Here is a 111613-nt window from a genome sequence, read left to right as displayed (position 1 = left end):
CATGGCTCCGGCCGATGTTCCGCCGATGGACCTGAGACGGTAGTGTTCGCCGATCTTCCGGATGGCCTTGGGATAGACGACGCCGGACGTCACCCCGCCCTTCAAAATCAAATCGCATTCTTTCATGACAGCCCCCTGAAGACGTCGCCGGAGGTGAGGACATGCCGCCCCGTGCTTGCACCCGCACGCCCCCCGGCAACGTTTCCGTGTTTTGGGCGGCCTGTCAAATTCCGGGGCCGCCCCCGCGCATGGGCCCGGCTGCCCGGCGGGGCCAGCCGCGCGGGGTCCGCGCAAGCCGCGGCGGCTGCAGGGTTATTTTCCGGCCGGCGCCTTTCTGCCGGTGCGGCCCGGACAGGGCGGCCTTCCGGCCTGTGGAAAAGCCCGATTCGAATCGTCATCCACAACTTTGAGATGCGCAGGTATTGAAGAGTTTTCTGGCCGCGCCACATCATATGGTGTTAGGAAGGAGGAAACAGCCCGCCTGCAGGGAAACCGCCCACAGACCGGCGGGAGATATTCACAGGCTATCCCCAGACATTTGCAGATAGCCAGCAACAGCCTGCCGGCCTTATAAGGCGGGCTTAACGACGAGAGCAGTGATGAACGAGATTACCCCTTTCGACGGCGATATGCCGCCTCCGGCCCCGATGCCTGAGCCCGCCGCGGCGCAAACCGCGATGCCGGACAACGAGCTGCCGCATTCGGTGGAGGCGGAACAGCAGCTCTTGGGGGCGATCCTGACCAACAACGAGGTCTATGACAAGATCGCGCTGATCATCGATTCGTCGCATTTCTACGATCCGGTGCATGCCCGGATCTATGAGGTGGCGGCGGCGCGGATCTCCAAGAACGCGCTGGCCTCGCCGGTGACGCTGAAGGCGTTTCTGGAAGACCATGAGGGGCTGAAGGAACTGGGCGGGCCGGCCTATCTGGCCAAGCTGGCGGGTGCGTCGATCTCGGCCTTTGCGGTGCGCGATTACGCGCAGATGATTTACGACCTGGCCATCCGGCGCGAACTGATCGCCCTGGGCCAGAGCATTGCGGAAAAGGCGCGCCGCGTCGACGTGGCGTCGGAACCAAAAGAGCAGATCGTTGAGGCGGAGCAGTCGCTGTACCAGCTGGCAGAGCAGGGCCAGACGGAAAGCGGATTCAAATCATTCCTGAAGGCCGTCACAGAAGCGGTCAATGTGACCAACGAGGCGTATCAGCGGGGTGGCGGCATGGCCGGCATCTCGACGGGCCTGATGGACCTCGACAAGCAACTTGGCGGCCTGCATCCCTCGGACCTCCTCATCCTTGCGGGCCGCCCCTCTATGGGGAAAACCTCGCTGGCGACCAACATCGCCTTCAACGTCGCCAAGGCCTACAAGCGCGGGGTGAAACCCGACGGCAGCGAAGGCGCGCTGGACGGCGGCGTGGTCGGCTTCTTCAGCCTCGAGATGAGCGCCGAGCAGCTGGCGGGCCGTATTCTGGCGGAAGCTTCCGAGATTTCCTCGCACAAGATCCGCCAGGGCGACATGACCGAGGAAGAATTCCGCCGCTTTGTGCAGGCGGCGAAGGATCTGGAAAGCTGCCCGCTGTTCATCGACGACACGCCGGCGATTCCGATCTCGCAGCTGGCCGCGCGGGCGCGGCGGCTGAAGCGGACCCACGGCCTGGACCTGCTGGTGATCGACTACCTGCAGCTGTGCCGCGGCATGGCCGACAACCGGGTGAACGAGATCGCCGAAATCTCGATGGGGATGAAGGCGATTGCCAAGGAGCTGAACATCCCGGTGATCGCGCTGTCGCAGCTGTCGCGCCAGGTGGAAAACCGCGAGGACAAGCGGCCGCAGCTCAGCGACCTCAGGGAATCGGGCTCGATCGAACAGGACGCCGACGTGGTGATGTTCGTGTTCCGCGAGGAATACTACAAGGAACGGGAAAAGCCCGGCGACCACGAGCTGGACAAGATGGAAGAGTGGAAGCAGGCGATGGAACGGCTGCACGCCAAGGCCGAGGTGATCGTCGGCAAGCAGCGCCACGGCCCCATCGGCACGGTGGAGCTGTCGTTCGAGGCGCAGTTCACCCGCTTCGGCAACCTCGCCAAGGCCTGGCAGCAGGGCTACGACGAACACTGATCCGGGCCGCCCGGGCCTGGCCGCGGAATTTCAGCGCTGCTGCCTGCCGGATCCATTGACCGTCAGGCCATCAGCACCAGCCCGGCCCGGCTCCCCCGCCGGACCGGGCTTATTTACTGCCGGAAGGCAAACCTCCGCCGGCATTCCGGTTTTTCCCCCTTGACCTGCGCCCCGCCCATGTCATGAACACCGCATGAGCACGGCAAGATTGACAATCAACCTGGATGCGCTGGTCACCAACTGGCGGAATCTGGATGCGCTGACCGGCTGCGAGACTGCCGCGGTGGTCAAGGCGAACGGGTACGGCCTGGATGCAGGCCGGGTGGGCAAGGCGCTGGCCAGGGCCGGCGCGCGCAATTTCTTTGTGGCCGCGGCCGAGGAAGGCGGCGCGCTGCGCCGCGCGCTGGGGCCGGGCCCGGGCATTTCGGTGTTTTCCGGCCATATGGAGGGCGACACCAAGCTCTTGAAGGATTTCCAGCTGACGCCGATGCTGAATTCGCTGGACCAGATGCTGCGCCATTTCGAAAGCCTGCCGGGGCATCCGTTCGGGGTGCAGCTGGACAGCGGCATGAACCGGCTGGGCATGGAGCATGGCGAATGGGCGGCGGTGGCGGAAATCGCCCTGGGCCAGAACCCGGTGCTGCTGATGTCGCATCTGGCCTGCGCCGATGAGCCGGGCCACGCAATGAACGCCCGCCAGCTGCACACCTTCCGCGAGATGACCGACGGGCTGGAGATCCCCCGCTCGCTGGCCGCCACCGGCGGCATGCTGCTGGGTCCTGATTACCATTTCGACCTCTGCCGCCCCGGCATCGGCCTGTATGGCGGCCTGCCGTTCAACGACGCGCTGCCGGTAGTGCAGCTGGACCTGCCGGTCATTCAGGTGCGCGACCTGGAGCCGGGCGAGACCGCCGGCTACGGCAACACCTGGACCGCCAAGCGCCCCAGCCGCATTGCCACCGTTGCTGCGGGCTATGCCGACGGGCTGCACCGGGCGATGGGCAATGGCGGCATTCAGGTCTTTGCCGGCGGCACCCCCTGCCCCGTGGTGGGCCGGATCTCGATGGATCTGATCACCGTGGATGTGACGGATCTGGCAGAGGTGCCCGGCGTGCTGGCGATCCTCAACGAGCGTCAGACCGTCGATGTGCTGGCCGATGCGGCCGGCACCATCGGCTACGAGATCCTGACCTCCACCGGGCACCGCTACGCACGGACCTATCGGGGATGAGTCCGGTGGCACTCCTGGCCCGGCTGGGCCGCACGGCGCTGGCGTCGCTGGCCGCGGTCGGCCGCGCGGCGCTGTTTGCGCTGCGCGCCTTCAGCCACATGGTCCGCCCGCCCTATTACCCGCGCGAATTCCTGCACGCGCTGCTGAACATCGGCTGGCTGTCGCTGCCGGTGGTGGGCCTCACCGCGATCTTCACCGGCGGCGCGCTGGCGCTGCAGATCTATGCCGGCGGCGCCCGGTTCAACGCCGAAGCGGTGGTGCCGCAGATCGTTGCCATCGGCATGGTGCGCGAGCTGGGCCCGGTGCTGGTCGGGCTGATGATCGCGGCGCGCGTCACCTCGTCCATCGCGGCCGAGATCGCCACCATGAAGGTGACCGAGCAGATCGACGCGCTGGTGACGCTGTCCACCCATCCGATGAAATACCTGGTGGCGCCGCGGGTGCTGGCGGCGCTGGTCACGGTGCCGGTGCTGGTCGGTGTCGGCGACATCATCGGCATCATGGGCGGCTATACGGTGGCGGTGCAGAACCTCGGCTTCAACGCCGCGGCCTATTTGAAGAACACCGTCGATTTCCTGGAAACGCTCGACATCGTCTCGTCGCTGACCAAAGGCGCCGCCTTCGGCACCATCGCGGCGCTGATGGGCTGCTACTACGGCATGCAGTCGGGCCGCGGCGCCCAGGGCGTGGGCCGCGCCACCAAAGGCTCGGTGGAATCCGCCGCGGTGCTGATCCTGGCTGCCAATTTCATTCTGACGGGGGTGTTTTTCTCGCTATGATCCGAGCATGCGGGACATTAGCCTATGCGGTCATTCTGGCAGGCTGTGTCCAGCCGGAGTACAGAATTGTGCGAGATAGTACATTGAGCTCAATAGCTCCTGCAGGAGTGAACGACACCCATCTCCAGTCCGTTGCTTTTGAAAAGCTGCGTGGTTTCACCAGTTCTCAAGCCATTTCCTTCCTAGTTAAAGATGGATTCGGCTGTACAGGCACAACTTGCACGTACGTAAATGAATACAAGCGCAGCACTGCGGAAATATGGTTTGGCCTTGTCCCGCCCGGAGAGAAAGTGCTCGATGACCGGCATGCCTCCAAAATCACATATCAGGTCGAAGTTCTTAAAGATCCCATTCAAAACCTTGAAGATGTCAGCGCGGATATTCGGTGGGAAAGAGGAAAAGTTCCATGGCATCGCAGCCCCCGCCCCTCGGACTTTGAGGTGATCAATGATTAGAATGGAAAACGTCCATAAGGCCTTTGACGACAACCAGGTGCTGAACGGCATGACCCTGGAAATCCCCAAGGGCACCTCGATGGTGATCATCGGCGGCTCCGGCACCGGCAAATCGGTGGCGCTGAAAAGCATCCTCGGCCTGATCCAGCCCGACTCCGGCGAAATCCACGTCGATGGCAAGCCCGCAGGCTCCGGCGACCGCGACAAGTTCCTGGCCCGCTTCGGGATGCTGTTCCAGGGCGGCGCGCTGTTCGACAGCTTGCCGGTCTGGCAGAACGTCGCCTTCCGGCTGCTGCGCGGCGCACTGAAGCGGCCGGCTGAGGAAGCCCGCGAGATCGCCATCGAAAAGCTGCGCCGCGTCGGGCTCAAGGCCAATGTCGCCGACCGGCTGCCTGCGGAACTGTCCGGCGGCATGCAGAAGCGCGTCGGCCTGGCCCGCGCCATTGCCGCCGAGCCGGAGATCATCTTCTTCGACGAGCCGACCACCGGCCTCGACCCGATCATGTCGGGCGTGATCAACGACCTGATCCGCGAGATCGTGGTGGAGATGGGCGCCACCGCGATGACCATCACCCACGACATGACCTCGGTGCGCGCCATCGCCGACAACGTGGCGATGCTGCACGGCGGGGTGATCCAGTGGACCGGCCCGGTGGCCGAGATGGACCAGTCGGGCGATCCCTATATGGAACAGTTCATCCACGGCCGCGCCGAGGGGCCGATCGAGGCGGTGAGATAGCTGCTCAAGTTGCGCGGGCCTGATCCTCTTCTTCTGGCCGCAAATATCCCGGGGGAGCCGCGCGCCCCGCGCGCGGCGGGGGCAGCGCCCCCGGCCCCGGCCAGCCCCATGCCGGGCCGCCGCCAGTCAGGGAGACACCGATGACCCTCCGCCTTCTCACCTTGTCGCTCTTGATCCTCTACCCCGTCGCCTGGTTTGCGCCCTTGATGCGGGCGGGGTTGCTGCCGATTTTCGGGCTCAGCGAGATCTCGGTGATCACAGGCTTGCAATCCTTATGGGGCAGCGACGCGGCGCTGGCGCTGATCGTGACCTTCTTTGCGATCTTTGCCCCCTACCTCAAGACCATCGGCCTGGCGCTGGTGCAATGGGACCTGTTGGACGCCAAGGTGCAGCCGGTGCTGCATGTGCTGGGCAAGCTGGCGATGGCCGATGTCTTCCTCATCGCGCTTTACATCACCCTGGCCAAGGGGATTGGCCTCGCGACGATTGAGCCTGCCTGGGGGCTTTACATGTTCACCGCCTGCATTCTGGCCTCGATCGGGCTGGGGATGCTGACGGAACGCCGCCTGCGGAAACCGGCAGACCGCGCGTAATCCCTTGATCCCGGCGCAAACCGCTCCAGTTCATGAAAGAGAACTGTCCGGGATTCTGGTCCCGGGACCGGTAAGCCGTGCCTTGGTCAGGTCCCCCCACCTGTCTGGCGGCCCCGGTTCTGTTGATGTTGCAGCTGGAGGGGGGCCAATGGCCGGCTTTCAATCAATCCTGTTCACCGCGCAGACCGCTATGATGCGGCTGAGCTTCTTGATGGTCTGCCTGGCAGCGCTGGCAGCCCTTGCCGCCACAGGGCTGTCTGCCCTGGGCATCTGGCCCTGGCTCAGCCTGCAGGCCGGCATCGGCGCCGGGGTTTCTCCGCAGGCCGGCATGGCGGCGCAGATCATGCTCACGGCCGTTGCCGTGATGCTGGCCTTCTTCCTGCCCGCCAGCGGCCGCATCCTGGCGCTGGAAAATTCGCACCGGCGGTTTTCCCTGCGGATGGAGGACGTGCTGCAGGCCTATCAGCTGGCCCATGCGGCCGACCGCACCGGGGTGTTCACGCTGGCCTCCGAATTCGATGCGGTGAAGGAACGGCTGGCCTTCCTGCGCACCCACCCGGATCTGGCCGGGCTGGAGCCGGATGTGCTGGAGGTTGCCTCGCAGATGAGCCAGGTGAGCCAAGAGCTGGCGGACACCTATTCCGACGCCAAAGTGGCCCGTGCCCGGACCTTCCTGACCCAGCGGCAGGAAGAGCTGGACACTTTCAAGGCCCGGCTGGAGGATGCCCAGATCATCATGCATGAGCTGCGCCAATGGACCCGCGACGTGGAGATCGAGGAAAGCATCGCCAAGTCGCATCTGGGCCGGCTGCGCGGCGAACTGTTCGAGCTGCTGCCGGAACTGTCGGCGCAGCTGCAGACGCCGCCGGACGGCTCGGACCCCGAGGCGGGCAGCGTGGTGCCGATCCAGCCGCCGCGCCGCGGCGGCTGACGCGCTGCAGCGGGCTCTGCCCCCGGCCCTCCCGGCCCTCCTCCGGGATATTTTCAGCCAGAAGAAAACGGGATCCCTCCTTCATCTGGCCCGAAATATCCCGGAGCGCGAGGCAGAGCCTCGCATCCTGGGCGGCGACCCGCGGCACCAGCGCGTTGCGGCAAAGCCCCCTTGAACAAAACAGAAACATCTGCCACTGATCCAGCATGGCAAAAACATCCTTCTCCTGCTCGGCCTGCGGCGCGGGCTTTTCCAAATGGTCGGGCCGCTGCGAAGGCTGCGGCGAGTGGAACACCATCAGCGAGGACCAGGGGCTGTCCTCCGGCCCGGCGAAAAAGTCGCTGGGCGTCCGGCGCGGCCGCACCATCCAGCTGAGCGATCTGTCGGCCCGCGAAACGCCGCCGCCGCGCACCTGCTGCGGCGTCGGCGAGCTGGACCGGGTGCTCGGCGGCGGGCTGGTGCCGGCCTCGGCCATCCTGGTCGGCGGCGATCCGGGCATCGGCAAGTCCACCCTGCTGCTGCAGGCGGCGGCGCGGTTTGCCCATGCGGGCCTCAAGACCGTCTATGTCAGCGGCGAGGAGGCCTCCGCCCAGGTGCGGATGCGGGCGCAGCGGCTGGGGCTGGCGGATGCGCCGGTGCAGCTGGCGGCGGAAACCAACCTGCGCGACATCCTGACCACGCTGGAGGCGGAGAAGCCGCAGCTGGCCATTATCGATTCCATTCAGACCATGTGGGCCGATCACGTCGACAGCGCCCCCGGCTCGGTCAGCCAGGTGCGCGCCGCCGCGCATGAGCTGACCACATTCGCCAAGCGCAACGGGGTGTCGGTGATCATGGTCGGCCATGTCACCAAGGACGGCCAGATCGCCGGCCCCCGGGTGGTCGAGCATATGGTCGACACAGTGCTGTATTTCGAAGGCGAGCGCGGCCACCAGTTCCGCATCCTGCGCGCGGTCAAGAACCGGTTCGGCCCCGCCGATGAGATCGGCGTGTTCGAGATGACCGGCGGCGGCCTCAGCGAAGTCGTCAACCCCTCGGCGCTGTTCCTGTCGGAACGCGGCGAGCCCTCGCCCGGCTCGGTGGTGTTTGCCGGCATCGAGGGCACAAGGCCGGTGCTGGTCGAGATGCAGGCGCTGATCGCACCCTCGCCGCATTCGCAGCCGCGCCGGGCGGTGGTCGGCTGGGACTCATCGCGCCTGGCCATGATCCTGGCGGTGCTGGAGGCGCGCTGCGGCATCCCGTTTGCGGGGCTCGACGTCTATCTGAACGTGGCGGGCGGCATGAAAATCTCGGAACCCGCTGCCGACCTCGCCGTGGCGGCGGCGCTGCTCAGTGCGCGGGAAGACGTCGCCCTGCCCGCCGATACCGCGGTTTTCGGAGAAATTTCGCTGTCCGGTGCCCTGCGCCCGGCGCCGCAGACCGAAAACAGGTTGAAAGAGGCGCAAAAACTTGGTTTCACGGCGGCGATTGCCCCTGGCGGCAGCAAAACCGTGTCCGTAAATGGCCTGACCTTGAGAAAGTCCAGCGATCTGGCCGGTTTTGTTGGCGAATTCTTCGGGGCCGGCTAAGGTCGCAAAAAATTTGAAATCGCAGGCAAACGGGCGAGGGACATGGAAGGTTTCACTATCATTGACGGGGTTGTGGCCCTGGTCATCGTCGTATCGGCGCTGCTGGCGTATTCGCGCGGCTTCGTGCGCGAAGCCATGGCCATTGCCGGGTGGATCGCTGCCGGTGTGCTCGCCTTCATCTTTGCTCCGCAGGTCGAGCCGCTGATGGCGGAGATCCCGGTGATCGGCGAATTCATCGCCGACAGCTGCGAACTGTCGATCATCGCCGCCTTTGCCGCAGTGTTTGCGCTGGCGCTGATCGTGGTCTCCTTCTTCACGCCGCTGTTTTCCACCCTGGTGCAGCGCTCGGCGCTTGGCGGGCTGGATCAGGGCGCGGGCTTCTTCTTTGGCGTGCTGCGCGGCATCCTTCTGGTGGCGATTGCCTTCTTCCTCTATGCCGTGGTGATGACCGGGCAGAGCTTTACGATTGTTGACGAAAGCCGCTCGGCCGAGGTGTTCGAGCGCCTGATCGGCAAGATCGAGGAGCGCAACCCGGAGCAGGCTCTGGGCTGGGTCACCCAGCAGTATGAGGCGCTGATCGGCTCCTGCGGCCAGTAGCCGCGCCGGAAACAGGACCGGAGCAAACATGCACGGGCGCCGCGCTGGCGCCCGTTTTTCTTTGCTTTCAAAGCGTTCACACAGTTATCCACAGAGTCATCACCGCAATTATTAACAGCGCAATTATGGGTTAACACCTTGTTAACCAAAAAGAATCGCACGTCCCGGCACCGCCGGCCGACGCGTGAAAAGCGGGTCAAATCTTAATAAATCCTCATCCCCGCCCGTGAAAAGGTTAACAATCCCCCGGAAACCGCAGCTTTTGTCCCCGAAAAACCGTGTCATCCCGAAATGGGACGCAAGCCCGCCCCAATTTGGTCCCAATTCGGAGGCTTGATGGCTTCAACGGCAGAACGCCGGGCTAGAAAAGCTCAGAAGGGACGACAAGATGCAGCTGGATCACACCACAGATTTCGCCGACTACCTGCCGGTTGATGCGCTGCTGCTGACCGATCCCCTGCCCCGCACTGCCGCCCCGGCACCGAAACGCGCCCGTCTGCGCAGCGGCGGTTTCCTGCCCGCAACCCTGGTGGAGACCGAGGAAGGCTTCAAGCAGGCCCGCGACATCAAGCCCGGCGACATGGTGTTCACCTTTGACGGCGGCGCCCAGGAAGTGAAAGCGGTCCGCCATGCAGTGCCGCGCCTGACCACGTGCCTGCATGTGCCTGCCGGTGCCCTGGGCAATGATACCGACCTGATGCTGCCCTCGGACCAGAAGGTGGCCCTGGAGATGGACACCGCCGAACGCCTGTTCGGCCTGCCGGTTGTGGTTGCCAGGCTGATCGCCCTGGCCGGCTACAAGGGCATCAAAGCCGCCGCGCCCGAGCGCCTGGGCCGCATCCATTTCGAATTCGAGGAAGAAGAGCTGGTCTGGGCCGAAAGCGGCATGCTGCTGCCCGCCGGTGATGCCGCCGGAGACTCTGCCTTCCACCAGCTGTCGCTGACCGAAACCCGCCAGGTTCTGGCCAGCGGCGAGGGCCGCGCCCTCGCGGAAACCGGCATGGGCGAGGTGGACGCCCGCCTGCCCGCGCCGCTGGACAACCTGCTGGACCGCATCCTGGCGGCCTGACCCCGAAACGTTTTCCCTCCCCCCTCGGGCCCGCCTTTGTGCGGGCCTTTCCTTTTGCCGCAGGGACCGCCCGGGGTGGAGGGACAGTGTTCCGCCCGCCTGCAAATGCGGCCGGGCAGAGCGGGATTTCCGCAAGGCAAATGGAACATCCGTTTCGCACAGCAGCGTCATTTCGAAAGAAATTGCCCGGACAGGGGATGTGTGACAGCATCGGGCCGGGCGCATCTGGAAGACCAATGTTCCCGGCGCCTGCTACCAGGGAGGATTTGACGATGAACTTGAGGCCTGACCCCACTTTTCATGCCACCCCCAGGCTTGCCATGGAGGCGCCGGCGGAAACGCTGGCCTTTACCCTGATGCTGAGCCCGGACGGGTCGCAGCCCGACGGGCTGGCGGTGGTCGATACCGATCCGAAGTCAAAGCGATACGGCCAGATCGTGCATCAGCTGATGATGCCCAACAAGGGCGATGAATTTCACCATTTCGGCTGGAACGCCTGTTCCTCGTCGCTGTCGCCGCTGTCCGGCCACGCGTTCCTGGAGCGGCGTTACCTGATCATTCCGGGCATCCGCTCCAGCCGGATCTATGTGGTGGACGTCAAGGAGCCGCTGAAGGCGAAAATCCACAAGATCATCGAACCCGAGGAGGTCTTTGCCAAGACCGGATATTCGCGCCCGCATACCATCCACTGCGGCCCCGAGGGCATCTATGTCTCCACCCTGGGCGGCGGCGGCAAGGACGGCACCGACGGCCCGCCGGGCATCTTCATCATGGATTGCGAGAGCTTCGAGATCCTGGGCCGTTACGAGATGGACCGCGGCAAGCAGGACAAGCATTACGACTTCTGGTGGAACCTGCCGCGCGACTACATGGTGAGTTCGGAATGGGCGCTGCCGCCGCAGTTCGAGAACGGCATCGTGGCCGAGGATCTGCTCAGCAACAAATACGGCCATTCGATTCACTTCTGGAACCTGCGCCAGCGCAAGAACGTGCAGACCATCGACCTGGGCGAGAACCACCAGATGGCGCTGGAGATCCGGCCCGCGCATGATCCTGCGCGCGATTACGGGTTCTGCGGCGTGGTGGTGGATACCGCCAACCTGCAGGGCGCGATCTTCACCTGGTGGCAGAAGCCAGACGGCACATTTGACGCCAAGAAGACCATCACCATCGACCCGCGCCCCGAAAAGCCGGAGAACCTGCCGCCGCTGCTGCAGGGTTTCGAGGCGGTGCCGCCGCTGGTCACCGATATCGACCTGAGCCTGGATGACCGGTTCCTTTATGTGGCCTGCTGGGGGCTGGGGGAGATGCACCAGTATGATGTCTCCGACCCGATGCAGCCGAAGCTGGCCGGCAAGGTGGAGCTTGGCGGCATTGCACGGGGCGCCAAGCACCCCAACGGCAAGGCGTTTGCCTATGGCCCGCAGATGGTGGAGATCAGCCGCGACGGCAAGCGGGTCTACTGGACCAACTCGCTCTATTCCACCTGGGACGATCAGTTCTACCCGGACGCCGAGGGCGGCCAGATGGTGATGGCCAACGCCGGCGAAAACGGCGGGCTGGAGCTGGACAAGGATTTCTATGTGGAGTTCCCCAAGGGCTACCGCAGCCACCAGATCCGGCTGGAAGGCGGCGACTGCTCCACCGACAGCTTCTGCTACCCCTCCGTCTGACGGGTGGCGGAGATCGGCACCGCGGCGGCCCTGTGGGGGGCCGTTGCCGCCTCGGGCGTGTATCACGGCGTGAACCCGGCGATGGGCTGGCCGCTGGCGGTGTCGGCGGCGCTGATGGACCGCGCGCAGAACAGCCTGTGGAAGGCGCTGCTGGCGCTGGCCGGCGGGCATCTGGCGGCGATGGCGGCGATCCTGTTTCCGTTTTCGGCGCTGCTGCTGCTGGCAGAGTGGCAGCACGAGATTCAAACCGGCGCCGCCTGGCTGGTGATTGCCCTGGGCCTGTACCTGCTGTGGAACCGCCGCCATCCGCGCATTCTGGCCCGGGTGCCGCCGTCGCGGCTGGCGCTGTGGTCGTTCCTGGCGGCAATGGCGCATGGTGCCGGGCTGATGCTGGTGCCCATCTACCTTGGCCTCTGCCGCACCGTCGAGACGGACGCGGGCCACGCGGCGGCCGGCACGCTGATCGGCGGCAATGCCGGCATCGCCGCACTGGTGGCGGTGCTGCATACCCTTGCCATGACCGCTGCGGGCGGCGCGCTGGCGTTCGGCGTCTACCGCTGGCTGGGGCTGAAATTCCTGTCGCGCAGCTGGTTCAACCTCGATCTGGTCTGGGCGCTGAGCCTCGTCCTGGTCGGCGCCATCGCCCTGCTGACGCTGCACTGACGCACGGGCTGCAGCCGCCGGGATGCCTGCGCCCCGCCAATGCCAAGCTGACGGAAATGTGATATGATCCGAAGCGGGGGACGCGCGGGCTGAAACTGTGCGGCATCCTGTCCATGGGCGGCCCGCTCCCCCCAGGGAGAGTCATTATGCCAAGATTTATCGTGACCGGCAGCTACACGCCCGCTGCCATGAAGGCGGTGATCGAGAACCCGAGCGACCGCGAGGCGGCGGCCCGGTCCCTTGTCGAGGCCGCGGGCGGCACGCTGGAAAGCTACTACCTGACCACCGGGGAAAACGATTTCGCCATCAAGGTGACCATCGACGATATCAGCGACCTGCTGGCCGGCCTGCTGGTGACCGGCGCCAGCGGCGCTGTCAGCAACCTGAAAACCGTGCGGGCGTTCACCTCGGACGAGTTCACCGCGATACAGAAAAAGGCCGGCAAGATCGCCAGCGCCTACAAGGCGCCGGGCGGCTGAGCAAACCGGCCGCAGTTGCAGCCGCCGGCCCGCCCCGCCGCTGGGGCGGGCCTGTTTTTTGCGGCGGGCCGGGCCGTGGCGGCTGCCCGCTTCCCAGCCCGCCGCCGCGCTGCAGCAGGGATTTGTGATCCTTTGATGACAGACGGGAAGAAAGGCACTATGTGAGGGCCGGAACAGGAAACGGATTCGGAGCAACCCCGCCTTGCCGCTGCCGCAGACGCTGCCCGCCTGCCCCTCCGGCCATGTGCCGCCGCGCCCAGCGCGTGCTGCCGCGCATGCGGAAGGTCTCCAGGCCCCGGCCAGTGCCGCCGCATCGGGACAGGGCGCGGCCAGAACGCTCCGGTTGGCGCGCGGGCGCGAAAATGCGCTAGACTGCCGCCACAACCGCTTCCAGCAGCAACCGAACAGCAAAGCCTAAGTGGGATTGGAGCCAGCCAATGTGCGGGATTTTGGGGATCGCAAGCCGGGACACCGATGTCTTTGCGGAAATTTATGACGGGCTCCTGATGCTGCAGCACCGCGGCCAGGACGCCTCGGGCATCGTGACCTACACCGGCGAGTTCTTCCGCGAGCGCAAGGCCAACGGCCTGGTCAAGGACGTGTTCGGGCCGTCGGACGCCGAAACCCTGACGGGCCGCGTCGGCATGGGCCATGTGCGCTATCCCACCGCGGGCTCGCTGAGTGCCGCCGAGGCGCAGCCGTTCTTTGTCAACGCGCCCTATGGCATCTATCTGGTGCATAACGGCAATATCACCAACACCGCCGAGCAGCGCGAGAAGGTGACCGGCAAGTACAGCCGCCATCTGCGCACCACCTCGGATTCGGAAATCCTGCTGAACGTGCTGGCCGACAAGGTGGCGGACGCGATCAAGGTGAATGGCAACGCCGAGCCGATCCGCAACATCTTTGCCGGCGTCAAGATGACCATGGAGCGGGTGCAGGGCGCCTATTCGGTGCTGTGCATGATCGCCGGTGTCGGCATGCTGGCGTTCCGCGATCCGCACGGCATCCGGCCGCTGTCGGTCGGCAAGCGCCCGGCGCAGGGCGAGGGCGATGACTACTGCATTGCCTCCGAAGACGTGGCGTTCGGCATCAACGGGTTCAAGAAGCTGCGCGATGTGAAGGCCGGCGAAGCGATCCTGATCGATCTGGACGGCAACATGCACAGCTTCCAGGCGGTCGAGGGCAAGCTGACCCCCTGCATCTTCGAGTATGTCTATCTGGCGCGGCCGGACTCGATGATGGACGGCGTCTCGGTCTACAAGACCCAGCTGCGCATGGGCCAGGCGCTGGCCAAGCAGATCCAGGAGGCCGGGCTGGAGATCGACAGCATCATCCCGGTGCCTGATTCGGCGCGGCCCGTGGCGCTGGAAGTCGCCAACTCCACCGGCATCCGCTACCGCGAGGGTCTGGTGAAGAACCGCTATGTGGGCCGGACCTTCATCATGCCGGGCCAGGCCGAGCGGCAGAAATCGGTGCGCCGCAAGCTGAACGCGATCCCGCTGGAGTTCAAGGACCGCAACGTGCTGCTGATCGACGATTCCATCGTGCGCGGCAACACCATCAAGAAGATCGTGCAGATGTGCCGCGAGGCCGGCGCCAAGAAGGTCTATATCGCCTCCGCCTCGCCGCCGGTGAAGTATCCCAACGTCTATGGCATCGACATGCCGACCAAGCACGAGCTGATCGCAAACGGCCTCAGCGTCGAGGAAATCCGCGAGGAGCTGGGCGCCGACGGGCTGTTCTACCAGAAGCTCGAGGACCTGATCTGGGCCGCCCAGGAAGGCAACCCGGACATCCAGGGCTTTGACTGCTCCTGCTTTGACGGCAACTACATCACCGGCGTCACCCCGGAATACCTCGCGGCGCTGGAAGGCAGCAGCCGGGTCAGCGCCAAGATCCAGGACATGCCCGCCCCCGGCGCCTCCTGGAACGCCTCCAAGCTGGCCGCGGGCTGAGGCTGCGGCCTGCCCCGCCGGCAGGGGGGTTTGAACTTCCGGCCGCATCCGCGTATGAGGGCCGCGAACCGTACAGGGAAAAGGCGCTGGCCGCGGCGGCCCGCGCCTTTTCCTTTGCTCCCAGATGAAAGGCCGCCCCTTGGACGCGCATCTTGCCCGCATGCTGACCTCTCCGCGCCAGTGCCGCTGCTGCGGCGCGACCTTTGCGCAGCTTCTGAGCCTCAGCTGCGACCGGCCCGACATCTGCCCCGAGGACATGGAGGTGGAGGACAACTCCGCCGTCCTCGCCACCCGCGGCGATATCCTGACCGAGGATTTCTGCCGCCTGGGCGAGCTGCGCTTCATCCGCGCGGTGCTGGCGGTGCCGCTGGCGAACAGCCGCGGCGAGGAGTTCATCCTGGGCACCTGGGCCAGCCTCAGCCGGGATGATTTCGACGCCTATCTCGACCTCTTCGAGATGCGCGAGACCGAAAAGCTGGGCGACCGCCCGGCCTGGCTGGCCAATGCGATCCCGCCCGACATGCCGGTGCCCGCAGGCTGCATGCTGGAGATGCGCCCCGGCGGCCAGTACCCGGAACTGAAGGTCACCGAGCAGAATCACCCGCTTTATCCGCTGCAGAAGGACGGCGCCGAGCTGGAGGAGCTGCTGGAGCTGCTCTATGCCTATGGCCACGACCTGCCGTCGCTGGTTTTCGACGCCTGAACGGGTGCTGCGGCGCGGCTGTTCCCGGTCCTGTTGCAATGGTCCGCGGCTTCCCGCCGATGCCCGGCAACAGGCGGATAGAACCGCTTGATGCGGCGCCCGGGACAGCCCAGATACGTCCGGACTTTTCAGGAATGGACGGCATGGAAAACCCGACGCACGCTGACAGCACCTCTGCCAAGGTGGCAGGGCTGGCAACCCAGAACAACGCGGTGAACCGCAGCAACCTGAGCCTGCTGGGCCTGTTCGGCCCCGAGGACAGCATGACCGCGCTGATCCGCCTGCCGTCGGGCCGCACCCGCGCGGTCACCCGCGGCACCCGCCTGTCCCAGGGCCAGGTGGTGGCCATAGACGCCCAGGGGCTGGTGCTGAACCAGCGCGGCGAAACCAAACGCCTGCTGATGCCGGGCAGCTGAACCGGCCGCAGCCCCGCCTGGCAGTGGGCAGTTTCCCGGCCGGGCATCAGCCCGGGATTTCCGCGCATTCCCCCCTTGCGGCGCCGCCGCGGCGCTTTGCCTGCCTGCCCTCTGCGCTGCCCCCTTGACCTGCCCGCGCCTGCGGCCCACAAGGCGTGCCATGACAGACAAAATCGCTCTCATCACCGGCGCATCGCGCGGCCTCGGCAACGCCCTGGCCGAGGCGCTTGCGCCCACCCATCACATTGTCGCCGTGGCCCGCACCACCGGCGCGCTGGAAGAGCTTGACGACCGCATCAAGGCGTCGGGCGGCTCTGCCACCCTGGCGCCGATGGACATCACCGTGCCCGAGGCGATGGCAACGCTGTGCCGCGGCATCCATGACCGCTGGGGCAAGCTGGACCTGTGGCTGCACACCGCGATCCATGCCACCGCGCTCTGCCCGGCGCCTTCGGTGGCGGCCAAGGACTGGACCAAGGCGGTTGCCATCAACGCCACCGCGGCATCGGTGCTGATCGCCTATGTGGCGCCGCTCCTGGGCCAGACGGGCCGCGCGGTGTTCTTTGACGACCCCAAGGCGGGCGAGAAGTTCTACGGCACCTATGGCGCCACCAAGGCGGCGCAGATGGCGCTGGCCCGAAGCTGGCAGGCGGAATCCGCGCGCACCGGCCCGCAGGTGCGCATTCTGGAGCCGCAGCCGATGGCCACCGCCCTGCGCGCCCGCTTCCACCCGGGCGAGGACCGCGGCCCTCTCAGCTCCATCCAGGACGAGGCCGCACGCCTGCTGCCGCAGATCCTGGCAGACTGACGGCCCCCCGGCGCGCGCCCGCGCCGCGCCCGGCGCGGCGCCCGGCCCAACGCCCGGGACGGCATCTTTGATGCAGGTCCGGGCGGCGGGAGTGCCTGCCCGCCGCCCTTCTGCCGCCCCGCCTGTTGCTTCCCTGCCCGCCTGCAACACCGATCGCCCAAAGCACGGTGAAAACCTTGCCCCGTTCCGGCGCAGGTCCTATTCAATCGAAAACCCGGTTGAAAACGGCAGGCAGACACCCCATGCGCATTCTGATCACCAATGACGACGGCATCAGCGCCGAAGGGCTCGCCATCCTCGACGCCATCGCCCATGAGGTCGCAGGCCCGGACGGCGAGGTCTGGACCGTGGCGCCGGCATTCGAACAGTCCGGCGTCGGCCATTGCATCACCTACACCCGCCCCACCATGCTCAGCCAGCTGGGCAGCCGCCGCTTTGCCGCCGAAGGCTCGCCCGCCGACTGCGTGCTGGCGGGCATTCATGTGGCGCTGCAGGGCAACAAGCCCGACCTGGTGCTGTCGGGGGTGAACCGCGGCAACAACTCGGCGGAAAACGCGCTCTATTCCGGCACCCTGGGCGGCGCCATGGAAGCGGCGCTGCAGGGCATCCCGGCAATGGCGCTGTCGCAGTATTACGGCCCCGCCAACCGCGAAACCGAAAACCCGTTCGAGGCTTCCGCCGTGCATGGCGCCGCTTTGGTGCAGAAGATCCTGGCGGCCCAGCCGCAGGATGCGCAGGACTACCGGCTGTTCTACAACATCAATTTCCCGCCGGTCCCGGCGGCGGACGTCAAGGGCACCCGCGTGGCCCCCCAGGGTTTCCGCCGCGGCAGCCATTTTTCGGCCCAGGAGCAGCTGTCCCCCACCGGGCGCCGCTGCATATGGATCCGCGGCGGCAACCAGCAGGCCGGAACCGCCCCCGGGTCGGACGCGGCGGTCAATCTGGACGGCTATATCTCGGTCACCCCGATGCGCGCCGATCTGACCGCGCGCGACGCCATCGGCGCGCTGAAGGCGATTGAAAGTGCCGGCGCATGAGCGGACCCGGCCCGGAAACCAAGATGCAGTTCCTGTTCTCGGTGCGCTCGCGCGGCGTCACCGACACCCATGTTCTGGAGGCCATCGAGGAGATCGACCGCGGCCTGTTCGTGCGCGGCATCTTTGCGCAGCGCGCCTATGAGGACGTGCCGCTGCCGATTTCCTGCGGCCAGACCATCTCGCAGCCCTCGGTGGTGGGGATGATGACCCAGGCGCTGCAGATCTCGCCGCGCGACACCGTGCTGGAGGTCGGCACCGGCTCCGGCTATCAGGCGGCGATCCTGTCGAAACTGGCGCGCCGGGTCTATACCATCGACCGTCACGCCCGGCTGGTGCGCGAGGCGCGGGCGGTGTTCGACGGCCTGCGCCTCAGCAATGTGACCTCGCTGGTCGGCGACGGCAGCCACGGCCTGAGCGAACAGGCGCCGTTCGACCGCATCATCGTGACGGCGGCGGCCGAGGATCCGCCCGGGCCGCTGCTGGCGCAGCTCAAGGTGGGCGGCATCATGGTGCTGCCGGTGGGCCAGTCCAACCACGTGCAGACCCTGATCCGGGTGCGCAAGACCGAGGACGGGCTGGAGTATGACGAATTGCGCCCGGTGCGCTTTGTGCCCCTGCTCGAAGGGCTGGGCAAGGACAGCTGAGGCCGCGGCCCGGCGGATTCAATGCATCCATTTGAAATTCACCGTCCCCGGCCTTAAACTGACGGCGGAAATCAGCCGCCGTCCCGGCGGCATGGGCTATAGTGATTGACGCGAGAGAATCCCCGCGAAAAAGGGGAAGCGTGTTTTGAGGAGAGCAAGATGACCCGGACCCCCCCCACCCGGACCGCCTTCGGCGGGCTGCCCCGTGCACGGCTGCTGGCCGTATTGCCGCTGGCCGGGGTGCTGGCTGCCTGCCAAAGCCCGCTGGATTACGACCTGCGCGGCCAGCTGGGGGCTTTCAACACCGCCGGCGCCGCCCAGTCCGCCACCGCCAACCGCCCCTCTCCGGATGCCCGCGGCCTGATCACCTACCCCTCCTACCAGGTGGCGGTGGCGCAGCGCGGCGATACCGTCTCGGATGTGGCCGCCCGCATCGGCCTGCCGCCCCAGGAAGTGGCCCGGTTCAACGGCATGGAATCCAGCGACAAGATGCGCCAGGGCGAAGTGCTGGCCCTGCCGCGCCGCGCGCCGGACAGCCTGCCCGCGGGGGCCGGCTCCTCGCCGGGATCGGTCGATATCGCCAGCCTTGCAGGCCAGGCCATCGACACCGCGCCGCTGACCTCGCCCAATCCGGGATCGGTGACCACCACCTCGATCCAGCCGGTCCCCGATCCGCAGCCTGCCAAGGTGCAGCGCGGCCCGGAGCCGGTGCGCCACAAGGTAAAACGCGGCGAGACCGCCTATACCATCTCGCGGCTCTACCAGGTGCCGGTGAAATCGCTGGCCGAGTGGAACGGGCTGGGCAGCGATTTTGCGGTGCGCGAAGGCCAGTTCCTGCTGATCCCCCTGAAGGAAGAGCGCGCTCCCGAGCTGGCGCCGGCGGCAGCCCCGGTGGCGGTGACCGAGCCGGGCGCCGGCTCTGAAACGCCAGTGCCGCCCAGCGCCAGCCGGCCGCTGCCGGAAGAGAAGGTCGAGCCCGCCGCCGTCAAGCCGGCTGCGGAAACCCTGCCCACGCCGGAGCTGCCCAAGCCCAGCCGCGCCAGCAGCGCCGCGATGGCCTATCCGGTGCAGGGCAAGATCATCAAGACCTACGCCAAGGGCCGCAACGACGGCATCGACATTGCCGCGGCCGCCGGCGCGCCGGTCACGGCCGCCGAAGCGGGCACCGTGGCGGCGATCACCAAAGATTCCAACAATGTGCCGATCGTGGTGATCCGCCACAGCCAGAAGCTGCTGACGGTCTACCAGAACGTCGGCAACATCACCGTCAACAAGGGCGACAGCGTCGTGCGCGGCCAGCGCATCGCCTCACTGCGCAGCGGCGACGACGCCTATGTGCATTTCGAGGTCCGCGACGGCTTCGAAAGCATCGACCCGCTCAGCTACCTGAACTGACGGCGGCAGCGCCCTTGGAACACACACAAGCCCGGCTGATTGGCCGGGCTTTTTCGCACTCTCCCGCCCGGCTTGTCCCGACGGCGCATCTGCTGCGCGCTCAGCGCAGGGCCACGCCGTGCCGCCCGGCCAGATCGGTGAAGAACTGCCAGGCCACCCGGCCCGAGCGGGCGCCGCGGGTGGCCTGCCACTCCACCGCTTCGGCCCGCAGCTCCTCTGCGTCCACCTCGACGCCATAGGCGGCGCAATAGCCCTGGATCATCGCCAGGTATTCGTCCTGATCGCAAGGATGGAAGCCCAGCCACAGCCCGAACCGGTCCGACAGCGACACCTTTTCCTCCACCGCTTCCGACGGGTTGATGGCGCTGGAGCGCTCGTTCTCGATCATGTCGCGCGGCATCAGGTGGCGCCGGTTCGAGGTGGCGTAGAACACCACGTTTTCCGGCCGCCCCTCGATGCCGCCGTCCAGCACCGCCTTGAGGCTCTTGTAGTGCTGGTCGTCATGGCTGAACGACAGGTCATCGCAGAACAGGATGAAGCGGTGCGCCGCGCCGCGCAGATGGTTGAGCAGCCGCGCCACCGACGGCAGATCCTCGCGCTGCAGCTCCACCAGTTTCAGCTCCGGGTGATCCGCGGCAAGGGCGCCATGCACGGCTTTGACAAGGCTCGATTTCCCCATCCCGCGCGCGCCCCACAGAAGCGCGTTGTTGGCGGCGTAACCTTGCGCAAAACGGCGGGTGTTGTCCAGCAGCGTATCGCGCGAGCGGTTGATGCCGACCAGCAGGTCCAGATCGACCCGGTTCACATCCGGAACCGGCTCCAGCCGCTCCGGGCCCACATGCCAGACAAAGGCGCCGGCGGCGTTGAAATCCGGGGTTTCCAAGGGGGCGGGCGACATCCGCTCCAGCGCCTCGGCGATGCGGGTCAATGCGTTCTGGTCCATGGGGTGCCTCCGTCCGTCAGTTGGCGGATTTCAAAGCACGTTCCGGCAAGGGCGGCAAGAGGGGGCGGGCCAGTCCGGGCAGGAAGGCGGTCCTGCCCCCACCGCAGCGCCAGCCCGGCGGATCCGGCAGGCGCCCGCGCGGCGCCTGCGGTTCGTTCCGGGCGGCAGGATCAATCCGCGGCGAAGCAGTAGAAATAGCCGTTGCCGCCGGTGGCGCGCAGGTTGTCCGCGCTGCATCCGCGCGACTCATGCGCCGCATTCCAGGACGTGTTGCCGCCGCCATGCCGGTCATGGTGGCCGACCGTGGCCGCACCGTCGCCGTTGGAGGTCCAGTTCGAGCAGGTCTTGTCGCCCTCCTGCCAGGGGAAATAGGCGGTGCCGTCGGCCTGGGTGCCGGTCAGGATGTCATGCTCGTTGACATCATCGCCGCGGCCCTTGATCCGGTTGCCGTTTTCGTCGACCGCGGTCCGCAGGACCAGGTTGGGCATGATGTGCAGCTGGTCCAGATCGACCGCGATCAGCTCGCCGTTGGCGTTGTACCAGGGGCCGGTGCCGATGCGGGAGCGGGCGGAGATGCCGCGCTTGCCCTCTTCCTGGGTGCTGAGGTAGGCGCGCCAGGTGCGCCCGGCAGAACCCGCCGCTTCGGCCAGCTGGGCGCAATGGGCATCCGCCCCTTCGAGCCCGCCAAGGTTGCCGCCATCGCCGGGGCCCGCCGAGGTCACGAAGAACCCCATGGGCGGATCCTCCGCCAAGGACGCGGATGCAAACGCGCACATCGCTGCGCAGGAAAAAACAGCCAGAACTTTTTTCATGGAAACCTCCCAACACTCAAATACTGGCCGCAGCATGCCGCATGGCCGGAGGCAAAGAAACAACGGCACACGGGTTTTCACGAAAGAGTGTTGCTGGGCAGCAGCCCGGCCAGCACGGCAAAAAGGCGCGCCATCCCTGGCGCGCCTTCCTGTCTCAAACCGTCAGCGGCTTACTTGTCCCTGCCGTCCTCGGCCTCGAACTCGGCCATCAGCGGATCGTCGGGATGGGCATCCATCTCGTCCTCGCCGTCGTAGTAGCCCTCGGCGCGCAGCTTGGCCTCGCGCTTGGCCTCGACCCGGCGGACCAGGAATATCGAGATCTCGTAAAGGCCATAAACCACAACGAACAGGATGATCTGGGTGATCACGTCGGGCGGCGTCACAAGGGCTGCCAGCACCAGAATCGCCACCACCGCGTATTTGCGGACCGATCCCAGGCCCTCGGCGCTGACCAGCCCGGCCTTGCCCATCAGCGTCAGCAGCACCGGCAGCTGAAAGCACAGGCCAAAGGCGACGATGAACTTGATCGTGAGGTTCAGATACTCCTGTGCCGAGCCCTGAAACACCACGCTGAGCCCCTGGTTCACCTCTTGGCCGGTGACAGCCTCGCCGCCGGACCCGAACTGCTGGAAGCCCAGGAAGAAATCATAGGCCAGCGGGGTCACCACATAGAAGGCAAAGCTGGCGCCCAGGATGAACATGAAGGGCGAGGCGATCATGAAGGGCAGGAAAGCGCCCTTTTCGTTCTTGTACAGCCCCGGCGCCACAAACCGCCACATCTGGAACCCGATATAGGGAAACGCCAGGATGAAGCCGCCCAGGAAAGAGATCTTGATCGCGACAAAGAAGCCTTCCTGCGGGCTGATGAAGATCAGCGCACAGTCCTGGCCGCTTTCGGCCAGCACCTGGCACAGCGGCGCGGTGAGAAAGTTGAACACCGGCGTCGCCACGGTGAAGCAGATCACCATGCCGACGATGAAGGCCGCAACCGAATGGATCAGCCGGTTGCGCAGTTCGGCCAGATGCTCGATCAGCGGCGCGGTTGAGTCGTCGATCTCATCCGTCTTGCTCATGGTTTGGCCTCTTCATCCGTCTTCAGCGCCGCCTCGGCAGCTTCCGCCTTGGCCAGCGCCTCCTCGGCCTCGCGCGCCTTGCGCTCGGCCGCGGCCCGCGCGGTCGACGCCTGGATCTTCTTGGCATCCTCGGCGCGCTGCGCTGCCAGCTTGCCGGTTTCGCTGCCGGGGTCGAATTTGGTCGGGTCGATCGACTTGGCCATGTCCTGCGCAGCCTGCTTCACCCCGTCCATTGCAGACCCCATCGGGTTGCTGGCAGCCTTCAGCCCCTTGGCCATTTCATTGACCCCGGCCTCATCCGCCGCGTCATGCATCGCCCGGCTGAATTCACGCGCCATCCCCTTGGCCTTGCCCACGAACCGCCCGACATTGCGGAACAGCACCGGCAGGTCCTTGGGGCCGACCACGATCAGCGCAACCACGCCGATGACCAGCAGTTCGGTCCACCCAAGATCGAACATCGGCGCTTAGACCTTGTCTTTTCCGGTCTCTGGCGTGACGTCCTTGGCCTCGGCCGCAGCGTCCTCTTCCAGCTCCTTGCTGCCTTCGCTGATGCCCTTCTTGAACGAGGTGATGCCTTTGCCGACTTCGCCCATCAGCGAGGAAATCTTGCCGCGGCCGAACAGGACCAGAACCACGACGGCGATGAGCAGAAGGCCAGGCAGGCCGATGTTGTTGAGCATGTGAGTCTCTCCTTGCTTGATCCGGTGCGGATTGAGGGCGCCGGTGGAATTGTTCGCTACGGGTTTAGCGCGGGCGCTGCTTTGAGCGAAAGCAACTCCGCGCGCAGAAAGCGCCTGCAAGCGCGGGATTGCGAAGTTTTTGCCACCGCCCGCATTCAACTGACAGGTATATGTCAGTTGTGAGGCGGTAAATCCACCCCATCACAGCAATCAAGGAGACATCGTGATGACCAACCCCGTCGCTGAAATCGTGACATTCGCGCTCGCGCCTTCGGTCACTGCCGAAGAATTCGTGGCCCTCAGCCGGCAAAGCGAAGCCTATGTGCGCGCGCAGCCCGGCTTCCTGTTCCGCCGTCTCAGCCGCGGCGCCGATGGCCGCTGGAGCGACCACGTGGTCTGGCGCGACATGGACACTGCCCGCCGCGTGGCAGAGGAGTTTCCGCAGCAGCCCTTTGCCCCGGCGCTGATGGCCGCCATCGCTCCGGGCAGCGCCGAGATCCGCCATGAAGAGATCCTGTGGCAGATGAGCGCTTGACCAAGGCGCCCCGGGCCGGCCAAGGCTAGGCCCATGCGCCGCACCGACCGCCTCTTTGAAATCATCCAGATCCTGCGCGACGGCAAACTGCACCGCGCGCAGGACATCGCCGAGCGGCTGGAGGTCTCCACCCGCACCATCTACCGCGACATGGACACGCTGGCAGCCTCCGGCGTGCCGGTGGAGGGCGAGCGCGGTGTCGGCTACATGGTGCGCGAACAGATCAGCCTGCCGCCCCTCACCCTGACACCGGAGGAGCTGGAGGCGCTGAACCTCGGCATGGCGATCGTCGCCGAGGCCGCCGACCCCGAGCTCAAATCCGCGGCCCAGTCGCTGGCGGCAAAAATCGACGCGGTGCTGCCGGAACAGACCATCGCCGAGGCGGACGCGTGGAAATTCGCGGTCTACCCCTTTGCCGATGCCGCCCGCGGCTTTGCCCATATGCCGGCCCTGCGCGCGGCCATCAAGGCCCGGCAGAAACTGCAGCTCAGCTACCGCCGCATCGACGGCACCCTGACCGAGCGCCGGATCCGCCCCTTGCACATGGAATACTGGGGCCGGGTCTGGACCCTCACCGCCTGGTGCGAAGCCCGCGGCGATTTCCGGGTGTTCCGGGCCGACCTGATCGAAGACGCGCAGGCCCTGCCCGAACTGTTTGTGGATGAGCCCGGCAAGCGCCTGCAGGACTACGACCCGCACGGGTCGTGAGGTCCTTTATTCATCTGGCTGAAAATATCCCGGTGGAGGCCCGCAGGGCCGGGGGCAGCGCCCCCTAGCCCAGCTCGAAACTGGTGACACCGTAAATCAGGTCCGTCTCCAGTTGCGGCGCAGCCCCCCGGTACATCCGCGCAGTCCCGAACACCGGCTCCAAGCCCAGCGAGCGCGCCAGATCCACCGCCGCCGCGTGCGGTTCCGGCACATCCAGATACACCTCCTGGCCCGCTGGAAGCTGCTGCAGCAGCCGCGCCAGCACCGCCTCCGCCGCCGGGCGGGTCTCTGCCGCCAGCGGCCCGATCTTATACCCGCTGCCGCAGGGGCGCAGGGTTCCGAAACCGGCAAGCCTGCCGCCCTGATGCGCCGCAACGGAGAAATGCCCCGCCGCCCCTAGCCAGTGCTGCCAGAACGCCCGGCGCGGTGCCGGGAAGACGCGGGCATCCAGCGCCTCCAGCTCCGCCGTCGGCGCGCTCAGCGGAGTCACGTCGAAATCCGCGGACGCTTCCAGCCCGCCGGACGGCACCCCGCCAAACCGGATATTGCGGTACGCCAGCGCAAAGCCTGAGCGGCGGTAATTCTCTTGCTGGTCCTCCACCCCGTCCAGGCCGATGGCCCGCCGGCCCGCGTGCTCCAATGCCTTTTGCCACAGGGCAAGCCCGAACCCCTGGCCGCGGTGCTGCGGCGCGACGATGTAGAACCCGAGGAAAGCGAACGCTTCGCCGTAGTTCACCACCGAAATGCAGGCAATCATCTGCCCGTCCAGGAACCCGCCCCGGAATCCTTCGGGGTCAACGGCGGCAAAACAGGCCGCATCCTGATGGCCGGGGTTCCAGCCTTCTTGCGCGGCCCAGTCCACGGCGGTCCGGATTTCCGCAGGCGTCAACGCCCGGATCTGATAGCTGTCCTGCATCTGCACCTCCTGTTGCACCGGATGCAGAATGCCCCTTAAGCCTCAAGCCGGAAAGACAAAACAGCGGTTGCGGCGCACCGTCAGCCACATCACCCGGCCCTTTTCGGGCAGAAAGACGTTGGGCACCGTCGCCTTGAGGATCGAGCCGTCGAAATCCATCCGGAACTCGACCAGGCTCTCGCTGCCCAGGAACCGCGCCCGCTCCACCACCGCGCGCGCCGGAACGCCCTCGCTGGGGGTGGGCAGCGGCCCCTGGCCGCCGCGGTCGAAGTCGATGCGCAGATGCTGCGGCCGGAACACGATCTCCACCGCGGTGCCGTCCGCCACGCCGGGGGCCAGGAACTCGCCAAAGGCGGTGCGCGCCAGCGCGCCGTTCACCTCGGCCTTCAGAACATTCACATCGCTGAAGAACGACATCGCCGCCTTGTCCACCGGGTGGGTATAGACGTTGTAGGGCGCGCCCTGCTGCACGATCCGCCCGCCCCGCATCAGCGCGATCTCATCGGCCATGCGCATCGCCTCCTCCGGCTCATGCGTGACCAGCAGCACCGCGGTGTCTTCTTCTTTCAAGAGGCTCAGCGTCTCGTCGCGGATGCCGTCGCGCAACCGGTTATCGAGGCCGGAGAACGGCTCATCCATCAGCATGATGCGCGGGCGCGGCGCAATCGCGCGGGCCAGTGCCACCCGCTGCTGCTCGCCGCCCGACAGCTGGTGCGGGTAGCCGTCGATGAACCGCTTCAGCGAAACCCGGTTCAGCAGTTCCTCGACCCGGGCGCGTTTCGCATCCTTGCTGCCCTTCAGGCCGAAGCCGACGTTGTCCGCGACGCTCAGGTGCGGGAACAGGGCAAAGTCCTGGAACATCAACCCGATTTCCCGCCGTTCGGGGGGCACCCGGAACACGGTGTCGCAGATCAGCTTGCCATCGACATGGATCTCGCCGCTGTCCTGCATCTCCACCCCGGCGATCATCCGGAGCGTGGTGGACTTGCCGCAGCCGGACGGACCCAGCAGGCAGGTCACCTGCCCGGCCTGGATCTGCAACGAGACATCATTGACCACCGCGCGGCCCTCAAAGAAGCGCCGGATATTGCGGATTTCCAGCCGTGGCGGGGCAATCGTGCGGCTGATGCCGGCGGGGACAGTGTTCATGAGGCCTCAGTGCTGTTTCCGATGAAAACGCTTGGGTTCACGCCGGGATAGCAACCCAGCTCTGCCGCCGCAAGCGGTCAGAAATTCGGCAATCAGGAACGGCAGCGCCGTTAAGCGATGAGGACAGCGCCCGTCCCGGCGGGGCAGGAAGCGAAGCGCCCTCCCCGTGGGGGGCGGGACGGGCGCTGTCCGGCCTATCGGCCGGACGGTACCAAACGAATAAGTACCGCTCTAACAGCACCCCGACGCGGCGCTGTCCTGCTCCAGCCCGTTGAAGGGCGAGTTGCCGCCGCAGCCCGTGAAAATCCCGTAATGGGTATCGAAATTGCCAATGAACTCGAAATGCGGCGCCAGGCGGGTGTCCTGCAGTATCATCCAGGTGTTGCCGCAGACCGGGAACACCTTGCCTGCCTCAATCACATGATGGTCGTCCAGCGCAAACACATGCGGCGAGTGCGGGATCGTCCCCTTGTAGATCACCGCCTGGCCGTAGTCCTCGCACGCGGGCTCCAGGGCGGGCAGCTTGAACAGCCGGTAGGTGGCCGACAGGAACTTCAGCGGCTGCACCCGCTGCTCCAGCTCCGGGTTCTCGATGGTCAAAAGGCGCGAGGTCACCAACCGCGGGTCCTTGAACCCGGATTCCTTCGCAATCGACAGGAAGTCGTTCCAATAGAGCGCCCCGGACAGGCATTCGCCGTACAGCACCGCGTCCTCCGCCATCGCCTGCGGCACCCGGCGGTCGGCGTAGACGTCGGAGAAATACATCTCCCCGCCCTCTTTCAGCAGATGATGCGCGCCGCGCAGCACCGCGCCCTTGTCGGTGGCCAGGTTGATCACGCAGTTGGAGACGATGATGTCAAAGGAGCCCGGCTCCAGATCCAGGTCCTCCAGCGTCTCGATGTAGCCGTGATGGAATTCGACGTTGGATTCGGCATGGCCGAAGGCTTCGGCGTGATAGTCCTGATGGCGCCGTGCCACTTCCAGCTGCGCCGGCGTCATGTCGACGCCCACCACCTTGCCATGCTCGCCCGCCAGCGCCGACAGCGCATAGACATCGCGGCCCGCGCCGCAGCCGAGGTCGAGGATTCGCGCGCCCTCCAGCGCTTCCGGCGCGATCAACCCGCAGCCGTAATAGCGGATCAGCACCTCGTCATGGATGTCCGACAGCACCGCCTTCACATGGTCCGGCATGTCATCCGGCGTGCAGCAGGCGTTGGTCTGCAAGTCCCCGCTGCCCTGCAGCACCTCGCCGTAATAGGTCTGCACGTTTTCGTGGTTCATGGCGCGGCCTTTCCTGCTGGTCCCAGACCTTCGGGATAGCGGCCTCCGGACACTCGGGCAATCGGGTTGGCGGGCGGCCTGACGCAACTGTGATGATGTGAGGGGATTGCGGCAGCTCGAGGAGGGCAGCGCCCGGCCCGGCGGGGCAGGAAGCGAAGCGCCCGCCCCGTGGGGGGCGGGACGGGCGCTGCCCGGCCCTTCGGCCAGGCGAAACAGAAATTCTTTGACTGGAGTTAAGTCTCCTTACCCTTCCGGCAGCAGCTCGAATTCCGCTCCGGCGCGCACCTTGCCGTTCACCATCAGCTCGATCCGGTGCGGCCCGGGCACCAGTTTGAACGTGGTCGCATCGCCCTTCAGCTTGTGCTTCTTGCCCAGTTCCAGAACGCCGCCGGTGATCCTGGCCTGCTTCAGCTTGAACACCTTGGCCGAAGCCTTGCCGCCGGGGCGCTGGAAATGCAGGATATAATCCACCAGAACCGGCGCGCCCGCCGCGCCTTGCAGCCGGCAGGAGAAATCCAAGGCCTCGCCGATGCGCACCTGATCCGGGACGGCAATCAGCGCGTCCAGCGTCAGCTCCGGATCATAACCCAGCATCGCCATCGCCCTTGGATGGCCCGCCTTGACCAGCCCGCGCAGGGCGTGGGAGGTCATCCAGTCCAGCTCCTTGCGGTCCTGCGCCCCGGCCTCGCGCCAAGCCTGCAGCCGGTCCATCACCAGATCCGGGTGCGCCGCCACCCCCTTGGCCGCAACATACTCCCCCAGCGGGGCAAAGATGAAATCGCCGAAATCATCGTCCGTCCTGCCGGGGTCCAAGGGCGGCGGCAGCGCCTTCAGCAGGACCGGCGCAGCCGCGGGCAAAGCCTCCGGCAGATGGTCTGCCAGCACCTCCGCAATCAGCGTCATCCGCTGCTTCAGCTCCAGCGACGGCAGCTCCGCCATGACCTGCGCTTCGAACGCTTCGGCATCAAACCCAGGTTCAGCCGCGGCAAAAAGGCCCGCCAGATAGCGGACCTTTTCGCGGTTGAACAGCTGGTCCTTCAGGGAAAACCCGCTGGCCATTTCCGCCCCCTTACATCGTGGTGTTGGTGGCGCCGCCATCCAGCAGGATATTCTGCCCGACCATGAAGCCCGCGTGCTGCGAGCACATGAAGGCGCAGGTGGCGCCGAACTCAGCCCGGGTGCCGTAGCGGCCCGCCGGAATGGTGGCGCAGCGCTGCGCCTTGGCTTCCTCGGGCGTGATCCCCTGCGCCTGCGCGGCTCCGCCGTCCAGCGACACCGCGCGGTCGGTGGCATGAATGCCCGGCTGCAGGTTGTTCATGATAACGCCCCTGCCCGCCACCTGCCGCGCGGTGCCCGCGACATAGCCGGTCAGCCCCGCCCGCGCCGCATTCGACAGCCCCAGCACCGGGATCGGCGATTTGACCGAGACCGAGGTGATATTGACCACCCGGCCCCAGCCGCGTTCGATCATGCCCGGCACCAGCGCCTTGATCAGCGCGATCGGGGTCAGCATGTTGGCATCCAGCGCGCTGATGAAATCCTCGCGGTCCCAGTCGGTCCACATGCCCGGCGGCGGGCCGCCCGCATTGGTGACCAGAATATCCACGCCCGCAGCCGCATCCAGCACCTTCTGCTGGCCCTCCGGGGTGGTCACATCGGCGGCCGCCGTCACCACATCGACGCCGTACCGATCGCGGATTGCCTGCGCCGAAGCCTCCAGCGCCTCCGCCCCGCGGGCGTTCATCACCAGATTGACGCCCGCCTCCGCCAGCGCCTCGGCACAGCCCAGCCCCAGCCCCTTGCTGCTGGCACAGACCAGCGCGCGCTTGCCCGAAATACCCAGATCCATCGTCGTCCTCCCTCGGGAATCTTCACCGTTTTGCGGAGCTTGCACCGCCCGCCCGCCGAAGGCCAGCCCCGCCATCCGCCCGCCGCATCCCGCCGCAAACGTCAGGCTGCCGGAAAATCTGCCCCTTCCCACCCCCATTCCGCCACAATCTGCAGGCAAATCTATTGGACGGCGCCCCGTGCGCGCCCACATATAGACGAAGAAACACCCGCAGATGGGACAGACCTTGACCGCCAGCCTCTCCTCCGTCCAGGCCTACCCGGCCGAGCGTTTCCGCGTCGAATACGGCGCCAACATGGGCGATCCGCTGGGGGTGCTCGAAGATCTGGTGCTGGACGACATCTACCTGCTGGCCCTGGCCGAAGCGCCGCGGCGGCTGAGCATCGCCGCCCATCACGACGGCAGCTTCCGCATCGCGGACGACACCGCGCTTGGCACTCCGGGCGCCGCGTTGCATCTCGACTGCCTGCTGACCCTGATGCCCGACAGCGGCCCCAACACCGAGACTCTGGTGCTGGTCGAGGCCGACGCCGAGGGCTATATCGCCGCCATCTACCTGGTGCCGCTGGCGCCTTTGCAGCCGCAGATGCCATACACCCTGGTCAAGGCCGAGCGCGAGCCCGCCCGGCGCAAGCTGGCGCAATCGGCCTGCGTCTCCTTCACCCGCGGCACCCGCATCACGCTATCGACCGGCGAGCAGCGCCCGATTGAACAGATGCGCGCCGGCGACCGCGTCCTGACCCGCGACGACGGCATCCAGGAGGTGCGCTGGGTCGGCCAGTCCACCCTGCGCGCGGTCGGCGACCTGGCTCCGATCCTGATCCGCAAGGGCGCCCTGAACAACGCCAATGACCTGGTCGTCAGCCCCGGCCACCGGCTGATGGTCTACCAGCGCAGCGACGAGATCGGCGCCGGATCCCCCGAGATCCTCGTCCGCGCCCGCGACCTGGTGAACGGCCATTCCGTGGTGGTGCTGGACGGCGGCTTTGCCGATTACTTCCAGATCCTGTTCGACCGCCACCACATCATCTATGCCGAGGGCATTGCCGCCGAGAGCACCTTCCTCGACCCCGTCACCCGCCCGGCGCTGCCGGAGGATTTCTGGACCACGCGCCCGGGACACCAGCATGGCACCCTGCCCGCCGCCCACAAGAGCGGCGCCCACGGGCTGGACGTAAGCCGGTCGCTCTTGGACCGGCCGGACGCGGTGGGGGTATTGAAACGGGCGTCGTTGCGGTAAGAGAGTACCAATATAGCCAGGTCACCCTTGGCCCTCCTCAGATTGACACTCGCAAGGCGAAAATTGCGAGGAGAATCTAGCCCCAACTTCTTGGGATGAGCCTTCCCCTTTACTGTCGTTTTGTTCTTAGTGGATCAACACCACCAACCCAATCCGATAACGGAATCTCTTCCGCTGAGGAAACAATGTACTTTGTTAAACGCCCACTGTTGGTTGCCCGTCCGCTGTTTGTCTCTACACGCTCGGCAACTATTCGTATCGTACCATTTCGCCCCAAGGAATATTGATCCATGCTTAGAATAAGGGCAGTTGCGGTTCCGTGACGTGTCGTTTTTTGCAAACTGAAAGGGATTGTAGTCTCCGCCTCGGGATCGTACAGGCGGCCGTTACCGGTTAGAACATTAAACGAAGTCACGTTTGTATCAATGGTATCGTATTTACCCGATGGCTGCGCATTAAGGTTTTCCTTTGTTATCTCATCCAGCGTCGCTAGTGTCGCTCTTCTGCTCTTAAAAACAACTTCGTCAGCCGTCCGCCCAATCACTTTGTGAGCACGTGTCAATGGGGGTTCTATTCGACGAGATATGGTGTTGAGGTCATCACCATTAAGCTTCTTAAGATATTGCTTTGCATCTTCTGCAAACTCCGTACCAAGCCCCAATGCCTGCCCAAAAACGTAGCTGATCAGTCCATTTATGTAAGGGGTGACAGTATTCACCGCATAACCCCCAGCAGTTATAGCCAGAAATGGATTCTCCTGAACTAGAATATTCAATTCAAATAGGACGCTACCGCGTTTTGGTGGCGAGATTAGAATTCTCGCTGAGCGTGACAAATCGCGAGAGTATCGTGTCCTTCCTGTAACGCCGTAGTTCAATGTGAGCGCAAGCGCCCATGAAAATCCCTCGATGCTATGCCCTGCTGGATGCGCTTCCAGATAGTGTTTGTCTGCATCCCTCCCTTTGAACTCGAGTGTATAGGTAAGCCAAATAGGTGCCGCTTGATCCACTGATCTTCTCCAGTATTTTTTACGACATTGGACGCAGTCCTCTGTTTTCGCAATAGCTTCACTTAAATAGAACAACCTAAACCAAAGCGTGTATATTGCATGACCGTAAGGCGACTGGCAGTTCCTAACCCAGTTCTTGAGATTGGCCGGATGGGAACAGTGGAGAGGCATCAGCGCAACAAAGGCCACATTCTGCACACAGTTGCACCCTCCCCCCTCACTCCTTCTCCGTCCCGTCCATGTTCTTCCCCTCCGCCAGATAGCGGGCGGCCAGGCTGAGGCGGACGATGGTGTTGTCCTTGTCATGGGCCTGTATGCAGCCGGCCATCAGCGCCATCCAGTAGGTCCGCAGCACCGGGTTGATGCGGCGGCTGTCGTTCGGGCCCGGCTTGCGGAACCATTTCAACATGTCCGCGTCCAGCCGGATCGTCCACCGGGGCTTGGGCTTCTCCAGCCGCTCCCAGCTGTCCATGCGGTCCCAGTCTCGCGGCAGGCTCTTGTCAGCCAGTCGCGGCGCAGGTTCCGCTGCCGCGCGTCCAGCTCCAGCTGCATTTCATTGCCGCAATCGCGCTGGCTGGGCATCCCGTGGCTTTCCCTTCATGGCGGCGGCTCGCGGCGGGGCGTACGCCGCAAGCGCAACACCTCTTCAGAGGGCAGCGCCCGCCGGGACGCCGGGCGGGATCACGATACACCGCCCGGTGCACGGGGGATGCACGGGAGTGCACGCCTGCCGCCCCCTGTTTTTCTTGCCTCCTGCGGCATTCCTGCTATACGCGCGCTCATGCTGGATTCCGTCACCAACCGCCCCGAACTGCCGCCCGAAATCGCGCGGCGCCGCACCTTTGCGATCATCTCGCATCCGGATGCGGGCAAGACCACGCTGACTGAAAAGTTCCTCCTGTACGGCGGCGCGATTCAGATGGCCGGACAGGTGCGCGCCAAGGGCGAGGCGCGGCGCACGCGCTCGGACTTCATGCAGATGGAGAAGGATCGCGGGATCTCCGTTTCGGCCTCGGCGATGTCGTTTGATTTCAGCGGCTTCCGGTTCAACCTGGTGGACACGCCCGGCCACTCGGACTTTTCCGAGGACACCTACCGCACGCTGACGGCGGTGGATGCGGCGGTGATGGTGATCGACGGCGCCAAGGGCGTCGAGAGCCAGACCCAGAAGCTGTTCGAAGTCTGCCGCCTGCGCGACCTGCCGATCCTGACCTTCTGCAACAAGATGGACCGCGAGAGCCGGGACACCTTTGAGATCATCGACGAAATCCAGCAGAATCTGGCGATTGACGTCACCCCCGCCAGCTGGCCCATCGGCGTGGGCCGCGATTTCATCGGCTGCTATGACATGCTGCGCGACCGGCTCGAGCTGATGGACCGCGCCGACCGCAACAAGGTGGCGGAAAGCATCGAGATCAACGGCCTGGACGATCCCAGGCTGGCCGAGCATGTGCCCGCGCACCTGCTGGAAAAGCTGCTGGAAGAGGTCGAGATGGCGCGCGAGCTGCTGCCCGCGCTTGACCCGCAGTCGGTGCTGGAAGGCCACATGACCCCGATCTGGTTCGGCTCGGCGATCAACTCCTTCGGGGTCAAGGAGCTGATGGACGGCATCGGCGCCTATGGCCCGGAACCGCAGCCGCAGTCGGCCGAACCCCGGCAGGTTTCGCCGGAGGAAAAGAAGGTCGCGGGCTTTGTGTTCAAGGTGCAGGCCAACATGGACCCCAAGCACCGCGACCGGGTGGCCTTTGTGCGCATGGCCTCGGGCCATTTCAAGCGCGGCATGAAGCTGACCCATGTGCGCACCAAGAAGCCGATGGCGGTGTCGAACCCGGTGCTGTTCCTGGCCTCTGACAGGGAACTGGCCGAGGAAGCCTGGGCCGGCGACATCATCGGTATTCCGAACCACGGCCAGCTGCGCATCGGCGACACCCTGACCGAGGGCGAGGCGATTCGCGTCACCGGCATCCCCTCCTTTGCGCCCGAGCTTTTGCAGGGCGTGCGCGCGGGCGATCCGATGAAGGCCAAGCACCTGGAAAAGGCGCTGATGCAATTTGCCGAGGAAGGCGCTGCCAAGGTGTTCAAGCCCTCGATCGGCTCCGGCTTCATTGTCGGCGTGGTCGGCCAGCTGCAGTTCGAGGTGCTGGCCAGCCGGATCGAGATGGAATACGGCCTGCCGGTGCGGTTCGAGGCGAGCCAGTTCACCTCGGCCCGCTGGGTCAGCGGCGACAAGGCGGCAGTGGACAAGTTCACCAACGCCAACAAGCAGCACATCGCCCATGACCACGACGGCGACACCGTTTATCTGACGCGGCTGCAATGGGACATCGACCGGGTGGTGCGCGACTATCCGGAATTGAAGCTGACCGCGACCAAGGAAATGATGGTCTGAGAAAAACGCCCGGCCATCCGGGCGTTCGTTCTTTTTCGCCTCATGCGCTTTTGTCTGCCTCTCAGAGCTGCCGGCGGACAGGGATGACGCGCGGACGGGAGCTGCACCCCCGCGTGCCAGGGGACGCCGCGCAGGCGCCATCAAGGCCGATGCAGAACCCCGGGCTGAAGAATCGCCTCTCCGGCCGCAAAGCCGCCCGGCCTGGACGATCTGCAGTTTTTTTGCGGAATTGTTTCTTTTCTGCATGGCCCGAAGGCAAAAATACTGTAAAATCCGGCGTTAATTGACGTTCGCGCGGGATTTTGATATGCCGCCCCACGAGCCGGCAGCTGCCATCCCGCATGACCTTTGCGGAGCCGGCTGGAACATACACGCGCGGGCCAGGTCAGTGTCCGCAATGACGGATACAGATGACAAAATTCACCGATCTGAACCTTAATCCCAAGGTCCTCAAAGCTGTTGAGGAAGCTGGATATGAAACCCCCACACCGATCCAGGCCGGAGCGATACCGCCCGCACTGGAAGGCCGGGATGTGCTGGGCATAGCCCAGACCGGCACCGGCAAGACCGCGTCCTTCACGCTGCCGATGATCACCATGCTGGCCCGCGGCCGCGCCCGCGCCCGGATGCCGCGCAGCCTGGTGCTGTGCCCCACCCGGGAGCTGGCCGCACAGGTGGCGGAAAACTTCGACACCTATGCCAAGCACGTGAAGCTCACCAAGGCGCTGCTGATCGGCGGCGTCTCCTTCAAGGAGCAGGACGCGCTGATCGACAAGGGCGTCGACGTGCTGATCGCCACCCCCGGCCGCCTGCTGGACCATTTCGAGCGCGGCAAGCTGCTGCTGACCGGTGTGCAGATCATGGTGGTGGACGAGGCCGACCGGATGCTCGACATGGGCTTCATCCCGGATATCGAACGGATCTTCTCGCTGACGCCGTTCACCCGCCAGACGCTGTTTTTCTCGGCCACCATGGCGGCGGAGATCGAACGGATCACCAACACCTTCCTGTCGGGTCCGGCCCGCATCGAAGTGGCCCGCCAGGCCACCGCATCGGAGACCATCGAACAGGCGGTGGTGCAGTTCAAGGCCTCGCGCCGCGACCGCGAGAGCAGTGAAAAGCGCAAGGTGCTGCGGGCTCTGATCGACAATGAGGGCGACAAGCTCACCAATGGCATCATCTTCTGCAACCGCAAGACGGATGTGGATATCGTCGCGAAGTCACTGAAGAAATACGGCTATGACGCGGCTCCGATCCATGGCGACCTCGACCAGAGCCAGCGGACCAGGACATTGGACGGGTTTCGCGAGGGTTCCCTGCGCATCCTGGTGGCCTCGGATGTGGCGGCACGCGGCCTCGATGTGCCCAGCGTCAGCCATGTGTTCAACTTCGACGTCCCCGGCCATGCCGAGGACTACGTCCACCGGATCGGCCGCACCGGCCGTGCGGGCCGCGAAGGCAAGGCGATCACCATCTGCATCCCCCGCGACGACAAAGCGCTGGATGCAGTGGAAAAGCTGATCCAGAAGGATATTCCCCGGTTGGAAAACCCGGTGAAGGCGGAGCCCAGAACAGAAAAGCCCGCCCGCGCTGCCAAGCCGGACACCGGCAAACCGGAGGCGGCCAAGCCCGCCGCCACCGAGGCGCGCGCGCCCCGCAAGGACGACAAGCCTGCACAAAAGCCCGAACGCTCTTCCGCGCGCGGGAAATACGGCAAGCGCGACGACAAGGCGGTGGTCGGCATGGGCGACCACCTGCCGAGCTTCATCGCGCTCAGCTTCGCCGAACGCCGCGCCAGCTGACCCTTCGCACCCGGAGAATTCCAGGGCCGCTCCCGTTGGGGGCGGCCTTTTCGTTTGCGGCTGGCGGGCGGCCGGCCTTGCACCCGCAGCATTCCGACCTTTGCAATTGCAGCATAACGGGTCTTCGATCTTGGCTGGCGTCAAACCGCGCAAACCGGCGTATTGCAGTGCCAACACTGAAACGCGCCATTGATGATGGGCCACGCCATGAACACCACCGACACCAACACCCTGACCATCGCCCAGTTCCAGGCCATTGAGGCCCGCGCCCACGAGCTGCGCGCCGAGGCTTTTGCCAGCCTGATGCGCCGCCTGTTCCGCGCCCTGTTCAGCGCCCCGCGCAAGGTGGTCTCCTGCCCCAGCTGCGCCCGCCCGCTGCACGGCTGAAGCCGCCGCCGGTCTCCGGCAGCACCCGAATTGAAAACGCCGCGTGCCCAAGGGGCCGCGGCGTTTTGCTTTTCAGCCCGCTACGTCTTATCCCGCCTCGGAACCCACCGGGATTGCACACACCCTCCTAGGCCCTGGCATCGGCATACCCGCCCTCAAAGACCTCCTCCGGCCTGGCCATCTCAAGCGTCCGCCCGGTCAAGGCAATGAAGGCCAGGGTGCCATCCAGGCTCCAGCTCATCAGCCCCCGGGGTCTGGGAGACGCAGCCTCCAGACTGCAGACCTCGGGATGCTTTGCGGAAGCAATCAGAAGGGCTCAGCCTTGCTGAGCACCGGCAACGGCACCGTGTCGCTGTGGTGCCGGATAGCTCTACCGGCAGTCATGACAACTGCACCTCGGAAACGCTTTTTGAGGCAGCCTGGATCACCCGCCGCCGGACGCAACAGCGCCGCGGGCCCGTCAGGGCCCGCGGCGCCAGGCCCAACGGGGCCTGCTGCATCTTTGATGCGGCTTGGGCCGGGCGGGAGCACCACCCGGCCCTGCCATGTCGCGCCCCGGGGATCAGCGCATGCGGCTGACCACAATCGTGACTTCGGGCTTCTTGCCGATCTCGCTGAAGGCGCTCTGGCGGGCGATGCGGCGCAGTTCCTGCTCCAGCTTGTCTTCATCGCGCAGGGTCTTGGCGCCGGCCCGCATCAGGAACTGGTTCAGATCCTCTTCCATCACCTCCACCAGAGCGGCGTTGGAGCTGCCGGTCTCCGGCAGGCCCTTGACGTCGCACCAGGGCTCGCCCAGCGGCTCGTCGTCCTCGTCCAGGATCACCGTCACCACCACATGGCCGTTCAGGGCCATGCGGATGCGGTCGCGGACGATGCCGTCCATGGCACCGTATTTCACCGTGCCGTCCAGATAGGTGCGGCCGGTAACGACATAGCCCGCCGCCTTGGGCGCATCGCCGGTCAGGTCCATCATCATGCCGTTGACCACGACCGCGCTGGCGATGCCCTTGGCCTCGCCCAGGCGGGCGTGCTGGCGCAGGTGGCGGTGCTCGCCGTGCATCGGGATCAGCATCTTGGGCTTCAGCAGGTTATGCACCGTCTCCAGATCCGGCCCGTTGGCGTGGCCGGACACATGATAGAGCCCGGAGCTGTCATCGACCACATCAACCCCCATTTCGGAGAACTGGTTGATAATGCGGATGACGCCCTTTTCGTTGCCGGGGATGGTCTTGGAGGAGAACAGGAACAGATCGCCCTCCTTCAGCTCCAGCCCGCGGTACTTGCCGCGCGCCAGCTGGGCGGTGGCGGCGCGGCGTTCGCCCTGGCTGCCGGTGGTGATCAGCATCAGGTTTGCGCGCGGCACGCTGCCGGCATCCTCGGGGCTGATCGTCTTGGGGAAATCGGTCAGCACGCCGGTTTCCACCGCCGCCTCGATCATCCGCCGCATGGCGCGGCCCAGCAGCACCACCGAACGGCCGGCCTTGACCCCGGCCTCGGCCAGGGTTTTCACCCGGGCGACGTTGGAGGCAAAGGTGGTGGCCGCAACCAGGCCCTTGGCCTCCGAGAACAGCCGGGTGATCTCCACCGGCAGCTCGGATTCGGAGCGGCCCGGATGAGTGGAGAACACATTGGTGGAATCGCAGACCAGCGCCTGGATGCCGTCCCTGGCGATCTCCGCCCACATCTCCGGGTCAAACGGCTCGCCCACCAGCGGGTTCGGGTCGAGCTTGAAGTCGCCGGTATGCACGATCCGTCCGGCCGGGCTGTCGATCACCAGACCGCCGCTTTCGGGGATCGAGTGGCTCATCGGCGCCACGCCGACGGTAAAGGGGCCGAGCCTGGTCGTTTCGGGCCAGGCCTGCACCGTATGCACGTTTGCCGGATCGTGGCCGGCCTCTTCCATCTTGCGGCGTGCCAGGTTGGCGGTGAACGCGCGGGCATAAACCGGCACGTTCAGGCTGGAGTACATATGGGCGATGGCGCCGATGTGGTCCTCGTGGCCGTGGGTGATGAAGATCCCCTCCAGCCGGTCCACCCGCTCCTTCAGCCAGGTCATGTCGGGCATGATCAGGTCGACGCCCGGGGTGGTGTCCATATCGGGGAAGGTCACGCCCAGGTCGACCAGGATCAGGCGTTCCTTGTCCTGGGGCCCATAGCCGTAGACATAGGCATTCATGCCAATTTCACCCGCCCCGCCGAGGGGCAGATAGATCAATCTTTCACTGCTCATGCGTCAGTACCATTATCCTTGTTGTATTTATGGATGATCTGCAGCCCATGCATGGTGAGGTCATCCTCGAATGCGTCAAACAGATCAGCAGATTGCTGGAACAAAGGCGCCAGCCCGCCTGTCGAGATTACTTTCATCGCCACGCCGCGTTCCGCCTTGATCCGGGTGCAGATCTCGCGGACGAGGCCGACATAGCCCCAGAACACGCCGGACTGCATGCAGGCGACGGTGTTGGTGCCGATGACATTTTCGGGTTTCGTGATATCCACGTGGGGCAGCGCAGCCGCGGCCTGGTGCAGAGCCTCGAGGCTCAGGTTCACACCGGGCGCAATGACGCCGCCGACATAGGCGCCGTCCTCGGCCACCACGTCGAACGTCGTCGCGGTGCCGAAGTCCACCACGATCAGGTTGCCGCCGTAGGTGTCGAAACCGGCAACCGTGTTAACCAGCCGGTCGGGGCCGACGGCGGTGCCTTCGTCCACCCGCACCGCGACGGGCAGCAGGCAGCCGGGCTTGCCCACCACCAAAGGCCGGGTGCTGAAGTAGCGGTCGGCCAGCACCCGCAGGTTGAACACCACCCGCGGCACGGTGGAGGAGATGATCATGTCGGTGATATCCGCCTCGATCCCCTGCAGCCGCATCAGCGTGCTGAGCCAGACATAATACTGGTCGGCGGTGCGCTGCCAGTCGGTGGCGGTGCGCCACATGCCGATGAACTTCTCGCCGTCATAGATCGAGAAGACCGTATTGGTATTGCCGCAATCAACTGCCAGAAGCATCGCTGCCCCTTCCTAGAAATAGATGTCCGCCGCCGGAATGCTGACGCGGCCCTTGGCGGTGTTTAGGACAAGGTTGCCGCCGGCGTCCACCGTTTCAAAGGTGCCTTCGGTCTCGGAATTTGCGGTGCGGGCGGTGATCACCTCGCCCAGCTTGGCGGCGCGTTCCAGCCAGGCGGTGCGGATCGGCTCGAACCCGTAGGTGCTGAACTGCTGCTCGTAACGGGCAAAGGCACCGGCGACGGCTTCCAGGAACTCCTCGGGCGAGACCTGCACCCCGGTCTCCGACAAGAGCGACACCGGGTAGACGGCGCCGGGTTCCAGCCATTCCTTCATCGGGGTTTCCACCAGGTTGACGCCGATGCCGACAAACAGGTGAGTGACCCCCTGCCCGTTGCCGGCGCTTTCCAAGAGGATGCCCGCCAGCTTGCCGCCCTTCAGCAGCACGTCGTTGGGCCATTTCAGCGACAGCCCCTCGCTGCGCCCGGTGACCGCAACGCAGGCGTCATAGACCGCCAGCGCGGCGACGAAGCTGCGCAGCGCCGCCTGGCCCGGCGCGCCCTGGGGCCGCATCACCAGGGTGGCGGCGAAATTGCCCTTGGGGTCTTTCCAGCCGCGGCCGCGGCGCCCGCGCCCTTGCGTCTGCCGCAGCGCCAGGATCCACTCCGGGCCCGCCAGTTCGCCCGCGGTGCGGGCGGCTTCATTCAGGGTGCTGTCGACCTCGGCAAGCACCCGTTTTCCGTATCCTGCGGGCCAGCTCATGCGCGCTCCTTACGTGCGAAAAGGCCCGGTCGCGCGACCGGGCCCCCTCAGCCTGCCTGAAAAGCAGATCAATTTACAAGGGTTGCCGCGGCTGCAGCCGCCGCAGTGTCCACGCCGAACTGGTAAACCAGCCCGACCAGCATCATCGCCGCAGAGGCCATCAGCGCAACGGTCAGGATCGGCGAGCCGTTCGCCTCGACATCGTCTTCGCCGGTGCCGAAGTACATGTAGAAGACGATGCGGATGTAGTAGAACGCACCGATGACCGAGGCCACGGCAGACGCCACCACCAGCCCCATCAGGCCGGCGTCCACACCTGCCTGCCACACACCCAGCTTGGCAAAGAAGCCCAGCATCGGCGGCACGCCGGCCAGCGAGAACATCAGCACCAGCACCGCCAGCGCCTTGCCCGGCTCGCGGGCGGCAAACTGGTTCAGCGCCAGAATGTCGGTGACCGGCTTGCCGTCCTTCTCCAGCATCAGGATGAAGGAGAAGGTGCCGATGTTCATGGTGACGTAGATCGCGAGATACACCAGCATCGCGGTGATGCCCTGCTCGGTACCGGCTGCCAGCCCGATCATCGCGTACCCCATGTGGGCGATCGAGGAGAACGCCATCAGCCGCTTGATGTCGCGCTGGCCGATGGCGGCAATCGCGCCGAGGAACATCGACAGCACCGACAGGACCACGATGATCTGCTGCCAGTCGGAAATGGCACCGCCAAAGGCGTCATGCAGCACGCGGGCAAACAGGCCCATCGCCGCAACCTTGGGCGCGGTGGCAAAGAAGGCGGTGACCGGGGTCGGCGCGCCCTCGTAAACGTCGGGGGTCCACATGTGGAACGGCACGGCCGAGACCTTGAACGCAAGCCCCGAGATCATGAACACCAGGCCGAACAGCATGCCAATCGACATATGGCCTTGCTCCGCCACCTGGATAATGCCCGCGAACTGGGTGGTGCCGGCAAAGCCGTAGACCAGCGAGGCACCGTACAGCAGCAGGCCCGAGGACAGCGCGCCCAGCACGAAGTATTTGAGGCCCGCCTCGGTGGACTTGACGCTGTCGCGGCGCATCGCGGCGACGACGTAGAGTGAGAGCGACTGCAGCTCCAGCCCCATGTAGAGGGACATCAGGTCGCCGGCGGAGACCATCATCATCATGCCGACAGCCGCCAGCGCCACCAGGATCGGGTATTCGAACCGCAGCATGCCGCGGCGCGCCATGTAGTCCTGGCCGATCAGCAGCACCGCAGCGGCGCCCAGCAGCAGCGCCACCTTGGCAAAGCGCGAGAAGCCGTCGTCGATGAACATGCCGCCAAAGGCGGTCTGGGTGCCCGCCGGGCTGGTGGCAATCCAGAAGGCCATCACCGCCAGCAGCGCCGCGGTGCTCCAGACCAGCGGCACCGCCAGCTTGTCCTTGGTGGTATAGACCGCGCCAATCAGCGCGCCCATAGCGTAAAGCGCCAGAATGATCTCTGGCAGGATTACAGTAAGATCAGCTTGGATCATCTGCCTGATGCTCCCTTAATGCGAAGCAATCCGGGTGGCGGCCGAGGTATCGGCCGCCGCCAGAGACTGGTTGAAGTTTGCAATCAGCGCCTCGGTCGAGGGCGCGATGATGTCGGTGACCAGCGACGGGTAGACGCCGAGCAGCAGGGTCATGGCGACCAGCGGCGCAAACACGAAGCGCTCGCGCGCCGACATGTCGCGGATGCCCATCAGGCTGCCCTTGATCAGATCGCCGAACACCACGCGGCGGTAGAGCCACAGGGCATAGCCGGCCGAGAAGATCACCCCGGTTGCCGCCACGGCCGTTACCCAGGTGTTTTTCTGGAAGGCGCCCATCAGGGTCAGGAATTCGCCGACAAAGCCGGAGGTGCCCGGCAGGCCGACGTTGCCCATGGTGAAGAACATGAACACCAGCGCATAAGCCGGCATCCGGATCACCAACCCGCCATAGGCGTCGATGTCGCGGGTGTGCATCCGGTCATAGATCACGCCGACGCAAAGGAAGAGCGCGGCGGAGATGAAGCCGTGGCTGAGCATCTGGAAGATGGCGCCATCGATGCCCTGCTGGTTGGCGGCAAAGATGCCCATGGTGACAAAGCCCATATGCGCAACCGAGGAATAGGCGATCAGTTTCTTCATGTCCTCCTGCACCATCGCCACCAGCGAGGTGTAGACCACGGCAATCGCGGACATCCACAGGACCACATCGGTCATCACGTCCGCGCCCACCGGGAACATTGGCAGGCTGAAGCGCAGGAAGCCGTAGCCGCCCATCTTCAAGAGGATCGCCGCCAGCACCACGGAACCGGCAGTCGGCGCCTGCACGTGCGCGTCCGGCAGCCAGGTGTGCACCGGCCACATCGGCATCTTCACCGCGAAGGAGGCAAAGAACGCCAGGAACATCAGCGTCTGCGCGCCGCCCACGATGTGAACCCCCAGCACGTCAAAGGACGCCGCCGAGAAGCTGTGGGTCAGCAGGGTTTCGATATCAGTGGTGCCGGCATCCACATACATGAAGACCATCGCCACCAGCATCAGCACCGAGCCGAAGAAGGTGTAGAGGAAGAACTTGAAGGAGGCGTAGATCCGCTCCTTGCCGCCCCAGATGCCGATGATCAGGAACATCGGAATGAGGCCTGCCTCGAAGAACAGGTAGAACAGCACCAGGTCCAGCGCCATGAAGACGCCCAGCATCAGCGTTTCCAGCAGCAGGAAGGCGATCATGTATTCCTTGACGCGGTCGGTGACGCTCCAGCTGGCCAGGATGGTCAGCGGCATGATGAAGGTGGTCAGCATCACGAACAGCACCGAGATGCCATCGACGCCCATCTTGTACTTCAGCCCGAAGATCCACGCCCGGTCCTCGACGAACTGAAAGCCGGTGTTGGCCGGGTCGAACTCGAAATAGATCCCCAGGCTCACCAGGAAGGTGATCGTGGTGGCAAAGAGCGCCACAAACTTGGCGTTGCGCTGTGCTGCCTTTTCCTCGCCGCGCAGGAACAGGGCCAGAATGGCCGCCGCAAGCGCCGGGATGAAGGTGACAATAGAAAGGAGATTGTCCATCAGTGCGCTCCTCCGCCGATCGACATCCAGGTGACCAGGGCGGCAATGCCCAGCACCATCCAGAAGGCATAAGTGAAGATGTAGCCGGACTGTGCGCGGCCTGCGAGGCGGGTGAAGAAGGGAACCACGCCCATGGCGAGGCCGTTCAGGAAGCCGTCGATGGTATTGCCATCGCCGCGCTTCCAGAAGAAGCGGCCCAGGGCCACCGCCGGTTTGACGAAGATCACGTTGTAGATCTCGTCAAAGTACCATTTGTTGAGCAGGAACAGGTACAGCGGGCGCTGCTGCTGTGCCAGACGTTTGGGCAGCGACGGGTTCACGATGTAGAAGAGGTAGGCCAGGATCAGGCCGCCCAGCATTGCAATGAACGGGGACAGTTTCACCCATGTCGGCGCCGCATGGGCATCCTCCAGGATGTGGTTGTCCTTGCCAATGTAGATCCCGCCCTCGCCCGGCTTGCCGGCAAACACATAGTGGTGCCCGCCTTCGGCCGCAGCGCCGCCATGCGCGGCCTCTTCGCCGTGGCCGGCCTCTTCACCATGTGCCGCTGCGGAGGCTTCCGCCATCGGGATGCCGTAGAACTTGCCGACCTGATCGGCGTGGCCGAAGAAGCTGCCGTACCAGATCATGCCCGCGGTGATCGAACCCACCGCCAGCACGCCCAGCGGCACCAGCATGGTCCAGGGACTTTCATGGGCGTGGTCGTGGGTGTGCTTGTCGCCGCGTGCCTCGCCGTAGAAGGTCATGAACATCAGGCGCCAAGAGTAGAAGGAGGTCATGAAGGCCGCGATCACCAGCGCCCAGAAACCGAACATCGAGCCGCCCGCATAGGCGCTTTCGATGATCGCATCCTTGGACACGAAGCCGGCAAAGCCGATCCAGCCGCTCAGCGGAATGCCGACGCCGGTGATGGCCAGGGTGCCGATCATCATCGCCCAGAAGGTATAGGGGATCTTCTTGCGCAAGTTCCCGTAGTTCCGCATGTCCTGCTCGTGGTGCATGGCGTGGATCACCGAACCGGCGCCCAGGAACAGCATCGCCTTGAAGAAGGCGTGGGTGAACAAGTGGAACATGGCGGCGGAGTACATGCCGACGCCGGCGGCCACAAACATGTAGCCGAGCTGCGAACAGGTCGAATAGGCGATCACCCGCTTGATGTCGTTCTGCACCAGCCCCACGGTCGCGGCAAAGAATGCCGTCGCGGCGCCGATCACGGTGATGAAGGCGGCAGCCTCGGGCGCGAATTCCATCAGCGGCGACATGCGGCAGACCAGGAACACGCCCGCGGTCACCATGGTGGCCGCGTGGATCAGCGCCGACACCGGGGTCGGGCCTTCCATCGCGTCCGGCAGCCAGGTGTGCAGCAAGAGCTGCGCCGATTTGCCCATCGCGCCGACGAACAGCAGGAAGGCAATCAGGTTTGCGGCATTCCACTCGGCCCACAGGAAGGAGACCTGGGTTTCCGCCAGCGCGGGGGCTGCGGCAAAAATGTCTGCCAGGTTGATGCTGTCGGTCAGGAAGAACAGCCCGAAGATCCCCAGCGCAAAGCCGAAGTCGCCGACGCGGTTGACGATGAACGCCTTCATCGCGGCGGCATTGGCGCTTGGCTTGCGGTAGTAGAAGCCGATCAGCAGGTAGGAGGCGACGCCGACGCCTTCCCAGCCGAAGAACATCTGCACCAGATTGTCGGAGGTCACCAGCATCAGCATCGCGAAGGTGAAGAACGACAGATAGGCAAAGAAGCGCGGCTTGTAGCTCTCGCCCTCTTTCCACTGCGGGTCATGGTCCATGTAGCCGAAGGAATAGAGGTGCACCAGCGAGGACACGGTGGTGATCACGATCAGCATGATCGCGGTCAGCCGGTCCAGACGGATCGCCCAGGAGGTCGACAGCGAGCCGCTTTCGATCCAGCGGAAGATCTCGATGTTCTGGGTCAGCCCGTCAAACGACAGGAAGGTGATCCAGCTGAGCAGCGCCGCCAGGAACAGCAGCGCCGTGGCGGTCACGGTGGCGGCTTTCTCGCCGATGAACTTCCAGCCGAAGCCGCAGATCACGGCCCCCGCCAGCGGGGCAAAGAGGAGGATGGTTTCCATGGTTCTTCAGCCCTTCATCACGTTGACGTCTTCGACGGCGATGGTGCCGCGGTTGCGGAAGAAGCAGACCAGGATCGCAAGGCCAATGGCGGCCTCGGCCGCGGCCACGGTCAGCACGAACAGGGTAAAGACCTGCCCCACCAGATCGCCCAGGAACGACGAGAAGGCGACGAGGTTGATGTTCACCGCCAGCAGCATCAGCTCGATGCTCATCAGCAGGATGATCACGTTCTTGCGGTTCAGGAAGAGTCCGAAGATGCCGATGACGAACAGCGTCGCCGCGACGGTCAGATAATGTTCAAGTCCGATCATGTGCTCACAGCCCCTGCCCCGGTTTCACGTCCCTAAGCTCCATCGCCACGGCCGGGTCGCGCATCATCTGCGCAACCACGTCCTGGCGCTTGACGTCGGTGCGGTGGCGCAGGGTCAGCACGATCGCGCCGATCATCGCCACCAGCAGGATCAGGCCCGCCAGCTGGAACAGAAGGAAATATTGATCATAGATGATGAGGCCGAGCGCCTCGGTGTTGTGGCGGTCCGCAGGCACCGGATTGGCCAGCAGCTCCGGCGCCTTATGGGCGGTTTCCCAGACCCCGAACGCCATCACGAATTGCATCAGGATCACCAGGCCGATCAGCAGCGCCAGCGGCATGTAGCGCGCCATCTCCGCCTTCAGCTCGGCAAAGTCCACGTCCAGCATCATCACCACAAACAGGAACAGTACCGCAACCGCCCCCACGTAGACGATGACCAGCAGCATGGCGACGAACTCCGCCCCCAACAGCACAAACAGCCCGGCCGAGGAAAGAAAGGCCAGGATCAGCCACAGCACCGAATGCACCGGCTGGCGGCTGATCACGGTGAACAGCCCGCCGGTGATGGCGCTGACGGCGAAGAGGTAGAAGGCAAAAACGCTCATGTCTCATCGTCCCTTTGTTCGTCCATGACCGCCTGCGCCAGCTCCAGCGCCCGGTTCATGGCCGGAATGCCGGCAAACACCGACATCTGTCCGATCGTTTCCACGATCTCTTGTTTCTTTGCCCCCGCCGCAACTGCGTGGCGCACGGTCTGGCGCACCGCACTGTCGGCCTGGGCGCCCTGGCAGGTCAGCCCGGCCAGTGTCAGCAGCAGCCGGGTCTTGGCATCCAGCCCGTCCTTGTTGATGGTGTTGCCGAACATCATTTCCATGACCTCTTTGGGCATGGTGGGCCACAGCGCCTCGAACTCCCTGAAAGCCTCGGAGGGCGAGAAGTTCTCCAGCGCCGGGTTGAACGCCTTGGCCATCTGCTGGGCCTGTGCCTGCATCTGTTCCATCATGGCCTCAAACGGATTGGGCGGCTGTTTGGTCATGTCCTCTCCTCCGGTCCAAGACTTTTCAGAAAAGTCTTGGCAAAAGTTTTCAGAAAACTTTTGCGCAGCGCTCTCATCGGTACGGCGCGTCGATTTCCAGGTTGCGGGCAATCTCGGCTTCCCAGCGTTCGCCGTTGGCCAGGAGTTTTTCCTTGTCGTAGAACAGCTCCTCGCGGGTCTCGGTGGCAAACTCGAAATTCGGGCCTTCGACAATCGCGTCCACCGGGCAGGCTTCCTGGCAGAAGCCGCAGTAGATGCATTTGGTCATGTCGATGTCATAGCGCGTGGTGCGGCGGCTGCCGTCCTCGCGCGGTTCCGCGTCGATGGTGATCGCCTGCGCCGGGCAGACCGCCTCGCAGAGCTTGCAGGCAATGCAGCGCTCTTCGCCGTTCGGGTAACGGCGCAGCGCGTGCTCGCCGCGGAAGCGGGGCGACAGCGGGCCTTTTTCGTGCGGGTAGTTCAGGGTGGCCTTGGGCGCGAAGAAATACTTCATCCCCAGTTTGAAGCCGACCCAGAAATCCTGCAGCAGGAAATATTTGGCGGCGCGGGTATAGTCGATTTGGGTCATTGCGGAGCCATTTCGTCATCAAGCCGGGTTGCGCCGGCGTTTCCGTGGCTGTGCCACTTGGTTTCATAATCGCTTTGCAGCACCAGATCCTTCATCGCTGAACCCCTGGTCTTTTCGATTTCGTAATAGAGGTACATGCGCCCCTCCGGTATCTTGCCCTTGAGCCGCATCCGTTTTCCGGTCTCGGCGGGGTCCTTGAATTCGATGTGGTAATTGCCCCCGCGCGGGCGCTTCTGGATACCGCGGCAATCATGCACTTTGCAGCCGCAGTTCCGCCCCCAGAAGGTCCAGACCAGTTCCGGATTGAACTGGTAGATTCCATGCGCGGGCCAGCCATTGAAGCCGTTTGCGGAAATGAACCGCCCGCCGGGTTTCAGCATCCGGAAAACCGTCTCCAGAGCCCTCGGCACATTGAAGACATGCTCAATCGTGCCGCCGTCAAAGATCAGATCGAACTGCCCTTCCAGCTCGGCTGCAACCGGGCGGTTGAGGTCATGCAGGATTGTTGCGCCCTCATAATCCGAAAAATCCAGCGTTTCCATGTCGCCGAACCCCAGCTTGCGCATCAGGGTTTCGCAGTAGCCGTCCTCCTGCACCAGCTCCTCGTGGGTCAGATCGAGCCCCTTCTTGCGCAGGATCCGGTCAAACTTGTGCTTGATATGATCCTCCACCCGGAAGGAATGGCGCCCAAGCATGAGCGTCCGGCCTTCCGGCTGGAAACGGGCCGACAAGTCGGCCAGCCGTTCGAAGAGCTCGATATCGACGCCCATTGCTGGTTACCCCCCCACGGTCCAACGGGCGAAGATGCCCCAGAACCAGTCGAATTTCGCAGCAAAGGACACGAACACCACCCAGGCCAGCGAGAACGGCAGGAACACTTTCCAGCCCAGCCGCATCAGCTGGTCGTAGCGGTAGCGCGGGGTGATCGCCTTGACCATCGCGAACAGGAAGAAGAAGAACGCCATCTTGCCGACCATCCACAGCACACCGTCGGGCAGGCCCGGGATCGGGGACAGCCAGCCGCCGAAGAACAAGAGCGAGGTCAGCGCGCACATCAGGAAGATGGCGATGTATTCACCGGCCATGAACAAGAGGAACGGCGTGGCCGAGTATTCCACCTGGTAGCCCGCGACCAGTTCCGATTCCGCTTCCGGCAGGTCGAACGGCGGGCGGTTTGTCTCCGCCAGTGCCGAGATGAAGAACAGGAAGACCATCGGGAAATGCGGGATCCAGTACCAGTTCAAGAGGCCCAGATCGCCGTCCTGCGCGCGCACGATATCGCCGAAGTTCATGCTGCCGGTGGAGATGATCACGCCGATGATGATGAGGCCGATGGAAACCTCATAGGAGATCATCTGCGCGGCGGAGCGCAAGCTGCCGAGGAACGGGTATTTCGAGTTCGACGCCCAGCCGCCCATGATGACGCCGTAAACCTCCAGGCTGGAGACCGCGAAGACGTAGAGGATGGCGACGTTGATGTCGCTGAGCACCCAGCCGTCGTTGAAGGGGATCACCGCCCAGGCAATCATCGCCAGCACGAAGGAGGTCAGCGGCGCCAGGATGAAGACGGTGCGGTCGGCGCCGGCCGGGATCACCACTTCTTTCACCACATATTTCAGCGCGTCTGCCACCGATTGCAGCAGGCCAAAGACACCCACCACATTGGGCCCCCGGCGCATCTGGACCGCGGCCCAGATCTTGCGGTCCCCGTAGACCAGGAACAGGAGCGAGATCATCACAAAGGCAACAACTGCAAGCACTTGCGCCAGGATCAGAACAGCGATGCCGCCTGGAGTGTTAAAGAAATCAGCCATAGGTCCTCACACCGTGGGTATTCCGTTCGCCGCGCAATCCGCAACCACGACTTCGGCGTCGATGGTGCGCAGGCCGCGCGGCAGAGAGGGCGAAATCAGATAGACCGCATCAGCGGTCCGGCTGCCTCCTGCCTGTGTCAAAGTTGTGCGCACATGGCGCGCAAACCCGTAGCCCCGGATCAGCGCGTATTGCGCGGCGGCGCATTCCGCATAGGTATCAAGGTCCGCCGGCGCGGCCGCACCGCGCATGGAGACGTGAAACTGCACCAGGTCGCCCTCCAGCAGGCTGGTTTCCACCCCTTGGTAAACCGGGGCGGGCCGCTCGCCTCCGCTGCCGGGCGCCATTGCGCAGGCGGCCAGCAGAAAGGCGGGTATGAGGGCGAAACGGATCATTCGGCGGCCAGTTTTCCGGGTACGCGGGACTTAACCCCTGCCGACATCTCCGCCATCAGCTCGGAGGCGCGGGCAATCGGGTTGGTTAGATAGAAATCGCGGATGGCCGGCAGGAAGCCGGCCTTGCCGAGCTTGTCCAGCTCCAGCGCTTCGCCGTCCTTCTCAGCCACCTCGTCGATCCGGGCCAGATGCGGCACCTCGGCGACCAGGGCCTGGCGCAATTGCGCCAGCGAATCATACCCCAGGCGGGCACCTGCTTCGGCGCTCAGCGCACGCAGGATGGCCCAGTTTTCCTTGGCCTCCCCCGGCGCAAACCCGGCGCGCATCGCCAGCTGCGGGCGGCCCTCGGTGTTCACGAACAGGCCGTTCTCTTCGGTATAGGCGGCCCCCGGCAGGATCACGTCGGCGCGATGCGCGCCGCGGTCGCCGTGGGAGCCCTGATAGATCACAAAGGCACCGGCGTCGATCTCCACCTCATCAGCACCGAGGTTGTAGATCACTTCGGCCCCGTCGATGGCCGCGGCCATGCCGCCTTCGGTCACCGCGCCGATGTCCATCGCGCCGACGCGGGAGGCGGCGGTGTGCAGCACCATGACCTTGGAACCGGTGTCGGCGGCAAACTTCTGGGCGTGCGCCAGCACGGCGAGGCCATCCGCTTCGCGCAGGGCGCCCTGCCCCACGATCACCAATGTTTCTTTCTCCAGAGCACCGGAGTGGTCCAGCCCGTGCAGCGCTTCGAGAGCGGCGCGATCGGTGCCGAGGTGGTGGTAGTCGTACGTCAGGTCCACGGCCTGGCCGACCACACCGATGGTGGCGCCGTTCAGCCAGGCTTTGCGGATCCGGGCGTTCAGCACCGGCGCTTCATCGCGCGGGTTGGTGCCGATCAGCATGATGGCCTTGGCGTTGTCGATGTCTTCAATGGCGGCAGTGCCTGCATAGCCTGCGCGGTTGCCGATCGGCAGACGCGCATTGTCGGTGCGGCATTCCACCTTGCCGCCCAGCCCTTCGACCAGCTGCTTCAGCGCAAAGGCGGCCTCGACCGGGACCAGATCACCGATGAGGCCCGCAACCTTCTTGCCCTTCATGGCGTTTGCAGCAGCAGACAGGGCTTCAGCCCAAGTGGCGGGCTTCAGCTTGCCATCGATGCGCACATAAGGGCGGTCAAGACGCTGGCGGCGCAGCCCGTCCCAGACAAAGCGGGTCTTGTCGCTGATCCACTCCTCGTTCACGCCATCGTGGTTGCGCGGCAGGATCCGCATCACTTCGCGGCCCTTGGTGTCGACGCGGATGTTCGATCCCAGCGCGTCCATCACATCGATGGTTTCGGTCTTGGTCAGCTCCCACGGCCGTGCGGTGAAGGCGTAGGGCTTGGAGGTCAGCGCGCCGACCGGGCAGAGGTCGATAATGTTGCCCTGCAGGTTCGATTGCAGCGTCTGGTTCAGATAGGAGGTGATCTCCGCATCCTCTCCGCGCCCCGTTTGCCCCATCTGGGCGATGCCCGCGACCTCGGTGGTGAAGCGCACGCAGCGGGTGCAGCTGATGCAGCGGGTCATGGTGGTGGCGACCAGCGGGCCGAGGTCCAGATCATCCACCGCCCGCTTGGCTTCCTTGAAGCGGCTGCCCGACAGGCCATAGGCCATCGCCTGGTCCTGCAGGTCGCATTCGCCGCCCTGGTCGCAGATCGGGCAGTCCAGCGGGTGGTTGATCAGCATGAATTCCATCACGCCTTCGCGGGCCTTCTTGACCATCGGCGAGTTGGTCTTGACCCGCGGCGCCTCGCCTTCGGGACCGGGGCGCAGGTCGCGCACCTGCATGGCGCAGGAGGCGGCGGGCTTCGGCGGGCCGCCGACAACCTCAACCAGGCACATGCGGCAGTTGCCGGCAATCGACAGCCGCTCGTGGTAGCAGAAGCGCGGGATCTCGACACCGGCCTCCTCACAGGCCTGGATCAGGGTCATTGCCCCGTCCACCTCGATCTCGGTTCCGTCAATGTTGATCTTGCGGAGGTCAGACATGGTCTATTTCGCCCTCAGTAACACGCCGATCGCGCTGTTTTTCTCAATCTCCGCGCGGCCATAGGCGCAGAAGCTTTCCGGTTTGCCGTAAGTGACGCCGTTCTGCGCCAGGAGTCTCTCTCCCTTGGCGCGCATCCGGTCCTTTTCGGCATCAGAGTCGATGTAGCCGCGGATTTCCGCGTCCGTGTATCCCAGCGCGTTTGCCCGCGCTTTGAGCCGGCGCAACTCGACCAGCCCTTTCAGGTAGCGCGGCGCAATGTCGTCGCAGTAGTCTGAGACTTCCTTGGCCACGGCAACGGCAAACAGCGGGTCTTCGATTTCCTGGACGTCACGCAGGGACGGTTTCGCCAGTGCGGCGGCAGGCAAAGCAACAAATGCGGACAGAACAACAGCAATCAGGGCACGCATCATAAGGGACTCCTTCAGTTTCGAAGCCCCCATGCGCAGGCGCGCACTGCTGCTATGCAATAGCAGCCTGGCCGCAAGGCCCTGATATGCCGGAAATCCGCTCACGGGGTGCAAGTCCCCTGGAAGACGGCGCGGCCATCGGTGAGGGTCAGCTGAACCTCTGTGTCCGCCGGGTCGTTGACCCAATCAATCTTGGAAGAGCCATAGTTCACCACGCAGTAGGTGGTGCCGGCATGGGCCGCCGCCTCGCGCGCGCCTTTGGCGGAACGGTCCGCGCCCTTGATCTCGACCTGAAAGACGGCCCGGTCCGTCTTTTTGTCGACCGGCTTGGCCTTGGCCTTGAACGGCACGCCGTCATACAACGGCCGGTTCTTGTTGGTAACGGAGCTGCCGCAAGCCGAAACCAGGGCCGCTGCCGCCAAAAGGGCCACAGGTACGGCCATCCGGTATGTCTTAAGAATGCTCAAAATACTGCCGCCAATGTCAAAATTGCCAAGCCGCCCATGCAGGACCAGCCGATCACGTAGAAAACCGAGCGCAGGCCGCCGTGCGGTTTGCCGCTGCCGCGCAGATGAATGAGGATCATGATGACCCGCGCCACCAGCGCCAGCGAAGCCAGAAGATTCACCCAGAACGGCGCCGCGCCTGCCAGGATTGCCGCCACGGTCACGGTCAGGAAAGCCGGCAGGGTTTCGCAGCCGTTCAGATAGGCCCGGTTCAGACGGTAGGCCTTTTCGGCATAGTCTTCCGGCGGCGTGGCACCGGGCGCAAGGCCCGCTTTCTGCTTGGCCAGCGCCGAAAACGGCGACAGCGCCAGGATGATCAGGGTAAAGATCACCAGCGCGGCCAGAGCGTGGGAATATGCGGCGAAGGTTTCCATCAGATTACCTTGGCCTTGCATTTGCAGTCCGCATTGCAGAGGCGAAAACGCTTAGATTGCATCCTTCAACCTCCTTGCAGCCTTTTGGGACTGCCAAAGCACCATGAGGCCAACTACCCCAATCATTGTGCCCCCAATCTGAGGGTAGAACGCCCCTCCGTAGCCTAGGCCAACCGACAGAAATGCCAGCCCATACCCAATGACCAGCGGGCTAATGCCTACGCAAATCGCCACCAGGCGCGCCGCTCCGTTCGCTCTTAGCAGAATAATTAAGCTAATAACGGTCAGGCCGACGCCCAAAACAGCCAGGTATGAGGAAACAACTGCCATCGGTTACTCCGCCGCCATCGCGCCCATGCGGCCAGTCTTCTGGGCCTTGATGCGGTCCTCGATTTCCTCGCGGAAGTTCTTGATCAGGCCCTGGATCGGCCAGGCCGCCGCGTCGCCAAGCGCGCAGATGGTGTGGCCCTCGACCTGCTTGGTCACGTCCCACAGCATGTCGATTTCCTCCAGCTCGGCCTCGCCCTTCACCAGACGATCCATCACCCGCATCATCCAGCCGGTGCCTTCGCGGCAGGGCGTGCACTGGCCGCAAGACTCGTGCTTGTAGAACTTGGACAGCCGCCAGATCGCCTTGATGATGTCGGTCTGCTTGTCCATCACAATGACCGCCGCAGTGCCGAGGCCCGAACCCAGCTCGCCGCGCAGGTAGTCGAAATCCATGATCGCACCGCGCATGTTCTCGCCGCGCACGCACGGCACCGAGGAGCCGCCGGGGATCACTGCCAGGAGGTTGTCCCAGCCGCCGCGGATGCCGCCGCAGTGCTTTTCGATCAGTTCCTCGAAACCAATCGACATCGCCTCTTCGACAACACAAGGGTTGCTGACGTGGCCGGAGATCGCAAACAGCTTGGTGCCCGCGTTGTTCTGGCGGCCAAAGCCCGCGAACCAGTCGGCGCCGCGGCGCAGGATGGTCGGCACGACGGCAATGGACTCGACGTTGTTCACGGTGGTCGGGCAGCCATAGAGGCCGGCGCCTGCCGGGAACGGCGGCTTCATCCGCGGCATGCCCTTCTTGCCTTCGAGGCTTTCAATCAGGGCGGTTTCCTCGCCGCAGATATAGGCCCCTGCGCCGTGGTGCAGGAAGACGTCGAAGTCCCAGCCGGAGCCGGCCGCGTTGCGGCCCAGCAGCCCCTTGTCATAGCATTCGTCGATCGCGGCCTGCAGCGCCTCGCGCTCGCGGATGTATTCGCCGCGGAGATAAATGTAGCAGGTATGCGCGTTCATCGCGAAGGAGGCGATCAGCGCGCCTTCGATCAGCGTATGCGGATCGTGGCGCATGATTTCGCGGTCCTTGCAGGTCCCGGGCTCGGATTCATCGGCGTTGATCACCAGATAGGCCGGGCGCCCGTCGCTCTCCTTGGGCATGAAGGACCACTTGAGACCGGTCGGGAAACCGGCGCCGCCGCGGCCGCGAAGGCCTGAGTCCTTCATCGTCTGAATGATCCAGTCGCGGCCCTTTTCGATCAGCCCCGCGGTGCCATCCCAATGGCCGCGCGCCTTGGCGCCCGCCAAGGAGCGTTCGTGCATCCCGTAAAGGTTGGTAAAGATCCGGTCCTGATCCTTCAGCATGTGTGCCTACCTTTGGTTTTCTTGTTCAGTGGCCCGGCGCATGCGCCAGAGTTGAAATATGTTGACCAGGGCATAGATCATGCCCGCCAGCGCGGCGAAGTCGAACAGCAGCGCGAAGCGCCCCGGCAGCCCCAGCAGGGGGCCGATGAACAGCGACAGCACGACCCACAGCGAGATGGTTCCGGCAATCACAAGCGCGATGTGCCGGCCCTTTGCTGCAATGGCCTGGTCCTGTTCCTTGCTCATTTGTTCCCTATCACCCAAACCCGGCCCCCTGTGGCCGCAGCCTGATTATTCGTCGTCACCGTAAATGTGCTCTTCCTTTGCACGTCTGGCGAATTCGGTCTCGTCGCCCACCTGCAGCCGCTTGGCCTGTTCGATCCAGCCGTCGCGTTCGATCCGGCCCCTGAACTGGAGCCGCGCATCCACCCAGGCGGCCTCCGCTTCGGTCCAGTCGGCAATCTGTTCGAAGTGGAAGAACCCCAGTTCGTTGAGCTTTGCCTCCAGCTTGGGCCCAACGCCTTTCAGCAGCTTCAGATCGTCCGGCAAGCCGCCGCGGGCCTCTTTCAGGATTTCCGGCCGGGCTTCCTCGGGCTGGCTGTCCGCGGGCTGGCTGTCCGCGGGCTTGGCCGCCGCGCCTTCCGGCGAGGACGGCTCTGCCGCAGCTGATTTCCGGGGTGCCGCCTTGGCCACCTCTTCGGCCTGTTTCGCAGCGGTCTTGGGGGCTTCCGGAGCTTTCGGCGGTGCGTCAGCTGCCGCTCGTCCCGCAACCACGCCGTCCTTGCCGACCCACGGGGTCAGCAGCGGCACTTCATCGCCCTGGATGCGCTTGACGCCATCCTTGATGTCCATCGCCAGCTGCACGCTGGCATTGTACTGGGTCTTGCCGCTGTCGAAGTCGGTCAGCGAGGTGAGGCCCGACTTCGGCTCCGCCGCGTAGCGGCCGTTCTGCGGGCCGGGCGTGACGTCCTTGCCCGCCGCCAGATCGTCCAGCAGCCTGGTGAAGCTCTCGACGGTCAGGTCCTCGTAATAGTCCTTGCCGATCTGCGCCATCGGGGCGTTGGTGCAGGCGCCCAGGCACTCCACCTCTTCCCAGGTGAACTTGCCGTCCGCCGACAAGGTGTGCGGCTTGGCAGCGATCTTTTCCTTGCAGACTGCCACCAGGTCCTCGGCGCCGCAGATCATGCAGGAGGTGGTGCCGCAGATCTGCACATTGGCAACGGACCCCGTGGGTTGCAGCTGGAACATGAAATAGAAGGAGGCGACTTCCAGCACCCGGATATAGGCCATGCCGAGCATATCGGCGATCGCCTCGATCGCGGGCTTGGTGACCCAGCCTTCCTGTTCCTGCGCGCGCCACAACAGCGGAATGACCGCCGAGGCCTGGCGGCCTTCGGGGTATTTGGTGATCTGCGCCTCGGCCCAGGCTTGGTTGGCCGGGGTGAAGGCAAAGCTTGCGGGTTGTTCGGAATGCAGACGGCGCAGCATCAGATCACCTTTTGGTGGGTGTTGCCCGCGCGGAAGCCTCCGGCGGGAGTATTTTCACAAAGAAGAAGCAGCGGGGACTGGCTCAACGGTCGATCTCCCCGAACACAACGTCCATGGTGCCGATGATGGCGGCGACATCGGCCAGCTGGTGGCCCTTGGCAACGTGGTCCATCGCCTGCAGGTGCAGGAAGCCCGGCGCGCGGATCTTGGAGCGGTAGGGCTTGTTGGACCCGTCCGCCACCAGATAGACGCCGAATTCGCCCTTGGGCGCCTCGACGGCGGCGTAAACCTCGCCTGCGGGCACGTGGAAACCTTCGGTGTACAGCTTGAAATGGTGGATCAGGCTTTCCATCGAGGTCTTCATGTCGCCGCGCTTGGGCGGGCTCAGCTTGCCGCGGGCCATCACGTCGCCGGTGGCTTCGCGCAGCTTGGCAATCGCCTGGCGGATGATCGAGGTCGACTGGCGCATCTCTTCCATCCGGCAGAGGTAGCGGTCGTAGCAGTCGCCGTTCTTGCCGATCGGGATCTGGAAGTCGAATTCGTCATAGCATTCATAGGGCTGCGCCCGGCGCAGGTCCCAGGCGAGGCCGGAGCCGCGCACCATGACACCGGAGAAGCCGTATTGCTGGATCTCCTCTTCACTCACCACACCGATGTCGCAGTTGCGCTGCTTGAAGATGCGGTTTTCGGTCAGGAGGCCGTCGATGTCGTCCAGAACCTTGGGGAATTCCATCGCCCAGAGGTCGATATCATCGAGCAGATCGTCCGGCAGGTCCTGATGCACGCCGCCGGGGCGGAAGTAGGCCGCGTGCAGACGCGCGCCGCAGGCCCGCTCGTAGAAGATCATCAGCTTTTCGCGCTCTTCAAAGCCCCACAGCGGCGGGGTCAGCGCGCCGACGTCCATCGCCTGCGTGGTGACGTTGAGGAGGTGGTTCAGAACCCGGCCGATCTCGGAGTAGAGAACCCGGATCAGCTGGCCGCGGCGGGGCACCTCGACGCCGGTCAGTTTTTCAATCGCCAGGCACCAGGCGTGTTCCTGGTTCATCGGCGCCACATAGTCGAGGCGGTCGAAGTATGGCAGGTTCTGCAGGTAGGTGCGGCTTTCCATCAGCTTTTCGGTGCCGCGGTGGAGCAGGCCGATATGCGGGTCGCAGCGCTCGACAATCTCGCCGTCGAGTTCGAGCACGAGACGCAAAACCCCATGCGCCGCAGGGTGCTGCGGGCCGAAGTTGATGTTGAAATTGCGGATCTTCTGCTCGCCGCTCAGCGCATCGACGCTGCCGTCGTCATACTTGGGGTCAAGTTTGGAGCCGTCCATCATGCCCGAGCCTCGCTAACTACGATATTTACGTAGCTCACAGTTTTCTTAAAAGCGGGCGCGGCCGCGCCCAGCATGGCCGCACAGCCCGCCAGCAACGTCCCCACTTCGGCCAGAGGTTCAAACCACATCAGTTTGCCCCCTCCTTCTCGTCACCGGGCAGGATGTATTCGGCACCCTCCCACGGGGACATGAAATCGAACTGGCGGTATTCCTGCACCAGCTTCACCGGCTCGTAGACCACGCGCTTCTGCGCCTCGTCATAGCGCACCTCGGTATAGCCGGTGGTCGGGAAATCCTTGCGCAGCGGGTAGCCGCGGAAGCCGTAGTCGGTCAGCAGCCGGCGCAGGTCCGGGTGGCCGGAGAACAGGATGCCGAACATGTCGTAGACTTCCCGCTCGAACCAGTTGGCCGATGGGTGCACGTTCACGATCGAGGGCACCATCTCATCCTCGCGCACCGCGGCGCGCAGGCGGATGCGCTGGTTCCGGTACATCGACAGGAAGTGGTAGACCATGTCGAACCGCTTGCTCCGGTCGGGGTAGTCCACCGCAGTGATGTCCACCAGGGTTGAAAACTTGCAGTTGGCGTCCGATTTCAGGAACTCCGCCAGACCGGCGATATTCGAGGGTGTGACGTCGATGTTCAGCTCATCAAAGGACACATCCCAGGCCACCACGCAATCGGGGCGTCTGGCTTCGATCTGGGCGCCAAGCTCTTTCAGTGCTTCAGTCATGTTGTCTCCGCCCTTCCTTAGCGCACCAGGGTGCCGGTGCGGCGGATCTTGCGCTGCAGCTGCATCAGGCCATAAAGCAGCGCCTCGGCGGTCGGCGGGCAGCCCGGCACATAGACGTCGACCGGCACAACCCGGTCGCAGCCGCGCACCACCGAATAGCTGTAGTGGTAATAGCCGCCGCCATTGGCGCAGGAGCCCATCGAGATCACATAGCGCGGCTCCGGCATCTGATCGTAGACCTTGCGCAGCGCCGGCGCCATCTTGTTGGTGAGGGTGCCCGCGACGATCATCACGTCCGACTGGCGCGGCGAGGCGCGCGGCGCGATGCCGAAGCGTTCAGCATCATAACGCGGCATCGAGGTGTGCATCATCTCCACCGCGCAGCAGGCCAGGCCGAATGTCATCCAGTGCAAGCTGCCGGTGCGGGCCCAGTTGATGATGTCCTCGGCCGAGGTGAGCAGGAAACCCTTGTCCTGCAGCTCGGCGTTGAGGGCCCGGGTGGCAGCTTCCTTGTCCGCACCGGCGGTGTTGGCTCCGGTCATCACTGCCATTCCAAGGCCCCTTTCTTCCACTCATAGGCGAAACCGATGGTCAGCACGCCGAGGAACACCATCATCGACCAGAAGCCTGTGTCGCTGATGTCCTTGAAACCGACGGCCCAGGGAAACAGGAAGGCGATTTCCAGGTCAAAAATGATGAAGAGAATCGACACCAGATAGAACCGGACATCGAATTTCATACGGGCATCGTCGAAAGCGTTGAAACCGCATTCGTAGGCACTGACCTTTTCCGGGTCCGGGTTGCGGACCGCCAGCACAACGGCTGCCAGGATAAGGACAATCCCCAAACCCGCCGCTACGGCCAGGAAGACCAGGATCGGCAGGTATTCCCTCAACATCTCTTCCAAGAGCAGCTCCTTTCCCCGGCGGTTTCCCGCGCGACGTCAATTGGCGTGTTGATTTGGACCGTGTCTACCCCTCCGCCCCTACAGCGTCAACTAAGGCGAGGTTAAACGGCAAGGGTTTGTGACAGGAAAAAGCACTGCCGCAACATGTCTGTAATTTCTTAGTGATTTCATAAGAAAAGCGGCCGCTCATAAAGCTGCGGCCGCCCTTCAAATGTGAGGCAAGGATGCTGGTTTTCAGGCCTGCCAGCCGGGCTTGCGCTTCTCGAAGAAGGCGCTGATGCCTTCGCGGGCTTCCTCGCCCTCCCAGCGCTCCACAAGCGCCTTGATTGTATGGTCGATCACCGCGTCATCCAGCGTTGGCCCCAGGTCGCGCGCCAGCTTCTTGGCCGCGGCCACGGCGCCCGGCGCACAGTTGAGGTAGGGGGAGATTTCCGCCTCAACCGCCTCGGCCAGCTGATCCGCCGGGACCGCCCTGGCCAGCAGCCCGAGCTCCACCGCCTCCTCAGCCCCGAACAGCCGCGCCGACATGAACACCCGGCGCGCCCTGGCCTCGCCCATGCGGGCAATCACATAGGGGCCGATGGTGGCGGGAATCAGTCCCAGCCTGGTTTCGGTCAGGCCCATCTTCAAGTGATCCGCGCCGATGGCCACGTCGCAGACCGAGGCCATGCCGACGCCGCCGCCGAAGGCATTGCCCTGCAGCGCGCCGATCACCGGCTTGGGCAGGGTGTTGAGCGCCATCAGCATTTCCGCCAGCACCCGCGCTTCCCGCCCCCGGGTTCCGGCATCGGCGTCCATCTGCTGGCGCATCCAGCCCAGGTCGCCGCCCGCGCAAAAGCTCTTGCCTGCGCCGGTCAGCACCACCGCGCGGACAGTTTCATCCGCCGCCAGCCGTTTGGCCGCCAGGGTCAGCTCCTGCAGCATCTGGCCCGACATGGCGTTGTGCTTGTCCGGCCGGTTCAGCGTCAGGGTGCAGACGCCGCGGTCATCGGTGTCCAGGGTGATCGTTTCAAACATGGTTCGCTCTCCGTCTCTGCTTCAGGCCGCGCCGCGCATGGCCCGCGCCATCTGCGCCGCCTCTTCCAGAACGCCTGCGTCCAGCCCGGTATCGTAGCCCAGCCCTGTCAGACGCTCATGCACCGCTTCCGTGGCCACATTGCCGGCTGCCCCCGGCGCATAGGGACAGCCTCCCAGGCCGCCCACGGCGGCATCGAACACCCGCACGCCCAGCGCCAGCGAGGCTTCGATATTGTCCAGCGCCCGCCCCGCGGTGTCGTGGTAATGGCCTGCCAGCTTGGCCGCCGGGACCCGTGCGGATACGGCCCCCAGCATTGCCGTGATGGTGTCCGGCGTGCCCTGCCCGATGGTGTCGCCCAGCGAGATCTCATAGCAGCCCAGGTCATACAGCCGTGCCGCCACCTCTGCCGCCTTCTGCGGCGGGGTCGGGCCGTCAAACGGGCAGTCCGTCACGCAGGAAACATAGCCGCGCACCGGCAGGCCGATGTCCTTAGCGGCCGCCAGAACCGGCAGGAAGCGGCTGATGCTCTCCTCGATCGTGGCGTTGATATTGGCCTTGGAGAACCCCTCGGAGGCCGAGGCAAAGACCGCGATCTCATCGGCCTTGGCCGCAACCGCATCCTCGAACCCGCGCATGTTGGGGGTCAGCGCGGCATAGCGGACCCCGCCGGCGCGGGTGATGCCCGCCAGCACCGCACCCGACCCCGCCATCTGCGGCACCCATTTGGGCGACACGAAGCTTGCCACTTCGATCCGCGAGAACCCGGCCCGGCTGAGGCAATCAGTCAGCGCCACCTTCTCTGCGACGGGAATTTCGCGTTTTTCGTTCTGCAGACCGTCGCGCGGACCGACCTCGAAAATCTCGACACGCTCAGCCATCTCCGGGCCTCCTGCTTCTTTCTGGTCCCAAAATACTCAAATTCCAACGGCAGCCGCAGGCGCGCGGTCAGCCGTCATTCTCCTCCAGCCGCACCAGCGCCGCCCCGGCCTCGACCTGATCGCCGGCCGCAGCCAGCACTTCGGCCACAACCCCGTCGCGGGCGGCCAGCAGCGAGTGCTCCATCTTCATCGCTTCCAGGATGGCAAGCCGGTCACCCGCTTGCACCGCCTGGCCGGCCTCGGCGAATACCGCCTTGACCAGACCGGGCATCGGCGCCTCGACCACGTTCATGTCGCCGCCCGCGGCGGCGTCCCGGTCCAGAGGATCCACCACCGTGAATTCCAGCCCGTAGGCATCATGCACGGTAATCCGGGATGCGGATTGCGAAACCGCGGGCATCTGGCGGCCGCCGATGCGCCACTGGCCCTGGCTGCGCTCGGCCAGCACCGTTTCGCCGCCGGTGGTCCAAAGCTGCCGGTCCGGCCCGTCCACCTGCACATCGGTCTCGAACTCTTCGCCCTGCCAGCTGAGCGTCACCGCCCGGTGCAGCGGCGCCCAGAGGGTGAAACCGGTGTCCGGCGCGGAGTCTGTCAGCCCCAGCGCCACCATGCCTGCTGCAGCCTTGTGGCGGGGTTCCACCGCGGGCGGTGCCGCCAGCGCCTCCAGATCGCGGCCGATCAGTCCGGTGTCCACGTCGCCATTGGCAAAGCCTTCATGCCCGGCCAGCGCGCCAAGGAAGGCCAGGTTGGTGACGGTGCCGCCGACTTGGGTTTCCTCCAGCGCGCGGGCCAGCCGCGACAGCGCCACCTTGCGGGTGGAGCCATGCACCACCACCTTGGCGATCATCGGGTCATACCAGGGGCTGATGGTGTCGCCCGCCCGCACGCCGCTGTCGGCACGGGCCTCTGCCGGAAAGGACAGATGCGTCAGCGTGCCGGTTGCGGGTAGAAACCCCTTCGGCACGTCCTCCGCGTAGAGCCGCGCCTCGAACGCATGGCCGGTGATGCTAAGGTCCTCCTGCCTGGCGGGCAGGCTCTCGCCCGAGGCAACCCGCAACTGCCACTCCACCAGGTCAATGCCGGTGATCAGCTCGGTCACCGGGTGTTCCACCTGCAGGCGGGTGTTCATCTCCATGAACCAGAAGCCGTCGGGGCGCAGCCCGCCGGAGCCATCGACGATGAACTCCACGGTACCCGCGCCCTTGTAACCGATCGCCTCCGCCGCGCGCACGCCGGCCTGCCCCATGGCCTCGCGCATCTCTGCGGTCATGCCGGGCGCCGGGGCTTCCTCGATCACCTTCTGGTGGCGGCGCTGAAGGGAACAATCGCGCTCGAACAGATGCACTGCGGTTTCGCCGTCGCCAAAAACCTGCACCTCGATGTGGCGGGGCTGCTGGATGTATTTCTCGATCAGCACATCCGGGTTGCCGAAGGCCGTGGTCGCCTCGCCCTGCGCGCTTTTCAGGGCATCGGCAAATTCGGCCGCCTTTTCGACCAGCCGCATCCCCTTGCCGCCGCCGCCGGCCACCGCCTTGATCAGCACCGGGTAGCCGATCTTCTCAGCCTCAGCGGCCAGGAACTCCGGGTCCTGGTTGGAGCCGTGGTAGCCGGGGACAACCGGCACGCCAGCCTCCTCCATCAGCGCCTTGGCGGCGTCCTTCAGGCCCATCTTGCGGATCGCAGCCGCCGACGGCCCGATAAAGGTCAGGCCCGCGGCCTCGACCGCCTCGACGAATTTCGGGTTTTCCGACAGGAAGCCGTAACCCGGGTGGATCGCCTGGGCGCCGGTTTCCTGGGCAACGCGGATGATCTCATCGCCCTTCAGGTAGCTGTCCGCAGGGGCCGGGCCGCCGATATGCACGGCCTCGTCCGCCAGGGCCACATGTTTGGAGGCGGCATCGGCGTCGGAGTAAACTGCCACGGTCCGCACCCCCATGGCGCGGGCGGTTTCCATCACGCGGCAGGCGATTTCGCCGCGGTTGGCAATCAGGATCTTGTCGAACATGGGGTTGGTCCTTTGTCTGGAACGTCGGACCGGGGGCTGCCTGCCCCCGGACCCCCGGGGATATTTCTGGCCGGATGAAAAGCGGATCCCTACATCCGGAAGACGCCGAATTTCGTCTCTTCGATCGGGGCGTTGAGGGCGGCGCTGAGCGAGAGCGCCAGCACGTCGCGGGATTTCCGCGGGTCGATGATGCCGTCGTCCCAGAGCCGTGCGGAGGCATAGAGCGGGTGGCTCTGCTCCTCGAACATGTCGATGGTGGGGCGTTTGAACTCGGCTTCATCTTCCGTGCTCCAGCTGCCGCCCTGGCGTTCAATGGCGTCGCGCTTGACGGTTGCCAGCACGCCCGCCGCCTGCTCGCCGCCCATCACCGAGATGCGGGAGTTGGGCCAGGTCCACAGGAAGCGCGGGCTGTAGGCGCGGCCCGACATGCCGTAGTTGCCGGCCCCGAAGGAGCCGCCGACCAGCATGGTCACTTTCGGCACATTGGTGGTGGCCACCGCGGTCACCATCTTGGCGCCGTGGCGGGCGATGCCTTCGTTTTCGTACTTCCGCCCCACCATGAAGCCGGTGATATTCTGCAGGAACACCAGCGGGATCTTGCGCTGCGAGCACAGCTCGACGAAATGCGCGCCTTTCTGGGCGGCCTCAGAAAACAACACGCCATTGTTGGCGATAATGCCGATCGGGCAGCCCTTGAGATGGGCAAAGCCGGTCACCAGGGTTTCGCCGAAGCGCGGCTTGAACTCGTCAAAGCGGGAGCCATCGACCAGCCGCGCGATCACCTCGCGGATGTCGTAGGGCGTGCGCAAATCACCGGGCACCACGCCGAGGATCTCCTCTGGGTCATAGGCGGGCTCTTCCGGGCTGGCCCAGTTCACCGTCAATGGCTTGGTAATGTTCAGGGACTGCACCGCGCGCCGCGCCAGCGCCAGCGCGTGGGCGTCGTCTTCGGCCAGATAGTCGGCCACGCCCGAGAGGCGCGTGTGCACGTCGCCGCCGCCCAGATCCTCGGCGCTGACCACCTCGCCCGTCGCGGCCTTTACCAGCGGCGGGCCTGCGAGAAAGATGGTGCCCTGCTCCTTGACGATAATCGTCACGTCCGACATCGCAGGCACATAGGCGCCGCCCGCGGTGCAGGAGCCCATGACCACGGCGATCTGCGGGATGCCCTTGGCCGACATCCGGGCCTGGTTGTAGAAGATGCGCCCGAAATGGTCGCGGTCGGGGAAGACCTCATCCTGGTTCGGCAGGTTCGCCCCGCCGGAGTCGACCAGGTAGATGCAGGGAAGGCGGTTTTCCTCGGCGATCTCCTGTGCGCGCAGGTGTTTCTTGACCGTCATCGGGTAATAGGTGCCGCCCTTCACGGTGGCGTCGTTGCAGACCACCATGACCTCCTGCCCGTGCACCCGGCCGATGCCCGCGATGACGCCAGCACAGGGCGCGGCGCCGTCATACATGGCGTGCGCCGCGGTGGCGCCGATTTCCAGAAACGGAGAGCCGGGATCGAGCAGGTTCGCCACCCGGCGGCGCGGCAGCATCTTGCCGCGGCTTTCATGCCGGGCGCGGGATTTCTCGCCGCCGCCCATGCGCGCAGCCTCTGCCGCCTCGCTGATCTGTGCGAGGGCGTTCAAATGCGCCGCGCAATTCTGCTTGAAGCCGTCCGAGGAGGGCATCGCCTTGGATTGGAGTTTCATGTCCACACTCCCGTTAGAGAACCCGTTATAGGGTGTAGGTCTTTCATTTCCTTGACCGCGGCGTGCGCCGGGCACGCAACGGGCAGTCTCATCCGGCGACTTCCCCAGCGGCCCGCGCCTTCAATTCCTTGCGGATCACCTTGCCGGTCACGGTCATCGGCAGCGCATCAAGGAACGCCACCTCGCGCGGATAGGAGTAATGCGCGAGGCGGTCCTTGACGTAGTCCTGCAGCTCCCGCTCGGAGGCCGCGGCGCCGGCTTTCAGCACCACATAGGCCTTGACGATCTCGGTGCGCAGCGCATCGGGTTTGCCGACCACGCCCACCGTTGCCACCGCCGGGTGGGTCAGCAGGCAGTCCTCGATCTCTGCCGGGCCGATGCGGTAGCCGCCGGAGGTGATCACGTCATCCTCGCGGCCGACAAAGCGCAGGTATTCGTCCTCCCAGATGCCGCGGTCGCCGGTCACCAGCCAATCCCCGCGGAACTTGGCGGCGGTTTCTTCGGGCCGGTTCCAGTACTCCAGCAGCATTGAGGCGGAGCCGCGGCGGATGGCAACGTCGCCCTCGCCCTCAGTTGGATTGCCCGCCTCATCAATCACCGCCAGTTCATGCCCCGGCACCGCCTTGCCGATGCAGCCCGGTCGCGGCTCGAAATCCGCAGCGCAGGAGGAGGCCACCATGTTGCATTCGGTCTGGCCGTAAAATTCGTTGATGGTGACGCCCAGATGACGCCGGCCCCATGCGAGCATCTCCGCGCCCAGGGGCTCTCCGCCAGAGGCAACCGAGCGCAGGCCGTCGAGCCCCTGCCCGGCTGCCTTGAGCATCCTCAAGGCAGTTGGCGGGAAGAAGATGTTGCGCACGCCAGCCTTCCTGATCAGATCGGCGCAGGCCTCGGGCGTGAATTTGTCGAGCCGCGCGGCCACAACCGGCACGCCCAGCGCAAGACCCGGCATAGCCACATCGAACAGACCGCCGATCCAGGCCCAGTCCGCAGGCGTCCACAGGCAATCGCCCGGCTGGCCCAGATGGTCATGGCTGATGGCGACCCCCGGCAGGTGGCCGGTCAGCACCCGGTGGCCATGCAGCGCGCCCTTGGGGGTGCCGGTGGTGCCGGAGGTGTAGATCAGAACGGCAGGGGTTTCCGGGGTGGTATCGGCGAAGGGCACCGGCGGGCCGTCGATTCCGGCGTCCTCAACCATCACCACTTCGGCCAGGTCCCCCAGCAGGTCCGCGCCCTCGGCATCGGTGAAGACGAAACGGACGCCTGCATCCCCGGCACGGGAGGCAAGCGCATCGCGTTTGAACAGTTTGAACAGGGGCACCGAAATGCCGCCCGCCTTCCAGATGGCCAGATGCGCCGCCGCGCACCAGGGCGACTGGCTGAGCAGCACGCCGACCCGGCCGCCCGGCTGGATACGGCCCAGCAGATAACGGGCCAATCCGTCCGCCATCGCGGCCAGTTCGCCATAGGTGATGCTGCGCCGCTCCGGGCCGGTCATGTCGATCAGCGCGGTCTGTTCCGGCGGATGGGACAGGCACTGGCGGGCCATGTTCAGCTGTGCGGGCAGATCCCAGCTGCCGTCAGGGAGCAGGCCCGGAATATCTTGCGGTTCAGCCATCATACTTCCACTCCCTGCACGGCACGCGGAAGAAACTGCCCCGGCGCCGTGCAATGCTTCCAGCCCCGCGGATCACATGGTGCTCATCAGCTCACGGCCGATCAGCATCCGGCGGATCTCAGAGGTGCCCGCACCGATCTCCATCAGCTTGGCATCCCGGAAGATGCGGCCGACCGGGTTGTCGGACAGGTAGCCAGCGCCGCCGAAGGCCTGCACCGCCTGATGCGCCTGGGTCATTGCCACCTCGGAGGCATAAAGGCAGCAGGCCGCGGCGTCCTGACGGGTCACCGTGCCCTTGTCGCAGGCTTTGGCCACCTCATAAACATAGGCGCGGGCCGAGTTCATCGCGGTGTACATGTCGGCGATCTTGGCCTGCATCAGCTGGAAATTCCCGATCGGCTGGCCGAACTGCTTGCGCTCCGCCATGTAGGGCATCATTTCATCCATGCAGGAGGCCATGATGCCGAGGCCGATGCCCGCCAGCACCACGCGCTCGTAATCCAGACCGGACATCAGCACGCGCACGCCCTTGCCCTCTTCGCCCAGTACATTCTCGAACGGCACCTCGACGTCTTCAAACACCAGCTCCGCGGTGTTGGAGCCGCGCATCCCCAGCTTGTCGAAATGCCTGGAGGTGGAGAAGCCCTTCATCTCCTTTTCGATCAGGAAGGCGGTGATGCCCTTGGAGCCCGCCTCCGGATCGGTCTTGGCATAGACCACCAGCGTGTCGGCATCGGGGCCGTTGGTGATCCAGTACTTGTTGCCGTTCAGGCGGTAGTGGTCGTTGCGCTTTTCCGCGCGCAGGCTCATCGACACCACGTCGGAGCCCGCGCCCGCCTCGGACATCGCCAGTGCGCCGACATGCTCGCCGGAGATCAGCCGCGGCAGGTACTTCTGCTTTTGTTCGGCATTGCCGTTCAGCTTGATCTGATTGACGCACAGGTTGGAGTGCGCGCCGTAAGACAGCGAAACCGAGGCGCTGGCGCGGGCGATTTCCTCTACCGCGACGGTATGGGCCAGATAAGACATACCGGCGCCGCCGAATTCCTCCGGCACGGTGATGCCCAAAAGGCCCAGCTCGCCCATCTCCTGCCACAGGGCGGCAGGGAATTCGTTGGTCTGGTCGATCTCCTGCGCCATCGGCTTGACGCGGTCCTGCGCCCAGCGGTGAACCAAATCACGCAGGGCATTCACATCCTCACCCAGATCAAAGCTCATGCTTGCATTGAACATCCGCATATCCTCCCGGGGGCACGGCCATTATATGAACAGTTGTTCAATTCAATAGCCGGCCGCATGATTCGCGTCAATCGCGTTGGCCGCGTGACGCTGCTATCCCGCGCAAACGCAAACGGGCGGCCCCGATGGGACCGCCCGCAGTTCAGAAAACATTCAACCGGTTCAGCGGACGACGTGGATCACGGTCCGGTTCTCGGCTTCAACCAGCACCGGCACGCCGTTGATATAGGCATAGCGGTATTCCGATTCCGGAATCTCGGCGAGCTGGACTTCCTGCGGAACGATGACACCGGTCACCACTTCGCCCTGCACATAGACCGGCTCGGTGGCATGGGTGCGCACATAGGTCACCACCTGCTCATCCGGAACCGCCGCTTCACCCGCGGCAGCGCCCGCAACCGCACCGGCGATCACGCCCGCCGGGCCGGCGATCAGGCCGCCAGTGATGGCACCGCCCACGGCGCCCAGCGCTGCATCGTTTTCACCGGTCCTTTCATAGGTCACGGTTTCGACGGCAACCGGGCTCTCCTTGGCAACCACCGGAACGTATTTGTCGGTGATGGTGCCGGTGAGGTATTCACCGTACGCCCAGCCTTCGGCGCCTTCATAGCTGACCTTGCACCAGTTGGACTGCTCCAGGCAGCCCTGCAGATCGACTGCGCCGTCGGCGGAGATCACGCCAACGATCTCGTGCTGCGGCCCGGGGCCGGTGCGCAGGTTCAGATCGGTCACGGCCTGCACTTGCGCACCGGCGAAAACCGGCGCGGCAACCAGCGCCAGAGCAGATGCCGTCATAGCGAGCTTCGGCGTAAACATGATGTTCTCCTCAATGTCGTTTCAGTTTGCGGGCGCTTCCTTGCGCCGTTGAGTAGCAGTAACGCCGCGGCACCGGGTTGGTTCCACGGATCCTTTCACTGTTTTGCGCGTAAGCTTGGCATGACAGGAGCGGACATTGCGTGGTCCGCAACACGAGGAGAACAGCATGAAACGCCTGAAAACCGCCCTGGCCGCCGCAGCCTGCCTGCTGAGCCTGCCCGCCGCCGCCGAGGAAATCGGGCAGATCGGAGTGGATTGGGTCGGAAACGATATCGTGATCGAGGCCATTACCGACCCGAAGGTGCCCGGCGTGACCTGCCACATCGCCTATTTCGAGCGGGGATTGTTCGACCGCCTGTCCAAGGGCAACTGGTTTGAAGACCCGTCAAACGCCTCGCTGGCCTGCCGCCAGACCGGGCCGATCACGCTGGGTGATATCGACCGCGACCGCGACGGCGAGGACGTGTTCCGGGAATCCCGGTCCATCATCCTCAAATCGCTGCGGGTGAAACGCATCTTCGACGAGGCAAACCAGACTCTGGTCTATGTCGCCCATGCAGCCGAGCTGACGGACGGGTCGGCCAAGGTGTCGATCTCGACCGTGCCGCTGTATCAGCCCGACTGATAGACTGCCGAGACCTCGGCCCGGATGATGCGGGCGATCTGGGCGCAATCCTCGAGGCTGAAGGTCAGCGGCACCCGCATGTCGATGATGCCGGCCAGGATGCGGTCGCTTTGCGGCAGCCGTGGGGTATCCGCATAGCGCCAGCTGTCATAACGCGAGGTGAAGGCCACAGGTTCAGGCGTGCCGAACCATTTCAGCTCGACGCCCCGGGCGGCACAGCGGCGGACCGCCTCCTGCACCGCCGCCTCGCTCCAGTCCAGCAGCAGGAACTGGATCGAGGAGCCGACATAAACCTCCTGAGCGGGCCGTTCCACCACCGTCAGGCCAGGGGTGCCGCGCAGGCCGGTTTCAATCTCGCGGTAGCGGTCGTTCCAGCGCTCCACTTGGGTACCCAGATCGCGCAGCTGCGGCCGCAGGATGGCGGCGCGCAGGTTGTCCATGCGGCCCGAGATGTTGGGGGTCTCGTATTTCACCCGCTCGAACACCTCCGGCCCCGGCGCGGCCAGATGGCGGCCATACAGCATGTAGGAGCCGGACAGCATGATGGCGCGGGCGGCGATGTCCTCGTTATCGGTGACCAGCAGCCCGCCCTCGCCGGAATTCACATGCTTGTAAGTCTGGCAGGAGTAGCAGCCGACCGCACCATGGCGGCCCGACAGCACGCCATTCCAGGACGCGCCCATCGTGTGCGCGCAATCCTCGATCACGGTGATGCCGGCCGCGTTGCAGATTTCCATCAGCCGGTCCATGTCGCAGAGATGCCCGCGCATGTGCGACAGCATCAGCACCTTGGCCTGATCCGCCTTGGCCGCTAGATCATCAAGGTCGATGGTCAGGTTCTCTGCCACCTCCACGAACACCGGCACGGCACCCACCGAAGCAATCGAGCCCGGCACCGGCGCGAGAGTGAAGGCGTTGGTCAGAACCTTGTCGCCGGGCTTGACCCCCACCGCACGCAAGGACGTGGCCAGCGCATAACCGCCCGAGGCCACCGCCAGGCAGTATTTCGCGCCCATCTGGGCCGCGAACTCCTGCTCCAGCAGCGCGGTCTCGCCTGCTTCGCCCTCCGCCACGTTGTAGCGGTGCAGCCGCCCGCTGCGGAGCACCGCCAGTGCGGCCTCGATGGCATCTTCAGGAATGGCTTCTTGCTGGGTGAAGGACCCGGAAAATATCTCGCTCATGCCGCGTTTGTGAGCCGCTGCCCGCGAGCGGTCAAGAGGGAAGCAGCGCGGCTGAAAATCCCGAAACTAAGTTGCGAGATCACGCAATCAACCGGTCCGCGACCTCCAGCAGGTCCTCGAACCGGTGCAGCAGCGCCTCAGGCTTAAGGGCCGCCATGTCGTCCCCCGACGGGCCAAATGTCACCAGCACCGACGGCACGCCTGCATTCGCAGAGGTATTTCGGTCGGTGTCGCTGTCCCCGACCAAGAGGGTGCGCGCCGGGTCGCCGCCTGCACGGCGGGCGGCCTCGAACAGCGGTTCCGGGTCCGGTTTGCGCACCGGCAGCGTGTCCGCCCCGACCAGCGAGGCGAAGGCGTCGCGCGCGCCAAGGCTCCGCATCAGCTGATCCGCCAGCCCCTCCGGCTTGTTGGTGCAGATGCCGACGCCGAAGCCTGCGGATTTCAGGGCATCCACCGCCTCCATTGCGCCGGGATAGAGCACCGTGTGATGGTCGATGGCATCGCGGTAGGCGGCCAGCAGCACCGGATAGAATTCATCGACGGTGGCTTCCTTGAACTGGTTCGTCCGCTGCAGGCCATGGGACAGCATCATCCGCCCGCCGCGCAGGGCAATGCCGGCATCCTGCGGATGGGTCAGCACATCGCCCAGCCCCATCTGCCTGAAACAGGCATTGGCGGCCGCCAGCAGATCGCCCGAAGTGTCGGCCAGGGTGCCGTCAAGATCGAAGATGACTGTCCGCATGATCCGTCCTTTCGGCGCATTTCCGCCGCCCGATGTTGCAGCCCGCAACCTTGTTTGATGGCGCTGTCTCTTGCGCCCCGCCCCTCAGCGGATAAAACGGAAGCGATAAAAAGACAAAGAGAAAAGCGATTATGAGCATTGCCCTTGTCATCCTGGCGGCCGGAAAAGGCACCCGGATGAACTCCGACCTCCCCAAAGTCCTGCACCCGATCGCCCAGGCACCGATGCTGGAGCACGCCATGGCCGCAGGCCGGGCGCTGGCGCCGGAGCGCACCATCATCGTGGCAGGCCACGGGGCAGAGGCAGTGCGCGCCGCAGTGTCAGAGATCGACGAAGAGGCCGAGGTTGTCCTGCAGGAAGAGCAGCTGGGCACCGCGCACGCGGTCGACCAGGCCCGCGCCGCGCTGGAAGGCTTCGAGGGAGATGTGGTGGTGCTCTACGGCGACACCCCCTTTGTCAGCGCCGACACCCTGGAGCGTATGGTCGAGGCCCGCCAGCGCGCCGATCTGGTGATCCTGGGGTTCGAGGCCGCCGACCCGGGCCGCTATGGCCGTCTGGTGACGGAGGGCGACAGCCTGGAGCGGATTGTCGAGTTCAAGGACGCAAGCGAGGCCGAGCGCGCCATCACTCTGTGCAATTCCGGGCTGATGGCCTGCAAGGCCGGCGTGATCTTTGACCTGATCGCCAAGGTGGGCAACGAGAATGCATCCGGCGAGTATTACCTGACAGACCTGGTGGAGCTGGCCCGGCGCGGGGATCTGAAAGTGACCGCAGTCTCCTGCGCCGAAGCCGAAACGCTGGGCGTCAACTCCCGCGCCGAACTGGCGCAGGCGGATGCGCTGTTCCAGGACCGCGCCCGCGCGGAGCTGATGGACCTGGGCGTGACCCTGATGGCGCCGGAAACCGTCTACCTCGCCTTTGACACGCATATCGGCCGCGACACGGTGATTGAGCCCAACGTGGTGTTCGGCCCCGGCGTCACGGTGGAAAGCGGTGCGCTGATCCGGGCGTTCTCGCATCTGGAGGGCTGCCATGTCAGCCGCGGCGCCAAGGTCGGCCCCTATGCCCGGCTGCGCCCCGGCGCGGAGCTGGCGGAGAACACCCATGTCGGCAACTTTGTCGAGATCAAGAACGCCGAAATTGCCGAAGGCGCCAAGGTGAACCACCTGAGCTATATCGGAGATGCCTCCGTCGGCGAAGCCACGAATATTGGCGCAGGCACGATTACCTGCAACTATGACGGCGTGATGAAGCACCGCACCGAGATCGGCGCCCGCGCCTTTATCGGGTCCAACACCATGCTGGTGGCCCCGGTGCGGGTCGGCAACGAGGCGATGACGGCGACCGGCGCGGTGGTGACCAGGAATGTCGAAGACGGCGATCTGGCCATCGGCCGCGCCGAACAGACCAACAAACGGGGCCATGCGCGCAAGCTGATGGACATGCTGCGCGCGAAAAAGGCCCGGCTGCAGAAGGGAGCCAAGTGATGTGCGGAATTGTCGGCGTTCTGGGAAATCATGAGGCGGCCCCGATCCTGGTCGAGGCGCTGAAGCGGCTGGAATACCGCGGCTATGACAGCGCAGGCATTGCCACTGTGAACAATGGCGAGCTGCGCCGCCGCCGCGCGGTGGGCAAGCTGGTGAACCTTTCCGACCTGCTGGTGCATGAGCCGCTGGCCGGCAAGTCCGGCATCGGCCACACCCGCTGGGCCACCCACGGCGCGCCCTCGGTCGGCAATGCGCACCCGCACCGCGCCGGGGCCGTTGCTGTGGTGCACAACGGCATCATCGAAAACTACAAGGACCTGCGCGACGAGCTGTTGAACTGCGGTCTGGAATTCCGCACCGAAACCGACACCGAAACCGTCGCCCTGATGACCGAGCGCTATCTGCAGGAGGGCCTCTCCCCTGCCGCTGCCGCCTTCAGGACATTGGACCAGCTGGAGGGCGCCTTTGCGCTGGCGTTCCTGTTCGACGGCGAGGAAGACCTGATCATCGCCGCCCGCAAAGGCTCGCCGCTGGCCATCGGCCATGGTGATGGCGAGATGTTCGTGGGCTCCGATGCCATCGCCCTGGCGCCGCTGACCGACCGGATCACCTATCTGGAAGAGGGCGACCGCGCCATCGTCACCCGGGCAGGCGCCGAGATCCGCGGTGCAAAAGGCGAACTGGTGAACCGCGAAACCAAGACCATCCAGATCGACTCCGCCCAGGTCGACAAGGCCGGGCACAAGCATTTCATGGCCAAGGAAATCGCCGAGCAGCCGCATGTGATCGCCGAGGCGATCCGCCATTACCTGCCGGTCGAGGAAGACGCGGTGCGCCTGCCCGGCGAGGTGGATTTCTCTCAGGTGGAGCGGCTGACCATGGTGGCCTGCGGCACCGCCTATTACGCCTGTGTGACTGCGAAATACTGGTTCGAGCAGATCGCCCGGCTGCCGGTCGAGGTCGATATCGCCTCGGAATTCCGCTACCGCGAGCCGCCGATCCCCGGCAAGACGCTGGCGCTGTTTGTCTCGCAGTCGGGCGAAACCGCCGACACCCTGGCAGCGCTGCGCTATTGCCAGGAGAAGGCAGACAAGATCCTGTCGGTGGTCAACGTCTCCGAAAGCTCGATCGCGCGGGAAAGCGATCTGGCGCTGCCGATCTACGCCGGGCCGGAGATCGGCGTCGCTTCGACCAAGGCATTCACCTGCCAGCTGACGGTGCTGCTGGCGCTGGCGCTGAAGGCCGCCTGCGACCGCGGCCATCTCAGCGCAGAGGAAATGGCCGAATATGCCACCGCCATCCGCGGCCTGCCCAATGTGCTGTCTGCCGCGCTGGAGCAGAACGAGGCAATCCGCCAAGCCGCCCAGAAGGTCAGCGAGGCCCGCGACGTGCTGTTCCTGGGCCGCGGCCTGATGTTCCCGCTGGCGCTGGAAGGCGCGCTGAAACTCAAGGAAATCAGCTACATCCACGCCGAGGCCTATGCCTCCGGCGAGCTCAAGCACGGTCCCATCGCCCTGATCGACAAGAACATGCCGGTGGTGGTGCTGACCCCCAAGGACGCGCTGTTCGACAAATCCGTCTCCAACATGCAGGAGGTGCTGGCGCGCAAGGGCAAGGTGCTGATGATTTCGGATCAGGACGGCATCGACGAAGCCGGCGACGACGTCTGGTGCGCGATCCGGATGCCGCGCATCAAGGAAGCGCTGACGCCGATCCTCTATGCGATCCCGGCACAGCTCTTGGCCTATCACACCGCGGTCGCCAAGGGCACCGACGTGGATCAGCCGCGCAACCTGGCGAAATCCGTAACGGTGGAGTGAGACATGGCAAAGCAGTTCCCGCAGATCGAAGACGCGCACCGCAAGTTCATTGAAGAACAGCACGTGTTCTTCACCGGTTCCGCAGGTCCTGAAGGCCGGGTGAACATCTCGCCCAAAGGGATGGACTCGCTGCGGGTGCTGGGGCCGGACCGGATTGTCTGGATGAACCTCACCGGCAGCGGCAATGAGACAGCGGGCCACCTGCTGGAGGTGAACCGGATCACCCTGATGTGGTGCTCCTTCACCACCCGCCCGATGATCCTGCGCACCTATGGCACCGCCAGGGTGCTGCACACCGGTGATGAAGGCTGGCACGATCTGGCCGCCCTGTTCCCCGCCCACCGCAGCGCCCGGCAGATCTTCGATGTCGCGGTCGATATGGTGCAGTCCTCCTGCGGCTATGCGGTGCCGTTCATGGAATACCAGTCCGAGCGCGGCACCATGCAGAAGTGGGTCAACGATAAATCGGACGACGAGATCCGCGCATATTGGGTGGAAAAGAACCAATCCACCATCGACGGCAAGCCCACCGGCGTGCCGGTGTGACTTCCGTGACCGGGAACGCGATGCTGGACACGCATCTGGACCAGCTCAAGGCCCTGGCCGACCCCGGCCGGGCAGAGCAGATGGCCGCCTATCACAAGCAGACCCGCCAGGTGCTGGGGGTGCCCAACCCGGCCACCAACGACCTGACCAAATCCTGGCGCCAGTCCCTGAGCCTGGCTGCGCGCGCGGATTTGGCCCGCGCCCTGTGGGACACCGACATCTTCGAGGCCCGCATCGCCGCCGCCAAGCTGCTGACCCAGGCCCGGATCAAGGAAGACGCGCTGGTCTGGGAGCTGCTGCAGGCCTGGGTGCCGGAGTTCGACAGCTGGGCGATTGCCGATCACGCCTGCTCTGCCATTGCCAAACGGCTGCAAGCGGACCCTGCACGGCTGGACACGGTGGAGGCCTGGACGCAGTCGGACCGCATGTGGACCCGCCGCGCCGCCCTGGTGGCCACCCTGCCCTGGGCCAAGATGAACAACCTGAAACCGGCCGATCAGGAACGCCGCGAACGCATCCTTGGGTGGGCGGTCTCTTACGTGCCGGACCGCGACTGGTTCATTCAAAAGGCCATCGGCTGGTGGCTGCGCGATCTCAGCAAGCATGACGCCGCCCGCACGGCCGCCTTCCTGGCGGAACACGGGCCGGGCATGAAAGCCTTCGCCCGCAAGGAAGCGGCCAAATACCTGAAAAACGCCTAGCCCTGCCGCACCGCCGCCCCAAGAGGGCGGGCGCTTCTCGCGTCACCGGCAAAACGCTCAGCCTGCGGGCAGCACCTGCACTTCGGCCAGCTCGGTCAGCGGCAGGCCCAGCGCCCGCATGGCGCCGATCGACAAGCGGCTTCCGCCTGTTTCCGCGCCCGGGATCGGTTTCAGCGTCAGCACAACTTGAGTATTGCGGCTGGAGCGGACCAGCGCCTGCTGCTCGGCCGCCACCAGCGGTGTCTCCATCCACATTCCCGGCAGCGAAGGATCACCCAGCGACGCCACCGTGGTCGCGGAGCCGCGGAAGGACGGCGCGGCGGGGTCCGTCTCTGCCACATCGACGCCAGGCGCTGGCTGCAGGACCGGGTCCTGCGGCTCTGCCGCCGTGGGGGCGCCCTGGCCGCCAAGAATGGAAGAATTCAGCTGAATGCCGTTGCAAGCGGCCAGCAGGGAAATCGAAGCAAGGGAAATGACTGTCATACGCATGAGGCGACCCTAGCTTCCGGCGAAACTCTTTGCCAGACACAAATGCCGTCCCCCCTTGCCGCGGGCGGTGCCCCGCTTTACCTAGGAAGCATGACAGCTCCGCTCATCGATCCCTTCGCCCGCGCAATCACTTACCTGCGTGTCTCGGTCACCGACCGCTGCGACTTCCGCTGCGTCTATTGCATGTCGGAAAACATGACCTTTCTGCCCAAGAAGGACCTGCTGACGCTGGAGGAGCTGGACCGGCTCTGTTCCACTTTCATCCGGCTGGGCGTTGAGAAGCTCAGGATCACCGGCGGCGAGCCGCTGGTGCGCCGCGGCATCATGACGTTCTTCGACGCGATGAGCCGCCATCTGGAGACCGGTGCGCTGAAAGAGCTGACGCTGACCACCAATGGCTCGCAGCTGATGAAATACGCCGATGACCTCTATGCCGCCGGGGTGCGCCGGGTGAATATTTCGCTCGACACGCTGGACGAGCAGAAGTTCGCGGACGTGACCCGCTGGGGCCGCCTGCCGCAGGTGCTGAAAGGCATTGATGCGGCGCAAAAGGCCGGCCTTCGGGTCAAGATCAACACGGTGGCGCTGAAAGGCTTCAACGAGCAGGAGCTGCCTGCCATCACCCGCTGGTGCGCCGAACGGGACATGGACCTCACCTGGATCGAGGTGATGCCGATGGGCGAGGATATCGGCAACATGGAGCGGATCGGCCAGTACTGGTCGCTGGAGGATGTGCGCGCCGAGTACGAAAACCACTACACCGTCACCGATCTGGCCGAACGCAGCGGCGGCCCGGCCCGCTATGTGCGGCTGGAGGAGAGCGGCCAGAAAATCGGCTTCATTACCCCCTTGTCCCATAACTTCTGCGAAAGCTGCAACCGGGTGCGGGTCACCTGCACCGGCGAGATCTACACCTGCCTCGGGCAGGAGGGCAAAGCCGACCTGCGCAGCCCCCTGCGCGCCAACGAGGAAGGCACCGGCGTGCTGGAGGCGGCGATCCGCGCCGCCATCGGCGACAAGCCGCGCGGCCATGACTTCGACTATTCGCGGCAGGAAGTCGGCGGCAAGATGACCCGCCACATGAGCCACACCGGCGGCTGACCATGTCCGGGGACACGCCTGCGCGGCCGACGCTGCTCTATTCCCTGTATTGCGGCGCCAGCGCGCTGATTGCGCCGTTCGCCTGGCGCAAGGTGGCGGCCAAACTGCGCGGCTACGGCCTGCCGGAAGAGCGCGTGCGCGAGCGCCGCGGCCATGCCTCCCTGCCGCGTCCCGCCGGGCGGCTGATCTGGTTCCATGCCGCCTCGGTCGGCGAGAGCCTGTCGGTGCTCACACTCATCAGGCGCATGGGAGAACAGGCGCCGGATGCGGAGTTCCTGATCACCTCCGGCACCCCGACCTCGGCCGAGCTGATCGCCAAACGGATGCCGCCGCGCTGCCGCCACCAGTTCCCGCCGCTGGATACGGCTGCTGCGGTGGACCGCTTCCTGACCCACTGGCGCCCCGATCTGGGGGTGTTCGTGGAAAGCGAGCTGTGGCCGCAGATGCTGGTGCGTGCCCGCAAAACGGGCTGCCCGCTGGTGCTGCTGAATGCGCGGCTGTCGGACCGCTCGGTGAAGGGCTGGAAGAAACGCCCGCAAACGGCACGCTACATCCTGGATCAGTTCGGCCTGCTGGTGACCCAGAACCAGAAAACGGCTGCGAACCTGCAGGCAATGGGCGCCGCCCCCGGCCGCATCCGCCCCGGCAGCAACCTCAAGGCGGTGTCGGATCCCCTGCCGGTGGACCCTGAGACGCTGGCCGCGGTCCGCAACGCGGTATCCGACCGCCCGGTGTGGGTCGCGTCCTCCACCCATGACGGCGAAGAGGAGACTGTGCTGGAGGCGCATAAGGCGCTGCTGCGCCGGCACCCCGAGCTGTGCCTGCTGCTGGCCCCCCGCCATCCGGAACGCGGTGACAGGGTCGAGGCGCTGATCAAACAGGCCGGGCTGACCCTGGCCCGCCGCAGCATGGGGGTTCTGCCGGGCGCGGGCACCCAGGTCTATCTCGCCGACACGCTGGGCGAGGTGGGCATCTGGTATGCGCTCTGCCCGCTGGTGTTCCTGGGCGGGTCCCTGCATGACATCGGCGGCCACAACCCGTTTGAACCGATGCAGGCCGGCGCTGCGGTGATCACCGGCACCGGGCATTACAATTTCGCCGAGACCTATGCCCAGCTGACCGCCCTTGGCGCCGCGGCCGAGGTGCGCTCGGCGGCAGAGCTGGCGGAACAGGTTGCCGGATGGCTGGAGCAGCCGGAGCGCTTTCAGGCAGCCCGCGACGCCGCCGGGCAGTTCATCTCCCGGCAATCCGATCAGCTGGACCAAACGGTGGAAGCGCTGCTGGCGCTTCTGCCCCCGCCCGCAGGGAGGCCGTGATGGCACAGGTGGACGCCAAAACAATCGAAGTCATCGCGCCGAATTTCAAGCGCCGCCTGTCCGGCGTGACCTCGACCATCGTGCGGCTGGTGCCGCTGCAGCGCAAGCAGATTGCGATTGCCACCGCAGGCAGCGGCCTGCCCGGGGACATGCCGCATCTCTCCGTGCCCCAGCTGGTGCTCATGCCCCGCAACGGCCCGGCCGGCGCCCGGGTCTGGCACGCCCGGCGCAATGTCGAGATGCTGGGCGGGCTGGCGCTCAAGTACCTTCTGGGCAAGCGGCTGAAACTGCTGTTCACTTCCGCCTCCCAGCGGCATCATTCGGGTTACACCAAGTGGCTGATCTCGCAGATGGACCGGGTGATCGCCACCTCGGCCAAGGGTGCCGCCTATCTGGAGAAGCCGGTGCAGGTGGTGCATCACGGGATCAATACCGAAGAGTTCTGTCCGCCCGCGGACAAACCTGCGCTGCGGCGTGAACTGGGTCTGCCGGAGGATGCCGTCCTGATCGGCTGCTATGGCCGTATCCGGGCACAGAAAGGCACCGACGTTTTTGTCGGCGCCATGCTGGAAGTGCTGAAAGCCCACCCCAAGGCCGTGGGCCTGGTGATGGGCCGTGCCACCGAAAAACACGTGGCGTTCGAAAAGGAGCTGCGCGCCAGGGTCGAGGCCGCGGGCCTGTCCGAGCGGCTGCTGTTCCCGCCCGAGGTTCCGGTCTGGGAGGTCTCCCGCTGGTATCAGGCGCTGGATCTCTACGTGGCGCCGCAGCGCTGGGAAGGCTTTGGCCTCACCCCGCTCGAAGCGATGTCCTGCGGCGTGCCCGCCGTCGCCACCTGCGTCGGCGCCTTTGAAGAGCTGATCGCGCCGGGGGAGACCGGCCTGCTGATCGATCCGGGCGAGACGGAGCAAATGGTGGCGGCGATCAATGACGTGCTGTCCACCGAAGGCCGGCTGGCAGAGTGGTCAAAAGCCGCCCGGAAACACGCCATGACCAACTTTGCGCTGGAGAAAGAGGCGGAAACGCTTGTCACCATCTACCGCGAACTGCTGGAGCACTGACCCCTGCGCCATAGCGCACCCTGATCCCTGTTCTTCTGGCTGAAAATATCCTCGGGGGTGAATTGAGCCGCAGGCTCAAGAGGGGGCAGACAGCCCCCTCCCCCTTGCAAGGCTCAAGCCGCGGGCATCCGCTGCTCGACGATCTCCGCCCACCAGCTGCAGCCCGCCGGAATGGCATCGTCGTTGAAGTTGTACTCCGGGTGATGCACCATCGCGGTGTCGCCATTGCCCATCAGAATATAGGCGCCGGGGCGCTCTTCCAGCATGAAGGCAAAATCCTCGCCGCCCATCACCAGCGGTGCATCCGCGCAGGCGCCGGAGACGCTGGACGCGACCTTGGCGGCAAACTCGGTCTGCGCCTCGTGGTTCACCATCACCGGATAGCCGCGGTGATAGGTGACATCGGCAGTGCCGCCAAAGGTCGCCGCGATGCCGGTGCAGACCTCGTTGATCCGCTTCTCGGCCAGGTCGCGCATCTCCTTGGACATGGTGCGCACGGTGCCCTTGATCTGCACCTTCTGCGGGATCACGTTGAACGCTTTCGACGACGTCTCGAACGAGGTCACCGAGACCACGATCTGATGCACCGGGTCGGCATTGCGCGAAGCGATGGTCTGCAGCGCCAGCACTGCCTGCGCGGCCAGCACGGTGGTATCGACGGTCTCATGCGGCTTGGCAGCATGGCCGCCCCGGCCCTCGAAGGTGATGTCGAACTGGTCGGTTGCGGCAAAGAACGATCCCGGACGGATCGCAAAGGTGCCCAGCGGCTGGCCCGGCCAGTTGTGCAGGCCGTAAACTTCCTGCACGCCCCAGCGGTCCATCAGCCCGTCGTCGCACATCACCTTGGCGCCGCCGCCGCCCTCTTCGGCGGGCTGGAAGATCACCACCACCGTGCCGTCGAAATTGCGGGTCTCCGCCAGGTACTTGGCCGCGCCCAGCAGCATCGCGGTGTGGCCGTCATGGCCGCAGGCATGCATCGCGCCGGGGGTCTTGGAGGCATAGTCGAGCCCGGTCTGCTCATGGATCGGCAGCGCGTCCATGTCGGCGCGCAGGCCGATTACCTTGCCGGAGGTGTCCGCCTTGCCCTTGATGACGCCGACCACGCCGGTGCGGCCGATGCCGGTCACCACCTCGTCGCAGCCGAATTCCTGCAGTTTCTCCGCCACCAGTGCGCTGGTGCGGTGGGTTTCAAACAGGATTTCGGGGTTTTCATGGATGTCACGGCGCCAGGCGGTGATTTCATCCTGCAGTTCGGCAAAGCGGTTCTTGACCGGCATTTCTCACTCCTTTGGTTGTCTTTCCCCCGCAGCCTCAGGCCGCGGGCATTCTTCGTTCCACCAGCTCGGCAAACCAGCTGCATCCCAGCGGAATCGCCTCGTCGTCAAAGACATAGGCCGGGTGGTGGCACATCTGCGTGTCGCCGTTGCCGAGGAAGATATAGGCGCCGGGGCGCTGCTCCAGCATGTAGGAAAAGTCCTCGGACGGCATGATCGGCGGGGTGTCGGCGTTGACCTTGGCCGCCACCGCCTGCGCGGCCTCCACCGCATGGGCGGTGCCGTTTTCGTCATTGATTGTCACGGGATAGCCCGGGACCCATTCGACTTCGGCCGTGGCGCCAAACGCCGCTGCCGTGCTTTCGGCCACCCGGCGCACCCAGGTTTCGGCCTGGGTGCGGTATTCGGGGTCCAGGGTGCGCACGGTGCCCTGCAGCCTGGCGGTATGGGCAATCACATTCGACGCCGTGCTGTCGGTCTCAAACGTGCCGACGGTCAGCACCACCCGTTTCACCGGGTCCACATTGCGCGACACGATGGAATGCAGCGAGACCACGATCTGCGAGGCCACCAGCGTGGTGTCGACCGCGTCATGCGGCGCAGCGGCATGGCCGCCCTTGCCGGTCACGGTGATGTTGAACTCATCCGACGAGGCCATCAGCGGCCCCGGACGGATGGCGAATTCGCCCACCGGCAGGCCCGGCATGTTGTGCAGGCCATAGACCTCCTGGATGCCCCAGCGGTCCATCAGACCGTCGTCGCACATCGCCTTGCCGCCGCCCCCGCCCTCTTCGGCCGGCTGGAAGATCAGAACCGCCTTGCCGTCGAAATTGCGTGTCTCTGCAAGGTACTTGGCAGCGCCCAGCAGGATCGAGGTATGGCCGTCATGGCCGCAGGCATGCATCACGCCGGGCGTCTTGGAGGCATAGCCCACACCCGAGGCCTCGGGGATCGGCAGCGCGTCCATGTCGGCACGCAGCCCGATGGCGCGACCGGAGGTGTTGGTCCTGCCCTCGATCACCGCCACCACGCCGGTCCGGCCGACGCCGGCGGTGATATCGGTGATGCCGAATTCCTTCAGCCGCTCCACCACAAAGGCGGCGGTTTCGTGCACCTCGTACATCAGTTCGGGGTTCTCATGCAGGTGATGGCGCCAGGCCGTGATCTCCTGGTGCATCTCGGCAAAGCGGTTCTTGGCCGGCATATTCCCCTCCCCTTTTTGTTTCAGGTTCCGTTGCGGCAGACTGTCCGCGAAAAAACTTAGCTTCGCAAGTATCCGGTAGCCGTCAGGACGCCGCGGAACACGCCAGGCCGGATGCACGAGGCGAGCACCCCCTATGTACCGCCCGTACACCCCCTAGGCATCAATCTGAGCACGAAAGGCCCGGTTTCAAGGTGCCGGGTTTTACGCCCGCAGCTTTTCCACCAGCCCGCGCATGAAGGCGTGGCCCGCGTTGAACTGCGCCACGGTAATATACTCATTCGGCTGATGTGCCTGGGCGATGTCGCCGGGACCGCAGATCACCGCGGAATAGCCTGCCTGCTGGAACTGGCCCGCCTCGGTGCCGTAGCTGACCACGTGGGAGCCGTTGTCACCGGTCAGCAGCCGCACCAGCGCCTCGGCTTCGCCGTCCTGTTCCGGCACCAGGCCGGGGACGTCGAAATGCTTGGAGACGTCGATGCGGGCGTCCAGGTGGATGGCCTGCATCTCTGCCTCCACCTCGCGGACCTTGGCCAAATAGGCCGCCTCCCAGTCGGCGGGGTTTTCGCCCGGCACCACCCGGAAATCCATCATGAAGCGGCAGTCCTTGGCGGTGATGTTGTGGGCGGTGCCGCCCTCGATCATGCCGACATGGCAGGTGGTCCAGGGCGGCGTGAACATGGCCTGCACCTCACCCGGTTCCCTGGCCATGTTTTCCGTATTCATCTGGTTCGCCCAGTCTATCAGCCGGGCGCCCTGCATGATGGCGCTGACGCCGGTGTGCATCAGCGACGAGTGGACCTCGAACCCCACCAGATGGGTGGCATAGCCGGTGCCGCCCTTGTGGCCGGTCACCGCCTTCATCATCGACGGCTCACCGACGATCACCGCCGAGCCTTTGGGCAGCAGGGGCTGCATCGCTTCGATCATCGGCGGCGCGCCGGTGCAGCCAATTTCCTCGTCGAAGCTGAGCGCCAGCTGCAGCGGGCGTTTGACGCCCTGGCTGTGACCCTCGACCAGCGCCCAGATGGCCAGCGCATCATAGCCTTTCATGTCGCAGGTGCCGCGGCCGAAATATTTGCCGTCCTTCTCGACCACGGTGAAGGGATCCGTGTCCCACGGCTGGCCGTCCACCGGCACCACATCGGTATGGCCCGAGAGCACCACAGCGCCCTCTTCCACCGGTCCCGCATGGGCAAAAACGGCGGCCTTGTGCGGCTGGTCCGGGTCCACCCACCGGTGGCTTTCGATGCCGTGGGCGGACAAATACTCCTGCACCCAGTCCACCAGCGGCAGGTTGGTGTCCCGGCTCACCGTCGGGAAGGAGACCAGCTTTTGCATGATCTCCAGCGGCGTCAGTTTCGTGGCCATGATCAGTACCCGCTATCGGTGGTCAGCACGAAATGGCCGGGCTCAAGCTCCAGATACTCCGACGGTTCCGGCTCGTACCCGACCTCATGGATCGGCGACGGGATCGGTTTGAAGTTCAGCTCCTTCTCCGACTTGCGCCGGCGCGGGTCGGCGATCGGCACCGCCTTCATCAAAGCCTGTGTGTAGGCGTGCAGCGGGTTCTCAAAGACGCGCTCGCGCGGGCCGAGTTCGACGATGCGGCCCAGGTACATGACGCCGACCTGATGGCTGACGCGCTCCACCACCGCCATGTCGTGGCTGATGAACAGGAAGGACAGGCCCAGCTCCGCCTGCAGCTCCATCATCAGGTTCAGCACCTGCGCCTGCACCGACACATCGAGCGCCGAGACCGCCTCATCCGCGACGATCAGCTTGGGGTTCAACGCGAGCGCCCGGGCGATGGCGATGCGCTGGCGCTGGCCGCCGGACATCTCGTGCGGATAGCGGCGCATGAAGCTGCGCGGCAGGTGGACGCGGTCGAACAGGCTGGCGACCCGGTCGTGCAATTCCGAGCCTTTTGCCAGACCGTAGTTGCGCAGCGGTTCTGCGACCTGATCCAGCAGCTGCATCTGCGGGTTCAGCGATGCAAAGGGGTCCTGGAAGATCATCTGCATGTCCTGGCGCGCCTTGTGCATCTCGGAGCCGCTGAACTTCAGCACGTCGCGGCCTTCGAAATCCACCTTGCCCGACAGCGGTTCCACCAGACGCAGGATCGAACGGCCTGCGGTGGACTTGCCGCAGCCGGATTCCCCCACCAGCGACAGGGTCTGGCCCTTGAACACCTTGAAGGACACGTCTTCGACGGCATGCACGTTGGAAATGGTGCGGCGCAGCAGCCCGCCCTTGACCGGGAAGCGGGTGGTCAGGTTCTGCACGTCCAGCAGCACCTCGTCGGTGCCCATGATAGGCTCGATCTTCTGGTTTTCGACCCCCATCAGCTTCATCGGCTCAGGGTACTGCTTGCCGCGCATCTCGCCCAGTTTCGGCACTGCCGCCAGCAGCGCCTTGGTGTAATCGTGCTGCGGGTTCTCGAAGATCTCCTCGACGGTGCCCTCCTCGACCTTGTTGCCGCGGTACATGACGACGACGCGGTCGGCCATCTGGGCCACCACCGCCATGTCGTGGGTGATGAACATCACCGCCGTCCCCGTCTCGCGCTTCAGGCGGTCCATCAGCGCCAGGATCTCCGCCTGAATGGTCACGTCCAGCGCAGTCGTCGGCTCATCCGCAATCAGCAGCCGCGGCTCGCAGGCCATCGCCATCGCGATCACCACCCGCTGGCGCATGCCGCCGGACAGCTCATGCGGGTACTGGTGCAGGCGGCGCTCCGGCTCGGGAATGCGGACCTGGCGCAAAAGCTCCAGCGCGCGCTCCTCGGCCTGGGCCTTGGACATGTTCTTGTGGATGCGCAGGCCCTCGGTCAGCTGGCGGCCCACCGTGAACACCGGGTTGAGCGCGGTCATCGGCTCCTGGAAGATCATGCCGATCTCATTGCCGCGGATCTGCTTCATCATCTCCTGCTCGGTGGTGGCGAGGTTCGTCTCGCCGCCCTCGCGCCGGTTGAACAGCAGCTCGCCGCCCGCGATTTCGCCGCCGCCGAACTCGACCAGCCGCATCAGCGACAGCGAGGAGACCGATTTGCCGGAGCCGGATTCGCCAACGATGCAAACGGTTTCGCCCGGGCTCACGTCAAAGGAGACATTCTCCACCCCGACGACCGGGCCATCCTTGGTCTGAAACTCAACACGCAGGTTTCTGATGGACGCAATTGCGGTGTCCAGCATGATGGGTCCCCTATCTGTCAATCACCTTATCCGCCACAGAAGGCGGCTTCAGCTTCCGGAGTAAACTCTACTTTGCACAAAAATGCTCATGCAAATAATGCATAGGGTGTTCGAAATTGGAATTTGCAATTTTCCGGGAAGTGGTCTTCGATACCCCTGTGGTTGCCTGCAGGGCGTCACGCGCCGGTGCGTCCGGACACATGTTATTGAGTGCTCGATGTCTGCGCTTTTGCTCTGCCTGCAGGTGCAATGGCCACACTTCCGCAGCGATGCGGCAAATCTCCGGGCCCGAACCGGCCCGGCCGGAAAAAAAGACACAAAACGTGTCCGACAAGGAGAGTGCGATGAAACTCAAATCCCTATTGATGGGGGCCGTTGCCACGGCTGCCCTGGCGCCGGCGGCCTTTGCCGAGCGCGGGTCTGACGGCCAGGTCAACATCATCTACTGGCAGGCGCCGTCGATCCTGAACCCGTTCCTGTCCGGCGGCACCAAGGACATCCAGGCCGCCTCGCTGGTGATCGAGCCGCTGGCCCGCTATGACCCCGACGGCAACATGGTGCCCTATCTGGCGGCCGAGATCCCGACCGTGGAAAACGGCGGCGTCAGCGAAGACCTGACCTCGATCACCTGGAAGGTCGCACCGGGCATCAAATGGTCCGACGGGACGGACTTTACCGCCCACGACGTGAAATTCACCGCCGACTACTGCATGCATCCCGAGGGCGGCTGTGCGCAGCTGACCAAATTCGAAGGCGTCACCTCGGTCGAGCTGCTGGACGACATGACCGTCAAGGTCAATTTCGACAAGCCGACCCCCTTCCCCTATGGCCCGTTCTCCGGCGGCGAAAGCCCGATCCTGCAGAAGGCGCAGTTCGAGAACTGCATGGGCGCGCGGGCGCCGGAATGCACCGAGGCCAACTTTGGCCCGATCGGCACCGGCCCCTTTGTGGTCGATGAATTCAAGCCGAACGACGTGATCACCATGTCGGCGAACCCCAATTACCGCGATCCGGCCAAGCCTGCCTTTGCCAAGGTGCTGTTCAAGGGCGGCGGCGATGCCACCGCTGCGGGCCGCGCGGTGATGGAAACCGGCGAATTCGATTATGCCTGGAACCTGCAGCTGGCGCCGGAAGTGATCGCCCAGATGGAAGCAGGCGGCAAGGGCAAGCCGGTGGCCGGCTTCGGCTCGCTGGTCGAACGCGTCATGCTGAACCAGACCGACCCGTCGCCCAGCCTGCCCGAAGGCGAACGCTCCACCGCCAAGCATCCGCATCCGTTCCTGAAGGACCCGGCGGTCTACAAGGCAATGTCGATGGCCATCGACCGGCCGCTGCTGGTGGAAATCGGCTATGGCAAGGCCGGCAAGGTCGGCTGCAACTGGGTGCCTGCGCCTGCCGCCTTTGCCTCGGACACCTTTGACTGCTCCGTCCAGGACATCGAAGGCGCCAAGGCGATGCTGGAGGAAGCCGGCTACAAGGACACCAATGGCGACGGCGTGCGGGAAACCCCGGACGGCAAGCCGATGAAGATCCTGTACCAGACCTCGACCAACGCCGTGCGCCAGGACTTCCAGGCGCTGATCAAGGAGTGGTGGGGCCAGATCGGCATCGAATCCGAACTGCGCAACGTCAATGCTTCGGTGTTCTTCGGCGGCGACCCGGGCTCGCCCGACACCTTCCAGAAGTTCTATGCCGACGTGGAAATGTACGCCAACAACTTTGACGGCACCGACCCGCAGGCTTATCTGGCCAACGGCTTGTGCGACAAGGCGCCCAAGCCCGAATCCCAGTGGCAGGGCGAGAACATCTCGCGCTTCTGCAACGAGGAGTTCGACCAGCTGCACGCCGAGCTGACCAAGACCGCCGGTCTGGAGGCCCGCGCCGAAATCGGCCGCCGCCTGAATGACATCATGGTGGAAAACGGCGGCATGATCCCGCTGGTGCACCGCGGCCGCCTGTCGGCACATTCCAACACCCTGGGCGGCGTCGACCTGAACGTCTGGGACAGCGAGCTGTGGAACGCCGCCGACTGGTACCGCATCAAGTAAGCAGCGCTTGCCTCACCTGGGGCCCTGAGGTTTCATCGGGGCCCCTTGCCACTCAGCATTGGTTACATTTAACCGCCTGCGCGTGACATGGATGTGAGGCCTCCCCGCCTGCTCCGACCTTAATACAAGCTGCAAAGGCGCCTACCTGATGCTGACCTTTACAATCCGGCGGCTGATCCTGGCAGTTCCGACACTGCTGTTCATCAGCCTCGTGATCTTCCTGCTGCTGGAGCTCGCCCCGGGCGACCCGATGGCGCAGGTTCCCCTGACCGTGCCCCCTGAAGTCAAAGAGAAAATGCGCGAGGCGCTTGGCCTCGGCCAGCCGATGCATATCCGGTTCTGGAAGTGGATCGTGCAGTTCTTCTGGATCGAGCCGCAGGTGCTGATCGACCACTACCTGGGCACCAGTTTTTCCGCTGGCGACCTGCGGGTGATCTCCTGGCAGACCCGCTCGCCGGTGATGGACATCGTGATCCAGCGCATGCCGCAGACCCTGTGGGTTGTCGGCACCGCCTATGTGGTCGCCATCCTGATCGCGCTGCCGATCGGCATCTATTCCGCCTACCGCCAGTACAGCTGGTTCGACCAGCTGGGGACATTCGTGTCGATGGTGGGTTTCTCGGTGCCGCCGTTCTTCTCGGGCGTGCTGGTGATCGTGATCTTCTCGGTACAGCTTGGCTGGTTCCCGTCGATCTATGACACCACCCACGTGGTCGACAGCTGGGATGCCTTTGTCTACCAGCTGAAGCAGATGATCATGCCGGTGATGGTGCTGGCGCTGCAGATCACCGCGCAGCTGAGCCGCTTCATGCGCGCCTCGATGCTGGACAACCTCAACCAGGACTATGTGCGCACCGCACGGGCCAAGGGGCTGAGCGAATACGTCGTGGTCATGGTGCACGTGCTGCGCAATTCGATGATCCCGGTTGTGACCGTGATCGCGCTGGGGATCCCGTCGATCTTTGGCGGCGCCATCATCACCGAGCAGGTGTTCAAGGTGAACGGCATCGGCCAGCTGCTGATCGGCGCCATTCAGGCCAACGACCTGCCGATGGTGCAGACGCTGACCTTCATCTTTGCGGTGCTGATCGTGCTGTTCAACCTGATCGCCGACGTGCTGTACGGCATTCTTGACCCGAGGATCCGCTATGACTGACAAGGAACGCTTTGTGCCCGACGAAGGCATGGCGCCGGCCTCGACCGCGGTGCCCGGCGCCGGCGCGCTGGAGGAGTTGCACAACCCGCCGCGCAGCCAGTGGCTGGATGTCTGGGACCAGTTCAAGTCCCACCGCGGCGCACTGATGGGCGGGGCCTTGTTCCTGTTCATCATCCTGGCGGTCTATGCCGGGCCGCTGGTCTGGGAGATCGACGCCACCAAGATCGACATCCGCGCCCGCAACCAGGGCCCCAGCTGGGCGCATCCCTTCGGCACCGACCAGCTGGGCCGCGACATGCTGGCGCGGATGATGGCGGGCGGCGCGACCTCTGTTTCTGTCGGCCTGACGGCGATGCTGCTGGCGCTGTTCCTGGGCTCCTTCATCGGGGTGGTTGCCGGCTTTTTCAAACGGCTGGACGGGCCGCTGATGCGGCTGACCGACCTGTTCCTGGCGCTGCCGCTGCTGCCGCTCCTCCTGGTGATGATGCTCTTGTTCCGCGAGCCGCTGAACGCAACATTCGGGCCGGAACAGGGGATCTTCATCCTGATCGTCGCCTCCATCGGCGTCACCAGCTGGATGCCCACCGCCCGCATCGTGCGCGGCGACGTGCTGGCCCTGAAGGAGCGCGAGTTCGTGATGGCGGCGCGCTCCATCGGCACCACGAACACCGGGCTGATCACCCGGCATATCCTGCCCAACGTGCTGTCGCCGATCATGGTTTCGGCCACCCTGGGGATCGCCACCGCGATCATCACTGAGTCGTCGCTGTCGTTCCTCGGCCTCGGCTTCCCGCCGGATTTCCCGACTTGGGGACGGCTGCTGTTTGATGCCACCGATTACCTGCAGCAGTACCCCGAACGGGTGTTCTGGCCCGGCATGGCGATCTCGCTGACGGTGCTGAGCGTGAACTACCTGGGCGACGGGTTGCGCGATGCGCTGGATCCGCGGATCCGCGGCCGCTGAGGCAGAACACACGCACACATTCAAATAAAAACATGACTATTGGCCGCCGCCCTGCAGGCGGCCAATTTGTTTTCCCCAAGGCGGAACCGGAAAACAAACCTTTGAGCCGGGCTGCAATTAGCGGGAAACCCTCCCTGCATTTCGCAGCACCCCAAGACGTCCGGGCCTTGCCTGACCGGCGAAAGACCGTCATTTCGGGAAAAAATTCCGTCTTTCCACCTGGTGACCGCGATGTTCGAAACATTTGGCTTTGAAGAGACCTCCGCGCGGGACGTTTCCGTCCTGTTTGCCCTTGGCGTCGGCATTCTGTTCGGGGCACTGGCGCAGCTGACCCGTTTCTGCTTTCGCCGCGCCCTGGTTGGCGATGACCGCCGTCAGGCGGCCGGCATCTGGGCCATCGCCCTCGCGGTGGCTGTTGCCGGCACCCAGGCGGCGGTGGCGCAGGGCTGGATCAGCTTTGCGGATCACCGGCTGATGGCCGGGGATCTGCCGCTGCTGGCCATCGCTGCCGGCGGGCTGATGTTCGGCGCAGGCATGATCCTGACCCGCGGATGTGCGTCGCGGCTCGTCGTGCTGGCAGGCAGCGGCAACCTGCGGGCGCTGCTGGTGATCGCGGTCTTCGCAGTTGTGGCCCATGCGACGCTCAAAGGTGTTCTGGCACCGCTCCGAACCGCGCTTGGTTCCGTAACGCTGCCGTTGGCTGACCATGCATCCCTGGCGACCCTGCCCGGCGGCCCGCTGCTGTGGAGCGCTGTGATCGCCGCCGCCGCGCTGCTGATTGCACTGCGCTCGGGCAACCGGATGCCGGCGCTGGCCGGCGGTGCCCTGATCGGGCTGCTGGTGCCTGTGGCCTGGGTGGGCACCGGCTATGTGCTGTTTGACGAATTCGACCCCATCGCGATGGAGAGCCTGTCCTTCACCTCTCCGGCTGCCGACTCATTGTTCTTCGTGATCGCCTCCAGCTCGATTCCCGCAGGCTTTGGTCCCGGACTGATTGGCGGCGTGCTGCTGGGGGCGCTGGCGGCATCTCTGCTCAGCGGCCGTTTCCAATGGCAAAGCTTCGAGACCCCGCGCCAGACCGGCCGCTACCTGACCGGTGCCGTGCTGATGGGCGCGGGCGGCGTGCTGGCCGGCGGCTGCACCGTAGGCGCCGGGCTGGCGGGCATTCCGGCCCTGAGCCTGGCGGCCCTGCTGGCGCTGGCATTCATCGCGCTTGGCGGCCTGGGCATGAATGCAGCGCTTAATGCAGCTTCTTCCGGATCCGCTGGATCCCCAGCCACACCAGACCAACAACCGGCAGAGTGACCGCCGTAATCAGCAGCTTCTTGTTCAGCCCGTACCGTTCGGCCAGCGGCAGGAAAAAGTCCGACACTAGCGACACCGCGTAATAGCTGACCGCCACCACCGACAGCCCCTCGACCGTGTGCTGCAGGCGCAGCGCAATGTCGGCACGGCGGTCCATGCTGGCCAGCAGCGCCTGGTTCTGCGCCGAGCGTTCCACATCCACCCGTGTTCTGAGCAGCTCTCCTGCACGGCGCGCCCGGTTGGCCAGCGCTTCCAGCCGCTTTTCCGCGGACTTTACCGTGCGCATGGCCGGTTCAAACCGGCGCAGCATGAATTCCGCCAGCGTCTGGAACCCCTCGTGCCGGCCCTCGCGCAGCAGGCTGACCCGCTGGTTGACCAAAGCCTCATAAGCGCCCGTTGCGCCAAAGCGGAAGGCGGACCGGGCGGCCATTGCCTCCAGTTCAGCGGACACCGTCAGCAGCTGCGACAGCGTTTGTTCGGCAGGTGCGGTGCCGCCGGTCATCTCCACCATCATCTCGCTCAGATGCGTATCCAGCGCACTGATGGTCGGGGTGAGGCCGCGGGCGCGGGAAAAGCCCAGCATGGCCATTGCCCGGTAGGTCTCGATCTCGCACAGCCGTTGCACAATTCGGCCGATGCGCTGGCTGCCGGTTCCCGCATTCGGCAGCACCGCAAAGCGCATGTGGCCGGCCGGGTCGATGCGGAAATCCCCGGCTACCACAGCGCTGTCATCCAGCACTTCAGATACCGCCAGGCTTTCCGGCACAAACCAGTCGTGCAGGGTTGCCTTCAGCTTTGCCGGAGCGGTGCGCGGCACCACCCGGATCAGCGCCGAGGTGATCCGCTGCCCAGGCACCTGTGCCAGCCAATCCTCAGGGAAGACGTCAAAATCCGCCGGATCAAACGCCCGCGTGCTGACGCCATCGCGGTAAACGGTGTAGCTGACGAATTCTGTGTGCTGCTCCCATTTGATCATGTGCCGCCCGATCTGCGCGGTGTGATGCGTCGCCCCCGGCTGGGGATGCGGCGCACCGTGGCGGTCGAGAAGGTCCGTCAGATGCTGGAGATCCTGCAGCCTGTCGCGGTGCTCGGCTTCCTGCGGTTGCTTCACGGCCAGGTAGACCACCGTGCAGGGGCTCGACATGGCGGGGAAAGGCCGCGCGTGCAGCTCGTTCGTGAGCTGATAACGCAGAGGGTGGTCCTGGATCTGGGGCATTGAGGTCTCCGGGGCAATGCGGCGGACCATAATGCCTGCCGAAAAATATGTAAAGAAAGCCTTTATTTCAATGTGTTAAATGGATGCAACAGTATGCAGAAGCCGCCCTATGGGGCTCTGCCCCCGGCCTGCGGCCTCCCCCGGAGTATTTCCGGCCAGAAAGAAGCGGCAAAGGAAAAAGGCGCCCCGATTGGAGCGCCTTCAGTCAGTTTTCCCGTCTTTTAGCTGATCATGCCCAGCAGGGTATCCAGGCTCTGCTTTGCGTCGCCATAGAACATGCGGGTGTTTTCCTTGAAGAACAGCGGGTTCTCGATGCCCGAATAGCCGGTGCCCTGGCCGCGTTTGGAGACGAACACCTGTTTCGCCTTCCAGCATTCCAGAACCGGCATGCCGGCGATCGGCGAGTTCGGGTCCTCCTGCGCCGCCGGGTTGACGATGTCGTTGGAGCCGATGACGATCGCCACATCCGTCTGCGGGAAGTCCTCGTTGATCTCGTCCATCTCCAGCACGATGTCGTAAGGCACCTTGGCCTCCGCCAGCAGCACGTTCATGTGCCCCGGCAGCCGGCCCGCCACCGGGTGGATGGCAAAGCGCACGGTCTTGCCTTTCGCCCGCAGGCGCCGGGTCAGCTCGGCGACGTTCTGCTGCGCCTGCGCCACCGCCATGCCGTAGCCGGGGATGATCACCACGGAATCGGCCTCGTCCAGTGCCGCCGCCACGCCGTCGGCGTCGATGGCGATCTGTTCGCCGTCGATCTCCATCGCCGGGCCCGCGGTGCCGCCGAAGCCGCCGAGGATCACGGAAACGAAAGAGCGGTTCATCGCCTTGCACATGATGTAGGAGAGGATCGCACCGGAGGAGCCCACCAGGGCGCCGACCACGATCAGGAGATCATTGCCCAAGCTGAAGCCGATGGCGGCCGCGGCCCAGCCGGAGTAGCTGTTGAGCATCGACACCACCACCGGCATGTCGGCGCCGCCGATGCCCATGATCAGATGGTAGCCGATGAACAGCGCCGCCAGCGTCATCAGCAGCAGCGGCAGGAAGCCGCCGGAGTTGAAGTACCAGATCAGGCAGATGAACGACAGCGCCGCGGCACCGGCGTTCAGCGCGTGGCCGCCCGGCAGCTTGGTCGCCGCCGAGGTGACCTTGCCCGCCAGCTTGCCGAAGGCAATCACCGAGCCGGTGAAGGTGATGGCACCGATGAAGATGCCGAGGAACAGCTCGACGCGCAGAAAGGCGATCTCGGCCGGGGTCTTCTTGGCAATCAGCTTGGCAAAGGTGCCGAGCTCCTCGGTGCTGCCCGCCGCCGCGGCGGCCGCCACATTGCCGATCTCGAAATGGGCGATGAAGCCGACAAAGACCGCCGCCAGGCCGACCAGCGAGTGCATCGCCGCCACCAGCTGCGGCATTTCGGTCATCTGCACCTTCTTGGCCACATAGGTGCCGATGATGCCGCCGCCCGCGATCAGCAAGAGCGACAACAGCCACAGGCCGGAGCCGGGGCCGATCAGGGTGGCGAACACCGCCAGCCCCATGCCCGCGATGCCGTACCAGACCGCGCGCTTGGCGCTTTCCTGGTTCGACAGGCCGCCGAGCGACAGGATGAAAAGAACAGCCGCAACAACATAGGCGGCGGTGGTGAACCCGTAATCCATCTGTTCTGCCTCGCTTTAGGATTTCTGGAACATGGCGAGCATGCGCCGGGTGACGAGGAAGCCGCCGAAGATGTTGATCCCGGCCATGAAGACCGAAAGCGCCGCCAGCAGGATCACCAGCCAGGACCCCGAACCGATCTGCATCAGCGCGCCGAGGATGATGATCGAGGAGATCGCGTTGGTCACCGCCATCAGCGGCGTGTGCAACGAGTGCGCGACGCCCCAGATCACCTGGAAGCCGACAAAGCAGGCCAGCGCAAAGACGATGAAATGCTGCATGAAGCTGACCGGCGCAAACAGCCCGACCAGCAGCAGCAGCGCGCCGCCGCCCGCCAGCAGGGTGACCTGGCTCCTGGTCTGCGCCTTGAAGGCCGCAACCTCCCGGGCGCGTTTTTCCTCCGGCGTCAGCTCCGGCACGGTTTCCTTGGGCTTGGCCGCAATCGCCTGCACTTTCGGCGGCGGCGGCGGGAAGGTGATCCCGCCCTCGAACGCCACGGTGGCGCCGCGGATCACGTCGTCCTCCATGTCATGCACCACCTGGCCGTCCTTGCCGGGGGTCAGGTCGGTCATCATGTGGCGGATGTTGGTCGCGTACAGCGTCGAGGCCTGCGCCGCCATCCGGCTGGGGAAGTCGGTGTAGCCGATGATGGTGACGCCGTTTTCCGTGACGATCTTCTCGTCCATCACCGTGAGCTTGCAGTTGCCGCCCTTTTCCGCCGCAAGGTCGACGATGACCGAGCCGGGCTTCATCGCCGCAACCATGTCCTCGGTCCACAGCTCGGGCGCCTCGCGGCCCGGGATCAGCGCGGTGGTGATGACGATGTCCATCTCCGGCGCCAGCTCGCGGAACTTGGCCAGCTGCGCGTCGCGGAATTCCGGCGAGGAAACAGCCGCATAGCCGCCGGTGGCGGCGCCGTCCTGCTGCTCCTCCTCGAAATCGAGATAGACGAACTCGGCGCCCATCGATTCCACCTGCTCGGCCACCTCGGGGCGCACGTCGAAGGCATAGGTGACGGCGCCGAGCGAGGTCGAGGTGCCGATGGCGGCCAGGCCCGCGACGCCGGCGCCGACCACCAGCACCTTGGCGGGCGGCACCTTGCCTGCGGCGGTGATCTGGCCGGTGAAGAAGCGGCCGAAGTTGTTGCCCGCCTCGATCACGGCGCGGTAGCCCGCGATATTGGCCATCGAACTCAGCGCATCCATCTTCTGGGCGCGGGAGATCCGCGGCACCATTTCCATGGCGATCACATTGGCGCCCTTGGATTTGGCGGCCTCCATCCCGGCCTCGTTGCCGGCCGGGTTGAAGAAGGAGATCAGCGTCTTGCCCCTGGCGAGCCGCTTCAGCTCGGTCTCGTCCGGCTGGCGCACCTTGGCGACGATGTCGCAGGCCTTCCACAAGGCGGCCGGCGTTTTGATGATTTCAACGCCTGCGGCCTCATAGGCGGCGTCCGCAAACCCCGCCGCCGCCCCGGCCCCCGCCTCGATCGCGCAGTCATACCCCAGCTTCTGCAGCTGACGCGCCGACTCCGGCGTCATCGCAACTCGGTTCTCGCCCGCAAATGTTTCTTTTGGTGTCCCTATTTTCACCGTGTCATTCCCCCTCGTCCTGCCCGCGCCAGTCGTTCCTGGGTACGGATCACAATAATTCTCTACTACTATGCGCAAGATTGTTGCGCAAGGATTTTGCTGCGTTGCCGCAAAGTCATGCCGCAATGCCGCATTCCAGTCAGATCCAGCGGCGCACCTTCTGTTCATAAAGCGCCCAGCCGGCCCGGAAGGTCCGCCGCATCCGGTCCTCTTCCGGCAGCACAAACCGCTTCTCCAGCACCCAGAGGAAGATCGGGATCAGCGGCAGCGACAGCACCGCATCAAACCACAGGATCAGGCCTGCCAGGATCAGCACGTCGCCCAGATAGATCGGATTGCGGCTGCGGCTGAAGATTCCCGATTGCACCAGCCGGCTGGGTGTCTGGTGCGGGATAACCGTGGTCTTTTGCCGCCGCATCTCAGTAACGGCGAGCAGCGCCAGAAGAATGCCGCCCCCCAGAAGGATGCCGCCGAGGAACTCTGCCCAAGGCCCCCCGAAGGAGAGCCGGAATGCAAAATGCGCCGACTGCAGCCAGGCCGCCAGAACAAAGCCTGCCAGCCAGACAGGCGGCACGTCCAGCCATCGCATCATGGCCTGCCCTTTTGCAGATTATGTCCTGAAATCATGCGCATTGCGGGCAATCTTCCCTTATCCGGCTTGGTCGTCCAGACCAGTTCGGCCGGGAGTCTCAGAAAAGGACAAAATGCCCCCGACGCGCCGGAAACGACGAATCTGTTCCGGCTTGCGGCACGATCCTGCATAGTTTCGCCCGAATGCCTACGTATATTTATGTGTACTGACCGGTGAGCGGCTTAGTCCCACTCCATTTCCTCGAAAACCCGGCCTGCATTTCTGGTGGCAAGCGCGTCGAATGCATCCAGCCCCTTCCAGCGTGACTGATCCACATAATAGGCGCTGGCGAGGTCTCCGCCCGCCTCGATATGGGCGCCGATCCTGGCCCGCAGATCGACCAGGTAGTCGAGCGTATAGCGGCGCAGCTGCGGCAAATTGGTCGGGTGGCCGTGGCCGGGGATCACATAGGCGGGGTTGAGCGGTTCCAGCTTCTCCTGCCAGGTTTCAACCCAGCATTTGGTGCAGGTGTGCGCGAAAACCGGCAGCATCCGCTCGTGAAAGGCGATGTCGCCGGCAATCAGCAGGTTCCATTCCGGGATCCAGACCTGGACGTCGCCCGGGTCATGCGCCGGGCCGAGGTGCAGCACCTGCATCTCCACCCCGCCGAGGGTGAGGTTGTAGCGGTCTTCAAACGAAATATTGGCGTGCTCGACACGGGTTTCCCCGGCCCGGTCCCGATTATAGCCGTGCATCCGCTGCAGGATCAGGTCGCTGTTTTTCCGGGTTTCGGCGATCGCCTCTGCGTGGGCCAGCACATCGACGCCGATGTCGCGCCAATAGCCGTTGCCCAGCATCGCATGGCCCTGGCCGTTTTCGTTGATCACCAGAACCACCGGCTGATCGGTCACCCGCTTTATTTCGTCGTGCAGGGCCCTGGCCAGCGCATCGGACGCGCCGGCATTCACCACCACCACGCCTTCGGAAGTCACGATGAAGGAGAGGTTGTTGTTGTGGCCCGCGTTTTCATAGGTCGGAGGCGCGGTGGCGCCGATGGCGGAGAACACATGGGGGATGACCTCCACCGGCTTGGAATATAGCTCGGACTGCGGATACTGGTCGGCGATGTCTTCGCTGGCCTGTGCGGCTAGGGGCATCAGCAAGGCTGCGCTGAGGGCGGCAATGGCTTTCATCGGAAATCTCCCTGGGCAAGCGCTGCGACATTCACACATTCGAATATGACTGTAAACGCCCCAAGTGTTCGGCGTGACGGCACGGCGGGGTTGCCAGATGGGACTGCCCGGTTAGGCTGGCCTGCAAAACAGGGAGGCCATAGGGATCATGACATTGCAAGGCAAACACGCGCTGGTCACCGGCGGCGGCACCGGGATCGGGCTGGCGATTGCCCGGGCTCTGGCCGATGAAGGCGCGCTGGTCACCATCACCGGGCGGCGGCCCGAGGTGCTGGAGAAAGCCGCAACAGACGGGCTGCACCCGCTGGCCATGGATGTGCGCAGCGAGGAGGACGTGGCTGCCAAGGTGGACGCGGCGGCGGCCGCCCGCGGACCGGTTCAGATCTGCGTGGCCAATGCGGGCGTTGCCGAGGGCGCGGCCCTGCACAAGACCTCGATGGAGTTTTGGCGCAACATGATGGCAACCAACCTGGACGGGGCCTTTCTGACCATCCGGGAGTGCTTCAAGTCGATGCGGCAGACCGATTGGGGCCGGGTCATCACCGTGTCCTCCATCGCGGGCCTGCGGGGGCTGAAGGGCGGCGCCTGCTACACCGCCAGCAAACACGGGCTGGTCGGCCTGACCCGCGCGCTGAGCGAGGACTACCTGGGCACGCCCTTCACCTTCAACGCGCTGTGCCCCGGATATGTCGACACCCCGATCGTCGAGCGCAACATCACCGCGATCTCCCAGCGTGCGGGCATGAGCGCGGTGGAAGCGCTGGACGTGATGGTGAACGCGAACCGCCACAAGCGGCTGATCGAACCGGACGAAGTGGCGGCCGCGGCCCTGTGGCTGTGCGGGCCGGGCTCGCAGTCCATCAACGGCCAGTGCATCGAGATATCAGGCGGGCAGACCTGATGGACCGGGACGGGTTCAACGCGTTCTGCGGGACATTTCCGGCGGCGGAGCATGTGGTCCAATGGGGCAACTCAGATGTCTGGAAGGCGGGCGGCAAGCTGTTTGCCGTCTGCGGCTGGGCCGATGGCAGGGATGCCTTCACCTTCAAGGCCGGAGAAATTACTTTTGAGGTGCTGCAGGAGCGACCCGGCGTCCGGCCGGCACCGTATCTGGCATCGCGCGGCATGAAATGGCTGCAGCAATTTGACGAAGATGGCCTCACGGACGCGGAGCTGAAAGAGCAGATCACCCTGTCCTATCAGATGGTCACTGCGAAGCTGTCCAAGAAGAAACGTGCCGAGCTGGGCATCCCGGAGCCGCAGCCGGCCAAGTGCTAGGCTCTGGACAGAATGATACGGATGCGGTAGCAATCGCGAAAAGCTTTAAGCTTGAAATACCTCTAGCCATGCGAGGCTCCCAATGACTGATTTTGCTGCAACCAAGGCGATGTTCGAGCTGCCGGAAGGTGTGATCTACCTGGACGGCAACTCGCTGGGCCCCCTGCCCCGCGCTGCCAGGGAACGGGTCGGGTCGATGATGCAGGACGAGTGGGGGCAGATGCTGATCACCGGCTGGAACAAGGCCGGCTGGATGGACAAGCCGCGGGTGCTGGGGGACCGGATCGGGCGGCTGATCGGGGCGGAACCCGGCCATGTGGTGATGGGTGACACGCTGTCGATCAAGGTTTACCAGGCGGTCGCCTCGGCGCTGGAGCTGAACCCGGGCCGCAAGGTGGTGCTGTCGGACAACGGCAACTTCCCGACCGACCTCTATATGGCCAGCGGGCTGCTGAAATCGCTCGGGCCTGACTATGAGCTGCGGGTGGTCGATCCGGAGGCGGTGGAGGACAGCATCACCGAGGAAATCGCGGTGCTGATGATCACCGAGGTGGATTACCGCACCGGACGCAGGCACGACATGAAGGCGCTGACGGAGAAAGCCCATGCAAACGGTGTTCTGACGGTCTGGGACCTCGCCCATTCCGCTGGTGCCGTGCCGGTGGATCTGGCCGGCTGCCGCGCCGATTTCGCGGTCGGCTGCACCTACAAATACCTCAACGGCGGCCCCGGCGCGCCGGCCTTCATCTATGTTGCGCCGCGACACGCAGAGACCGCCCGCCCGGCCCTGTCAGGCTGGCTGGGGCATGAGGCGCCGTTTGCCTTTGACCTCGACTACCGCCCGGGCCAGGGCATCGACAGGATGCGCGTCGGCACGCCGCCGGTGATCCAGCTGACCGCGCTGGAGGCGGCGATGGATATCTGGGACATGGCGGACATGGACGCCGTGCGCGCCAAATCCATCGAGTTGTGCAATCTGTTCATTGCCGAAGTCGAGGCAAAATGCCCGCAGCTCGAGCTGGCCTCGCCGCGCGACCCCGCCTTCCGCGGCAGCCAGGTGTCGTTCAAGTTCGACGAGGGCTATGCCGCGATGCAGGCGCTGATCGCCCGCGGCGTGATCGGCGACTTCCGGGCCCCGGACATCATGCGCTTCGGCTTCACGCCGCTTTATATCGACGAGGGCGATGTGCGCGCCGCGGCGGAAATCATCACCGATGTAATGACCAACGCCCTGTGGGACCGCCCGGAATACATGGTGCGCAGCGCGGTCACCTGATGCGCCGCGCCCGCTCAAGCAATCTGCCGCTCTGCCGCCCGGCCGGCTGGGTCGCTCTGTGGCGCCGCCTGGCCCAATGCGGCACCCTGAACCGGAGAAGCGTTTCCTTTCCCTGAACCGTGATACACTTAGGAAAAGGAACGCTTCGATGACACAACCCTATGATCCCGCCGACGACGGCGCCCAGATGTCCTTTGACGGGCGCATGTCCTATGGCGATTACCTGTCGCTCGACATGCTGCTGAACGCCCAGAAAACGTGGACCAATACCCATGACGAGATGCTGTTCATCATCCAGCACCAGACGTCCGAGCTGTGGATGCGGCTGGCCATTCACGAGCTGACCGCCGCCCGCGAACGGCTGCTGGCGGGCAAGGCGCACCACGCGTTCAAGATGCTGGCCCGCGTCGCGCGGATCTTTGAGCAGCTGAACTCCGCCTGGGACGTGCTGCGCACCATGACGCCGTCCGATTACACCGCCTTCCGGGATGAACTGGGTCAAAGCTCCGGTTTTCAGTCGCACCAGTACCGGCAGATCGAATTCATGCTGGGCAACCGCAACAAGGCGATGCTGCGTCCGCACTCCCACCGGCCGGACATTCTGGCGCTGCTCGAGGCCGAGCTGGCGCAGCCCTCGCTCTATGACGTGGCGCTCAAGGCGCTGTCGCAACATTTCCCGCTGCCGGACGAGGTGCTGAACCGGGACGTGTCCGAGGCCTATGTGCCGCATCAGGCCGTGCAGGCTGCCTGGACCGAAGTCTACCGCGACACCGAAACCCATTGGGAGCTGTATGAGCTGGCCGAGAAGCTGGTGGATTTCGAAGATTACTTCCGCCGCTGGCGCTTCAACCACGTCACCACGGTGGAGCGCGTCATCGGCTTCAAGCGCGGCACCGGCGGCACCGGCGGCGTCAGCTATCTGAAACGGATGCTGGAAGTGGAGCTGTTCCCCGAACTGTGGCACCTGCGCACCGAGCTGTGATGCGCGCGCGGGCCGGTGCGTCCGGCCCGCCTTACCGCGGCGTCAGCCCGGCCCCGACCAGAACCGCCAGCTGGCGCACACCGGCTTGGTAGGCAGCATAATCCCCGGCGGTTTGCTTGATGCCCTTGAGGGACGCGCAAATAGTCCGGGCAATCACGTCCGCCTCCCCGTCCAGCATCGCCTGCCCGGCCTCTGCCTGCTGCTGCAGCCAGGCGGTATAAAGCCCGCGCAACGCTGCCTCGCCCGCGTCGATTTCCTCTCCGGCGACGTTCTTGGTGACTTCGAACAGCTCCATCCCGTGCGGCGAGGCCATCATCGCCTTGACCGCTTCGCCGCCCTGCCCCGCAAAGGCGGCCAGCAGGCGGTCGGCCAGCGATCCCTCTGACGCCAGCCCGGCCCGGACCATCTCCGCCGCATTGCCGTAATATGCGGCGACAAGCGCCCGGAAGATCGCTTCCTTGTTCTTGAAATGCAGATACAGCGCCGGGCGTGACATGCCCGCGCCCTTGGCGATGTCATCCATCGAGGTCTTGCGGAAGCCATAGGTGGAGAACGCCGCCCATGCGGCCTCCAGGATTGCCTGCTGCTTCGATTCAATGCCTGCCATGTTCATGGCTCCATTTCTGACACTGTTTGTAAAAAATGTCAATTGACACACTGACACTTTCAGTTACATTTGTCATAAACCCAGCAAAGGAAGACACCCCATGTCCACCACGCTCCGCATCAATGGAAAACCCCATCAGGTGGATCTGCCTGATGACGTGCCTCTCCTGTGGGTACTGCGCGATGAAGTTGGCCTCACCGGCACCAAATACGGTTGCGGCGTGGCTGCCTGCGGTGCCTGCACTGTGCATATCGGCGGCGAGGCAGTGCGCTCCTGCCAGGTGGCGCTGTCGGATGTCTGGGGCGAGGTAACCACGATCGAGGGCCTTGGCACACCGGAGGCGATGGCGGCGATCCAGCAGGCCTGGGTCGACCATCAGGTGGCGCAATGCGGCTACTGCCAGTCCGGCCAGATCATGCAGGCTGCCAGCCTGTTGTCGCAAAACACGGCCCCCACGGATGCGGAGATTGACGAAGCGATGCAGGGCAACCTGTGCCGCTGCGGCACCTACCCGCGCATCCGCGCCGCCATCCATTCCGCCGCCGCGAAGATGCAGGAGGCGTAAGACATGGCCAGCTTCAAGAAAATCGCCCGCCGCTCTTTTCTGATCGGCTCTGCCGCCATCGTTGGCGGGGTTGCCTTTGGCGCCTACTACGTCAGCCGCCCTGCCCCCAATCCGCTGCAGCCCGGTGAGGGAGAAGTCGCATTCAATCCGTTTGTGATGATTTCCAGCGACAAGATCACCCTGATCGCCCCGCGCGCCGAAATGGGCCAGGGCGTGCACACCACCTGGGCCGCGCTGATTGCCGAGGAACTGGACGTGACGCTGGACCAGGTGGAGGTCCTGCACGGACCCGCCGCCAGGGCCTATTACAACTCCGCCCTGATGAGCGAGACGCTGCCCAGCACCGGCTATGACAAATCCGCCTTCATGCATTCGCTGGGCGCGGTGCTGGGACAGGCGGGCAAGCTGCTGGACCTGCAGGTGACCGGCGGATCATCCTCGATGAAGGACGGGTATGAGCGGATGCGGCTGGCCGGGGCCTCTGCCCGCGAAACGCTGAAGGAGGCCGCTGCCCGGCGCCTTGGCGTCAGCCGCAGCCAGCTCAGCACCAAGGAAGGCAAGGTTGTGACGCCGGACGGAGCGGAGATCGCCTTTACCAGTCTGGCCGCAGAGGCCACCCGGCTGGAACCGGTCGATGCCCCCCTGCGCCCGCGCAGCGAATGGCAGCTGCTGGGCAAATCCCAGCCCCGGGTGGACATGGCGGGCAAGGCCACCGGCACCGCGCAGTTCGGCATTGATGTGCGCCTGCCCGGCATGAAGTTCGCAGCTCTCAAGGCAAACCCGCATCTGGGCGGCAGGATGAATGGCTTTGATGCTGCGGCGGCCTTGGAGATGCCGGGCATTGATCGCGTCGCCGATCTTGGCGATGCCGTTGCCGTTGTCGGCAGCAACACCTGGCTGGCGATTCAGGCGCTGGAGGCCATTGCCTTCGACTGGGGCGCAGCGCCGATCCCGGCCACCCAGGCAGAGATCTCGGGCGCGATCCGCGCGGCGTTTGACACCAAACCGAATTCCACCCTGCGGGACGACGGCGACGCCGCAACCCTGCCGGAGGGCGCACGGGAGGTGACGGCAGAATACGAGGTGCCCTATCTGGCCCACGCCACCATGGAGCCGCTGAACACGACGGCACTGTTTGATGGCGCGCGCCTGCAGATCTGGTGCGGCAATCAGGGGCCGATGCTGGTCCGCGACCATTGCGCCAAGGCGCTGAGGATCGCGCCGGAACAGGTGGAGGTGAACACCACCCTGATGGGCGGCGGTTTCGGACGCCGGGGCGAGGTCGACTTTGCCGTCCATGCCGCGCGCCTCGCCGGGCAGATGCCGGGCACGCCCGTCCAGCTGACCTGGAGCCGCGAAGAGGACATGACCCATGACTTCTACCGCCCGGCCGCCATGGCGCGGTTCCGCGGTGCGGTGAAGGACGGCAAGGCGCTGCTCTTGGATGGGCAGATTGCCGGCCAGTCCCCCGCCGCCCAGGCGATGAACCGCTGGATCGGGTTGTCGCCAAGCGGCCCGGATGCCGCCCTGACCGACGGCGCCTTCAACCAGCCCTACGGGATCCCGAACTACCGTATCCGCGGCTATGCCGCCGATCTGCAGGTCCCGGTGGGTTTCTGGCGCTCGGTCGGCGCGTCGATCAACGGCTTCTTCATGGAAAGCTTTGTCGACGAGCTGGCCCTTGCCGCCGGGGCCGACCCGCTGGCGTTCCGGCTGGAGCTTGCCCGCAAGGAATGGGCCCCTGCCGCCAAGGTGCTGGAAGCCGTCAGGGACATGTCCGGCTGGACCGGCAAGACACCCGCAGGCGTGGGCCGCGGTGTGGCCATGACCTACAGCTTCGGCACCCCGGTGGCGCAGGTCATCGAAGTGGCCCAGGAGGACGGGGGGATCCGGCTGCGGCGGGCCTGGATTGCCGCTGACCTCGGCGTGGCGCTCGATCCGCGAAACCTGGAGGCGCAGATGTTTGGCGGCATGGCCTATGGGTTGTCGGCGGCGATGTTCGGAGAGATCACCTTTGCCGATGGTGCGGTGGAGCAGGCCAACTTCCCCGATTACGACGGCATCCGCATGCACACGATGCCGCAGGTAGAGGTGCGCATTCTGGAAGAACAGGCGCATATCGGCGGTGCGGGCGAGCCCGGCACCCCGCCTGCCGCCCCGGCGCTGGCAAACGCGCTGTTCGACCTCACCGGCAAACGGGCGCGGCGGCTGCCGCTGGCGCAGGATTTTGACCTGCTGACCTGAGCGCTGCGCGGCCTGCCCGGATTGGCGCAGGCCGCCACGGCAAATTCAGCCGAGGATCTTGACCATCCGGTAGTTGTGTATCTTCACACCGCTGCGCTCGAATTCGCGCCGCCGGTCCACGGCAAAGCCCTGCCGCTCGAAAAAGCGGCGCGCTGCTTCGCTGGCCTCGACGTACAGCAGCCCGATGCCCTGCCTCAGTGCCGCCGTTTCCAGTCGCCCGTAGAGCGCCGCCGCAGCGCCCTGCCCGGCGGCGCGGGGATGGCAGAACAGCATGTCGATATGGCCATCCGATTCCAGGTCGATGAAGGCAACCGGAACATCCGCTTGATCCACCGCCACCCAGGCCGCGCGCCCGTCTGACAGCTTCTGCCCGATGGCCGCGGCCGGCGGCGCCTCCGGGCACCAGGCGTTGATCTGTTCCGGGGAATAGAACCGGCTTGCAATCCCATGCACGGCAGCTCTGAAGACTTCGGCCAGCGCTGCCGAGTCACCCGCTCTGAATTGCCTGACCCTGTACGGCCCCTGCCTGCAGGCTAGGGCCTCGTCCGCATCAAATTCCATAACCGAACCTTTTGAAACGCTTATGCAGATTTCTGAAAACCACCCTGCGCCACGCCGTCGGCCCAGACCCGTACCGCCGAGCCGAAAGCCTCAAACAGCGGACGCGACACCGGATCGGCTGCCGCCTCCCATTCCGGGTGCCACTGCACTGACAGGGTAAAGCCAGGCGCATCCTTGATAAAGACTGCCTCGGGCGTGCCGTCGGGCGCCTGCCCGTCCACCATCACCCGCGCGCCCGGACGCTTGATCCCCTGGCCATGCAGGGTGTTGGTCATCACTTCCTCGGCCCCGAACAGCCGGTGGAACACCCCGCCCTTGGTGAATCTGACCGGATGGCGCAGGGCAAATTTCTCCTCCAGCGTGCCATCCGGCGGCATCCGGTGGTTCATCCGCCCCGGCAGGTCGCGGATTTCCGGATGAAGCGTTCCGCCCATGGCCACATTCACCTCCTGAAAGCCGCGGCAGATGCCCAGGAACGGCTGGCCGCGTTCCACGCAGGCGCGGATCAGCGGCAGGGTGATGGCATCGCGCGCCCGGTCAAAGGCGCCATGCGCCTCGGTCTCCGCCTCGCCGTATTCGGCAGGATGCACATTCGGCCGCCCGCCGGTGAGCAAAAAGCCGTCGAATGTCGCCAGCAGCTCCTCGACGGTGACAAAACGCGGGTCCGAGGGGATCATCAGCGGCATGCATCCGGCAACCTCGGCAATCGCTTCGGAATTCATCGTGCCGCCCGCATGCACGGGGTACTGATCGTTGATCAGATAGGAATTGCCGATAATGCCAACCTTGGGGCGCGCCATGATCCACTCGCAAATCTGTTTCCTGCAGAAAAACCTAGCCCTGCCAATGGCAGGGTTCAACAGGAAGCGCGGCGCAACAGACTGTTCACACACGCACACGGAGCAAATCCGAGCGCCCTGACACAGCGGAACCACGCGCCGCCGCCCCGGCCGGCATTTCGGGGCGGCGGCAGAACGCCGTCAGATTTCGCCCTGCAGGCCTGCGGCTTCGATCCCCGCCGTGGCGGCAATCGCATCGTTGTCGGAGGTATCGCCGGTCACCCCGACCGCGCCGATCACCGCGCCATCCGCACCGCGCACCAGCACGCCGCCCGGCACCGGCACCACCTGGCCGCCGTAAACCCCGTTCACCGCCGCCATGAAATAGGCCTGCGCCTCGGCCCGGGCCATCTGTGCGGTGCCCGCCATGCCCAGCATCACCGCGCCATAGGCCTTGCCATGGGCGATTGCGAACCGGCCCGGTGCGGCGCCGTCCTCGCGTTCAAACGCCTGCACATGGCCGCCGGCATCCAGCACCACAACCGACAGCGGCTTCAGCTTGAGCGCGCGCCCGCTTTCCAGCGCCGCGCGGATGATGGTGCGCGCCTGATCCAATGAAATCCCTGCCATGAATGGTCTTCCTCCCGGTGACGTTGCGTTACCAAAGGAAAAGGAGGCCAAAAGGCCCCCTTTGACTACCCGCTAATTCAGGGAAACTGTTTCCCGGGGTCAGTTTGCCGCAGTCAGGCCGAAGCTTCCTGGGCCTTCAGCTCCAGACGCCGGGCGTGCAGCACCGGCTCGGTATAGCCCGAGGGTTGCACCCGGCCCTTGAACACCAGATCGCAGGCCGCCTGGAAGGCAATGGTGTCAAAGCCCGGCGCCATCGCGCGGTAGCTGTTGTCGCCGCGGTTCTGCTCGTCCACCACCTTGGCCATCTTGCGCAAGCTGCCCATCACCTCCTCTTCGGAGACGACGCCATGATGCAGCCAGTTGGCGATGTGCTGGGCGGAGATCCGGCAGGTGGCGCGGTCCTCCATCAGGCCGACGTCATTGATGTCCGGCACCTTGGAGCACCCCACCCCCTGATCGATCCAGCGCACCACATAGCCCAGAATGCCCTGGGCATTGTTGTCCACCTCGCGGGCGATCTGCTGCGGCGTCCACTTGCGGTAGGTTGCCAGCGGAATCTCCAGGATGCCGTCCACATGGGCGCGGCGGCCGCCGGCCTTGAGCCGCTCCTGCACCGCAAACACATCCACCTTGTGGTAGTGCAGCGCGTGCAGGGTGGCCGCGGTCGGGCTTGGCACCCAGGCGCAGTTGGCGCCGGATTTCGGATGCTCGATCTTCTGCTCCAGCATCGCCGCCATCATGTCGGGCATCGCCCACATGCCCTTGCCGATCTGCGCCTTGCCAGACAGGCCGCACTCCAGGCCGATATCCACGTTCAGGTTCTCATAGGCGCCGATCCAGCCCTTGCGCTTGATGAAGTCCTTGCGGCTGAACGGCCCCGCCTCCATCGAGGTGTGGATCTCGTCGCCGGTGCGGTCCAGGAAGCCGGTGTTGATGAAGGCCACCCGGTGCTTGGCGGCGCGGATGCATTCCTTGAGGTTCACCGAGGTGCGGCGCTCCTCGTCCATGATGCCGATCTTCACGGTGTGGCGCGGCAGGCCCAGGATGTCCTCGACCTTGCCGAAAATGCGGTCGGCAAAGGCTACTTCCTCCGGCCCGTGCATCTTGGGCTTCACCACATAGACCGAGCCAAGGGCGGAGTTGCCGCCGTCGCGTTTCAGATCGTGCTTGGCGATCATCACGGTGATCAGCGCGTCCAGCAGACCCTCATAGGCCTCCTTGCCGTCCTGATCCAGCACCGCCGGGTTGGTCATCAGATGGCCCACGTTGCGCACCCACAACAGGGCACGGCCCTTGACGGTCCTGGCGGAGCCATCCGGCGCGGTGAAGCCGAAATCCGGGTTCAGGCGGCGGGTGATGGTCTTGCCGCCTTTTTCCAGACTGGTCTCCAGGTCGCCCTTCATCAGGCCCAGCCAGTTGGAGTACGCCTGCACCTTGTCCTCGGCATCGACACAAGCGACCGAGTCCTCGCAGTCCATGATCGCCGACATCGCGCTTTCCAGCCGCACATCCGCCAGGCCCGCCTGGTCGCGCGCGCCAATCGCGTGGGCGCGGTCAAAGACCAGCTCCACATGCAAACCGTTGTTGCGCAGCAGCACCGATTCCGGTGCCTTGGGATTGCCGCGGTAGCCTGCGAATTTCTCCGGCTGCGCCAGCGGCAGGTCGTCGACCAGCAGCTGGCCGTCCTGCACGTAATAGCGGCGCACATCGGCATGGCTGGTGCCATCGACCGGAAAGGCCTCGTCCAGGAACACCCGCGCCCGCGCCACAACCCGCGCGCCGCGGCCCTTGTCGTAGCCGCCCCCGGGCGCCGGCGTGCCCATGGCATCGGTGCCGTAGAAGGCATCATACAGGCTGCCCCAGCGCGCGTTCGCGGCGTTCAGCGCATAGCGGGCATTGGTGATCGGTACCACCAGTTGCGGCCCCGGCACCTCGGCGATCTCCGGGTCCACATTCTGCGTCTCGATTTCGAAATCGCCGCCTTCGGGCAGCAGATAGCCGATGTCTGCCAGGAACGCCTTATAGGCCTCGTGGTCGTGCGGCTTGTCGCGGTTGGCGATATGCCAGGCGTCGATCTGGGCCTGCATTTCGTCCCGCTTGGCCAGCAGCGCCCGGTTTTCCGGCCCGAAGCCGTTCACAAGTTCCGCCAGGCCTTTCCAGAACGCCTCCGCCTCGACACCGGTGCCGGGCAGCGCCTGCTTCTCGATGAAATCCGCCAGTTCCGGCGCAACCTGAATTCCCTGTTTCTCGACCCGGCTCATGACTTGCTCCTTTAGGCGGTACACCACAGTATGCCAACCTAACTAAGACAGAAGTTTCCGATCGGCAACAAAACAGCCGCCCGCTGAAACCAAACTCACTTTCTTGACTTTCAAGAAAGTGCTGCGGATTTTTCCGGTTGCTCCCTTGCTGCCACCAATCCGCTTGCAGTCCTGCCCCTATCCTCTACACCTGAAAAGAAGCAGTGCAGAGGAGAGCGAGAATGGCCAAAGACACGCCCCAGACCTTCTACCTGAAAGACTACACGCCCTTCGGATATGACGTTGAAAGCGTTCACCTGACCTTCCGCCTGACACCGGAAACCACCCGCATTCTGAGCCGGATCCGCTTTGCCCCGAAACCGGATGCGGCGGACAGCACCTTCTTTCTGCACGGCGAGGATCTGACGCTGATCTCGGCCCGGATCGATGGCCAGGCGGTCACGCCGGACCTGGTTGAGGGCGGCCTGAAATGCGAGGTGCCCGGCACCCCCTTCACCTGGGAAGCCGAGGTGGAGATCAACCCGGCCGGCAATACCGCGCTGGAAGGCCTCTACATGTCCAACCGCATGTACTGCACCCAATGCGAGGCCGAGGGCTTCCGCAAGATCACCTATTACCCCGACCGCCCCGACGTGATGTCCACCTTCACCGTCCGCATCGAAGGCGACGAGCCGGTGATGCTGTCCAACGGCAACCCGATGGGCCAGGGCGAGGGTTGGGCCGAATGGCATGACCCGTGGCCCAAGCCGGCCTATCTGTTTGCGCTGGTGGCGGGCGATCTGGTCAACTACCCCGGCGCCTTCACCACCAGATCCGGCAAGGAGGTGGAGCTGAACATCTGGGTCCGCCCCGGCGATGAAGGCAAATGCGCCTTTGGCATGGAGGCGCTGAAAAAGTCGATGAAGTGGGACGAGGACGTCTATGGGCTTGAATACGACCTCGACCTCTTCAACATCGTTGCCGTGGACGATTTCAACATGGGCGCGATGGAGAACAAGGGGCTGAACATCTTCAATTCCTCCTGCGTGCTGGCGTCGCCCGAGACCTCGACAGATGCCAATTTCGAGCGCATCGAGGCGATCATCGCGCATGAGTACTTCCACAACTGGACCGGCAACCGCATCACCTGCCGCGACTGGTTCCAGCTGTGTTTGAAGGAAGGGCTGACGGTGTTCCGCGACGCCCAGTTCACCGCCGACATGCGCTCCGAGCCGGTGAAGCGGATCGACGACGTGATTGCCCTGCGCGCCCGCCAGTTCCCGGAGGATGGCGGCCCCCTCGCCCATCCGCCGCGCCCCGAGGAATTCCAGGAAATCAACAACTTCTACACCGCCACCGTCTATGAAAAAGGCGCCGAGGTGATCGGCATGCTGAAGCGGCTGGTGGGGGATGACAACTACTACAAGGCGCTGAAGCTTTATTTCGAGCGCCACGACGGCCAGGCCTGCACCATCGAGGACTGGCTGAAGGTGTTCGAGGATGCCACCGGACGCGACCTGCAGCAATTCAAGCTGTGGTACAGCCAGGCGGGCACCCCGCGCCTGAAAGTCTCTGAGGACTACGCCGACGGCACCTACACGCTGACGTTCGAGCAATCGACGCCCCCCACCCCCGGCCAGCCGGACAAGGCGCCGCGGGTGATCCCGGTGGCGGTCGGCCTCTTGTCACCCAACGGCGATGAGGTGCGCGCCACCGAAGTGCTGGAACTGACAAAAGCCAAGCAGAGCTTCTCCTTTGACGGCCTCGCCGCCAGGCCGGTGCCGTCGATCCTGCGCGAATTCTCCGCCCCGGTGATCCTGCAGCGCGAGACCACAAATGCCGAGCGCGCCTTCCTGCTGGCGCATGACACCGATCCGTTCAACCGCTGGGAGGCCGGCAACGCGCTGGCCAAGGAAACCCGCGTGACGATGGTGCTGGATGGCGGCGCGCCGGACGCCGCCTATCTCGATGCGCTGGAGAAACTGGTGCGCGACGATGAACAGGACCCGGCCTTCCGGGCGCTGGTGCTGACGCCGCCCAGCCAGGCCGATATCGCCCAGACCCTGCACGAGCGCGGCTTCACCCCCGATCCGCAAAAGATCTATGACGCGGCCGAAACCTTTGCCCAGACCCTGGCGCAGCAGCTGGAAACCAGCCTGCCCCGGCTTTACGCGGCCACCACGGCCGACGGCGCTTATGTCCCGGATGCCGAGGGGGCGGGCAAGCGCGCCCTCAATGGCCGCATCCTGTCGCTGCTGACCCGGCTGGACGGCGGCGACCAGGCCGCGCGGCAGTATGCGGCAGCGGACAACATGACCCAGCAATACGCCGCCCTCGCCGCGCTGATGAAGGCCGAGAAAGGCGCGGCGCAATCGCAGGCCTTCTTTGATCAGTGGCAGGACGACCGGCTGGTGATGGACAAATGGTTTGCCCTGCAGATCGCCTGCGCCGCGCCGGAGAAGACCGCCGCCACTGCCGCAGCGCTCACCCGGCACGCGTTGTTCGACATGAAAAACCCCAACCGCTTCCGCGCGGTGATGGGGGCGCTGGCGGGCAACCACGCGGGCTTCCACCATGCCAGCGGCGAAGCCTACCAGCTGCTGGCCGACAACCTGATCGCGCTGGACACGCTGAACCCGCAGACCACCGCCCGCATGTGCGCCGCTTTCCAGACCTGGAAGCGCTACGGCACCGGCCGCCAGTCGCTGATCCGCGCCCAGCTCACCCGGATTGCCAATGCCCCGGACCTCAGCCGCGACACCACCGAAATGGTGACCCGGATCCTGGATGCCTGACACGCCTGACGCACCTGCCCCGGCGGACTACAGCTTCGCCCGCCGGGGCCGCTCCGCCGCGGCCCTGCTGGCATCCGGCGGCTGGCTTGCCGCCTTGCTGGTGCTTTGGCTGGTGCTGGATGCCGCGCTGTGGCTGGTGATCCTGCTGGCGCTGCCGGTGCTGCCCGCGCTCCTGGATCTGGCCCGCAACCCGTTATCCGGACTGACGATTTCCGGCAAACGGGTGGAGTGGTTCTCCGGCGGTCTCACCGGCACGGCGGACCTTGGCGAAATCGATCGTGTGCGGTTTGACACCCGCTGGGATTTCTCGGTGCGCGCCACGCTGATCCTGCGCAGCGGCAAGCGCATCCGGCTGCCGCAGGAAGCCACCCCGCCGCACGCCGAAGCCGACGCGCAATTCCAGGCGCGCGGCATCAGGACCGAACGCCATCATTTCACAACCTTCTGACCTGCGCTGCCCGCATTGGCCGCGGGTTTGGAAACCGGCCGCCCCTCCCGCCGCACGATAAACCCGGATGGCACCGGAACTTCCCCAGTGCCGCCATCTTTGCGCCCCATTGCCTGACAAAACTGTGACCAACGACAAGCTGCCACTCATCAGGAAGCGCAAATGCTCACACCGTCACGACAGGCGCGGGATCTTCTGTCCCGGATTTCAGGTCTGGTTCCCGGCCGTTCACGCCCTGCCGCACTCTCAGCCCCTGCACCTGCTCCAGCCGAAGAATTGCTGACCCGGCGCCTGGAAGACAGCCTGTCGATCCCGGTCTGCAGCGCCAGGGGCGATCCCCGCTGCATCGACGCCCAGAACCACGGCCAGTTCCTGGCCCGCCAGGAACGCTGGGAGGAGCTGTCCCGGCAGATCAGAGAAACCGATCTGAAC

At 64.9% G+C, this 111613-nt stretch carries 108 protein-coding genes (2 of these 108 only partly in view); 47 read left to right on the top strand and 61 right to left on the bottom strand.

Annotated elements, in window-relative coordinates:
- Positions 1–126 carry the beginning of a patatin-like phospholipase domain-containing protein gene (locus OKQ63_RS06485; protein ID WP_264213138.1) on the bottom strand. Its footprint begins 1674 nt before the window's first position, so only the first 126 of its 1800 coding nucleotides appear in the window; it begins with the start codon at positions 124–126; the stop codon falls past the left edge of the window.
- A gap of 473 nt (positions 127–599) precedes the next feature.
- Between OKQ63_RS06485 and OKQ63_RS06480 the strand changes: the two genes are divergently transcribed.
- From OKQ63_RS06480 to OKQ63_RS06385, 20 genes are all read left to right on the top strand, one after another.
- On the top strand, positions 600–2120 hold the full coding sequence (locus tag OKQ63_RS06480) for a replicative DNA helicase (RefSeq protein WP_264213137.1): 1521 nt from the start codon (positions 600–602) through the stop codon (positions 2118–2120).
- 193 nt (positions 2121–2313) lie between these two features.
- The gene (alr, locus tag OKQ63_RS06475) at positions 2314–3351 is read left to right on the top strand and encodes an alanine racemase (protein ID WP_264213136.1); all 1038 of its coding nucleotides are present in this window, start codon (positions 2314–2316) and stop codon (positions 3349–3351) included.
- The gene (locus OKQ63_RS06470; protein WP_264213135.1) at positions 3348–4130 is read left to right on the top strand and encodes an MlaE family ABC transporter permease; all 783 of its coding nucleotides are present in this window, start codon (positions 3348–3350) and stop codon (positions 4128–4130) included. The genes alr and OKQ63_RS06470 overlap by 4 nt, the downstream gene beginning before the upstream one ends.
- 107 nt (positions 4131–4237) lie before the next feature.
- Positions 4238–4585: a hypothetical protein gene (locus tag OKQ63_RS06465; protein WP_264213134.1), complete on the top strand. Its 348-nt coding sequence runs from the start codon at positions 4238–4240 to the stop codon at positions 4583–4585.
- Positions 4578–5324 (top strand): ABC transporter ATP-binding protein, encoded by a 747-nt coding sequence (locus tag OKQ63_RS06460; protein ID WP_264213133.1) that lies wholly within the window; start codon positions 4578–4580, stop codon positions 5322–5324. Before OKQ63_RS06465 ends, OKQ63_RS06460 begins: the two co-directional genes overlap by 8 nt.
- Positions 5325–5464: 140 nt before the next feature.
- Positions 5465–5917: a paraquat-inducible protein A gene (locus OKQ63_RS06455; protein WP_264213132.1), complete on the top strand. Its 453-nt coding sequence runs from the start codon at positions 5465–5467 to the stop codon at positions 5915–5917.
- Between the two features lie 148 nt (positions 5918–6065).
- Positions 6066–6848 carry a DNA repair protein gene (locus tag OKQ63_RS06450; RefSeq protein ID WP_264213131.1) on the top strand — a complete coding sequence of 261 codons (783 nt, stop codon included), beginning with the start codon at positions 6066–6068 and terminating at the stop codon, positions 6846–6848.
- A gap of 206 nt (positions 6849–7054) precedes the next feature.
- On the top strand, positions 7055–8416 hold the full coding sequence (gene radA / locus OKQ63_RS06445) for a DNA repair protein RadA (RefSeq protein WP_264213130.1): 1362 nt from the start codon (positions 7055–7057) through the stop codon (positions 8414–8416).
- A 42-nt stretch (positions 8417–8458) separates the two neighbouring features.
- A complete protein-coding gene (locus tag OKQ63_RS06440; RefSeq protein WP_264213129.1) occupies positions 8459–9013 on the top strand; it encodes a CvpA family protein in 555 nt (184 codons plus the stop codon).
- A 388-nt stretch (positions 9014–9401) separates the two neighbouring features.
- The gene (locus tag OKQ63_RS06435) at positions 9402–10082 is read left to right on the top strand and encodes a Hint domain-containing protein (RefSeq protein WP_264213128.1); all 681 of its coding nucleotides are present in this window, start codon (positions 9402–9404) and stop codon (positions 10080–10082) included.
- Between the two features lie 272 nt (positions 10083–10354).
- The gene (locus OKQ63_RS06430) at positions 10355–11755 is read left to right on the top strand and encodes a selenium-binding family protein (protein WP_264213127.1); all 1401 of its coding nucleotides are present in this window, start codon (positions 10355–10357) and stop codon (positions 11753–11755) included.
- 3 nt (positions 11756–11758) lie between these two features.
- Complete coding sequence (locus OKQ63_RS06425; RefSeq protein WP_264213126.1) at positions 11759–12418, top strand: hypothetical protein; 660 nt, start codon at positions 11759–11761, stop codon at positions 12416–12418.
- A gap of 146 nt (positions 12419–12564) precedes the next feature.
- The gene (locus OKQ63_RS06420; protein WP_264213125.1) at positions 12565–12897 is read left to right on the top strand and encodes a GYD domain-containing protein; all 333 of its coding nucleotides are present in this window, start codon (positions 12565–12567) and stop codon (positions 12895–12897) included.
- Between the two features lie 437 nt (positions 12898–13334).
- Positions 13335–14855: an amidophosphoribosyltransferase gene (purF, locus tag OKQ63_RS06415; protein ID WP_264213124.1), complete on the top strand. Its 1521-nt coding sequence runs from the start codon at positions 13335–13337 to the stop codon at positions 14853–14855.
- Between the two features lie 160 nt (positions 14856–15015).
- On the top strand, positions 15016–15558 hold the full coding sequence (locus OKQ63_RS06410; RefSeq protein WP_264213888.1) for a DUF2199 domain-containing protein: 543 nt from the start codon (positions 15016–15018) through the stop codon (positions 15556–15558).
- Between the two features lie 143 nt (positions 15559–15701).
- Positions 15702–15974 (top strand): hypothetical protein, encoded by a 273-nt coding sequence (locus OKQ63_RS06405; RefSeq protein WP_264213123.1) that lies wholly within the window; start codon positions 15702–15704, stop codon positions 15972–15974.
- A gap of 160 nt (positions 15975–16134) precedes the next feature.
- A complete protein-coding gene (locus tag OKQ63_RS06400) occupies positions 16135–16782 on the top strand; it encodes an SDR family NAD(P)-dependent oxidoreductase (protein ID WP_264213122.1) in 648 nt (215 codons plus the stop codon).
- A 242-nt stretch (positions 16783–17024) separates the two neighbouring features.
- Positions 17025–17819: a 5'/3'-nucleotidase SurE gene (surE, locus tag OKQ63_RS06395; RefSeq protein ID WP_264213121.1), complete on the top strand. Its 795-nt coding sequence runs from the start codon at positions 17025–17027 to the stop codon at positions 17817–17819.
- Positions 17816–18463 (top strand): protein-L-isoaspartate(D-aspartate) O-methyltransferase, encoded by a 648-nt coding sequence (locus OKQ63_RS06390; protein ID WP_264213120.1) that lies wholly within the window; start codon positions 17816–17818, stop codon positions 18461–18463. The genes surE and OKQ63_RS06390 overlap by 4 nt, the downstream gene beginning before the upstream one ends.
- Before the next feature lie 159 nt (positions 18464–18622).
- Positions 18623–19858: a peptidoglycan DD-metalloendopeptidase family protein gene (locus OKQ63_RS06385; protein ID WP_264213119.1), complete on the top strand. Its 1236-nt coding sequence runs from the start codon at positions 18623–18625 to the stop codon at positions 19856–19858.
- Between the two features lie 100 nt (positions 19859–19958).
- Here OKQ63_RS06385 and OKQ63_RS06380 read toward each other — a convergent pair whose 3' ends face one another.
- The 5 genes from OKQ63_RS06380 to OKQ63_RS06360 all read right to left on the bottom strand — a co-directional run bounded on the left by OKQ63_RS06380 (position 19959) and on the right by OKQ63_RS06360 (position 23369).
- Positions 19959–20801, bottom strand: a complete 843-nt coding sequence (locus OKQ63_RS06380) for an ATP-binding protein (protein WP_264213118.1) — start codon at positions 20799–20801, stop codon at positions 19959–19961.
- A gap of 170 nt (positions 20802–20971) precedes the next feature.
- Complete coding sequence (locus OKQ63_RS06375) at positions 20972–21613, bottom strand: hypothetical protein (RefSeq protein WP_264213117.1); 642 nt, start codon at positions 21611–21613, stop codon at positions 20972–20974.
- Between the two features lie 170 nt (positions 21614–21783).
- Positions 21784–22686, bottom strand: coding sequence for a twin-arginine translocase subunit TatC (tatC, locus tag OKQ63_RS06370; RefSeq protein ID WP_264213116.1), 903 nt, complete (start codon positions 22684–22686; stop codon positions 21784–21786).
- Positions 22683–23147, bottom strand: coding sequence for a Sec-independent protein translocase protein TatB (tatB, locus tag OKQ63_RS06365; RefSeq protein WP_264213115.1), 465 nt, complete (start codon positions 23145–23147; stop codon positions 22683–22685). Before tatB ends, tatC begins: the two co-directional genes overlap by 4 nt.
- 6 nt (positions 23148–23153) lie before the next feature.
- Positions 23154–23369 carry a twin-arginine translocase TatA/TatE family subunit gene (locus OKQ63_RS06360; RefSeq protein WP_264213114.1) on the bottom strand — a complete coding sequence of 72 codons (216 nt, stop codon included), beginning with the start codon at positions 23367–23369 and terminating at the stop codon, positions 23154–23156.
- 226 nt (positions 23370–23595) lie between these two features.
- On the opposite strand from OKQ63_RS06360, the gene OKQ63_RS06355 reads away from it, so the two are divergent.
- Complete coding sequence (locus OKQ63_RS06355) at positions 23596–23904, top strand: hypothetical protein (RefSeq protein ID WP_264213113.1); 309 nt, start codon at positions 23596–23598, stop codon at positions 23902–23904.
- 33 nt (positions 23905–23937) lie between these two features.
- Positions 23938–24612 carry a helix-turn-helix transcriptional regulator gene (locus tag OKQ63_RS06350; protein ID WP_264213112.1) on the top strand — a complete coding sequence of 225 codons (675 nt, stop codon included), beginning with the start codon at positions 23938–23940 and terminating at the stop codon, positions 24610–24612.
- Positions 24613–24676: 64 nt separating this feature from the next.
- Here the strand turns inward: OKQ63_RS06350 and OKQ63_RS06345 are convergent, their stop codons facing one another.
- The 5 genes from OKQ63_RS06345 to OKQ63_RS06325 form a co-directional block, all read right to left on the bottom strand.
- Positions 24677–25528 (bottom strand): GNAT family N-acetyltransferase, encoded by an 852-nt coding sequence (locus OKQ63_RS06345; RefSeq protein ID WP_264213111.1) that lies wholly within the window; start codon positions 25526–25528, stop codon positions 24677–24679.
- Positions 25529–25570: 42 nt separating this feature from the next.
- A complete protein-coding gene (locus OKQ63_RS06340; RefSeq protein ID WP_264213110.1) occupies positions 25571–26677 on the bottom strand; it encodes an ABC transporter ATP-binding protein in 1107 nt (368 codons plus the stop codon).
- A gap of 231 nt (positions 26678–26908) precedes the next feature.
- Positions 26909–27958, bottom strand: a complete 1050-nt coding sequence (locus tag OKQ63_RS06335) for a methyltransferase domain-containing protein (protein ID WP_264213109.1) — start codon at positions 27956–27958, stop codon at positions 26909–26911.
- 243 nt (positions 27959–28201) lie between these two features.
- Positions 28202–29017 (bottom strand): YhaZ family DNA alkylation repair protein, encoded by an 816-nt coding sequence (locus OKQ63_RS06330; protein WP_264213108.1) that lies wholly within the window; start codon positions 29015–29017, stop codon positions 28202–28204.
- A gap of 10 nt (positions 29018–29027) precedes the next feature.
- A complete protein-coding gene (locus tag OKQ63_RS06325; protein ID WP_264213107.1) occupies positions 29028–29807 on the bottom strand; it encodes an SDR family oxidoreductase in 780 nt (259 codons plus the stop codon).
- A gap of 214 nt (positions 29808–30021) precedes the next feature.
- On the opposite strand from OKQ63_RS06325, the gene OKQ63_RS06320 reads away from it, so the two are divergent.
- The gene (locus tag OKQ63_RS06320; protein WP_264213106.1) at positions 30022–31047 is read left to right on the top strand and encodes a Hint domain-containing protein; all 1026 of its coding nucleotides are present in this window, start codon (positions 30022–30024) and stop codon (positions 31045–31047) included.
- Between the two features lie 109 nt (positions 31048–31156).
- Here OKQ63_RS06320 and OKQ63_RS06315 read toward each other — a convergent pair whose 3' ends face one another.
- A complete protein-coding gene (locus OKQ63_RS06315; RefSeq protein ID WP_264213105.1) occupies positions 31157–32056 on the bottom strand; it encodes a DUF7946 domain-containing protein in 900 nt (299 codons plus the stop codon).
- Between the two features lie 217 nt (positions 32057–32273).
- A complete protein-coding gene (locus OKQ63_RS06310; protein ID WP_264213104.1) occupies positions 32274–32528 on the bottom strand; it encodes a BrnA antitoxin family protein in 255 nt (84 codons plus the stop codon).
- Between the two features lie 309 nt (positions 32529–32837).
- On the opposite strand from OKQ63_RS06310, the gene OKQ63_RS06305 reads away from it, so the two are divergent.
- From OKQ63_RS06305 to OKQ63_RS06295, 3 genes are all read left to right on the top strand, one after another.
- Positions 32838–34445, top strand: coding sequence for a peptide chain release factor 3 (locus OKQ63_RS06305; protein ID WP_264213103.1), 1608 nt, complete (start codon positions 32838–32840; stop codon positions 34443–34445).
- Between the two features lie 410 nt (positions 34446–34855).
- Entirely contained in the window at positions 34856–36247 is a 1392-nt protein-coding gene (locus OKQ63_RS06300; protein ID WP_264213102.1) for a DEAD/DEAH box helicase, read from the top strand.
- A gap of 207 nt (positions 36248–36454) precedes the next feature.
- Entirely contained in the window at positions 36455–36634 is a 180-nt protein-coding gene (locus OKQ63_RS06295; RefSeq protein ID WP_264213101.1) for an RSP_7527 family protein, read from the top strand.
- A gap of 562 nt (positions 36635–37196) precedes the next feature.
- On the opposite strand, the gene OKQ63_RS06290 is transcribed toward OKQ63_RS06295, so the two are convergent.
- The 31 genes from OKQ63_RS06290 to OKQ63_RS06140 form a co-directional block, all read right to left on the bottom strand.
- Positions 37197–38864, bottom strand: coding sequence for a ribonuclease J (locus tag OKQ63_RS06290; protein ID WP_264213100.1), 1668 nt, complete (start codon positions 38862–38864; stop codon positions 37197–37199).
- Positions 38861–39643, bottom strand: a complete 783-nt coding sequence (locus OKQ63_RS06285; RefSeq protein WP_264213099.1) for a type III pantothenate kinase — start codon at positions 39641–39643, stop codon at positions 38861–38863. Before OKQ63_RS06285 ends, OKQ63_RS06290 begins: the two co-directional genes overlap by 4 nt.
- Before the next feature lie 12 nt (positions 39644–39655).
- The gene (locus OKQ63_RS06280) at positions 39656–40402 is read right to left on the bottom strand and encodes a biotin--[acetyl-CoA-carboxylase] ligase (protein WP_264213098.1); all 747 of its coding nucleotides are present in this window, start codon (positions 40400–40402) and stop codon (positions 39656–39658) included.
- Positions 40403–40470: 68 nt separating this feature from the next.
- Positions 40471–41910 (bottom strand): NADH-quinone oxidoreductase subunit NuoN, encoded by a 1440-nt coding sequence (gene nuoN, locus OKQ63_RS06275; protein WP_264213097.1) that lies wholly within the window; start codon positions 41908–41910, stop codon positions 40471–40473.
- 15 nt (positions 41911–41925) lie between these two features.
- A complete protein-coding gene (locus OKQ63_RS06270; RefSeq protein WP_264213096.1) occupies positions 41926–43473 on the bottom strand; it encodes an NADH-quinone oxidoreductase subunit M in 1548 nt (515 codons plus the stop codon).
- Positions 43473–45566 (bottom strand): NADH-quinone oxidoreductase subunit L, encoded by a 2094-nt coding sequence (gene nuoL, locus OKQ63_RS06265; RefSeq protein WP_264213095.1) that lies wholly within the window; start codon positions 45564–45566, stop codon positions 43473–43475. The genes OKQ63_RS06270 and nuoL overlap by 1 nt, the downstream gene beginning before the upstream one ends.
- A gap of 6 nt (positions 45567–45572) precedes the next feature.
- Positions 45573–45878 (bottom strand): NADH-quinone oxidoreductase subunit NuoK, encoded by a 306-nt coding sequence (nuoK, locus tag OKQ63_RS06260; protein WP_008553673.1) that lies wholly within the window; start codon positions 45876–45878, stop codon positions 45573–45575.
- A 4-nt stretch (positions 45879–45882) separates the two neighbouring features.
- On the bottom strand, positions 45883–46485 hold the full coding sequence (locus OKQ63_RS06255) for an NADH-quinone oxidoreductase subunit J (RefSeq protein WP_264213094.1): 603 nt from the start codon (positions 46483–46485) through the stop codon (positions 45883–45885).
- The gene (locus OKQ63_RS06250; protein ID WP_264213093.1) at positions 46482–46916 is read right to left on the bottom strand and encodes a carboxymuconolactone decarboxylase family protein; all 435 of its coding nucleotides are present in this window, start codon (positions 46914–46916) and stop codon (positions 46482–46484) included. The genes OKQ63_RS06255 and OKQ63_RS06250 overlap by 4 nt, the downstream gene beginning before the upstream one ends.
- Before the next feature lie 73 nt (positions 46917–46989).
- Positions 46990–47484 (bottom strand): NADH-quinone oxidoreductase subunit NuoI, encoded by a 495-nt coding sequence (nuoI, locus tag OKQ63_RS06245; RefSeq protein WP_264213092.1) that lies wholly within the window; start codon positions 47482–47484, stop codon positions 46990–46992.
- Complete coding sequence (locus OKQ63_RS06240) at positions 47481–48254, bottom strand: class I SAM-dependent methyltransferase (RefSeq protein ID WP_264213091.1); 774 nt, start codon at positions 48252–48254, stop codon at positions 47481–47483. Before OKQ63_RS06240 ends, nuoI begins: the two co-directional genes overlap by 4 nt.
- Positions 48255–48260: 6 nt before the next feature.
- On the bottom strand, positions 48261–49298 hold the full coding sequence (gene nuoH, locus OKQ63_RS06235) for an NADH-quinone oxidoreductase subunit NuoH (protein ID WP_264213090.1): 1038 nt from the start codon (positions 49296–49298) through the stop codon (positions 48261–48263).
- 6 nt (positions 49299–49304) lie between these two features.
- Positions 49305–49691 carry a YNQ4 family lipoprotein gene (locus tag OKQ63_RS06230; protein ID WP_264213089.1) on the bottom strand — a complete coding sequence of 129 codons (387 nt, stop codon included), beginning with the start codon at positions 49689–49691 and terminating at the stop codon, positions 49305–49307.
- Positions 49688–51706, bottom strand: coding sequence for an NADH-quinone oxidoreductase subunit NuoG (nuoG, locus tag OKQ63_RS06225; RefSeq protein ID WP_264213088.1), 2019 nt, complete (start codon positions 51704–51706; stop codon positions 49688–49690). The genes OKQ63_RS06230 and nuoG overlap by 4 nt, the downstream gene beginning before the upstream one ends.
- 3 nt (positions 51707–51709) lie before the next feature.
- The gene (locus tag OKQ63_RS06220) at positions 51710–52114 is read right to left on the bottom strand and encodes a DUF5333 domain-containing protein (protein WP_264213887.1); all 405 of its coding nucleotides are present in this window, start codon (positions 52112–52114) and stop codon (positions 51710–51712) included.
- A gap of 101 nt (positions 52115–52215) precedes the next feature.
- On the bottom strand, positions 52216–52557 hold the full coding sequence (locus tag OKQ63_RS06215) for a hypothetical protein (protein WP_264213087.1): 342 nt from the start codon (positions 52555–52557) through the stop codon (positions 52216–52218).
- A gap of 20 nt (positions 52558–52577) precedes the next feature.
- Positions 52578–52994, bottom strand: coding sequence for an MAPEG family protein (locus tag OKQ63_RS06210; protein WP_264213086.1), 417 nt, complete (start codon positions 52992–52994; stop codon positions 52578–52580).
- A gap of 333 nt (positions 52995–53327) precedes the next feature.
- A complete protein-coding gene (gene nuoF / locus OKQ63_RS06205) occupies positions 53328–54626 on the bottom strand; it encodes an NADH-quinone oxidoreductase subunit NuoF (RefSeq protein ID WP_264213085.1) in 1299 nt (432 codons plus the stop codon).
- Positions 54627–54632: 6 nt separating this feature from the next.
- Complete coding sequence (locus OKQ63_RS06200) at positions 54633–54872, bottom strand: DUF5337 domain-containing protein (protein WP_264213084.1); 240 nt, start codon at positions 54870–54872, stop codon at positions 54633–54635.
- Positions 54873–54917: 45 nt separating this feature from the next.
- The gene (locus tag OKQ63_RS06195; RefSeq protein WP_264213083.1) at positions 54918–56114 is read right to left on the bottom strand and encodes an NADH-quinone oxidoreductase subunit E; all 1197 of its coding nucleotides are present in this window, start codon (positions 56112–56114) and stop codon (positions 54918–54920) included.
- An 82-nt stretch (positions 56115–56196) separates the two neighbouring features.
- Complete coding sequence (locus OKQ63_RS06190; RefSeq protein ID WP_264213886.1) at positions 56197–57432, bottom strand: NADH-quinone oxidoreductase subunit D; 1236 nt, start codon at positions 57430–57432, stop codon at positions 56197–56199.
- A gap of 130 nt (positions 57433–57562) precedes the next feature.
- Entirely contained in the window at positions 57563–58168 is a 606-nt protein-coding gene (locus OKQ63_RS06185; RefSeq protein ID WP_264213082.1) for an NADH-quinone oxidoreductase subunit C, read from the bottom strand.
- A gap of 17 nt (positions 58169–58185) precedes the next feature.
- Complete coding sequence (locus OKQ63_RS06180; RefSeq protein ID WP_286672689.1) at positions 58186–58719, bottom strand: NuoB/complex I 20 kDa subunit family protein; 534 nt, start codon at positions 58717–58719, stop codon at positions 58186–58188.
- On the bottom strand, positions 58710–59075 hold the full coding sequence (locus OKQ63_RS06175; RefSeq protein WP_024090668.1) for an NADH-quinone oxidoreductase subunit A: 366 nt from the start codon (positions 59073–59075) through the stop codon (positions 58710–58712). The genes OKQ63_RS06180 and OKQ63_RS06175 overlap by 10 nt, the downstream gene beginning before the upstream one ends.
- A 234-nt stretch (positions 59076–59309) precedes the next feature.
- Positions 59310–60092 (bottom strand): crotonase/enoyl-CoA hydratase family protein, encoded by a 783-nt coding sequence (locus OKQ63_RS06170; RefSeq protein ID WP_264213080.1) that lies wholly within the window; start codon positions 60090–60092, stop codon positions 59310–59312.
- Positions 60093–60113: 21 nt separating this feature from the next.
- Positions 60114–60971 carry a hydroxymethylglutaryl-CoA lyase gene (locus tag OKQ63_RS06165; RefSeq protein ID WP_264213079.1) on the bottom strand — a complete coding sequence of 286 codons (858 nt, stop codon included), beginning with the start codon at positions 60969–60971 and terminating at the stop codon, positions 60114–60116.
- A 67-nt stretch (positions 60972–61038) separates the two neighbouring features.
- On the bottom strand, positions 61039–62976 hold the full coding sequence (locus tag OKQ63_RS06160; protein WP_264213078.1) for an acetyl-CoA carboxylase biotin carboxylase subunit: 1938 nt from the start codon (positions 62974–62976) through the stop codon (positions 61039–61041).
- Between the two features lie 89 nt (positions 62977–63065).
- Positions 63066–64670 (bottom strand): carboxyl transferase domain-containing protein, encoded by a 1605-nt coding sequence (locus OKQ63_RS06155; protein WP_264213077.1) that lies wholly within the window; start codon positions 64668–64670, stop codon positions 63066–63068.
- 88 nt (positions 64671–64758) lie between these two features.
- Positions 64759–66288 carry an AMP-binding protein gene (locus OKQ63_RS06150; RefSeq protein ID WP_264213076.1) on the bottom strand — a complete coding sequence of 510 codons (1530 nt, stop codon included), beginning with the start codon at positions 66286–66288 and terminating at the stop codon, positions 64759–64761.
- A 72-nt stretch (positions 66289–66360) separates the two neighbouring features.
- The gene (locus tag OKQ63_RS06145; RefSeq protein WP_264213075.1) at positions 66361–67521 is read right to left on the bottom strand and encodes an isovaleryl-CoA dehydrogenase; all 1161 of its coding nucleotides are present in this window, start codon (positions 67519–67521) and stop codon (positions 66361–66363) included.
- A gap of 168 nt (positions 67522–67689) precedes the next feature.
- Complete coding sequence (locus tag OKQ63_RS06140) at positions 67690–68343, bottom strand: DUF1236 domain-containing protein (protein ID WP_264213074.1); 654 nt, start codon at positions 68341–68343, stop codon at positions 67690–67692.
- 166 nt (positions 68344–68509) lie between these two features.
- Between OKQ63_RS06140 and OKQ63_RS06135 the strand changes: the two genes are divergently transcribed.
- Entirely contained in the window at positions 68510–68968 is a 459-nt protein-coding gene (locus OKQ63_RS06135) for a CreA family protein (protein WP_264213073.1), read from the top strand.
- Here OKQ63_RS06135 and OKQ63_RS06130 read toward each other — a convergent pair.
- Positions 68956–70149 carry a DegT/DnrJ/EryC1/StrS family aminotransferase gene (locus OKQ63_RS06130; protein ID WP_264213072.1) on the bottom strand — a complete coding sequence of 398 codons (1194 nt, stop codon included), beginning with the start codon at positions 70147–70149 and terminating at the stop codon, positions 68956–68958. The genes OKQ63_RS06135 and OKQ63_RS06130 overlap by 13 nt on opposite strands.
- A gap of 79 nt (positions 70150–70228) precedes the next feature.
- On the bottom strand, positions 70229–70891 hold the full coding sequence (locus OKQ63_RS06125; RefSeq protein WP_264213071.1) for an HAD-IA family hydrolase: 663 nt from the start codon (positions 70889–70891) through the stop codon (positions 70229–70231).
- A gap of 131 nt (positions 70892–71022) precedes the next feature.
- Between OKQ63_RS06125 and glmU the strand changes: the two genes are divergently transcribed.
- Genes glmU through OKQ63_RS06105 form a run of 4 tightly spaced genes read left to right on the top strand, consistent with a single transcriptional unit; the run spans position 71023 to position 75445 of the window.
- Positions 71023–72378, top strand: coding sequence for a bifunctional UDP-N-acetylglucosamine diphosphorylase/glucosamine-1-phosphate N-acetyltransferase GlmU (gene glmU, locus OKQ63_RS06120; protein WP_264213070.1), 1356 nt, complete (start codon positions 71023–71025; stop codon positions 72376–72378).
- A complete protein-coding gene (glmS, locus tag OKQ63_RS06115) occupies positions 72378–74198 on the top strand; it encodes a glutamine--fructose-6-phosphate transaminase (isomerizing) (RefSeq protein ID WP_264213069.1) in 1821 nt (606 codons plus the stop codon). The genes glmU and glmS overlap by 1 nt, the downstream gene beginning before the upstream one ends.
- A 3-nt stretch (positions 74199–74201) precedes the next feature.
- Positions 74202–74744, top strand: a complete 543-nt coding sequence (locus OKQ63_RS06110) for a pyridoxamine 5'-phosphate oxidase family protein (RefSeq protein WP_264213068.1) — start codon at positions 74202–74204, stop codon at positions 74742–74744.
- A 20-nt stretch (positions 74745–74764) separates the two neighbouring features.
- Positions 74765–75445: a DNA alkylation repair protein gene (locus tag OKQ63_RS06105; RefSeq protein WP_264213885.1), complete on the top strand. Its 681-nt coding sequence runs from the start codon at positions 74765–74767 to the stop codon at positions 75443–75445.
- Positions 75446–75502: 57 nt separating this feature from the next.
- Here the strand turns inward: OKQ63_RS06105 and OKQ63_RS06100 are convergent, their stop codons facing one another.
- Positions 75503–75934 carry a hypothetical protein gene (locus OKQ63_RS06100; RefSeq protein ID WP_264213067.1) on the bottom strand — a complete coding sequence of 144 codons (432 nt, stop codon included), beginning with the start codon at positions 75932–75934 and terminating at the stop codon, positions 75503–75505.
- 90 nt (positions 75935–76024) lie between these two features.
- Here OKQ63_RS06100 and moaA point away from each other — a divergent pair, with 90 nt between their 5' ends.
- The 3 genes from moaA to OKQ63_RS06085 are packed head-to-tail and all read left to right on the top strand — an operon-like array spanning position 76025 to position 79409.
- Positions 76025–77035 (top strand): GTP 3',8-cyclase MoaA, encoded by a 1011-nt coding sequence (moaA, locus tag OKQ63_RS06095; RefSeq protein ID WP_264213066.1) that lies wholly within the window; start codon positions 76025–76027, stop codon positions 77033–77035.
- Between the two features lie 2 nt (positions 77036–77037).
- A complete protein-coding gene (locus OKQ63_RS06090; RefSeq protein ID WP_264213065.1) occupies positions 77038–78351 on the top strand; it encodes a 3-deoxy-D-manno-octulosonic acid transferase in 1314 nt (437 codons plus the stop codon).
- Positions 78351–79409, top strand: a complete 1059-nt coding sequence (locus OKQ63_RS06085; protein WP_264213064.1) for a glycosyltransferase family 4 protein — start codon at positions 78351–78353, stop codon at positions 79407–79409. The genes OKQ63_RS06090 and OKQ63_RS06085 overlap by 1 nt, the downstream gene beginning before the upstream one ends.
- Before the next feature lie 113 nt (positions 79410–79522).
- On the opposite strand, the gene OKQ63_RS06080 is transcribed toward OKQ63_RS06085, so the two are convergent.
- The 4 genes from OKQ63_RS06080 to OKQ63_RS06065 form a co-directional block, all read right to left on the bottom strand.
- Positions 79523–80686, bottom strand: a complete 1164-nt coding sequence (locus OKQ63_RS06080; RefSeq protein ID WP_264213063.1) for a M20 aminoacylase family protein — start codon at positions 80684–80686, stop codon at positions 79523–79525.
- A 34-nt stretch (positions 80687–80720) separates the two neighbouring features.
- A complete protein-coding gene (locus OKQ63_RS06075) occupies positions 80721–81887 on the bottom strand; it encodes a M20 aminoacylase family protein (protein ID WP_264213062.1) in 1167 nt (388 codons plus the stop codon).
- Positions 81888–82088: 201 nt separating this feature from the next.
- Entirely contained in the window at positions 82089–83255 is a 1167-nt protein-coding gene (gene argE / locus OKQ63_RS06070) for an acetylornithine deacetylase (RefSeq protein ID WP_264213061.1), read from the bottom strand.
- A gap of 2 nt (positions 83256–83257) precedes the next feature.
- On the bottom strand, positions 83258–85078 hold the full coding sequence (locus tag OKQ63_RS06065; RefSeq protein WP_264213060.1) for an ABC transporter ATP-binding protein: 1821 nt from the start codon (positions 85076–85078) through the stop codon (positions 83258–83260).
- 344 nt (positions 85079–85422) lie between these two features.
- Between OKQ63_RS06065 and OKQ63_RS06060 the strand changes: the two genes are divergently transcribed.
- The 4 genes from OKQ63_RS06060 (at position 85423) to OKQ63_RS06045 (ending at position 90551) form a co-directional block, all read left to right on the top strand.
- Positions 85423–87126 carry a peptide ABC transporter substrate-binding protein gene (locus OKQ63_RS06060; protein WP_264213059.1) on the top strand — a complete coding sequence of 568 codons (1704 nt, stop codon included), beginning with the start codon at positions 85423–85425 and terminating at the stop codon, positions 87124–87126.
- Positions 87127–87274: 148 nt separating this feature from the next.
- The gene (locus OKQ63_RS06055) at positions 87275–88282 is read left to right on the top strand and encodes an ABC transporter permease (RefSeq protein ID WP_264213058.1); all 1008 of its coding nucleotides are present in this window, start codon (positions 87275–87277) and stop codon (positions 88280–88282) included.
- Positions 88275–89246: an ABC transporter permease gene (locus OKQ63_RS06050; protein WP_264213057.1), complete on the top strand. Its 972-nt coding sequence runs from the start codon at positions 88275–88277 to the stop codon at positions 89244–89246. The genes OKQ63_RS06055 and OKQ63_RS06050 overlap by 8 nt, the downstream gene beginning before the upstream one ends.
- Positions 89247–89477: 231 nt before the next feature.
- On the top strand, positions 89478–90551 hold the full coding sequence (locus OKQ63_RS06045) for a YeeE/YedE family protein (RefSeq protein ID WP_264213056.1): 1074 nt from the start codon (positions 89478–89480) through the stop codon (positions 90549–90551).
- Here OKQ63_RS06045 and OKQ63_RS06040 read toward each other — a convergent pair.
- From OKQ63_RS06040 to OKQ63_RS06020, 5 genes are all read right to left on the bottom strand, one after another.
- Positions 90487–91767: a DUF3422 family protein gene (locus tag OKQ63_RS06040; protein ID WP_264213055.1), complete on the bottom strand. Its 1281-nt coding sequence runs from the start codon at positions 91765–91767 to the stop codon at positions 90487–90489. The two genes, OKQ63_RS06045 and OKQ63_RS06040, sit on opposite strands and share 65 nt — an antisense overlap.
- 221 nt (positions 91768–91988) lie before the next feature.
- Complete coding sequence (locus OKQ63_RS06035; RefSeq protein ID WP_264213054.1) at positions 91989–93425, bottom strand: NAD(P)(+) transhydrogenase (Re/Si-specific) subunit beta; 1437 nt, start codon at positions 93423–93425, stop codon at positions 91989–91991.
- Positions 93426–93440: 15 nt separating this feature from the next.
- The gene (locus tag OKQ63_RS06030) at positions 93441–95012 is read right to left on the bottom strand and encodes a Re/Si-specific NAD(P)(+) transhydrogenase subunit alpha (protein ID WP_264213053.1); all 1572 of its coding nucleotides are present in this window, start codon (positions 95010–95012) and stop codon (positions 93441–93443) included.
- A gap of 139 nt (positions 95013–95151) precedes the next feature.
- Positions 95152–95601 carry a methyltransferase family protein gene (locus tag OKQ63_RS06025; RefSeq protein WP_264213884.1) on the bottom strand — a complete coding sequence of 150 codons (450 nt, stop codon included), beginning with the start codon at positions 95599–95601 and terminating at the stop codon, positions 95152–95154.
- Positions 95602–95825: 224 nt separating this feature from the next.
- Positions 95826–96776 carry an MBL fold metallo-hydrolase gene (locus tag OKQ63_RS06020; protein WP_264213052.1) on the bottom strand — a complete coding sequence of 317 codons (951 nt, stop codon included), beginning with the start codon at positions 96774–96776 and terminating at the stop codon, positions 95826–95828.
- A 148-nt stretch (positions 96777–96924) separates the two neighbouring features.
- Here OKQ63_RS06020 and OKQ63_RS06015 point away from each other — a divergent pair, with 148 nt between their 5' ends.
- The 4 genes from OKQ63_RS06015 to kynA all read left to right on the top strand — a co-directional run bounded on the left by OKQ63_RS06015 (position 96925) and on the right by kynA (position 100312).
- On the top strand, positions 96925–97677 hold the full coding sequence (locus OKQ63_RS06015) for an SDR family NAD(P)-dependent oxidoreductase (RefSeq protein ID WP_264213051.1): 753 nt from the start codon (positions 96925–96927) through the stop codon (positions 97675–97677).
- Positions 97677–98054 (top strand): MmcQ/YjbR family DNA-binding protein, encoded by a 378-nt coding sequence (locus OKQ63_RS06010; RefSeq protein WP_264213050.1) that lies wholly within the window; start codon positions 97677–97679, stop codon positions 98052–98054. Before OKQ63_RS06015 ends, OKQ63_RS06010 begins: the two co-directional genes overlap by 1 nt.
- Positions 98055–98136: 82 nt before the next feature.
- On the top strand, positions 98137–99330 hold the full coding sequence (gene kynU / locus OKQ63_RS06005) for a kynureninase (protein WP_264213049.1): 1194 nt from the start codon (positions 98137–98139) through the stop codon (positions 99328–99330).
- A gap of 148 nt (positions 99331–99478) precedes the next feature.
- Positions 99479–100312, top strand: a complete 834-nt coding sequence (kynA, locus tag OKQ63_RS06000; RefSeq protein WP_264213048.1) for a tryptophan 2,3-dioxygenase — start codon at positions 99479–99481, stop codon at positions 100310–100312.
- 31 nt (positions 100313–100343) lie between these two features.
- Here the strand turns inward: kynA and OKQ63_RS05995 are convergent, their stop codons facing one another.
- Positions 100344–100925: a TetR/AcrR family transcriptional regulator gene (locus OKQ63_RS05995; protein ID WP_264213047.1), complete on the bottom strand. Its 582-nt coding sequence runs from the start codon at positions 100923–100925 to the stop codon at positions 100344–100346.
- Positions 100926–101019: 94 nt separating this feature from the next.
- Here OKQ63_RS05995 and OKQ63_RS05990 point away from each other — a divergent pair, with 94 nt between their 5' ends.
- Positions 101020–101484 (top strand): (2Fe-2S)-binding protein, encoded by a 465-nt coding sequence (locus OKQ63_RS05990; protein WP_264213046.1) that lies wholly within the window; start codon positions 101020–101022, stop codon positions 101482–101484.
- A gap of 3 nt (positions 101485–101487) precedes the next feature.
- Entirely contained in the window at positions 101488–103728 is a 2241-nt protein-coding gene (locus tag OKQ63_RS05985; protein WP_264213045.1) for a xanthine dehydrogenase family protein molybdopterin-binding subunit, read from the top strand.
- Between the two features lie 45 nt (positions 103729–103773).
- On the opposite strand, the gene OKQ63_RS05980 is transcribed toward OKQ63_RS05985, so the two are convergent.
- The 4 genes from OKQ63_RS05980 to OKQ63_RS05965 all read right to left on the bottom strand — a co-directional run bounded on the left by OKQ63_RS05980 (position 103774) and on the right by OKQ63_RS05965 (position 107959).
- Complete coding sequence (locus OKQ63_RS05980; protein WP_350356298.1) at positions 103774–104181, bottom strand: GNAT family N-acetyltransferase; 408 nt, start codon at positions 104179–104181, stop codon at positions 103774–103776.
- A gap of 128 nt (positions 104182–104309) precedes the next feature.
- Complete coding sequence (locus OKQ63_RS05975) at positions 104310–105089, bottom strand: gamma-glutamyl-gamma-aminobutyrate hydrolase family protein (protein WP_264213043.1); 780 nt, start codon at positions 105087–105089, stop codon at positions 104310–104312.
- 180 nt (positions 105090–105269) lie between these two features.
- The gene (locus tag OKQ63_RS05970; protein WP_264213042.1) at positions 105270–105698 is read right to left on the bottom strand and encodes a GlcG/HbpS family heme-binding protein; all 429 of its coding nucleotides are present in this window, start codon (positions 105696–105698) and stop codon (positions 105270–105272) included.
- Between the two features lie 113 nt (positions 105699–105811).
- Positions 105812–107959, bottom strand: a complete 2148-nt coding sequence (locus OKQ63_RS05965) for a malate synthase G (RefSeq protein ID WP_264213041.1) — start codon at positions 107957–107959, stop codon at positions 105812–105814.
- Between the two features lie 221 nt (positions 107960–108180).
- Between OKQ63_RS05965 and pepN the strand changes: the two genes are divergently transcribed.
- From pepN to OKQ63_RS05950, 3 genes are all read left to right on the top strand, one after another.
- Positions 108181–110733: an aminopeptidase N gene (gene pepN / locus OKQ63_RS05960; protein WP_264213040.1), complete on the top strand. Its 2553-nt coding sequence runs from the start codon at positions 108181–108183 to the stop codon at positions 110731–110733.
- Positions 110726–111181: a hypothetical protein gene (locus tag OKQ63_RS05955; protein ID WP_264213039.1), complete on the top strand. Its 456-nt coding sequence runs from the start codon at positions 110726–110728 to the stop codon at positions 111179–111181. The genes pepN and OKQ63_RS05955 overlap by 8 nt, the downstream gene beginning before the upstream one ends.
- A gap of 276 nt (positions 111182–111457) precedes the next feature.
- On the top strand, positions 111458–111613 hold the 5' portion of the coding sequence (locus tag OKQ63_RS05950; protein WP_264213038.1) for a hypothetical protein. Its footprint extends 1011 nt past the window's final position; only the first 156 of its 1167 coding nucleotides appear in the window; its start codon is at positions 111458–111460; its stop codon lies beyond the right edge, outside the window.

It is taken from the genome of Leisingera thetidis (assembly GCF_025857195.1).
Lineage (GTDB): Bacteria > Pseudomonadota > Alphaproteobacteria > Rhodobacterales > Rhodobacteraceae > Leisingera > Leisingera thetidis.
Note: the sequence above shows the minus strand (reverse complement) of the source record. Positions and strands in the feature narration are given on the sequence as shown.

Excerpts from the sequence above, each read along its gene's own strand:
- OKQ63_RS06480 (WP_264213137.1), top strand. The coding sequence starts at position 600 with ATGAACGAGATTACCCCTTTCGACGGCGATATGCCGCCTCCGGCCCCG.
- alr (WP_264213136.1), top strand. The coding sequence starts at position 2,314 with ATGAGCACGGCAAGATTGACAATCAACCTGGATGCGCTGGTCACCAAC.
- OKQ63_RS06470 (WP_264213135.1), top strand. The coding sequence starts at position 3,348 with ATGAGTCCGGTGGCACTCCTGGCCCGGCTGGGCCGCACGGCGCTGGCG.
- OKQ63_RS06460 (WP_264213133.1), top strand. The coding sequence starts at position 4,578 with ATGATTAGAATGGAAAACGTCCATAAGGCCTTTGACGACAACCAGGTG.
- OKQ63_RS06455 (WP_264213132.1), top strand. The coding sequence starts at position 5,465 with ATGACCCTCCGCCTTCTCACCTTGTCGCTCTTGATCCTCTACCCCGTC.
- OKQ63_RS06450 (WP_264213131.1), top strand. The coding sequence starts at position 6,066 with ATGGCCGGCTTTCAATCAATCCTGTTCACCGCGCAGACCGCTATGATG.
- radA (WP_264213130.1), top strand. The coding sequence starts at position 7,055 with ATGGCAAAAACATCCTTCTCCTGCTCGGCCTGCGGCGCGGGCTTTTCC.
- OKQ63_RS06440 (WP_264213129.1), top strand. The coding sequence starts at position 8,459 with ATGGAAGGTTTCACTATCATTGACGGGGTTGTGGCCCTGGTCATCGTC.
- OKQ63_RS06435 (WP_264213128.1), top strand. The coding sequence starts at position 9,402 with ATGCAGCTGGATCACACCACAGATTTCGCCGACTACCTGCCGGTTGAT.
- OKQ63_RS06430 (WP_264213127.1), top strand. The coding sequence starts at position 10,355 with ATGAACTTGAGGCCTGACCCCACTTTTCATGCCACCCCCAGGCTTGCC.
- OKQ63_RS06420 (WP_264213125.1), top strand. The coding sequence starts at position 12,565 with ATGCCAAGATTTATCGTGACCGGCAGCTACACGCCCGCTGCCATGAAG.
- purF (WP_264213124.1), top strand. The coding sequence starts at position 13,335 with ATGTGCGGGATTTTGGGGATCGCAAGCCGGGACACCGATGTCTTTGCG.
- OKQ63_RS06410 (WP_264213888.1), top strand. The coding sequence starts at position 15,016 with ATGCTGACCTCTCCGCGCCAGTGCCGCTGCTGCGGCGCGACCTTTGCG.
- OKQ63_RS06405 (WP_264213123.1), top strand. The coding sequence starts at position 15,702 with ATGGAAAACCCGACGCACGCTGACAGCACCTCTGCCAAGGTGGCAGGG.
- OKQ63_RS06400 (WP_264213122.1), top strand. The coding sequence starts at position 16,135 with ATGACAGACAAAATCGCTCTCATCACCGGCGCATCGCGCGGCCTCGGC.
- surE (WP_264213121.1), top strand. The coding sequence starts at position 17,025 with ATGCGCATTCTGATCACCAATGACGACGGCATCAGCGCCGAAGGGCTC.
- OKQ63_RS06390 (WP_264213120.1), top strand. The coding sequence starts at position 17,816 with ATGAGCGGACCCGGCCCGGAAACCAAGATGCAGTTCCTGTTCTCGGTG.
- OKQ63_RS06385 (WP_264213119.1), top strand. The coding sequence starts at position 18,623 with ATGACCCGGACCCCCCCCACCCGGACCGCCTTCGGCGGGCTGCCCCGT.
- OKQ63_RS06380 (WP_264213118.1), bottom strand. The coding sequence starts at position 20,801 with ATGGACCAGAACGCATTGACCCGCATCGCCGAGGCGCTGGAGCGGATG.
- OKQ63_RS06375 (WP_264213117.1), bottom strand. The coding sequence starts at position 21,613 with ATGAAAAAAGTTCTGGCTGTTTTTTCCTGCGCAGCGATGTGCGCGTTT.
- tatC (WP_264213116.1), bottom strand. The coding sequence starts at position 22,686 with ATGAGCAAGACGGATGAGATCGACGACTCAACCGCGCCGCTGATCGAG.
- tatB (WP_264213115.1), bottom strand. The coding sequence starts at position 23,147 with ATGTTCGATCTTGGGTGGACCGAACTGCTGGTCATCGGCGTGGTTGCG.
- OKQ63_RS06360 (WP_264213114.1), bottom strand. The coding sequence starts at position 23,369 with ATGCTCAACAACATCGGCCTGCCTGGCCTTCTGCTCATCGCCGTCGTG.
- OKQ63_RS06355 (WP_264213113.1), top strand. The coding sequence starts at position 23,596 with ATGACCAACCCCGTCGCTGAAATCGTGACATTCGCGCTCGCGCCTTCG.
- OKQ63_RS06350 (WP_264213112.1), top strand. The coding sequence starts at position 23,938 with ATGCGCCGCACCGACCGCCTCTTTGAAATCATCCAGATCCTGCGCGAC.
- OKQ63_RS06345 (WP_264213111.1), bottom strand. The coding sequence starts at position 25,528 with ATGCAGGACAGCTATCAGATCCGGGCGTTGACGCCTGCGGAAATCCGG.
- OKQ63_RS06340 (WP_264213110.1), bottom strand. The coding sequence starts at position 26,677 with ATGAACACTGTCCCCGCCGGCATCAGCCGCACGATTGCCCCGCCACGG.
- OKQ63_RS06335 (WP_264213109.1), bottom strand. The coding sequence starts at position 27,958 with ATGAACCACGAAAACGTGCAGACCTATTACGGCGAGGTGCTGCAGGGC.
- OKQ63_RS06330 (WP_264213108.1), bottom strand. The coding sequence starts at position 29,017 with ATGGCCAGCGGGTTTTCCCTGAAGGACCAGCTGTTCAACCGCGAAAAG.
- OKQ63_RS06325 (WP_264213107.1), bottom strand. The coding sequence starts at position 29,807 with ATGGATCTGGGTATTTCGGGCAAGCGCGCGCTGGTCTGTGCCAGCAGC.
- OKQ63_RS06320 (WP_264213106.1), top strand. The coding sequence starts at position 30,022 with ATGGGACAGACCTTGACCGCCAGCCTCTCCTCCGTCCAGGCCTACCCG.
- OKQ63_RS06310 (WP_264213104.1), bottom strand. The coding sequence starts at position 32,528 with ATGGACAGCTGGGAGCGGCTGGAGAAGCCCAAGCCCCGGTGGACGATC.
- OKQ63_RS06305 (WP_264213103.1), top strand. The coding sequence starts at position 32,838 with ATGCTGGATTCCGTCACCAACCGCCCCGAACTGCCGCCCGAAATCGCG.
- OKQ63_RS06300 (WP_264213102.1), top strand. The coding sequence starts at position 34,856 with ATGACAAAATTCACCGATCTGAACCTTAATCCCAAGGTCCTCAAAGCT.
- OKQ63_RS06295 (WP_264213101.1), top strand. The coding sequence starts at position 36,455 with ATGAACACCACCGACACCAACACCCTGACCATCGCCCAGTTCCAGGCC.
- OKQ63_RS06290 (WP_264213100.1), bottom strand. The coding sequence starts at position 38,864 with ATGAGCAGTGAAAGATTGATCTATCTGCCCCTCGGCGGGGCGGGTGAA.
- OKQ63_RS06285 (WP_264213099.1), bottom strand. The coding sequence starts at position 39,643 with ATGCTTCTGGCAGTTGATTGCGGCAATACCAATACGGTCTTCTCGATC.
- OKQ63_RS06280 (WP_264213098.1), bottom strand. The coding sequence starts at position 40,402 with ATGAGCTGGCCCGCAGGATACGGAAAACGGGTGCTTGCCGAGGTCGAC.
- nuoN (WP_264213097.1), bottom strand. The coding sequence starts at position 41,910 with ATGATCCAAGCTGATCTTACTGTAATCCTGCCAGAGATCATTCTGGCG.
- OKQ63_RS06270 (WP_264213096.1), bottom strand. The coding sequence starts at position 43,473 with ATGGACAATCTCCTTTCTATTGTCACCTTCATCCCGGCGCTTGCGGCG.
- nuoL (WP_264213095.1), bottom strand. The coding sequence starts at position 45,566 with ATGGAAACCATCCTCCTCTTTGCCCCGCTGGCGGGGGCCGTGATCTGC.
- nuoK (WP_008553673.1), bottom strand. The coding sequence starts at position 45,878 with ATGATCGGACTTGAACATTATCTGACCGTCGCGGCGACGCTGTTCGTC.
- OKQ63_RS06255 (WP_264213094.1), bottom strand. The coding sequence starts at position 46,485 with ATGAGCGTTTTTGCCTTCTACCTCTTCGCCGTCAGCGCCATCACCGGC.
- OKQ63_RS06250 (WP_264213093.1), bottom strand. The coding sequence starts at position 46,916 with ATGACCAAACAGCCGCCCAATCCGTTTGAGGCCATGATGGAACAGATG.
- nuoI (WP_264213092.1), bottom strand. The coding sequence starts at position 47,484 with ATGACCCAAATCGACTATACCCGCGCCGCCAAATATTTCCTGCTGCAG.
- OKQ63_RS06240 (WP_264213091.1), bottom strand. The coding sequence starts at position 48,254 with ATGGGCGTCGATATCGAGCTCTTCGAACGGCTGGCCGACTTGTCGGCC.
- nuoH (WP_264213090.1), bottom strand. The coding sequence starts at position 49,298 with ATGGCTGATTTCTTTAACACTCCAGGCGGCATCGCTGTTCTGATCCTG.
- OKQ63_RS06230 (WP_264213089.1), bottom strand. The coding sequence starts at position 49,691 with ATGATCCGTTTCGCCCTCATACCCGCCTTTCTGCTGGCCGCCTGCGCA.
- nuoG (WP_264213088.1), bottom strand. The coding sequence starts at position 51,706 with ATGTCTGACCTCCGCAAGATCAACATTGACGGAACCGAGATCGAGGTG.
- OKQ63_RS06220 (WP_264213887.1), bottom strand. The coding sequence starts at position 52,114 with ATGCGTGCCCTGATTGCTGTTGTTCTGTCCGCATTTGTTGCTTTGCCT.
- OKQ63_RS06215 (WP_264213087.1), bottom strand. The coding sequence starts at position 52,557 with ATGGCCGTACCTGTGGCCCTTTTGGCGGCAGCGGCCCTGGTTTCGGCT.
- OKQ63_RS06210 (WP_264213086.1), bottom strand. The coding sequence starts at position 52,994 with ATGGAAACCTTCGCCGCATATTCCCACGCTCTGGCCGCGCTGGTGATC.
- nuoF (WP_264213085.1), bottom strand. The coding sequence starts at position 54,626 with ATGCTGAAGGATCAGGACCGGATCTTTACCAACCTTTACGGGATGCAC.
- OKQ63_RS06200 (WP_264213084.1), bottom strand. The coding sequence starts at position 54,872 with ATGAGCAAGGAACAGGACCAGGCCATTGCAGCAAAGGGCCGGCACATC.
- OKQ63_RS06195 (WP_264213083.1), bottom strand. The coding sequence starts at position 56,114 with ATGCTGCGCCGTCTGCATTCCGAACAACCCGCAAGCTTTGCCTTCACC.
- OKQ63_RS06190 (WP_264213886.1), bottom strand. The coding sequence starts at position 57,432 with ATGGACGGCTCCAAACTTGACCCCAAGTATGACGACGGCAGCGTCGAT.
- OKQ63_RS06185 (WP_264213082.1), bottom strand. The coding sequence starts at position 58,168 with ATGACTGAAGCACTGAAAGAGCTTGGCGCCCAGATCGAAGCCAGACGC.
- OKQ63_RS06180 (WP_286672689.1), bottom strand. The coding sequence starts at position 58,719 with ATGGCAGTGATGACCGGAGCCAACACCGCCGGTGCGGACAAGGAAGCT.
- OKQ63_RS06170 (WP_264213080.1), bottom strand. The coding sequence starts at position 60,092 with ATGTTTGAAACGATCACCCTGGACACCGATGACCGCGGCGTCTGCACC.
- OKQ63_RS06165 (WP_264213079.1), bottom strand. The coding sequence starts at position 60,971 with ATGGCTGAGCGTGTCGAGATTTTCGAGGTCGGTCCGCGCGACGGTCTG.
- OKQ63_RS06160 (WP_264213078.1), bottom strand. The coding sequence starts at position 62,976 with ATGTTCGACAAGATCCTGATTGCCAACCGCGGCGAAATCGCCTGCCGC.
- OKQ63_RS06155 (WP_264213077.1), bottom strand. The coding sequence starts at position 64,670 with ATGAAACTCCAATCCAAGGCGATGCCCTCCTCGGACGGCTTCAAGCAG.
- OKQ63_RS06150 (WP_264213076.1), bottom strand. The coding sequence starts at position 66,288 with ATGGCTGAACCGCAAGATATTCCGGGCCTGCTCCCTGACGGCAGCTGG.
- OKQ63_RS06145 (WP_264213075.1), bottom strand. The coding sequence starts at position 67,521 with ATGTTCAATGCAAGCATGAGCTTTGATCTGGGTGAGGATGTGAATGCC.
- OKQ63_RS06140 (WP_264213074.1), bottom strand. The coding sequence starts at position 68,343 with ATGTTTACGCCGAAGCTCGCTATGACGGCATCTGCTCTGGCGCTGGTT.
- OKQ63_RS06135 (WP_264213073.1), top strand. The coding sequence starts at position 68,510 with ATGAAACGCCTGAAAACCGCCCTGGCCGCCGCAGCCTGCCTGCTGAGC.
- OKQ63_RS06130 (WP_264213072.1), bottom strand. The coding sequence starts at position 70,149 with ATGAGCGAGATATTTTCCGGGTCCTTCACCCAGCAAGAAGCCATTCCT.
- OKQ63_RS06125 (WP_264213071.1), bottom strand. The coding sequence starts at position 70,891 with ATGCGGACAGTCATCTTCGATCTTGACGGCACCCTGGCCGACACTTCG.
- glmU (WP_264213070.1), top strand. The coding sequence starts at position 71,023 with ATGAGCATTGCCCTTGTCATCCTGGCGGCCGGAAAAGGCACCCGGATG.
- glmS (WP_264213069.1), top strand. The coding sequence starts at position 72,378 with ATGTGCGGAATTGTCGGCGTTCTGGGAAATCATGAGGCGGCCCCGATC.
- OKQ63_RS06110 (WP_264213068.1), top strand. The coding sequence starts at position 74,202 with ATGGCAAAGCAGTTCCCGCAGATCGAAGACGCGCACCGCAAGTTCATT.
- OKQ63_RS06105 (WP_264213885.1), top strand. The coding sequence starts at position 74,765 with ATGCTGGACACGCATCTGGACCAGCTCAAGGCCCTGGCCGACCCCGGC.
- OKQ63_RS06100 (WP_264213067.1), bottom strand. The coding sequence starts at position 75,934 with ATGCGTATGACAGTCATTTCCCTTGCTTCGATTTCCCTGCTGGCCGCT.
- moaA (WP_264213066.1), top strand. The coding sequence starts at position 76,025 with ATGACAGCTCCGCTCATCGATCCCTTCGCCCGCGCAATCACTTACCTG.
- OKQ63_RS06090 (WP_264213065.1), top strand. The coding sequence starts at position 77,038 with ATGTCCGGGGACACGCCTGCGCGGCCGACGCTGCTCTATTCCCTGTAT.
- OKQ63_RS06085 (WP_264213064.1), top strand. The coding sequence starts at position 78,351 with ATGGCACAGGTGGACGCCAAAACAATCGAAGTCATCGCGCCGAATTTC.
- OKQ63_RS06080 (WP_264213063.1), bottom strand. The coding sequence starts at position 80,686 with ATGCCGGTCAAGAACCGCTTTGCCGAACTGCAGGATGAAATCACCGCC.
- OKQ63_RS06075 (WP_264213062.1), bottom strand. The coding sequence starts at position 81,887 with ATGCCGGCCAAGAACCGCTTTGCCGAGATGCACCAGGAGATCACGGCC.
- argE (WP_264213061.1), bottom strand. The coding sequence starts at position 83,255 with ATGGCCACGAAACTGACGCCGCTGGAGATCATGCAAAAGCTGGTCTCC.
- OKQ63_RS06065 (WP_264213060.1), bottom strand. The coding sequence starts at position 85,078 with ATGCTGGACACCGCAATTGCGTCCATCAGAAACCTGCGTGTTGAGTTT.
- OKQ63_RS06060 (WP_264213059.1), top strand. The coding sequence starts at position 85,423 with ATGAAACTCAAATCCCTATTGATGGGGGCCGTTGCCACGGCTGCCCTG.
- OKQ63_RS06055 (WP_264213058.1), top strand. The coding sequence starts at position 87,275 with ATGCTGACCTTTACAATCCGGCGGCTGATCCTGGCAGTTCCGACACTG.
- OKQ63_RS06050 (WP_264213057.1), top strand. The coding sequence starts at position 88,275 with ATGACTGACAAGGAACGCTTTGTGCCCGACGAAGGCATGGCGCCGGCC.
- OKQ63_RS06045 (WP_264213056.1), top strand. The coding sequence starts at position 89,478 with ATGTTCGAAACATTTGGCTTTGAAGAGACCTCCGCGCGGGACGTTTCC.
- OKQ63_RS06040 (WP_264213055.1), bottom strand. The coding sequence starts at position 91,767 with ATGCCCCAGATCCAGGACCACCCTCTGCGTTATCAGCTCACGAACGAG.
- OKQ63_RS06035 (WP_264213054.1), bottom strand. The coding sequence starts at position 93,425 with ATGGATTACGGGTTCACCACCGCCGCCTATGTTGTTGCGGCTGTTCTT.
- OKQ63_RS06025 (WP_264213884.1), bottom strand. The coding sequence starts at position 95,601 with ATGCGATGGCTGGACGTGCCGCCTGTCTGGCTGGCAGGCTTTGTTCTG.
- OKQ63_RS06020 (WP_264213052.1), bottom strand. The coding sequence starts at position 96,776 with ATGAAAGCCATTGCCGCCCTCAGCGCAGCCTTGCTGATGCCCCTAGCC.
- OKQ63_RS06015 (WP_264213051.1), top strand. The coding sequence starts at position 96,925 with ATGACATTGCAAGGCAAACACGCGCTGGTCACCGGCGGCGGCACCGGG.
- OKQ63_RS06010 (WP_264213050.1), top strand. The coding sequence starts at position 97,677 with ATGGACCGGGACGGGTTCAACGCGTTCTGCGGGACATTTCCGGCGGCG.
- kynU (WP_264213049.1), top strand. The coding sequence starts at position 98,137 with ATGACTGATTTTGCTGCAACCAAGGCGATGTTCGAGCTGCCGGAAGGT.
- kynA (WP_264213048.1), top strand. The coding sequence starts at position 99,479 with ATGACACAACCCTATGATCCCGCCGACGACGGCGCCCAGATGTCCTTT.
- OKQ63_RS05995 (WP_264213047.1), bottom strand. The coding sequence starts at position 100,925 with ATGAACATGGCAGGCATTGAATCGAAGCAGCAGGCAATCCTGGAGGCC.
- OKQ63_RS05990 (WP_264213046.1), top strand. The coding sequence starts at position 101,020 with ATGTCCACCACGCTCCGCATCAATGGAAAACCCCATCAGGTGGATCTG.
- OKQ63_RS05985 (WP_264213045.1), top strand. The coding sequence starts at position 101,488 with ATGGCCAGCTTCAAGAAAATCGCCCGCCGCTCTTTTCTGATCGGCTCT.
- OKQ63_RS05975 (WP_264213043.1), bottom strand. The coding sequence starts at position 105,089 with ATGGCGCGCCCCAAGGTTGGCATTATCGGCAATTCCTATCTGATCAAC.
- OKQ63_RS05970 (WP_264213042.1), bottom strand. The coding sequence starts at position 105,698 with ATGGCAGGGATTTCATTGGATCAGGCGCGCACCATCATCCGCGCGGCG.
- OKQ63_RS05965 (WP_264213041.1), bottom strand. The coding sequence starts at position 107,959 with ATGAGCCGGGTCGAGAAACAGGGAATTCAGGTTGCGCCGGAACTGGCG.
- pepN (WP_264213040.1), top strand. The coding sequence starts at position 108,181 with ATGGCCAAAGACACGCCCCAGACCTTCTACCTGAAAGACTACACGCCC.
- OKQ63_RS05955 (WP_264213039.1), top strand. The coding sequence starts at position 110,726 with ATGCCTGACACGCCTGACGCACCTGCCCCGGCGGACTACAGCTTCGCC.